Source organism: Tardiphaga sp. GW821-FHT12E02, assembly GCF_058807155.1.
Genome location: NZ_JBXAQK010000001.1, coordinates 2,111,416 through 2,225,818 on the forward strand (window position 1 = coordinate 2,111,416; position 114,403 = coordinate 2,225,818).

The window sequence follows — 114,403 nt, forward strand, 5'->3', positions numbered from 1 at the left end:
GCCGCCACCGCCTGCGCCTGGAGGCGTGGATCCATCACCGCCGCCGGCGACAGGAGGCGATGAACCGCTACCGCCATCTCCACTTCCGGCACCGGGGGGAGTGCCGGAGCCATCGGATCCGGCGCCGGGCGGGCCGTCTACATATTTGATGTCCTCGGATGGTGGCTGATAAACGACTTGCTGGGAAATTGACATTCTGCATCTCCTCGCTCGTTGAGCAGTGCAGTGGCAATTTCAGGCGGCGCGCAACGTTTCGTCTGGCAGGTGAGCAGAGGTCGGCAGGGACAATCCCGGGCTAATGCGTTTGGTCGAGTAAGCTTCAAAGGCGCCATGTCGGGAACGCAGCGTAAGCTTCTACCGATCAGCGCCAGTTTCGGATCGGAATAGCGCATAAAGCTCGGAGCAACTCTCGGCGGATCGCAGAAAATCGGATCACGCCGATATGTCGATCCAGCGCAGGATCGCCTTGCGCGCTCGCGCCCATTCGAGTGCGGCAGCGGACATCGTCGTACCAGTCAATCGATCCGAGAGCGTGTGAAAACATTGATAGGCATCGCGCTCCGCGGTAGCGACGGCAGGGGAGACGTTTGCTGTGGGTCGCTCGGTTGTGAGCGCATCAATCAGATGCCGCGCTTCCGTATCAGGACTGATGGATGCGGTATTCATGATCGAGCGACAATAACGGGCTTTCAAATGACTGATGGCATTGCTCATGGCTCGCGCTATCACGCGGCGATGTTTATTTCTGTCCGGTACCTGACATTCATCCCGGTTATCGCGCAGCAAAAAGCCCGCCGGTAAGGGCGGGCTTTCGGGTCATTACTTTTCCGGATGATTTGAGCCGGCGGTGTCGTCGTCGGTGCCTTGCCATCCTCCAAACATCCCTCGTTACGATGATGGCGATCTTCCTGAGCCTCCTTATTGCTCTCCGGATCCTTGCCGGATTCTGCGACAAAGTTGGCTCAGTCCTTCATCAGATTGACGGTCGATCTATTGGCACGCTGTGAGCGTGTGTAGCTCACAGCGTGTTGATCGTCGTCCAGCGATCATTGCCGACGCAATGCTTACTGCTCTGGTTTGAGACCGACGGATTTGACGAGCGGGCCGTACTTGTTGTGTTCGGCGACATACCAATCGCGCAGCTGCTCCGGCGTGGATCCGACAATGACCGCGCCCTGCGAGGTCAGGCGCTCTTGAAAGTCGGCATCTTTGACCACCGTGGCGATGTCCGCGCTCATCTTGTTGACAATGTCGCTTGGTGTTCCCTTGGGAACCACGACCGACGACCAGGTCTGTGCTTGAAGGAAATCGAGACCTTGTTCCACCGAGGTCGGGACATCTGGGAAGATGGAGACACGCTTGGAGTCCAAAACCGCAATGGCTCGAAGCTTCCCGCCCTTCACATGTGCGACCACTTCCGCGGGTGCACCTGCATAGAATTGCAGACGACCTGCGACGAGATCGATGACGCCTTGTCCGCCGCTCTTATACGGCGCGTGAATAAGGTCTAGTTTTTCGTGTTGCCCGAGCAGCTCTCCAATCAAATGTGGCGTCGTGCCGGCACCGGGAGACGGGTAGACAGCGCCCGGCTTCTTCTTGGCATAAGCGACGAGATCCTTCAGATTCTGAACCGGAAGCGCCGGATGTGCTACCATGATCAGAGGAAAATAGGCCACCAGCGAGACAGGTTCGAAACTCTTGTCGGTGGTGTAAGTGAGGTTCGGGTAGACGTGCTGCGTGATGACGAAAGGCGGCGCCGCAAGCAGCATGGTGTAACCATCCGGCGCGGCGCGCGAGACATATTCGGCGCCGATGGTGGTGGTGGCACCGGGGCGGTTTTCGACGACCACAGGCTGCTTCCAGAGCTCGCTGAGCTTCTGCGCGAGGATGCGGCCAACCACATCGGACGATCCGCCGGGCGCATAGGGGATGACCATGGTCACCGGCTTGGATGGAAAGCTCTGAGCTTGCGCCGATGTCACGCTCAGAAGTCCAACCATGGCCGCCAGAAGAAGTCGTCTCATCAAATCGTCTCCTTGTTGCAAAAAGAAAACGCCGTCGTCCGCGCCGATGGCCTATTTGTAGAGAGCCATCGGAGCGAGCGTCAGCGCAGGGAAGTAAGTGATCAGAGCCAGTACGAACAGATAGATGAAGAAGAACGGCACGACGCCGCGATAGAGTTGCGGCAGCGGCATCTTGAAGATGGCGTTGGACGCAAACAGGTTCAGGCCGAAGGGCGGCATGAACATGCCTATTGCCAAATTCACCGTGACGATGATTCCGAAATGGATCGGGTCGATCCCGGCTTTGGCTGCGATCGGCGTGAGCAGCGGGGCTAGGACAAGGATCGCGGCGGGTGGCTCCAGCACACTGCCGACCAGCAGCAGCATCACATTGATCACCAGCAACAGCGCCCAGGTTTGCAGCGACAGGCTGTCGATGAAGGACACCAGCTGGGTCGGAAAGCCGCTGGTGGTGATCAGCCATGAATAAGTGCCCGCGGCGGCGACGATGATCATGATCTGTGCAACAAGGAAGGACGAATCGACCGCGGTCTGCCAGACGTCGCGCCATGCCAGTTCGCGATAGATGCAGACCGATACGACGATCGAATAGATGCAGGCGGCGCCAGCGGCTTCAGTCGGGGTGAACATGCCACCATAGATGCCGCCGAGAATGAGTACCGGCGCGAGGATTGCCCAGAGGGAGCGCCTAGCGGCCGGGCGAATCACATCCCAACGCGGCTTTTCGCCGACCGGCACGCCCTTCATTCGGGAATAGATGACGACATAGACGCCGAGGGCGGAAGCCACGATCAAGCCAGGCACGATGCCGGCGAGAAACAGCTGCGTAGCCGATTGCTGGGCTGCGATGGCATAGATGATCATCGGTATCGACGGCGGAATGATCACGTCGATCACGCCGGTGGCGGTGACCAGGCTGACGGAAAACCGGCGGTTGTAGCCAGCCTTGCCAAGCGAAGGCAGCGTCAGTTTGCCGATGGCGGCGACGCAGGCGACGCTGGAACCCGACATCGCGCCGAAGGCCGAGGCCGATGCGACGGTTGCAAGCGGCAGCGAGCCGCGGATGCCGCCGATCAGCGCCATGATCAGTTCGATGAGCCGGCGCGCGATGCCACCGCGGGACATGATGTCGCCGGCGAAAATGAACAGCGGGACAGCGAGCAGGGAAAAAGCGTCGAGACTGCCGAACAGCGCCGTATGCATCGCACGCAGCGGAATATCTCCGAGCATAAGCATGCCGGCAGCGGTCGCGATCAGCAGCGTGACGAAGATCGGCGTGCCGATGGCCAGCAATGCGATGGGCAACACACCGAAGACGAGCGCGTTCATACGTGGTCCTGGATTTCCGTGTGGCCGATTGCGGACGGGCCAAACACCACAAGCCGCATGACGGTCATTGCCGCGATCAGCACCAGTCCTGCCAGGACGGCCGACTGTGCGATCCAGACTGGAAATTCCATGGCATCGCTGCGTTGATCGAAAGCATAGAGCTGCGACACGACGTCAAGGCTGCTGACAGCTACGACGCCGCAGATGCTGATGGTGAGTGCCGCCGAAAAGATCGTCGCGATCCTGCGCAGCGTCGGCGATACATGGTCGAGCAGCAGCTCGATCTTGATGTGGGAACCGCGCCAGGTCACGCTGGCGACGGCGGAAAACACGACAAGGATCATGAGATACAGCATCGATTCTTCGGCCCAGGCGATGGGACTGGCGAAGAAATAGCGGCCGGCGACATTGGCGCCGTTGATGGCGACGATTGCGATCAATGCAGCGCCGGCGACCATCGTGCAGAGCGACGAAATGCTGTCGCCCAGCCGATGCAGAACTCCGCGCGCCGATGCCTCGCCTGCCATCATGACGCAGTCGCCTCGGCAGTCTTCAGCAGTAGCTCGAACAGTTCGCGCTCAGCCGGCTTCTTGGCGGTCACCTCGGCGCCGATGGGCCGAACGCGCTTCACGAACTCATCGTGATCGGCTTTCGACAGTTCGGTGATCTCGCCGCCGCTCGCTTTCCATGCAGCGCGCTGCTTGGTGGTGAAATCAACGGCCCATGGAAATACCTCGATGCTCGCCTTGCGACCGGCATCATCGACCTTCGCCTGCAGCGTAGGAGACAGTTTGTCGTACCACTGTTTGCTGACGACGGAGGCAACGGTGACCATTGCTTGATCGGTCTCCACGACATATTTCGCGGCATCGTAAAACCGCAATGCGGCCAGCACCGAGAGTACGCTCATCACGCCATCGATCGTGCCTTGCTGCAAAGCAGGTAGCACCTCGCCGAGCGGCATCGGCACCGCAGTGGCTCTCACCGCCTTGAGTTGGTCAGTCTGGATCGGGGAGGCGAGCACGCGGATCTTCTTGCCTTCGAAGTCGGCAAGTTTCTCGATCTTGGTACGCGTGTTGAAGATGGTTGGTCCGCTGACGAAGAGGCCGATGCCCTTCAGTCCCTTGTTGGCGCCGAGCGCGAGAAAGGCCTTGTTGAACCCGGCGTCCTGAATGGTGCGGTTGGCATGGGCCATGTCCTTGAACAGACCTGGGGCGCCGAGCACTTCGAAGCGGCTATCGACGCCGGCAAGGAACTCCGGCGGTCCGACAAAAGCCTGGATCGAGCCGAATTGCGTGCCCTCGATCATGCGCGGAATCGAGCCGAGCTGACTCGCCGGATAAATCTCGACCTTGATTTGTCCGCCGCTGTCAGCCTCGAGAATGCGCTGGAAGATCTTCATCCACTCGTGCTGCACATCGTTCAGCGTCGGTGTACCGACCTTCATCGTCACAGGAGCGGATTGCGCCGACAACAGCGATGGTGCCGCAAGCAACGAGGCGATGCCGGCGCTCGTTGCGAGGAAGCCACGCCGTGTGATTGTTGGCATCTTCTTCATGTAACCCCCAAAGTCGTTATCGATCGCTAGAATGTCGTCGAGATTTTTTTGCTTTTGCAAATTTGACGCCAAGATATGACTTGGCGCCGATCGTTCTCAAAAAACCTGGATTGCAAGCATGCAGGTGTAAGCGAGTAGAGTGTTGTGCGCGCAATGATGCGCATGGCCGTAAGTCACTGATCGTTTTTTGCTGCTACGACGTCGCGCGATGGCGTCGCCGAGAGGCGGCATGAGTCGTCGCACAGACAAGCCGCAGCTATCCAACGACCGATATGATCGATCGCAGGATGTGTCGCTCGCGATGTTGTCGGCGATGGTAGGCAGGAAAGGACGCCGATGGCGTACCTGTGTCTGCGAGATCCGTTAGCCGCGCTTTGCTACTTCGTCATGCGTGAGGCCGCCGACGCGGGCATTGAGCCGCGCACCGCTGGCCAGGCAGAAGATGATCGCGATTTCGTCGGGCATCGGCGTGTCCTGCAGCGACAGGGTCACGCCATCGTAATGCGAACGGACATAGACGTCGTCGACATGGTTCATGGGAATGTCGATCAGCTGACCGGGCGAGCCGAGTTTCACCATCGACGAGATCCATGCCTTGCCGCAACCGAGCGCATCGCGGATCGGATTGGCATAAGCGGTCGTTACCAGGGCACTTGCATGTTCCGCTTCGCCAAGCAGGCCGACCAGAGCGCCCTTACCATAGCTCTGTGCCTTGTAGGTGCCGAGCGCATCGAGCGCCATCTGCGCCATGGTCTTGCCGAGGCCGACGCTGGCCTCTACGAGAGGGCTGAGATCTTCAACGTAGCGGCCGAGATAGGGGTTCTCGAGGACTGTCACCACGGCGACCTTGCGGACGGGTACTTCGACCCGACGACCCGCCAATTCGCTCTTGTCTTCAACGATCGAATAGGAGCGGCGAATATTCAGATTCATTTCGATTGGCTTTCGAATGCTTGACACTGGCTGATCGAGAGCTAACACTTCGTCAGACAATCTGTCAATCAGGGCTTCAGCATATGCAAATCAAAGGCCAAGCCGTTCTGTTTTCGGAAATGACGCCGGGACCGGACTTCGTCGACCGCTTCCACAACTGGTACGATACGCATCATATTCCGGTGCGGATGGCGTGCCCCGGCTTTGTCAGCGCGCAGCGTTACAAGCGGCAGGATACCGAGGGTTATCTCGCGGTCTACGAGATGGATGATGTCGGGGTGCTGTCCCGCGATGCCTATAAAGTAATCAAGGGCCAGCCGTCGGAAGAGACCGCATGGATGCTGGCCAATGTGACCGGTTTCACCCGTTACCTTGCGGGCGAGACGTCGGTGAAGTCGCAGGAGGCGCCGGATTCGACGCTGGATGCCGCCGTTCTTTATGCGGTCAGCTTCAATGTTCCTGCCGAGGCGGCGGCCGAATTCGATTCCTGGTATGAGACCGAGCACATTCCCTTGTTGATGGAGTGCCCGGATTGGCTGATGGTGCGCCGGATGCGCGTTGCCGATGGCGTTCCCGAAACGTATACACATATGGCTTTGCATTACTTGGCCGACTCGAAGGCTCTGCAGTCTCCGGCGCGTGACAAAGCGCGCAAGACCGCCTGGCGGGACAAGCTGGCCAAGAACGACTGGTTCAAAGCGAGCTACACCGTGTTCGACCGTGTAGGACAGCGGCATCTCGGAAGACGATAGCGGAAGACGATAGACAATGGCCACGCCCAATCTCCGGATATCTCCCAAAACCGTTCAGCAGCAGATCGTGGAGAAGCTTCGGGGAGCGATCATCGAGGGCGTCTTCAAGCCGGGCGACCGGCTCATCGAGGCTGATCTGTGCGAAATGCTCGGGGTCAGCCGGCCGTCGATCCGAGAGGCGCTGCGCAGCCTCGAAGCCGAGAAGCTGGTCGAGATTATTCCGAACCGGGGTCCGCAGATCCCGGTTCTGACCGCCGAGCATGCCACCGAAATCTACCAGATGCGTGCGCTGCTCGAAGGCGAGGCGGCGTTCATCGCCGCCAAGAAGGCGACGCCGGACGACCTCAAGCTCATGCGTGCGTCGCTGGCCGCCTTCGGTAAGGCCGTTCGCGCGCATGACATGAAGATCGAGGTGGCGACCACCGCTGAATTCTACGGTCATATCCTGCGTATCTGTGGCAATCGCATCATCGAAGAGACGCTGAACGGTTTGCTCGCCCGCATCAATTTTCTACGCGGGCGTTCCATGTCGCGGCCGGGCCGCGCCAAGGTCAGCCTGCAGGAAATGAAGGCGATCTTCGAGGCGATCGAAGCGCGCAACGGATCTGCGGCGCGCACGGCAGCGGTTCGGCATGTCGAAAATGCGCATCGCTCGGCCAATGCCGTCTACGAGCAGCTGAGTGCCAAAGAAGATAGCGCTGCCTGACGCGTGATGGGCGCGCGTTCATCGTCAATAGCATCCAGTTCTTTTTCGTTCAGATATCCGCCGCTATCGGCAGCGCGCTACAGCAAGTCTGTGGCGTGATTGCATCGATGTCAGGCGCATTGCTCAATCGGCATGCATGCCTGCAAAAGCTCCTTCGGCCTGATTGACATCTTTGTCTGACAATCTTAACGTCAGATGTGTTCATGAAGGGCTGAGAAGATCTGCATGGGAGCGTTGGATCAGGAGCTGACGATGACGGGGCTTTTTCGCCTCGCAAAGCGTCGACTCGAACCCGATGTTGCAGACTATTTGTTCGGCGGCGCCGAAAGCGAAGCGACGATCGCGCGGAATCGTCTCGCGCTCGATAGCCGCGAATTCCTGCCGCGCGTGCTGCGTGATGTCTCAAGGTTATTCACCAAGCGCAGCTTTTTCGGTCGCGACATGGCCTTGCCCGTGCATCTGGCACCGATCGGTTCGCTCAGCCTGTTCGACAAGGATGCGGCGCTCGCATCTGCGATCGCGGCCGCCGAAGCGAATGTTCCTATGTTCGTCAGCATCATGGCTCAGCCGTCGCTTGAAAATCTGGTGCGCCAGTCGCCGGCAACGACCCTTGTGCTGCAGCTCTATATGCGCGGCGACCGCAATTGGCTGGATGATACCGTGCTACGTGCGGAGAAGGCCGGTTGCGCGGCGCTCTGCATGACCGTCGATTCCGCCGTCTATGGTCGCCGCGAGCGCGATCTCATCAACGGCTTCTCATCGGCGGCCGCCGTCGATCGCGTCAATTTCACCGATCGCCATGACGTTCAGATCACCCGCGAGCAGGCTGCGCTGAGCTGGGACACGATCGCCTGGCTGCGCCGTCGCACCGATCTGCCATTGATCTTGAAGGGCGTGATGACCGTGGAGGACGCGCTGCTATGCGCCGAGCACGGCATCGATGCCATCTATGTCTCCAATCACGGCGGGCGCCAGCTCGATCATACGGCGGCGGCCCTCGATCAGCTCGAAGGCATTGCAGCAGCCGTGCGCGGCGCCTGTCGCCTGTTCGTCGATGGCGGGTTTATGCGCGGCACCGATGTGCTGAAAGCGCTCGCGCTGGGCGCGGACTTCGTCGGCTTCGGCAAGCTGCAAGGAGTAGCGCTCGCGGCCGGCGGCGCCGACGGCGTGTCACGCATGCTGACCATCATGGGCAACGAGATCCGCACGTCGCTGGCCTTGCTGGGCTGTCCCGATATCGACGATCTCGGGCCCTCGTATCTGCGGCGCGCCGCACCCGTTTCTGTTCCTCACTTATCACATCACCCTTGAACTGCGCTTCGCCTCATTCCGAGCGACAGCATTTGAGAAAGAAAGCACTGGACGATGAAAGATATTGAACGCCCCAACGTCACGCCCTCGAATGCTGCTGAGTATGGCAGCGACGTTGCGGCCCAGATGCTTCGTCAGCTGGATATCCCCTATATCGCGCTGAATCCCGGCGCTAGCTATCGCGGTTTTCATGACAGCCTCGTCAACAATCTCGGTAACGAGACGCCGCAGATGTTGCTGTGCCTGAACGAAGACCACGTTGTCTCGATTGCCCATGGTTATGCCAAGGTCACCGATAAGGCGATGGCCTGTGTGCTGCATTCCAATGTCGGACTGCTGCACGGTTCGATGGGCATTTTCAATGCTTGGTGCGATCGCGCACCGATGATCGTGGTCGGAGCCACTGGCCCGGTCGCTCCGGAAAAGCGCCGCCCGTGGATCGACTGGATCCACACCGCGAAGGACCAGGGCGCATTGCTGCGCGATTTCATCAAATGGGATGATGAACCGCGCTCGCCGCACGGCATCGTCGAAGCCTTCCTCCGCGGCTCGCAGCTTACCAACAGCCAGCCTACGGCGCCTGTCTATATCTGTCTCGATGCCGGCCTGCAGGAGCAGAAGCTGGACGAGCCGATGACCGTGCCTGCCACGACGCGCTATCTGCCCGCCAGCCCGCCGCGCGCGCGCGCAGAGGACATCGAAGCCGTGGCCGAGCTGCTTGCCAATGCCAAGAACCCGTTGATCCTGTTTGGTCGCGGCCTGCGCAGCCAGGAAGCCTGGGATAATCGCGTCAAGCTGGCCGAACTCGCCGGCGCATCGGTGATGACATCGGTGCGTGAACGCGCTGCGTTTCCGTCCGAGCACAAGCTGCATGTGGTGCCGCCGTTCTACTGGCTCAGCCCGGCTGCCAAGGAGATCGTCAAGAAGGCCGACGTCATCGTCTCGTTCGATTGGGTTGATCTCAACGGCTTCCTGCTGCAGATCACACGCAAGACCGACACCTATCCGGCCAAGATCGCGCATTGCACGCTGGATGCCAGCCTGCATCGCGGATGGAGCATGGACTATTTCGCGCTGCCGCCGGTGGACGTGCCGGTGGTCGCCGGTCCCGACGGTTTTGTCGAGGACGTGCTCGCGGCGCTCGACAAGAAGCTCGGCGGCAAGAGCAAGTGGACTGGCGACAACCGCAACACCGCGCCGGTACCGGCCTATACGGACAATGCCGAAACCGAAATGGGTCCGCGCGACATCGAAGTGGCGCTTGCCAAGGTGCGGGGCGATCAGACCTTCACCCTCGCCCATGTCACCATCGGCTGGGCCGGCGACGTCTACAAATTCCGCGATCCGCTCGATTTCATGGGGCATGATGGCGGCGCCGGTCTTGCAGCCGGTCCGGGCCTCACCGTCGGCGTCGCGCTGGCACTGAAAGACCAGAATCGTCCGGTGGTGTCGGTGCTCGGTGATGGCGACTTCATGCAGGGCGTTTCGGCACTCTGGACCGCAGCTCACTACAAGATTCCTGCGCTGTTCATCGTCAGCAACAACCGCTCGAACTTCAATGACGAGCTGCATCAGGAAGCTGTCGCCAAGATGCGCGGTCGTCCGCCGGAGAACCGCTGGATTGGTCAGCGGATCGCCGATCCCGAGCTCGATCTCTGTGCCATGGCACGTGCCCAGGGCGTCGAAGCCGAAGGTCCGATCAAGACGGCGAGCGAGCTTGAAAAGGCGATCGAGCGCGGTCTTGCTGCGGTTCGCGCTGGCAAGCCCTATTTCATCGATGCCCATGTCAAGCCGGGCTATTCCAATCCTCCGCTGTCGCGTGGCGAGTAAGATCGCCAGGTCAGCAGTTTCCAGGAGATTTGCATGAGCAAGAACAACACCAAGTTCTACATCAATGGCGAGTGGGTCGATCCCATCACGCCCAATCTGTTCGATGTCATAAATCCCGCGAATGAGGAAGTCGCGGGCCAGATCAGCCTCGGCAGCGCGGCCGATGTGGATCGCGCAGTGAAAGCGGCGCGTGCGGCCTTTACCTCGTTCTCGCAGACGACCAAGCAGGAGCGCCTCGATCTGCTCGCCAGCATCGTCGCTGCCTTCGAACGTCGTTTCGACGAGATCGCTGAAGTGATCACTGCGGAGATGGGATCGCCGCTGTGGTTCGCAAAAACCGTTCAGGCCGACACCACACTGGCGCATTTCAAGCAGGCCATCATCACGCTGAAGGACTACGACTTCGGCCACATGATGGGAACGACCCGCATCGTGCGCGAGCCGATCGGTGTATGCGGCTTCATCACCCCGTGGAATTGGCCGATCAACCAGATCGCGTCGAAATTCGCACCGGCGCTCGCGGCCGGCTGCACGGTGGTGACAAAGCCGAGTGAAGTCGCGCCGCTGAGCGCGATCCTGCTCACTGAAGTAATGCACGAGGCGGGGCTGCCGAAGGGCGTATTCAATCTCGTCAACGGCGATGGCCCGACGGTGGGCGAGGCGATCTCCGCACATCCGGATATTGACATGGTGTCCTTTACCGGCTCGACCCGCGCCGGCATCATGGTGGCGAAGACCGCGGCCGAGACCGTCAAGCGCGTGCATCAGGAGCTGGGTGGCAAGTCGGCGAACATCATCGTTCCGGGCGCCGATCTTTCCAAGGCCGTGCCGGCCGGTGTGCTGCGCTCCTTCACCAATACCGGGCAGTCATGCCAGGCACCGACCCGCATGCTTGTCCACAAGGACCAAATGGACGAAGCGGTCGCGCTGGCGGTGAAGACCGCGGAAGACGTGGTCGTTGGCGATCCGCTGGCGGAGGGCACCAAGCTCGGCCCGCTGGTCAGCAAGCTGCAATATGATCGCGTGCAGGCGCTGATCGAAGCCGGCCTGAAGGAAGGCTCGAAATGCGTTGTCGGCGGCGCCGGCCAGCCGGCCGGCCTCAACCGCGGCTACTATGTGCGTCCGACCGTGTTTGCCTGGGTCGATCCGAAGGCGACCATTGCGCAGCAGGAGATCTTCGGGCCTGTGCTGTCGATGATCGCCTACGAGGACGAGGACGACGCCATCCGCATCGCCAATGACAGCATCTATGGTCTGTCGGGCTATGTCTGGGCGGGATCGCTCGACGACGCACGTCGGGTCGGTGCGCGTCTACGCTGCGGTCGCGTCTATCTGAATGGCGCGCCGCACGGCAAGCTGCAGGACGTCGAAGCGCCGTTCGGTGGCTACAAGCAGTCGGGCAATGGTCGCGAGATGGGTCTCTACGGTCTTGAAGACTTTCTCGAGATCAAGGCTGTCATCGGTTACGACGTCGCCTGATTTTGACATGCGGGAAGGGCGCCGGTTGGCGCCCTTTTTGCAAGCTCAATCTTGTTGTTATTATTGCGAGAAGGATTTGAGATGCGCGTGAGGAGCCAGAAGGACTTTGCTTCCGGGCTGCTATTCCTGGCGTTTGGGGCGATCTTCGCCGTTCTGGCCCCAGGATATAATCTCGGCACCACCTCGCGGATGGGAGCAGGCTTCTTTCCGCTCATTCTCGGCATCGTGCTTGCTGTCATCGGGGTTGCCATCCTGATGCAGAGTCTTTCGGGCAGTGTGGATCGTATTGAAAAGCTCAACTGGCGCGCCTTGATCTGTCTGCTTGGCGCGATCCTGCTGTTCGGCGTGTTGTTGCGGCCACTCGGCATCATCCTGTCGCTGATCATTCTTGTGCTGCTTGGCGGACTTGCCAATCGCGATTTCAATTGGAGGGAAGGCATCCCGCTCGCGCTCTTCCTCGCTCTCTTGTGTGCGACGTTGTTTGTATTTGCGCTCAAGCTTCAGCTTCCTCTCTGGCCAGCGCTGTAAGTCGCCATGGATATTCTTGCAAATCTCGGTCTCGGCTTCGGCGTTGCGCTGAGCGCGTCCAATCTCGCCTATTGTTTTACCGGAGTGCTGCTTGGCACGCTGGTAGGCGTGCTGCCTGGGCTCGGCCCGGTGGCAAGCGTGGCCATGCTGCTGCCGATCACATTCGTATTGCCACCGGAATCGGCACTGATCATGCTCGCCGGCATTTATTATGGTGCGCAATATGGCGGTTCAACCACTGCGATTCTGGTCAACATTCCGGGCGAGTCTTCTTCAGTTGTGACAGCGATCGACGGCTACAAGATGGCGCGCATGGGCCGCGCCGGACCGGCGCTCGGCATCGCTGCAATTGGATCATTTTTCGCAGGCTGCGTCTCGACGATCGCGATAGCTTACTTCGCTCCGATCCTCACCGAAGTGGCGCTGCAGTTCGGGCCCGCCGAGTATTTCTCGCTGATGCTGTTCGGCCTCATCGCTGCGGTTGTGCTCGCGCGCGGATCGGTGATCAAGGCGATCGGCATGGTCGTGCTCGGCTTGCTGCTCGGGCTGGTCGGCACCGATCCGAATTCCGGCACGGCGCGCTACAGCTTCGGCGTTCCCGAATTGACCGACGGCCTCGGCTTCATCGCCATCAGCATGGCGCTGTTCGGCATTGCCGAGGTGGTGCGCAATCTGGAGAACAACCAGGATCAGGATATCACCGCACAACCGATCGGGCGTGCGCTGCCGTCCTGGGCTGACCTCAAGCTGTCGACGCCGTCGATCCTGCGCGGCACCACGCTCGGCTCGCTGCTCGGCGTGTTGCCCGGCGGCGGCGCGCTGCTGGCCTCCTTCGCGTCCTACATGCTGGAGAAGAAGGTCGCCAAGCCGCCGCGTCAATTCGGTCATGGCGATATCCGCGGCGTTGCCGGACCGGAATCCGCCAACAACGCCGGGGCGCAAACATCGTTCATTCCGATGATCACCCTGGGCGTGCCGTCCAACCCGACCATGGCCCTGATGATCGGCGCGCTGATGGTGCAAGGCATCACGCCAGGGCCCTCGGTGATGACGGATCGCCCCGGCCTGTTCTGGGGGCTTATCGCCTCGATGTGGATCGGCAACTTGATGCTGTTGGTGCTCAACCTGCCGCTAGTTGGGATCTGGATCAAGCTACTGAAGATTCCGTATCGCCTGCTGTTTCCGGCGATCCTGGTGTTCTGCGTTATCGGTGTCTATTCATCGAGCAACAACGTATTCGACATTTATCTGCTCGTGGGGTTGAGCCTGCTTGGCTACATCTTCATCAAGCTGGATTGCGAGCCGGCGCCCTTGATCCTGGGCTTCGTTCTAGGCCCGATGATGGAGGAGAATCTGCGTCGCGCCTTGCTGATTTCTCGCGGCAACGCCTCCACCTTCTTGACGCAGCCGATCAGCGTTTCCTTCCTGATCGCCTCGGCGATCATGCTGGTCATCCTGATCGCGCCAGCCGTGCGCGAGAAGCGCGAAGAGGCACTACAGGAATGAGCCGGCGCCATCCGCCGTGTCGATCGGACAAGTAAAACAGAAAGGGGCGCCGGTAGAACCGGCGCCCCTTGAGTTTGGGAGCTTCCCAGATCAGTCGAGCGAGACCGGCGGCAGGCTCAGGGCCTTGTCCACCAGCGCCCCGGCGCGCTTGAAGTCGTAGTTGCGGAACATGTTCATCTTCACGATGAAGGACGCGCCGCCGTAGAACTTCTCATACTGCTGATGGCGGTTGCCAAATTCGGTGCCGATGAAGTCCCATGCCAGGCGCATCAAGGCAACGCGTTCGCGGGCGCCCATCTTCGACGAGCGGTAGTAGCGCTCGATGTCCTTGGCGCCTTCCGCGTTGTCGAAGTCCTTGACCGACGACGGCAAGGTTATCATCGCAGCACCGGTCAGTTCACGCACGATGTCGATCATCCGCGGATTGATCTCGCTCTGCAGGGCCATCACGGCGTAGAGCATATTGCGGGCCGGCCAGAGCACGCCTTCGTCGTCGATGGTGGCTTGGGTCTCTTGCGACAGCAACATGCCTTCCACGATCGAGGCCAGCGCGGCCAGTTCACCCATCTGCACCATCACGGGCGGCACAGCGTCGTTGCCGGTGGCTTCGTTCATGCGCTTGGCCATGCCCAGCAGGAAGCGCAGCTTGGTGGCATAGCGGGTCTGGGCCTGATGGTTGCCATAGGCATGCGACGGCGCCATCCACCACTGGTTCCGGCACAGTTCGATGTCACGATAGATGAAGACGTGCTCCCACGGCACGAACACGTCGTCGAGAACGACGAAGCTGTCGGTTTCGTCGAAACGGCTGGACAGCGGATAATCGAAGGAATTGTCGGCCTGGGTCGCGAAAGCGCGGCGCGAATACAGTTTCAGGCCTGGCGCGTTCATCGGAATGGCGACGCTGATGGCGTAGTTTTCGTCGCCCGGCTGTAGCGGGTGGATGCTGGAGAGGTGCAGGTAGTCGGCGAACACGCCACCAGTGGCCAGTTGCTGGCCGCCGCGCACGATGATGCCGCCATCCACTTCCCGAACGACGCCCGCATAGAGATCCGGCTCCGACTGGTTGGCCGCAGTCTTGCTACGGTCAATCTGCGGCGGGACGATCGCATAGGCGACATAGAGATGATGATCGCGAATATATTTGTAGAAGTTGACGACGCGCTCGGCATATTGCGGGCCGGACTTCGCGAAAACCGACGGCTTGGCCGCGTAGCCGGTGAAGAAGTTCGCCACGTGGTCGGGCGTGCGGCCCATCAGGCCGAACGACTGTTCGGCCCACATCTCGGCGGCCTTGCGCTTGTCGGCAAGATCGGCGGCGGTCTTCGGAATCTGGAAGCAGCGCAGCGCGCGGAAACCGGTCTCCGGTTCCACATAAGTCATCGCCTCGATGTTTTCCGGCGCGAAAGCGAAGTCGAACAGCGAGGCGACCTGCTTGGCGCCCTGACGGAAGGCGGGATGCTCGCTCGGATCGGAAATGCGCTCGCCATCCACGAAGATGCTGCGTGGCGTGGCCTTCAGATGAGCGAGGTAATCGGCGCCGGTGCGATAGGCTCCGGGCTTGCTCGCGGCGGTCAGCTTGCCTGTCTGGATATTCATGCGTTCCTCCCTGGCGGGCGCGACCTCAGGATGGGGCCGCTAGAAAATATATGTACATAATGAATGTATTTTGTATTATGTCAATCGCGGAAGGTCGCTCGTTTGGTAGTCATATGCGGAGATGTTAGACAGTATGAGGTCGATGTTCTCCGAACCAGTGATGAGATTTGTGGTCAAGAAGAGCGCCTCCCCCAAACGAGCAACAAACCAAGCGGTGACGACAGCCAAGGAGGCGCGCAGCCCCTCCAAAAAGGCTGCAACGCGCGCCGCCGCAGCGTCCTATGTGCCGCCGCTCACCATTTCGCGGGCTGATTTCCTCAAGGACGGCCACGACCGCGCCTTTCGTGACGGCCTTTATGCCATGGTGATGGCGCTCGATGGCCTGCTGCGCTGCCGCGACCAGTTCGGGCGTGCGCTCGGCCTCACCGGTAGCCAGTTCGCGGTGTTGATCGGGGCGGCATACCGGCAAGGACCGGACGGCGTCACGATCCGCGACCTCGCCGAGCATGTGCGGCTTGCGCCGCCGCATGTAACCACGGAGGTCAGCCGCCTGATCAAGATGGGGCTGCTCGTCAAGCGACCGAACAAAGTCGATCGCCGCAGCGTGCTGGTCTCGTTGTCACCATCGGGCGAAACTGCTGTCGAGCAGGTGACGCCGATGGTGCGCGGGGTCAATGACGTGCTGCTTCAGAATATCAGCCACAGTGATTTTCAGGCCGTCGTCCGCGTCATGCGGCTGTTGATGGTCAATACGGATACGGCTTTCTCCGAACTGCATCGCGGTGGCATCCCCCGTGCAGGCAAGGTCGGCTAGATGACGTGTTTGAAAGATCCGCTTCTGGAAATCCGGAGATCGAATAATGACCGTTGATCCGCGCGCCTTTCGCAACGCGCTGGGCCTGTTTCCCACCGGCGTTGCCATCGTCACTACGCTTGCAGCCGATGGCGAGCGAATCGGGGCGACCGTCAGTTCGTTCAATTCAGTGTCGCTCGATCCGCCGCTGATCCTGTTCAGCATCGCGAATAACGCTAAGGCCCATAACGTTTGGGCAGCCGCGCAGCATTATGCGGTCAATATTCTCGCGGAATCGCAGAGCGAACTGTCGAATCGTTTTGCACGCGCCATGACCGACAAGTGGGATGGCGTTAAGGCCGCCACCGGTGCGCATGACGTGCCGGTATTTCTCGATGCGAGCGCCTGCTTCGAATGCGAAAGCTACGCCAAGCATGACGGTGGCGACCATCTGCTGCTGATCGGCCGTGTCGTCTCATACACGACCACGGCCAGCAGCAATCCGCGCCCGTTGCTGTTCTATCGCGGTCGCTATCGCGAACTCGATCCGGACCTTTCCATCGACACCCCGTCGGGCGTCGACTATCTCGTCCACGGCTGGTGAGCTTCAGATCACAGCCGGCGCCAGTTGAGTCCGGCCGCGGATCAGGTCGGATGCAAGCTCGGCGATCATGATGACGCCGCCGTTGATATTGCCGCCGGTCATGTCAGGCATGACGGACGCGTCGACGATGCGCAGGTTGCGTGTGCCGCGGACGCGCAGATCGGGCGTCACCACAGCCATTGCATCGCCATCAGAGCCCATGCGGCAGGTGCCAAGCGGATGGCGGACGGTACCGGCACTGGCGCGGATATGGGCATCGAGATCCACATCCGATGTGACCGATGGCAGTGGATCGATCTGTGCCTCGATATAGGACTTGAAGGCACGCTCTCGGGCGAGGCGCTCCACCAGCCGGACGCCTGCTCGCAGCACCCGGCGGTCCTGATCGGTTGCCAGAAACGCCTGGATGATCCGCGGCGGCGCCAGCGGATCGCCCGATGCCAGCGTGATATGGCCACGACTTTCAGGGCGGAGCAGCACAGCGCGGCAGGCAAAGCCGTCGCGGAATGCGCGACGGAATGGCGGCAGGTACGGATCGGCCGTCAGCGGTGTCGCGCGAAAAAGCAACTGGATATCCGGCATCGTGGTGGCGAATTCAGTCTTTAGAAACGCTGTCCAGCCGCTCGGCAGATCCGTCGCAAAACCCTTTCCGAACAGATAGGCGCGCGTCATCTCGCGCCCGATGCGGTCGAAGCGGAGCGCGCGCTGGAATGGACCGCCGTCGCGACGCGCAAATTCAAATCCGGCCTGCACATGATCCTGCAGATTGGCGCCGACGCCAGGCAATGAGGCTTTCACCGCAATATCATGCGTCGCCAGTTGCTTGGGGTCGCCGAGGCCGGACAGCATCATCAGCTGCGGCGTCTTGACGCTGCCGGCCGCGACGATCACCTCGCGATCGGCATATACGGTCCTCTTCTCGCCGCCCTGGAGGAATTCCACGCCGATGGCCCGGTCGCCATCAATCAGGATGCGCAGGGCCTGTGCCTTGGTCTCCACCGATAGATTACGCCGATGCAGGACCGGACGGAGATAGGCCGTCGCCGTGCTGGCGCGGCGTCCGCCACCGATGGTGGATTGCAGTCGCGCAAAGCCTTCCTGCTCGGCGCCGTTGTAATCCGCGGTATAGGAAAAGCCAGCGCTCTGTGCCGCATCGAAGCCGGCCTGCACCAGCGGATCGTTGTAGTTCGATAGCGTGGTCGCGAGCGGACCCTCGCCACCGCGATAGGTGTCGGCGCCGCCTTCCCACGTCTCTGCGCGGCGAAAATAAGGGAGAACGTGTCGGTATGACCAGTTAGGCAGGCCGGCTGCCGACCATCTGGCATAGTCGTTGCGATGGCCGCGTACATAGACCATGGCATTGATGGAGGATGAGCCGCCCATCACCTTGCCGCGCTCGCAGGGCAGGCGGCGACCGTCGAGACCGGGCACAGGCTCGGTCACATACATCCAGTCATGCAGCCGGTCTGCGAGTAGTTTTCCATAGCCGAGCGGAATGTGTAGCAGCGGATCGCGATCCCATCCGCCCGCTTCCAGCATCAGGACATTGACGTCGCCATCCTCGCTTAGCCGATTGGCCAGCACGCAGCCGGCCGATCCACCGCCGATGATCACATAATCCGACTGCAAGTCTTTTCGCACTGCGGCGCCTCTAATTTGTTCACTCGACAATGATAATCAGATGATATTGTCTTACGATCTTAATGTCCAATTGTCGGGACAAATGGAGAGAGATGAATGTCCGAGATGCTGAAAGACGCGCGCCAACCGATTTCACGTCGCGCAATTCTCAAAGCGGGGGCGGCTGGAGCGGCGCTTACGATTGCTGCTCCCTATGTTGCTCGCGCGCAGGGCATTCCGCACATTCGCTATGCAACCGGTGGCGGCCTCGGTGCGAACGAGATCAGCACTGTGCATATGAGCGAATGGGGGCGCGCCAATCTGCTGAAGCGGAATGGGAAGGACTACATCCTTGATGTCACCTATACGCGTGGCACGCCGGAGGCTGCATCGCTGATGGCGGCAGGGCAGGTCGATCTCGCGACGCTGTCGCTGCCGGCTTTCGCGACGACCATCGCGCGCGGCGCCGTGCCGAACGGGGTGAAGGCGATCGCCGATAATTTTCAGGACGGCCGCGATGGCTTTGCCACCCAGGGCTTTTATGTGCTGGAAGACAGCCCAATCCGCAATGCTGCGGATCTCAAAGGCAAGACGGTGGCGGTCAATGCCTTCGGTACAGCCACCGACCTGCTGTTGCGCGTCGTGCTAAAGAAGAACAACATCGACCCGCGTAAGGATCTCAAGATCGTCGAAATTTCGTTTCCGAGCATCGGTGCGGCGATCCGCGAAAAACGCGTCGACGCTGGCGTACTGCCGCTTCCCTTCATCGCCAATGAGCGGGCCAAAGGCGGCATCCGCCAGATATTCAAGGGCAGCGATGCGTTTCCTCCCTATTCGGTCATCTTCCAGACGGCAACCAACGATTTCCTCAAGGCGCAACCTGCAGCGGTGAAGGCATGGCTTGCCGACTATGTTGATGGCCTGAAGTGGATCTACGATCCGGCCAACCGCCCCAAGGTCATCGAAGTCACTGCTGCGCTGACGAAGTCTGCGCCCGAAGTGATCGATGGTTTCTTCCTGACGAAGAGCGATTACTATCGTGACGCAACGGCCTGCATCAATCCAAGCCTGTTCCAGCCGGCTCTGGATGCGATGGCGAAGGAAGGTTTGATCGCCACGTCCATCGATGCATCGAAAGTGATCGACACGTCGTATCTTCCTTTTCCGTGCAGCAAGGGCTGACCCTCGCGTCGATCAAGCATAACGCTCCGGCGCTCGGCGCCGGGGCGTATCTGCGCATGGTCAGTTGCCGGCCGTTAGACAGAATTGACCATCTGGAACGGGCCAAGCTGTTTCGTCAGCCAGTTTGTGAAGTGCTGCACGACTGGACGCACGGCCTTATCGGGCGTGGAGACGACATAAGAGCTTGTGGTCAACGGAAGCCGGATATCGAACGGCGCGATCAATGTGCCGGCTTCGATCTCCTTGCTCACCACGGATGTGCGTCCCATTGCAACGCCGAGCCCCTGTATCGCCGCCTGCACGGTAGCGTAGAGCTGATTGCAAACGATACCGTTGTGAAGCGTAACGTCCTTTGCATTTGCGGCCTCCAGCCATTGCGGCCAGTCGTCGCCAAGGATCTGGGAAGCGGTGCGGATGATGGCGTAGCTTTCCAGATCCTTCGGCTTCTTCAAGCACCCGCCTCCGCTCAACAATGCCGGGCTACATACCGGAAAGCTCTCGTCGTCGCCAAGGCGGAGAAGCGAGATGAAGCCGCGCCATTGGCCCGTACCGTATCGGATGCCGACGTCGTAGTCGTGACGCTCCAGGTCATCGAAAGACGGGATCGTCGCCAGCCGGAGTGCGACATGCGGGAATGCGCGTCGGAAAGCGGGGAGCAACGGGATCAGATAGTTGAGGCCGAAATTGACGTGGGTTGCGATCGAGAGCGAATTCTCGTTCTGGCCATCGATGATGCGGGATGTCGCGATCGAAATCGATGCCAGCGCCTCGCGCACGGTTTCGAGATACTCGTGCCCCCATTGTGTGAGGCGAATGCTTGTCGTGTCGCGATCAAACAGCCGAGCACCGACAAACTCCTCGAGGGCCTTTATGCGGTGGCTCACCGCCGTCTGCGTGATGTTGAGCTCCATCGCCGTGCGGGTGAAGCTCAAATGACGCGCGGCCGCTTCGAATGCGAGCAGGTATCCGACCGATGGAAGATAGCGATTATGCATCAGGCCGTCCTGTTAGTGGGCAATGCGGGTCGTGTGAGTATGCAGTCATTAAAAATTTTCATGACGCGTAGAATAATTCTCGTTTCCCACGAGCGCAATCGCTCAGGCACGCTGACAGCATTGCAGCTCGAGAGGATGTTCTATGGAAATCTATGCCGGAAAATCGGCGGACTTGAAGGAAGGCGATCGCACGCTCGTCGAACACAAGAGTCAGCAGATCGGCGTGCTCCGCGCGAAGGGCGCGATCCACGCCTTCTTGAATCTCTGCCCGCATCAGGGCGGACCCGTTTGCGAGGGCGTGCTCGTGCACAAACCCGAAGAGATCATCGCGGAAGATCGCACCTATCAGGGCATGCGTTTCAGCGAGGATCTGCATCTGGTGTGCCCATGGCATGGCTGGGAGTTCAACGTTGAAACGGGGCGCTGTGCCGGCGACGGAAAGCATGCCATCCGCAAGTTCGATATCGTCGAGCGCGAGGGAGAGATCTATGTCGTTGTATGACACGAGCGTTGCGGTTGATCGCCTGCCCATGCCGGAATCGCTGGATTGCGCCCGCGCCATCGAGCTGATCGAAGAACTGACAGCCGTCATGCGCGAGATCGACGCCAATAGCGAAGTCGCGCAGTTTCCGGTCGAGGCATTGCAACAGTTGTTCGGTGCTGGAGTCGGAATGCTTGCTGCTAAGTTCGATAGCGGCGAGCAGTGCCTGCCACTGCCGATGGGTGCCGAAGTCAGCGCCACGGCGATCATGGTAACGGCCACGGGGCTGTTGAAGTCGGCCAATGTTGAATTGTTTGAGCTCGGCATGTGGCAATCCTGGTCTGGTACGCGGTGAGGGTATGGTGATGGAATTTCGTTCGAGCGCTCCCGAATACAACATGCCTATGGACGGGTTTGACACCCGCCGCCATCTCGCTAACGCGCGCAAGCAGGCCGTCGATCGCGGACTGGATGACGTCTTGATCGTCGATGTTGACTGCCACCACTACGAGACTGACAATATCGTTCAGGTTCTCGAATATGTGGAGAACGAGCCGCTCAAGCAGGTGATGATGAACACGCTCAAGACCAAGAGCGTGTCCGCATTGCTGTATGATCAACCGGGCTATCAGGATCTCGGTGGCCGGGTCACACGCTATTTCGGTCGCAAGACCGAGAAAACCGTCGGCGTCGGTGCCGCTCGTGACGCCGAGCAGGCGATGAGCTGGATGGACTCGCTCAGCGTCGATTATGCGTGCCTGTTCCCCACACCGATGCTGTTCCTCGGCCTCCATCCGCAGGCGGAAGTCGAGACTCAGATGGCCAAGGCCTATAACCGCTGGATGATCGAACGGCTGATGCCGCTCGATTCACGCATCAAGACCATGCTCTATCTGCCCTTCAACGATCCTGAAGCGACCTATCAGATGATCAAGGAGTATGGTGGGCGCAAAGGTGTGATCGGCTTTATGGTGGTGTCCACCCGTTACAAGGGGGTCTACGACAACGCCTATATGAAGTCTTATCGCCTGCTTGAGGAGATGGGGCTGCCGCTCGCCTTCCACGGCTCCTATAACTGGACCGACCAGATGATGGCGACGACCAATCGCTTCATTACGGCGCACGCGCTTGGCTTCACCTTTTTCAACGCGGTTCATTGCGCGAACTGGGTGGTGAATGGTCTTCCGGAGCGCTTCCCGAAGCTGAAGGTGATCTGGATCGAATCCGGCATTGCCTGGGTGCCATGGTTGATGCAGCGCCTCGACAACGACTATCGGATGCGGACATCGGAGTGTCCGGCTCTGAAGAAGCTGCCGAGCGACTACATGCGCGACATGTTCTACACCACCCAGCCGATGGAGATGGTGAACAATATGGAGGCGCTCGAGCTGACCTTCAAAATGATCAACGCGAAGACGCAGCTGCTCTATTCCTCGGATTATCCTCACTGGGACATGGATCTTCCGAGCACGATCTGGGACCTGCCGTTTCTCGACGAACAGGCCAAGCGCAACATTCTCGGCCTCAACGCGCAGCGCCTGTTCAACATCGATACGTCCGACCGGTTCCCGAACCATCCACAACCTCCGCACTGGCATAACAGCTGATGTCGGATATCCGGCTCCAGGAGACAGCATGACCACGAATGTCGCGCGCATCAGCTTCTTCGAGCGCTGGCTCGATCCGATCGCCGAGCAGATGCTCGGCGATCAGCCATCGATCGAGTTGACGCGGCTGAGCTATGCCGATCCGGAGCCGGATAATTGGGATAATCTGAAGCGGGCGCATGGTTATCAGGCATCGACACGGGGGGATATGCATGCGCCTTGGTTTGCTGACGCCGATCTGATCGGTCGATGCACGAATTTGCTGGCGATTTTCTCCAGCGGAGCAGGCTTTGACGTGATCGATGTCCCCGCCTGCACAAAGGCTGGCATTGCTGTTTGCAATCAGGCCGGTTCGAACTTCGAGGCTGTTGCCGAACACACTCTTGGTTTCGTATTGGCTTTGTCGAAGCGTATCGCAGTTACCGATAAAGGATTACGCCGCAGCGCGCCGGTAGATCGCTATGGCCATATCGGGCGCGATATCCAGGGCAAGACCATCGGCCTGATCGGCCTGGGGTTTGTCGGCACGCGGGTCGCAGAGCTTTCTCGGGGTCTGTTTGGCATGACGGTGCTTGCCTATGATCCTTATCTCGATGCCACTGAGGTCACGCGGCGCGGTGCGCAGAAAGTGACATTTCAGGAGTTGCTCGATCGATCGGATTTCGTCTCTGTGCATTGCCCGCGCAATGACGAGACATTCGGCATGATCGACGCGACGGTGCTCGGTGCGATGAAGCGCTCGGCATACCTTATTTCCACTGCGCGGGGCGGGATCGTTCGCGAGGACGATCTGGAAGCGGCTCTGGCCCGCGACCTGATTGCCGGTGCGGCGCTTGATGTGTTTCTTAAGGAGCCGCCGCCGTCGGATCACCCTCTGCTGGCTTTCGACAATTTCATCGGCACGCCGCATATAGCGGGAATGACGGATGAAGCCCTGCGCGAAATGGCTGCGTCGGCAGCGCGGCAATGGATCGCATTGTTCGATGGTCGAGTCCCGAAGCATCTCGTAAATCCCGAAGTGTGGCCGCGCTTCAGCGAGCGTTTCGCGAAGGAATTCGGAATGCTGCCTGCGGCGCTGCAAACGAGATAAGAGGCAACGTTGGGATCAGTATCGCTCAACCGCACAACCAAAGACGAGGGGCTTTCCGATCTGGAGCAGGTGTCTGAAGAACGGCTGCTTTGGGATGTGCTTTCGCTCAGCGTCGATCTGATGCGTCTGTCCGAACTGTGGGGCAAGAGAATCGGCGTGAGCGGGTCGCAATGGATGATCCTGATGGCGATCCGGCAACTGGGTCATGGTCCTGGCGTTCCGGTAAAGGAAGTTGCTGCGTTTCTCAATGCGGACGCGTCTTTCGTGACGACACAGTCGAAGATCCTTGAGAAGCTGGACCTGGTCGAGCGTATCCAGTCGATGCAGGACCGCCGCAGTGTCTTGATGTCGCTGACGGCGAAGGCCAATGAGCAGCTGGCGTCGCTGGCGCCGAGTATGGCGCGCCTGCAGGATTTCGTTCGCACCGAATTGGGCGATGACGAAGTCTGCATATTGTCGGAAGCGATACTGCGTCTGAGGAATCGTCTCGACAAAGCGGTGCTACTGGTCGCGTCCGGCGCGTAGCCATCATGTCATCGCGGGGTTGGTTGCGCGCTTTTCTGCAAAGAAAGTGTACGAGCTCTGATGCGATCTGGCGCACTCTGCTTGCCCGAAGTGCAGCATATGATCTGTGTATCGATTGCAGATAATGCCTGCAGAAATAACATTTTTCCCGCGTTGAGTTGCAGACACGTTACGCCGGAAAGCTACGTCAGAGCATGTCTCCATGTCATTCCGTTGTTGCGATAGCAGCGCGGCGTCGATCATATCGAGGACATGCGGTGCAGATGTTCTGCGGCGCCGATGCATCGAGATGTTCCACTGCAAGATGCAGGGATGACAATAGTTCGATCGTATCGACCGCGTGCTCGTCATTTTCCGCGAGGAAGGCGTCTGGGCTTCTGTTTATGGAATTTAGGGGATCGAAATGAATCTGATGAAGACGACAATCTTGAGCACGGCGGCAAGCTTGGCTGTGATGTCCGGTGCGCTAGCTGCGGACCTGCCCGTCAAGGCCAAGGCCGTTGAGTATGTGAAGGTCTGCTCGCTATACGGTGCAGGATTCTACTACATCCCGGGTACCGATACCTGCATCAAAATCGGCGGCGCGATCCGTCTCGACACCACGTTCAACGGCAACACCTATGACGCACCGTTCTGGCAGGGCGGCGCGGGCGGCAACGATCTCTGGACCAAGGACTATTTCGCGACCCGTCAGCGCATCAACCTGACCACCGACACGCGCACCGCCACCGAATACGGTGTTGTCCGCACTTACGCCAACATGCAGTTCGATTTCAGCCAGAACCGCGAATCGATCGCCGGCGGCTTCGCCGAAGTCGATTACGCCTTCATCCAGTTCGCCGGCTTCACCTTCGGCAAGGCCGTGTCGCAGTTCGATCCCCAGTGGGCGCTGTCGAAGCCGACCATTTCGTCGGGCTTCCTGGCCGGTTCGAACAACACCACTGGTATGCCGCAGCTCGCTTATACGGCATCGTTCGGTAACGGCCTATCGGGCACGATCTCGCTGGAGAATGCATCGCCCTATCGCAATGCCGGTCTCTACAACACGTCGAACTTCATCGTCGGCCCGGGCTCGAGCAGCTACCTGAACTATATCTACGGCGTGTCGTCAGCAACCTTCCTCGGCAATTCGTATGGCGGCAACCACATTCCTGATATCGTCGGCAATCTCCGCCTCGATCAGGCCTGGGGTACGCTGCATCTCGGTGCCGCGATGCACACGATCACACCTGGCTTCTACGGCGCCAACGCCGCCACCGGTCATGCGGATGATTCCTACGGCTTTGCGATCAACGGTGCCGTCGAATTCAAGAATCTGCCGACCGGAGCCGGCGACAGCCTGAAGCTGGAAGCCACATATGCCCGCGGCGCGGCGAAGTACGCCATCACCGGTGGCACCACCGATACTCAGGGCGGCGGTCGCTTCGCCAAGTTCAGCGGCAATACAGTCGGCTTCGGCTATGTGCTCGATGGCGTGTATGGTCAGGGCGGTCAGATCCAGCAGAGCGAAGCCTGGTCGGTCGTCGGCTTCTACGAGCATTACTGGAACCCGGCCTGGCGCACGTCGCTGTTCGGTAGCTACAGCTCGATTTCATATGGCGATGGCGGCAATGCGCTCCTGGCGGCGGCCTTCAGTCAGGCGGGCGGTCGTCTCGGAACGGCCAACGCGGCCAATCCGACCGGCACCAATGCTGGATACCTGCAGAACACCACGGGCAATTTCGATTTCGCCATCGCGCAGATCGGCACCCGTACTGCGTGGACCCCGGTCCGGAACCTGACCCTGTCGGCTGAATTCACCTACAGCCGTATGGAGCAGAGCCTTGGCGGCCAGTATGTCGGCAATGTCGGCGGCCGACCGGCGGGGCAGACCTACCAGATCCAGAACCAGAACCTCTATAACGGCTCGGTCCAGATACTGCGGTCGTTCTGATCGCTGCACCCAGCAACATCAATTGTGTTGCGCGTGCCTCCGGTAATGCCCTGCCGGAGGCATTTTCTTTTCTGTGGCGCCACTGGCGCGGAGTTCGAACTGGTAGCGACGACGCGCCGGGTCTATCAAGTTATCTTCGCGCGAGTTGCCGCGATCCCAGGGCCCTGTTTGAGCGAAAGCCGTCCAGCACATGATCGAAACCCAACGCGTGTCGTGGCGCGATATCAATGGCTCGGCGCATAGCTATACGTTTCGCGCCTATATGACCGAGGTCGCGCAGGCCCGTTATGTCATTCGCAAGGTCCAGATGATCATCGATGGCTGCGCGCGCGATGCAGGGCTCGGCCCGCTTGAGCATCAGGCGCTGATCCAGATCTATGGTGCGAAGGGAGGTGCGCTTCCGGTAGGTCAGCTTGCCGAACGCCTGAATGTCGCTCCCGCGCTCGCGTCACGCTTGGTGCAGCAGCTCGATGCCGCCGGGCTGGCCACGCGCGCGCCTGCGGAAGAGGATCGTCGCACAATGCTGGTGCGTGCCACCGAGGCTGGCGAGCGCGGCCTTTACGACATCGTCGAGCGTGCACATGCGCAGGTTGAGAAATTCCGCTTCGGTGCCAGTGCGCGCGAACGCGCGGCCGCCCACGAAATCATTGCGTTCTACGTGGGCAGCCCGGAGAGCTAGCCGCCGTGCGGCTGTTACATATTGCTGCCGCTCGGCGGCAGGTGATCGAGCGCCTCCTGCAGCGAGATTACATCCGCATATTTCTGCTGAAGGTCGAACAGGTTTGCTTCATGCGGGCCGGTGGCTCGATCGCCGACGCAGTCGCGCACCACCATGGGGCGATACCCGGAGCACATGGCGTCTACCGCCGATGCCCGCACGCAGCCGCTGGTGGTGCAGCCGGTGATGATCAGCGTGTCCACTCGCTTGGTCGCCAGCCAGCTCGCCAGGCCCGTTTCGAAGAAGGCCGAGGGATATTGCTTGTCGATCACCAGTTCGCCGGGTTGCGGCGTCAGTTCCGGCACGATCTCGACATTGCTATTGTCGGTGGTGAGTAGGTTGTTGCCGGGCAGCTTGATATTGAACAGGCCGAAATTGCTGCCGTCCGGTGCGTAGGTGTGTCGCGTAAAGGCGATAGGGATGCTGGCCTTTCGCGCGGCGGCGAGCAAGGTCGCAGTATGAGTTACCGCATCCTGGATATTGCCGCCGCCCAGCACGGCGGGATCGACAAAGCCGCGGGTGAAGTCGATCATCACCAGCGCGCTCGACGTGCCGAAGCCGAGTTTCTGGCCAAAGCCTTGTCGCTGATACACCGCGTTTTCCGATTCCGTCATCTGACCCTCCATTTATGCATTGACGCCTGCGCCGAGATATATAACTTAAGTTACATAACAAGTCAGATTGTCTGACAATAGAATCAGAAAGTCCATTGTCTTTTCCGGCGAACCTGGCGTGGATATGAGGGCAGTCGAATGAACGTCATCGGGAATGTGCTGGTGGCCGGTGGCGGCGTCGGTGGTCTGTCATGCGCGCTGGCTTTCGCCCAGCGCGGCGTCGAAGTCACACTGATCGAGCGGCAGCCGAATTTCGACGTGCCTGGCGTCGGGCTCGGCCAGCCGGCCAATGCGCTGCGCGTCTATGACAAGCTCGGTCTGCTCGCCGATGTGCTCGATGCCGGTTATGTCTATGACCACATGAGCATCTTCGATGCTGATCACAATCTGATCGCCGCGCACAAATTCCTGCTGGGTGACCATCGAGTGCCGCCAGTCTGCGCGCTTCGTCGATCTGATCTGCATCGCATCCTGCTCGGCGCGGCTGAGCGTGCGGGCGTCAAGATAAAATTCGGCTGCCAGGTTACGCAGATCGATGATGCAGCAGGCGATCGAGTCGATGTCATCCTGTCCGATGGCAATCACGGCAGCTTTGATCTGATGATCGGCTTCGATGGCATCCGCTCGACCGCGCGACTACATGTGGTCGGCACCATGTTTCGGCCGAAGCCGTGCGGAATAGGCGGTTGGCGGATCCAGGTGCCGCGCGTGCCCGAGGTGACCGGTATGGAATTCATGCAGGGCCTCGGTGGCAAAGCGGGCGCGATGCCGATTACCAAGGATCTGATGTATCTGTTCAATATCAGGCCGGAGCCCATCGACGCGTTCTACGATCGCGCAACTTTCGCGGATATGTTGAAAGAGCGTCTCGCGCAGTTCGGCGGCTATGTCGCGGAGATCAGTACAGGGCTGAATGCCAAATCCGATATCGTTTATAGTCCGATCGAGCCGATGCTGGTGCCGTGGCCGTGGCATCGCGGCCGCGTGGTAATCGGCGGCGATGCGGCCCATATCGTGCCGCCGCATCTCACCCAGGGCGCGGCGATGGCGGTTGAGGATGGTCTCGTTCTCGCTCTTGAAATGACGGCGACCGAAGGTTCGGTCGAGCAGCGCCTGATGCGCTATGCGAAGAGGCGCTATGCGCGTTGTGCCTTCGTCTATGCATTCGCCCGGCAATGGCTGGATGACGAGCAAAGCATTCATACGCCGGAGCAGATGGAAGCGGCGCGGGAGGAGATGCGGGTTAACGCATCGAGCCGGATTGCGGTCAGCGACCGCATCCTGAACAGTCCGGCATTTTAGGAGATACCTGATATGAGCATTCTCTCGAAGCGCGACGGCGATATCCTCTTCCTGTCGCTGAACCGCCCCGAAGCTGGGAACCGAATTGATCCAGCAGGCATCGCCGAACTCACGGCGCAATTTGCGGCGGCCGATCCCTTGGCGGGCGGACCGGCGGTCATCGTGCTCGGCGCAGTGGGGCCGGACTTCTCGCTCGGCCGGCAGCGTCCCGCGGAGCAGTCATCGGATCCGCTCGACATCGTGCGCGAATTCGAAAGCATCCAGCAGCTCAATGAAGCGGTGCAGAAATGCCGCGCCGTCACGATCGCTTCGGTGCGCGGCCGCGCCGAAGGTGCCGGATTGTCGCTCGCCGGGCGCTGCGATATCGTGGTGGTGGCCAATGAAGCGACCTTGAGTTTTCCGGAGATCCCGCACGGTATTCCGCCGACCATCGTGCTCAGTCACTATCGTTTCGTGTTGCCGCGCAATCTGCTCGGCGATCTCATTTTCACGGGGCGCGAAATCGAAGGCCGCGACGCCGTGCAGATCGGCCTTGCGGCGCGAACGGTAGCGGACGCCGAACTCGATGCGCTAGTGCTGAAGCTGGCCGGGCAGGTGGCGGGATATGATCGCCGCTCGATCGCGCTCGTGAAGGAATTTCTTGCTCGCAGCGAAGGCATGGCGTCACAGCAGGCGCCCGGGCTCGGGATCTCGCTCTATGCCAACGAGATGTCGCACCGTTATCTCAAACGCTGAGTGCGGCGAAAAGCGAACGGGGCGGTCCCCGTTCGCTTGCGGTTCTCCCTCAGCAGGGGAACGGCAGATAGGACGTGTCGATATAGTCGGCCATGTTGATGCTGCGCGGCAGCAGGCCATCCTTGGTCATGGCATCCGCCAGTGTCTGCACCAGTGCCGGCGTCACGCAGGCATTCTTGTCGCGATAGTAGTCCTTCGACGTGAGGAAGTAGGCATCGAGCACTTCCGGTGGCGACTTCACGAGATCCGCGGTGAACTCCACGGCCTTCTTGCGATTCTCCGGCGCGTAGAGCCAGTGCAGCGCGTCTACATAGTCGGCGAGATAGGCCTTCACCGCATCCGGGCTTTTCTTGAGGATGTCGTTGGTCGCGACCTGCATGGTTACGGAGTAGGGTGGCAGCACGTCCTTGCCGGCAAAGAGCGGACGAATGCCGCCTTTTGCCGCCTCGGTCGCGCCGAACGGCAGCGGCAGCACGCCGCAATCGACGCGCTTGGCGCGCAGCGCCGCGCCGATATTGGGGAATGCGATCTCCACCACCTTGAGATCCTTGCGTGCCGACAATCCGTTTTTGGCCAGCATCACGTTGAGAACTACGTCGGGCGTGCTGCCATAGGCATTGACGGCGATTGTCTTGCCCTTGAGGTCGGCGACGGTTTTGATGCTGCTGTCATCGAGCACGAAGAAAGCCTGCGACGCATAGCCGTCGCGGCCATCCTGGAAGCAGTCGGCAACGATCTTCAATCCGTTCGGCACGGCATTCTTGACGACGGAGGTGGCGAAGACCGGTGGCGTCATGATGCCCATGTCGACCTGACCCGCTGCCAGCATTGATGCTGCTTCAGGTGTTGCGCGCGTATAGGTCACATCCAGCGTGTAGTCCTTGTCGATCCGCTTCAACACATTCTTGCGCATATATTCGGTGAAGATGATCGTCTCGGTCTCGTTCGGGCCGAGGCCGCCGGCTGTGGCGTAGCGAATGACTGGCGGTGCGGCGCGCAGAATGCCTGGAGCGCCGATCGTTGCGCCTACTGCAAGAGCAGACTGCAAGATTTTTCGGCGGGAAATGCCGCGTTGAAATGCATTCGTCTCACGCGTAGTCGGAGAAGGCATGATGATATCCTTTTTGGTCGTGTAGCAGGAACAAAAGATAAGATTGTCTGGCAATCAATCGGATTGCGATGAGCAAAGAGCGTGCCGTCGGTCGCTTGCTTGACACGATTGTCTGATAATCTTAACGTCTTAAAATCATGGCGCAATGATGAGCGATGGCTGCGGTGCACTGCGAAAGCATGCCGCGGCATCGTGATTTCTCGATTGGCGGAATTCTGATGGGCGACAGTGCAAAGATCTCGGTTCGCGGTGTCTCCAAGACATTTTCGCGTGATGGCAAATCGGTGCTTGCGCTCGACAATGTCGATCTGAGCGTTGCCGAAGGTGAGTTTTTGTCGATCGTGGGGCCGTCGGGCTGCGGCAAGAGCACGTTGCTCTATATGCTCGGCGGCTTCGAAAGCCCGAGCACCGGCAAGCTGTCGAGCGGCGGCAAGCCGATCACCGGGCCGGGCCTCGATCGCGGCGTGGTGTTTCAGGAATATGCGCTGTTTCCCTGGCTTACCGTGTGGGAGAACATCGCCTATGCGTTGAAACGCAAGGCGGTGCCGGATCAGCAGTGCAAGGATATCGTCGCGCGCTATGTCGGTATCATGGGCCTTACGGGTTTCGAGCAATCGTTCCCGCGCGAGCTCAGTGGCGGGATGAAGCAGCGCGTCGCGCTGGCGCGCACCTTCGCTTATGAGCCGGACATTCTGCTGCTCGACGAGCCGTTTGGTGCGCTCGATGCGCAGACGCGCGAGGTGATGCAGGACGAGTTGCTGCGTTTGTGGCGGATCAATCGCAAGACCGTGGTCATGGTCACTCATGACGTCGATGAGGCCGTCTACCTGTCCAACCGCGTCTGTGTGATGTCGAAGCGCCCCGGCCGTTTTGTCGAGCATTTCGAGATCAATCTCGACCATAGCCTGACGCGGGAGCAGGTTGTGTTGTCGGACGAGTATCGCAAGATTCGTAACGAAGTCTGGGTGAGCGTTCGCCAACAGGTGACGCAGCCAGCCCCGGCGGCGGTCTGATGTCGATCGCGTCCCGGGCGAAGAAGGTCGCCTCGTTCGTTCTGCCGCTGATGATCTGGGTCGGCGTCTGGGCGGCGCTGCCGCATCTGAACCTGATTGATCCGTCCTTTTTGCCATCGCCGGCCGCGGTGGTCATCGCGGTCGAGAAGCTGGCGGTCCAGCTGTCCTTCTATCAGGATCTCGGCGCCACGGTTTACCGTAGCATCGCAGGTCTCGTGCTCGGCATGGTAATCGGCGTTCCTCTCGGTGCGTGGATGGCGGTATCGTCGCGAGCGGAAGGCTTCTTCGGTCCGATTGTGAAAAGCACCTATTCGCTGCCGAAGACAGCGCTGGTCCCGCTGTTGATGCTGTGGTTCGGCATCGGCAGCACCACCAGCATTCTCGCCATCACGCTGTCCACCGTGCTGCCGATGATCATCTATACCTATCACGCGGTGCAGGACACGCCGCGCATCCTGCTCTGGAGTGCGCGCTGCATGGGCACATCGCCGCGCGATGTGATGCGGCTGGTGCAGTTGCCGGCCTCGATGCATGGGATTCTTACCGGCGCCCGCATCGCGCTCGGCTTCTCATTCGTCATTGCCGTCGCCGCTGAGATGATCGCGGCCAAGGTCGGTATCGGCAAGCTGATTTTCATGTTCGGCGAGAATGGTGCCTATGACTACATGTTTGCCGCGGTAGTCGCGATCGTTGCCGTCGCCTGTCTCGTCGATGCGCTGCTCGTGATGCTGACCGACTACCTGCTGCGCTGGCAGGGCCGGTCGAATGCCGAAATCTGAGGGAGCGGCCATGTTCAGCCTGAAGCAAATCTCCCGCAGCCTGCTGGCTTTGTATCCCATCGTATTGATTGGGCTCATCTGGGAAGCCGTCACCCGCGCCGGTCTGGTATCGCCGATCTTCCTGCCGCCACTGTCGAGCGTCTTTGCCAGCCTTTTCCAGCAAATCGTCAGCGGCGAACTGTTCGAACCACTCTTCGTCAGCCTTTATCGTGCGGCGGCGGGGCTGGTCATCGCCATGGTCGGCGGCGTCATCATCGGCTTCCTGATGTCGCAGATCCGCTGGTTCCGCTGGCTGATGAATCCGGTGGTTTTGCTCGGCTTCCCCGCGCCAAAGGTGGCGTTCCTGCCGATCTTCATCCTGTGGTTCGGCATCGATCATCTGTCGAAGATCGCGCTTGTCACGTTCACCAGCATCTTCCCATTCATCATCGTCGCCCAAGCCGGGGCCGAGACAGTATCGCGGGTGCAGCTGTGGGCGGCGCGTGCCATGGGCGAGACGCGGCTCGGCATCTTAAGGCGCATCATCCTTCCGGCAGCGTTCCCGTCGCTGATGAGCGGCGTGCGCGTCGCCGTGCCCTATGCCTTGATCAGCGCTTTCACGGCGGAGATGATCGCAGGCGGCGGCGGGCTCGGCGGCAATCTCGTTTATGCGCAGCGCTTCTTCGAGACTACGACGGTGTTCACCATCCTGATTGTGATGCTCGCCGCAGGCTGGCTCGCGGATCATGGCATCATCGTCCTGCGCCGGCATCTGCTGCGCTGGCACGGCTGAGCCGGCTGGTGTATCGCCAAGCCTGCAACGAAAGTTTTGAGTGGAGGAGCAGTCCATGCGCACCGCGATCGTCAATATCGGCACCATCGTCACTGGCGACATCAAGGCGCCATTCGCCGAAGGCGACGGCATCCTTATGGAGAGCGGTCGCATCAGTGCGATCGGCACGTTGTCGGCGCAGCAGGTCTCCGCAGCCGATGTCGTGATCGATGCGGGCGGCACCACCGCCATTCCCGGCCTGATCGACAGCCACGTTCACATCACCTTCGGCGATTATACCCCGCGGCAGCGCGTGGTCGGTTATCTCGAGAGCTATGTGCATGGCGGCACCACCACCTCGATCACCGCGTCGGAAGTTCACGTGCCTGGTCGCCCAAAGGACCCCGCCGGCGTCAAGGCGCTGGCGCTCGCGGCGCGCGCCTGTTTTCTCGATTATCGTCCCGGCGGCATGCGCGTGCATGCCGGCTCGATCATTCTCGAGCCCGGTCTCACCGAAGACGATCTCGCAGAGCTGGTGAAAGCGGGCTTGTGGCTGGCCAAAGCCGGCTTCGGTGCTTTCGATACGCCGTTCGATTATGCCCCTCTGATGCTGGCCGCGCGAAATCTCGGCATGGTGACGACCATGCATACCGGAGGCTCCTCCATCCCAGGCTCGTCCGGCATCTGGGCCGAGCATGTGCTGAAGTCGAATCCCAGCGTCTCCTTCCACGTCAATGGCGGACCGACGGCGATGCCGGAAGGGGGCTTTGCGCGCCTCGTCAATGAGAGCGACATCGCGCTGCAGCTCTGCACCGCTGGAAATCTACGCACTGCGCTGCTCACCGCGAAATTGCTCGATGACGTCAAGCAACCCGAGCGGCTGCTGATTGCCACCGATACGCCGACCGGCAGCGGCATCATGCCGCTTGGCATGTTCTATACGATCAGCCATCTCGCCAGCCTCGGCGGCATCCCGCCCGAACAGGCGATCGCGGCGGCCACCGGCAACAATGCGCGGGTCTATCGTCTCAACAGCGGCTTCCTCGAGGTCGGCAAGGATGCCGATCTGGTGCTGATCGATGCATGCGCCGGCGGATCGCAGGACGATGCGCTGTCAGGCCTGCGCAATGGCGATGTGCCCGCAGTGGCGGCCGTCGTCAGCGATGGCGTCCCGCGTTTCGTCGGCCGCAGCCGCAATACGCCGGCGGCGATCCGCACGGTGCGCGTGGCCGAGACGAGGCTGCCGCGGGATTTCAGCGGCGCAGCCGCACATTAATCATCAATCCGCCGTCTGCGGATTTCGCCGTTATCCGGAGTGTCCGATGTCCAACTTACCGTCACCATCTCTCGTCTCTTTCCATGCCGCGACGGACGAGTTTCGGACCGGCAAGGATACGCCGCGCGAATTCCTAGAGCGGTCGATCGCAAGGCTGCAAGTCCTCGAGCCGAAGCTGTCTGCTTTTGCAGCTCTGTCGCTGCCGCGTGCCCGCATTGCCGCCGATGCTGCCACGGCGCGCTGGCGCGATGGTCGTCCACTGTCACGCATCGATGGCATGCCGGTCGGCATCAAGGACGTCATCGAGACATTCGACATGCCCACCGGAATGGGCTCGCCCACCCATGACGGCAACCAGCCGCGGCGTGATGCGGCCACAGTGTTCGCGCTCCGCGAGGCGGGGGCGGCTGTCGTAGGGAAGACGAAGACCACGGAATTCGCCGGTGCCTATGCCACCGACACGCGCAATCCGCACGATCATGAGCGTACGTCCGGTGGATCGAGTGCGGGGTCGGCCAGTGCGGTGGGAGCAGGTATTCTGCCGGTGGCGCTCGGGACGCAAGTGATCGGTTCGGTGCTGCGACCGGCCGGCTATTGCGGTGCGTTCGGCTACAAGCCGACATTCGGTGCGATCAATCGCGGCGGCAGCCACGACTTCCAGAGCCATAGCTGCATCGGCCTCATCGGCGCCAGCCTGGAGGATATCTGGCACACGAGCTACGACATGGTGCAGCGCTGTGGCGGCGATCCCGGCCAGCCAGGTCTGTTCGGTTCAGAGGAGCTGGCGGGGCCACTCAAGCCGACTCGTTTGATCAAGCTGGAAACACCCGGTTGGGCGTTGGCGACGGATGAAGCGCGGCAGCAACTCGAGAGTAAGCTCAGTGTTCTGAGCGCCGCCGGCGTGCAGATCATCTCGCGTGACAACGATCCCGATCTCGATGCTTTCGAAAAATCGATTACGGATATTCTGCAGTTCGGCTTTGACATTATCGGCTATGAGTCGCGCTGGCCGTTGAAGAGCGTCGCCTATCGCGACCGGCAGGGCCTCAGCCCGAGCGCCCTGGATCAAATCGTCAAGGCCGACGCGTTAGGCCTGGACGGTTATCGGGAGCTGATGAAGCGCCGGGCCGAGTTGCGTGTCGCGTTCGAGCGGCTTGCGACCAAGGCGGATGCGTTTGTTACACTGGATGCAACTGGCGCCGCGCCGAAGGGCATTACCTATACTGGCAATCCCTCCTTCAATGTCGGCGCCTCCGTGCTCGGTGCGCCCGCGCTCACATTGCCGCTGTTCTCGGACGAAAATATGCCGCTGGGCCTGCAGATCATTGGTGCTCAGCACGCCGATGCCAAATTGTTCGCTGTTGCGAACTGGCTGATCGAGAATTGATGCGCTTATTAACGCAGCTATGATGCGGCAGCGGCGTGTCCCTCACGACGTTAGCCGCGAACAAACACTGCGGGATTTGTCCGAAATATGCTGGGTTAGAGTTTTGATCAAATCGCGGATCTGTATCGCCGCAGGATTGTGAAAATAGATGATGCCCTCCATAGCGAATGGGATGTCTCGCTCCGCGTCGTCGTTTATCCCGCTCACGTCGATGGAATTGTCTGAACGCTGCGGGTTAATCGGGTCAGTGCTTGGCATACGGATCACCTTCCTTGAGATGTCGCCGTGTTTTCGAGATTCGATTTCAAACGAATTCAAGAACCGTGCCAGGCTGGACCTTCCGTAGCGGGCGCATCATTTGATGCGGTCGAGATTGCCGCCGAATGCGACCTTACTGTGTGCGTAGACTGGTCGCGCACAGCCGTGCGGCTGTTTGACTTGCTTCGAAGCTGGGGGACTCCCCGTGCTTGCTGCGATGCGCATCATCAAGCTTGCCAGAGAGAAGCAGGCACAATTGGCCTGAGATGATCGGTTGATTGCCCAAGGTTACAGCTGGCACATAGTTCGCTCACGGCGGCGGTTGTCGGGATTTCGACGTCCAGCCGCCAGCCTTTCCTCGATGACCGTCATATCGACCGATCGTTTTTGCAGCGGCGAGCATCTGTGCTGCCCGCAAAGTGCCAGTTGGTGTTGTCAGTCAGTCGTGATCGATGAGCCACAGAAGACTCAGCGATGGCGTCATGATGCGATCGCGTCGGGAAAAAGCTGCTCGAACACGCCGGTGTCGAGGAAACGATCAAGCATCCGACGATAGGGATCGATGTCGATCTTGTTCGTCGCCAGCCATTGGCGATCATAGAAGGTGTCGGCATAGCGATGCCCGCTGTCGCAGATCAGCGTGACGATCGAACCGCGCCGACCCTCTTGGATCATGTTGGCGGCGATCCAGCACAGGCCAAAGAAGTTGGTGCCGGTGGAGCCGCCGATCCGGCGGAACAGGCGCTCGGACAGCACATGCGCCGCCGCGATGGAAGCGGCATCTGGTACTCTGATCATGTGATCGATGACACCGGGCACGAAGGATGGCTCGACGCGCGGCCGGCCGATACCTTCGATGCGCGATCCGGACGCGGTTGCTTGCAGGTCGCCGTTCTTCCACGCATCGTAGAATGCGGAATTCTCGACGTCCACGACGCAAAGCCTGGTGTCGAGATTGCGATAGCGGATGTAGCGGCCGAGCGTCGCCGACGTGCCACCCGTGCCGGCGCTCATGACCAGCCATTCGGGAACGGGAAACTCCTCTTCCTCCATCTGGCGGAAGATGCTTTCGGCAACATTGTTGTTGCCGCGCCAGTCGGTCGCGCGTTCGGCATTAGTGAACTGGTCGAGATAGTGACCGTTCGTTTCACGTTCGATCGCGAGTGCGACGTCATAGACGTCGGCGGCGCGATCGACGAAGTGGCATTCGCCGCCGAAGCCCGCGATCGCCTGGATCTTCTGTCGACTGGTCGAGCGCGGCATCACGGCAATGAAGCGCAGGCCGAGCAATTGGGCGAAATAGGCTTCGCTGACCGCGGTGGAGCCTGACGATGCCTCCACCAGCGTCGTGTGCTGCCCGATCTTGCCATTGCATATGCCATATAGAAACAAAGAGCGGGCGAGCCGGTGTTTGAGGCTACCGGTCGGATGCGTGCTTTCGTCCTTGAGATAGATCGAAATGCCGGGAAGGCCGGGAAACAGCGGTTTCAGCAGATGTGTATCGGCCGAGCGTCGACCATCGCCCTGGAGCCGCGAGATCGCCGTCCGCGCCCACTCCCGTCCGTTGCAATCGGGCAGAGGGATCAGCGCGGGGCATCCGCTGGTTTCAGTCGTTGTTATTGTCTGTTGCACAGTTATCGTTCTCCAGCCGCCTGCAGGCGGCATGTCAGTTTGGCCGGTTGCACGCTCACAGCGGCAGGCGCTGGCGTACGAGTTCGCACCAATAGGAGCAGCCCCAGGCGATGGCCTCGTCGTTGAAATCGTAGGACGGGTGATGCAGGTTCGCGCCCGGTCCGTTGCCGATATTAATCATCGCGCCGGGGACTTCGTTCAGCATAAAGGCGAAGTCTTCCCCGCCGAGCGTTTTGGGCATGTCGCGGCTGACGCGGCCGACACCAGCAACGATTTCGGCGGCGCGTGCTGCAAGCTCGGTCTCGTCGGCATGGTTGAGCGTGACAGGATAGAGCCGCTTGTAGTCGAGCTTTGCTGTGGCGCCATAGGTCGCGGCGATGCCCGACACAGCCTGGTTCAGCCGTGTCTCCACATGATCGCGCACGGCGTCGCGCAAGGTCCGAACAGTGCCGCTTAGTTGCACGGTCTGGGGAATGACGTTGAACGCATCGCCGGCCTTCAGCGTCGTGATGGAGATGACCGCCGAGTCGATCGGATCGATAGTACGTGCAGTGATGGTCTGCACGGCATGGATCAGGCTCGCTACGACTGGAATCGGATCGACGGTCTGGTGCGGTGAGGCCGCATGACCGCCGACGCCGGTGATCTCTATCTCGAAAATATCCACCGATCCCATGATGGGACCGGGCGCGATAGTGAATTCGCCGACCGGCAGGTTCGGCCGGTTATGCATGCCGTACACTTCATCGACGGGCCAGCGCTTGAACAAGCCGTCGTCGATCATCGCCTTGGCACCAGCGCCGCCTTCCTCGGCGGGCTGGAAGATCAGCACCACGGTGCCGTCGAAGTTGCGGCTTTGCACGAGGCCGATGGCGGCGCCGAGCAGCATGGTGGTGTGGCCGTCATGGCCGCATGCATGCATCTTGCCGGGGACCTGCGAGGCCCATGGCTTGCCGGTCTCCTCAAGGATCGGCAACGCGTCCATGTCGGCGCGCAGGCCGATGCTGCGCTTCGAATTGTTGGTCTTGCCGCGGACGATGGCGACGACGCCGGTCTTGCCGAGGCCCTCGACGACCTCGTCGCAACCGGCTTCGCGCAGCGCTTTGGCAACATGCGCGGACGTTCGCGGCAGGTCGTAGAGCAGTTCAGGATTACTGTGTAGGTCGCGACGAAACGCGATCAGTTGCTCCAGATGGGCGGACACCCAGTTATCAACAGCCATGATATCGTTCTTTCAGCCTTCGGTCTTCGCGTCGCTGGTGCCGGGCTCCATCCGGTAGCGGAAGTCGCAATGGCTGGCGCCGCTCATGATGGTCTGGGTACGCGTGAGCTTCATGTCGGGATTGTAGCCGATGCAGAAATCGCCATCGCGATTGCAGGACAGGAGATGTCCGATGCGGCCGAGGCCCATCTCGCGATACATTTCCGAATAGCGGCAGCGCACCACGTTGAAATCGAGAGCGTCCGGTGTCGTCTGCACCGGTTCGATCTTCAGCGCGTCATCCTTGGTCCAGAGCGGCATGATCGCCGCGAAGTCCTCGAGATCGGGGGCGTGGCCGAGTGTTTCGGCAAAGCCCTTGCCCTGCTCGATGGCCGAGCGGCTGCAGGCTTCGCCGATCACTGCATCGGCCTCGGCGGTGCCGGAGCGGGCTGTGATCACGTCGTGCACGTGCTTGAGGATCATCGCTTCAATACGGCGGCGTTCAAGAATGGGCAGGTCTTTCATGGTGGTGATCCCGTCTGTCAGGGCTGCATCTCGATCTGGTCCTTGCGGCGGAGCCAGGCGAGATAGGTGGGGGCGATGCGGCGTGCGATCGAATGGAATGGTAGCGGGCTTGGCTCCGAAACCGGAAGCGCAAGATCGGATAACGGCTCGCCGCTGACGGCGCGGGCCATCTCGCGACCGAGAGAGACCGATAGCGCAACGCCGCGGCCGTTGCAGGCGATCCAGGCCCAGGCATTGGGACCGAGATTGTGGATGCGCGGGAAGCGGTCCCAGGTCATGCCGATATAGCCGCTCCAGACATGGCTCATCTCGACCGGGCCGAGCGCCGGATAGGCATCGGCCAGGTTCTGCGAGGCTTTTGCGGCAACGCGGCGCGGCACGTCATATTCGCCGATGACGACACCGCCGGTGATCAGCCGGTTGCGGGCGTCGTAGCGGAAGAAGCGCAGGTCGCCGCGGGTATCCGACACCGCCTGCCGGCCCGGCAGGATGGTGGCGCGCAGATTGTCGGAAATCGGCGGCGTGGACATCTGCCAGGACAGCACCGGCACGACGGTGCGGGCCAGCCGGAGCGCGAGGCCGGGGATGATTTCGCCGGTATAGGCATTGGTGCAGAGGAGCAGGTTCTTGGCTTTCACCGTCCCGCCGTCGGTGGTCACGATCCAGCCATTGCCGTCGCGCCGCCATGCCGTGGCGGGCGTCGTCTCATGGATGACGGCGCCGTGGCGCTCGGCAGCAGTGGCGAGGCCGCGCGACAGCGCCAGCGGATTGACGTGGCCGCCGGTCGGATTGAGCATACCGCCATACCAGAAGTCCGAGCCGAGCAGCGCGCGGGTTTCTTCGCGATCGACGAAGCGTGCGGGAAAGCCGAGCCGGCTCCAGGCATTGACGCGCATCTTCGACAGCTTGATGCGGCCGGGCGAATGCGCCGGCTGAAACCAGCCGCTCTGCTCGGCCTCTGCCTCGACGTTCTCTTCGCGCACGAGATCGAACAGATAGGCGGCGCTATTGCCGATCAGCCGTGCGAAGCGGTCACCAGCCTCGCCGTATCGCTTGCGGATCGCATCCGGCTCGGCCGCTGTCATGGTGGGAATGACCTGCCCGTTGTTGCGACCCGATGCGCCCCAACCCACCGCCATGGCTTCGAGCAGCACCACCTTGTGGCCGGTGCGTGCGAGATGCAGGGCAGCGGACACGCCGCTGAGGCCACCGCCGATGATCACGGTCTCGCTCTCGACGGAGCCCGAGAGCGCCGGCGCTATCGCGCGCGACGGCGCCGTGGCGGCCCAGATCGACTTCGGAAATTCGGGAGCAAGTGTGGTCATCTGGTCTACTTCCTTGTGGCCTTACGCTGCATCGACGACGGTTGGCGGTTCCCAGTCACGACCTGGAATGGAGGCGAGCAGTGCGCGTGTATAGGGATGGGTCGGATTGGCGAAGATCTCCGCGGTCGGTCCGGCCTCGACGATCTCGCCGCGGGACATCACGATGACCTTGTCGCACAATTGAGCCGCCACGCGCAGGTCATGGGTGACGAACAGCAAGGACAGATGCAGCCGCTCCCGCAGATCGGTCAAGAGTCGCAGCACTTGAGCCTGCACCGAGACATCCAGCGCTGACACCGGCTCATCCGCGACGATGACACGCGGCTCCATGGCCAGCGCACGGGCAATGCCGATGCGCTGGCGCTGACCACCGGAGAATTCATGCGGATAACGATCGGCCGCCGCGGCCGGCAGCTCGACCAGCGACAGGAGTTCGCGGGCGCGGGCATAGGCCACATCGCGCGACACGCCCTGCACGATCGGCCCCTGCGCGATCAGTTCGATGACGCGGCGGCGCGGATTCAGCGACGCCATCGGATCCTGAAACACCATCTGGATGTCTTTTCGCAAGGCGCGGAGCTCGCGTGTCGAGGCCGATATGAGGTCGCGGCCGTCGATCGTCACCTCGCCGCCATCGGCCTCGAGCAGACGGGTGACGATGCGCGAGACGGTGGTCTTGCCGGACCCGCTCTCGCCGACCACGCCGAGCGTCTCGCCACGGCGGAGCTGGAACGACAGGTCTTTCACCGCTGCGACGCGGCTGCGCTTGCCGGAGAACAGGCCTCCGCGGGCGGCAAAAGTCTTCGACAGGCCCCTGGCTTCGAGCACGATCGGCTGCGACGACATCGGCTTGGTCGGCGGCGGCGTCATGGCCGGAACGGCGGCGATCAGCTTGCGGGTGTAGGGATGCTGCGGATCGGTCAGGATCTGCCGGGCCGGCCCCTGCTCGACCATCTCACCGAGGCACAGAACGGCGATGCGGTCGGCGATCTCCGCAACCACGCCGAAGTCGTGGGTAATGAAGAGAATGCCGGTGCCATGTGCGCTCTGCAGATCCTTGATCAGCTTCAGGATCTGCTTCTGCGTGGTGACGTCGAGCGCCGTGGTCGGCTCGTCGGCAATAATGAGCCGCGGCTTCAGGACAAGCGCCATCGCGATCATCACGCGCTGCCGCTGGCCGCCGGAGATCTGGTGTGGATAGGCATTGTAGGCCGAGGACGGCTCCGGGATATGGACGTTGGCGAGAATTTCCAGCGCGCGCGCCCTGCGCTCGGTACGGTTGAGCTTGGTGTGCAGACGCAGCACTTCATCGATCTGCCAGCCGACCGTCTTGAGCGGGTTGAGCGCGGTCATCGGCTCCTGGAAAATCATCGCCATGCGATCGCCGCGCATCGCCTGGATGCCGGCTTCGGACAGCGACAAGATATCCGTGCCGTCAAGCCGGATCGCGCCTTTGGTGACGCGCACATGCGGTTCGGGCAGCAGGCGCATCACCGCATTGGCCGCCAGTGACTTGCCCGAACCGCTTTCGCCGACGAGACAGACGATCTCGCCTGCACCGACCGTGAGGTTGAAGTCCCACAGCGCATGCGGGCGATCGGCGCCGGCCGGCAGGCTGATCTGCAGGTTGTCGATCTCGAGGATAGGCGCGGGCATGCTGGTCATTTCTTCTGCCTCGGATTGAGTGCGTCGTTGAGGCCTTCGCCGAGCAGGCTGAAGGACAGCACGGTGAGCAGGATCGCCATGCCGGGGATGACGGAGCAGAACCAGGCGGTGCGCAGGACTGCGCGGCCCTGGCCGATCATGTTGCCCCAGCTCGCATAATTGGGATCGCCGAGGCTAAGGAAGGCGAGCGCGCTTTCCATCAGGATCGCGGTTGCCATCACCACGGAGGCAAACACAATGACGGGCGGCAGCGCATTGGGCAGGATCTCCCGGAAGATGATCGATAGGTCACCGACTCCGAGATTGCGCGCGGCATCCACATAATCTCGCTTGCGCAGCGACATGAACTCGGCGCGGACCATCCGCGCTGGCGCTGTCCACGACACGACGCCGATCGCGATCACGATGTGCTCGATGCTGGAGCCGAAGATGGCCACCAGCGTGAGCAGGAGAACGAAATTCGGAATCGTCTGGAAAGTCTCCGTCACGCGCATCAAGGCGTTGTCGATGCGGCCGCCGAAATAGCCGGCGAGGGCGCCGATCACGGTGCCGAGCGCAATGGAGATCAGCGTGGCGACGATGCCGATGGCGAGCGAGATGCGAGCGCCGTGGAAGATACCGGCCATGATGTCACGGCCGAGCTGGTCGGTGCCCCACGGATTCGCTGCCACCGTGAATGGCGGCGTGAGCGGTGCGCCGGCCTGGCGCAGCGGATCGCCGGGCGTTACCACGCCGGCCAGCGCTGCCATGGCGATCACGAGGATGACGAGGCCGAGGCCGAGGACAGCGGCGCGGTTGCGGCGAAAGCGGCGCCAAAGGACGGAGCTTTGCCGCGGGGCGGCGGGCGCGAGGCGGGTTTCGAGTACGGTCATTTCAGTTCGATCCTCGGGTCGAGCCAGGCATAGACGAGATCGGTCACGATATTGACGAGCACCACGATGATGGAGCTGAGCGCGATGATGCCCATCAGCGTGTTGAGGTCGCGCTTGACGACGGACGTGTAGGCGAGCTGGCCGAGGCCCGGCAGCGAGAAGATGGTCTCGATCACCACCGAGCCGCCGAGGACGGTGGAGAATTGCAGGCCCAGCAGAGTGACGACAGGCAGCAGCGCGTTGCGGATGATGTGGTGATACATGACGCGCGTGCTGCCCGCGCCCTTGGCGCGTGCGGTGCGGACGAAATCGTAGTCGGAGACTTCCAGCACGCTGGTCCGCATCAGGCGCATGTAGAAGGCGAGATAGATCAGCGACAGCGCCGCCGTCGGCATGATCAGGTGGCGGGCGACATCGACGACATCGGCCCAGCCCTCGTTGAAGGCGCCGATGGTGCGGATGCCGCCCACCGGCAGCCAGCCGAGCTTGACCGAGAAGATCAGGATCATCAGCAGGCTGAGAAAGAAGGACGGCATCGCATAGAAGACGAGGCCGAGCGTGGAGATCGCATTGTCGGTGATGGAATAGGCGAGGCGTGCCGCGAAGGCGCCGAGCGCGATGCCGAACACGAAGGCCAGTGACAACGAGCTGACCATCAGCAACAGCGTGTTGCCGAGCCGGGACAGAAGGACCGTGGTGACGGGCTGCTCATAGACGTGGGACCAGCCGAAATCGAACTGGGCTAGTTTGGCCATGTATCGCCACAGCTGAACGAAGACGGACTGGTCGAGGCCATATTCGACACGCAGCCGGGCCACGAAGGCCGGATCGGCGCCGCCCATGTCGCCGACCAGCGCATCGACGGTGTCGCCGGGGGCGAGTTTGATCAGCAGGAAACTGCCTATCATGATCATGATGAGGATCGGGGCCGACTGGATGGTTCGGCGCAGCGCGTAACCCAGAAGGGGCGGAATATGCAGGCTCATGTCAGCGGGCTTCCCGTGATGAAAGGCGCCGGGGCAGGCGATGCCCCGGCGTGGCGGCGCTACTTGTCAAGCCACAGGTCGTACCAACTGGATGAATCCCAGCGCGGCGTGTTGTGGTGGTTCTTGAGTTTCTTGCTGGTGATGCCGAGGAACGGATGTTCGATGGCGAAGATCACCGGAAGGTCGGTCATCGCGAGCTTCTGTATCTGGTGATACAGGCCGGCACGCTTGGACGTATCCAGTTCGGCAGCGGCGTCGTCGATCAGCCTGTCCATTTCGGCGGACTTGTAGCCGAACTGGTTGGACCAGGCCGTGCCGACCGGTGCGCCCGAGCGCAGCCAGACGGTGGTGGACACCGCAGGGTCCGCGCGGAACTGATGCCAGCCGCTCGCCGTATCGAAATTGTGGTCGCGATAGACGCCGTTGAGGAAACCCGGTGCATCGTTCGTGACGAGTTCGACGGCGATCCCGATCTTCTTCAGCGCCTGCGCATAATACTCCGCCCAGAGCTGGGTGTATTCGCCCCAGGGTGCCGGACGGTGCCGGAGCTTGAAGCGGATGCCGTTGGCGTCCGGCTTGTAGCCGGCCTCGTCGAGCAGAGCTCGGGCCTTGTCGGGATCGAACGGATAGGTCGTTACGTCCGCGGTGTAGTTGATGCCGCCAGCGGTCGGCACCGGGCCGGTGCCCTTCTTGCCATAGCCGCGCATGATGGTCTTCAGCGCGAAATCCGTGTCGAGTGCGTGATAGATCGCCTTGCGGACGCGGATGTCGGCGAGGATCGGGTTGCGCAGATTTAACTCGACGGTGGAGTGGGCGACGTTGTTCTCGAAACCTTTCGGCCCCATGTCGAAGCGCGGATCCTTGCCGAGCCGCTGCATGTCTTCCATCGAAATGCCGTTGAACCCGGATTCGTGGATTTCCCCGGCTTCGAACGCGGCGGCGGCTGCCGCCTTGTCCGGAATGAACCGCCAGATGATGCGGTCGAGATAGGGGTACTGCTTGCCGCGCCAGTAGTCGGGATTGCGCTCGGCGATGATGTACTGGCCGCGCTCATATTTCTGGAACTTGAACGGGCCGGTGCCGACGGGCTTCTGGTTGTAGGGGTTTTTGAGAATGTCGGTGCCGTCATAGAGATGCTTCGGCACGGGGTGGCCAAGATCCGGCATGGCCGCGACCAGCAGGTCAAGCGGCATCGGCGACGAATAGCGGAATACAGCGGTGGTCGGATCGGGGCAGTCGACCGCGTCGAGATTGGCCTGCAGCGTGCTGGAATAGTTCAGCAGCTTCTTCCACAGATTCATCGCGGAATAGGCAACGTCGTCGCAGGTGAAGGCGGCGCCGTCATGCCACTTCACGCCGGGGCGCAGTTTGAAAGTGATCGCCTTGCCGTCGGCCGATGACGACCAGTCGGTGGCCAGCACGCCGACATAACCGTCATAAGACTTGTCGATCAGCGGCTCCATGAATTTGCCGGTGATCTGGTACACGCCGGTCGATGCGCGAAGCGCCGGGTTGAGGACGCCTTGCTCGGTGTTCATGTGAATGACCGCGGTGCCGCCTCGTTTGACGTCTTCGGCCTGTGCCGACGCCACAAATGCGCACAAAGCTCCGCCCAGCAGCCAAAGCCGCTTTTTCACGCCTCTCATGATGATCCCTTTTGGGTTGATGTCGCTGCAGCCGGTTGCTCACGCTGCAGGCAGGAACAAAATTGCGGCATAATCACAAAAGTGTCAATAATGATCTACAAAATGGAATAAAATTGCATTTTAGTGCTATTTGTGAGCTATTTTCGTAGATTAAATTATCCAAAAACGCGCTATTGCTAGAACAAAGATTCAGGTTTGTGCTCGATCTGGCCGTGCAGATGCTCGGTATGGCTTCCTCGGGAGCATCGAATTTCGGCCTTGCTTGGCTGTGGTGGCTGATGGGAGCTTTGAAAATGACGACGCGTTTTGATGAGATCGACCGCAAGATCCTCGACCTCTTGCAGCAGCGGGATCGCGCCGTCGGCGTCCTGGCCGAAGAGGTCGGGCTATCCCAGACGCCATGCTGGCGACGTATCCGGCGTCTCGAGGAAGCGGGCGTGATCCGCGAGCGCGTGACATTGGTCGATCAAAAAAAGGCAGGCGTGCCGATGACCGTGTTCATATCGATCACGGCGCCGCGGCACGAAGCGGCATGGCTGATGAAATTCAGGGAGTTGCTGGAGAATATCCCGCAGATTGTGGAAGCCTATCGACTGACAGGATCCGTCGATTACATCCTCAAGGTCCTGGTGCCCGACGTCGAGGCGCTCGACCAAGTGTATAAGACCATGATCGAGCGCCTGGAGTTTTCGCAGATTAATTCATCGATCTCGATGGAGGAGTTGAAATTTACGACCGCTGTACCGACCAACTATCTGAAATAGTCGATATTTAGTGACGCGAATCTCGCGGTTATCCGCTCTGTTGAGACGAGCCCGCTCATGGCGGTGAGCCTCGCATGACCTGCCTGCAAAATGCTCCAATGCTCTACGGAATCGTCAACTCCGGCGGGTTGAGTTCACCGGCCCGGTGGCATGCGACAAAATGGTCACCGGTCTGCACCTGGAGGATCGGCAGTTCCTCACGACAGTGTTCGATCACAAAGGGGCAGCGCTGGGCGAAGCGGCAGCCAGGCGGAGGATCGACCGGACTCGGCGGATCACCCTTGACGAGATAGTCCTTCTTCAGCCGGTCGCGCAGCGGGCCAGGGGGCGCTGCGGCCGAGATCAGCGACCAGCTATAGGGATGCGACGGGGCCGAGAAGAAGATGTCGGCGGGCGCCTGTTCAACGATCTTGCCGAGATACATCACCGCGATCTCGTCACAGAAATGCTGGATCACGCCGAGATCGTGCGAGATGAAGATGTAGGTGAAGCCACGCTCGCGCTGCAGCTTCTTCAACAGGTTCAGGATCTGCGCCTGGATGGCGACGTCGAGCGCCGACACCGCCTCGTCGCAGACGATCAGGTCGGGCTCCGGCGCCATCGCGCGCGCAATGCACAGGCGCTGGCGCTGGCCGCCGGAGAACTGGTGCGGAAACAGGTCGGCGGCCTGCGGCGGCAGCCCGACTTCGGCCAGCAGTTGCTTGACGCGGGCGTCGCGCTCGCGCGGTGCGCCAATGCCGAGCAGATCGAGCGGCTCGCGGATCAAGTCGCCGGCGCGGCGGCGTGGATCGAGCGCCGAGAATGGGTCCTGAAACACGATCTGGAATTTGCTGCGCGCCAGCCGCAGCTTCTCGCCGCGAAAATCGGCGATGTTCTCGCCGCCGAACACGATCTGGCCTGAGGTCGCCGGAATCAGCCGCATCACCGCCTGGGCGGTGGTGGATTTGCCCGAACCGCTTTCGCCGACGATGCCGAAGGTGGTGCCGCGGCGAACGCGAAAGCTGATGCCATCGACAGCATGGACCTTGGACGGCTTGCCGAACATGCCGCGGCGGCCGGCGGGGAAATGCACGACGAGGTCGTTGACGTCGAGCAGGACGTCGGCAGGCGCGTTCATCATCGGCAGTCCGTCGCTCATGGCGCGATCTCCAGATGGCGCCAGCACGACACGGCGGCCTGTGCATCGACGCGGTCGAGCGGCGGTTGCGGCTGGGCGCGGCAGATATCGGCGGCGAAGGCGCAGCGGGCGAGGAAGGCGCAGTCCGGGCCGCGCGCGCCGAGCGGCGGCACCATGCCGGGAATTTCCTCCAGCGGAGCGAAGTGGCCGTCGGTCTTCCCGAGCTGCAGATGCGGCACGCAGGCCATCAACCCGCGCGTATAGGGATGGCGGGCATGGGCGATGATCTCGTCCGCGGCGCCCTGTTCGATGCAGCGGCCGGCATAGAGCACGGCGACATCGTCGGCCATTTCGGCCACGGCGCCGAGATCGTGGGTGATCAGCACGATGGCGGTGTCCGTGTCGTCCTGCAATTCGGCCAGCAGGTCAAAGATCTGCGCCTGCACGGTGACATCGAGGGCGGTGGTGGGCTCGTCGGCGATCAGCAGCTTTGGCTTGCAGGCCAGCGCCATGGCGATCATCACGCGCTGCCGCATGCCGCCGGAAAGCTGGTGCGGATAGGCATCGACGCGCTTCTCGGCAGCCGGGATCTGCACCGCCTTGAGGAACTGGATCGCCTGTTGATGCGCGTCGCGGCGCGACAGGCCGCGATGCTGGCGCAGCACCTCGCCGATCTGGTCGCCCACGGTGTAGAGCGGGTTGAGCGCGGTCATCGGCTCCTGAAAGATCATCGACATCTTGTTGCCGCGCAGGCTGCGCAGCTCTTTTGGCGTAGACGCCAGCACGTCCTGCCCATCGAGCAGGATGCGGCCGGAGGTGACGCGGAAATCCTCGGGCAGCAACTGCATGATGGCGAGCGCCGTCATGCTCTTGCCGCAGCCGGATTCGCCGACCAGGGCGGTGGTCTTGCCCTGCGCGACATCGAAGGAGAGATTTTCCAGCACCGGCACCGGGCCCTTGCTGCCCTTCATGGTGACGGTGAGGTTCTGCACGGAGAGGACGGGGCTCATGCGTCAGCCTCGCTTGCGCAGGCGCGGATTGATGGCGTCATTGATGCCGTCGCCGATCAGGCTGATGGCCAGCACGGCGATGAAGATGGCGGCCCCGGGGAAGGTCACGGTCCACCACGCATCGAGCACGTAATTGCGGTTCTGGCCCAGCATCAGCCCCCAGCTCATGGTGTTGGGGTCGCCGAGGCCAAGGAAGCTGAGCCCGCCCTCGAACAGGATGGCGATGCCGATGGCGAGCGTTGCCGAGACGATGATCGGCGGCAGCGCATTGGGCAGCACCACGCGCAGGATGAGATGGCCATTGCCACCGCCGGCCGCGCGCGAGGCCTTGACGAAATCCAGATTGCGCAGCCGCAGGAATTCCGCGCGGGTGAGCCGCGCCGCCGACGGCCAGCTGACCACGCCGATCGCAAGCGTGACCACCACCAGCGACTGGCCGAACAGAGTGACCAGCACCATGGCGAACAGCAGAGGCGGCAGGATCTGGAAGAATTCGGTGACTTTTACCAGCGCCGTATCGATCGGCCCGCCGAAGAAGCCCGCCAATGAGCCCATGGTGACGCCGATGACGATGGTGATCAGCGCGGCAACACCGCCGACCGTGAGCGTCGCGCGGCCGCCCTGCAGCAGGCCGGACAGGATATCGCGGCCGAGATAGTCGGTGCCGAGCCAGGCATCGGCATCGGGTGGCGACAGCGGCGCGCCGGCGATGTCGAGCGGATCGACGCCATAGAGCTGCGGGCCGAACAGGGTGGCGAAAATGATGGCCAGCAGCACGACGGCGCCGGCCACGCCCGCGGGGCTGCGTGCGAACTGGCGCAAGGCCGCGGCCATCGGCGAGGTCGCCGGGCGCACCGGCAGCAGCGTGGTGTCGGGCTTGACGGCGGTGGAGTCGATCGTGGTCATCGGGCCCCCGAACGGATGCGCGGATCGACCAGGCGATAGACCAGATCGGTGACGATATTGGCGGCCATCACCAGCACGGCGGAGAAGAACAGCACCGCCAGCAGCGTGGGATAATCGCGCCGCAGGATGGACTCGTAGACCAGCCGACCCATGCCCGGCCAGGAGAACACCGTCTCCACCAGCACGGCACCGGCGAACAGGTGACCGAATTGCAGGCCGGCCACGGTGACGATGGGGATCAGCGTGTTGCGCAGGGCATGTTTGCCGATCACCACGATCTCCGGCAGGCCTTTCGCGCGCGCCGTCCGCACATAGTCGGCGGTCAGCGCATCGATCATGTTGACCCGGGCGAGGCGGCTGTATTGCGCGATATAGACGAGGCCGAGGGTGGTCGCCGGCAGCACCAGATGTTGCAGGATGTCGAGCACATGGGCAAAACCGGTCTTCGGCCGCGCCACGTCGGTCATCCCCGTGACCGGCAGGATCGGCCACACCGAGCCGAACAGCAGGAGCAGCATCAGGCCGGTCCAGAACACCGGCGCCGCATAGCCGGCCAGCGAGATCACGGTGACGCCCTGGCTGAACAGCCCGTTCGGCTTGCGGGCACTGACGATGCCCATCAGCGTGCCGATGATCACCGACATCGCCAGCGCCGACAGCACGAGATAGAGCGTGGCGGGGATACGCTGGGCGATCAGCCCCACCACCGGCTCGTTGAAGTAATAGGAATAGCCGAAGTCGCCGGTGGCGACCTTGCCGAGATAGGTGAAGAGCTGTTCGAGCATGCTCTTGTCGAGGCCGTATTTCACCCGCAGCGCGGCGATCACCTCGGCGGAGGCGCCGCCCATCTCGCCGGCGATCACCAGGGCGGGATCGCCGGGCGCGGCGTGGATCAGACAGAAATTGAGGACCAGCACGGCAAGCAGCAGGCCGATCGCATTGGCCAGTTGCCTGATGACATGGAGAACAAGGTTCATGGTGCCGGTCTGTTCGTTGCGTGAAGTTCGTTCGAGTCGTTTTACGCCGTCATTGCGAGGAGCGAAGCGACGAAGCAATCCAGCCGTCGTTCCGGGCTCCTGGATTGCTTCGCTGCGCTCGCAATGACGGAGTAACTCAGGTCTTCGGCTTCTCTTTCCAGTTGATCTCGTCGAGCGGCGACATCACGCCCCAGATCGAGGTCGGCAGGTTGTCGAGTCCTTTCGAGAAGGCGTTGCGATAGGGCGCGCTGTTGATGAAATAGATCGGCACGTCATTGACGACCAGCTTCTGGAATTCGGCGTACAGGGCCTTGCGCTTCTCGGGCGACGGCTCCTGCGCGCCGGCGGCGAGCAGCTCGTCCACCTTCGGATTGCTGTATTGCTGGGTGTTCGACCAGATGATGCCCTTGCGGATATTGCTGGACAGATAGGTGCGGTTGACGCCGATCACCGGGTCGCCCCAGTTGAAGACGTTGTCCATGGTCAGGTCGAAATCGTAATTGGAGATGCGCTGGGCCCAGGTCGGGAAGTCCGGTGCGGCGCGGACTTCGAGATTTATGCCGACGCGCTTGAGCTGCGAGCGCAGATATTCGGCGACATTGCGCTGCTGTTCCTCGTCGCCGGGGATGAAGTCGATGGTGAGGTTCATGCGCGAACCGTCGGCGGCCTTGGGATAGCCGGCCTCGTCCAGCAACTTCGCCGATTTGGCGAGATCGAGCTTGTACATTTCGAGATCGGTCGCGAGCAGCGGCGAGCCCGGCGCGATCGGGCTGGTGGCCATCTTGGCCTTGCCGTTCATCAGCTTGCCGGTGATGAATTCGCGGTTGGCGGCAAAGGCGATGGCCTGGCGCACGCGGACGTCATCCAACGGCTTCTTCTTGGTGTTGAAGGCAAGCCAGTTGATCGGACCGACGCCGGCAAAGCCCTTGTCGGTAATGGTGATGTTCTGCATCTTCTCGATGCGATCGATGTCGCGGGTATTCGAGATGAATGGCAGCACGTTGACGTCGCCGCGCTCCAGCGAGACAACGGCGGCATTGCTGTCCGAGACAAGCTTGACCACGATCTTGTCGAGCTTCGGCCGGCCGGCGATGAAGAACTTGTCGAACTTCTCCAGCGTGTAATATTCGCCCTGCTTGTATTCGGTGAGGCGATAGGGGCCGGAGCCGACCGGCTTCAGGTTGGCCGGATGCGCCTTCACGTCCTGGCCGTCGCCATAGATGTGCTTCGGAATGATCGGCATCAGAGCCGGCGACATCGCCAGCAGCAGCGCCGGGTGCGGATGCTTGAGGCGGATGACGGCGGTGAGCGGGTCCGGCGTCTCGACCTTGTCCACCGCGGCCAGCATGCTCTGGAACGGGTGGTTGGCCTTGATGGTCATGATCGAGAAGGCGACGTCGTCCGAGGTCACCGGCTTGCCGTCATGGAACAGCGCGTTATCGACCAGCTTCAGCGTGACCGAGAGGCCGTCCGGCGCGACGTCCCACGACTTGGCAAGATAAGGCTGCGGATTCCAGTTGTCGTCATAGCGCAGCGGGCTTGCGAAAATCTGCGTCGACGGCATCGCGGTGGCGAGGCCGGATTGCACCGCACCGTTGAAATGACGCGGCACCTGCGTCGAGGCAACCACCAGCGTGCCGCCATCGGCGGCCATCGCGGGCCGTGTGCTCGGCGCGATGGCGGTGGCCACCAGCGCAAAGCCGAGGGCTGCGGTCAGAAGAGAGGCTTTCAGCGAGCGGGGTCGTCGAGACCAGGTCGGAGACATGGCAGGTGTCCTTCTCTCAGAGGGTGAATGCGGCTTGCCGGCGGTTAACGTCCGCCGTTGTCATCAATGTCGGTGCAGCGAGCGCGGTGTCGAGGATCGCATCGAGCGTGGCAGTATCGGGAAGCGCGTCGGTGCCGACGCCGACCAGCAGAATGTCGTCCGCGGTCATCATGCCATCGGGCAGCGGTGACAGCGACCAGTCCTGGCCGACCATCTGCAGCAGCGCGGGCGACGCGTCGCCGGCGATCCGGCACGGACCTTTCAGGCGCAGCAATTGCGGGGGCACTGCCTTGAGGGCGTGGGCGAGCATATCGCGGTCGAACGCGCCGTTGCGGGCATAGCACCAGCGGCGGAAGTTCTGCTCGTGATCGGCATGATCCGCATCCGTGGCGGCGAAGCGCGATGCCGGCTTGAACGCGCCGTCCGGCAGGCCCGGCAGTGTGTGTTCGGTCGTCTCGATCACTGCGACGCCCGGGCGCAGCGCCGCGATCGTGCTCCGCGCAGCATCGGCCGCGCTGCGATCCAGCAGATCGACCTTGGTGAGCAGAACAAGACTGGCGCGGTCGAACTGCCTGCGCACGGTATCGCCGACGCGCGCATCGCCGAGCAGCGTCGCGATGCGCGATGCATCGGCCAGCACGATCACCGCATTGAGCCGCAGGCTCGGTTCCACCAGCGCGATCTCGGCGATGCGCCAGGGATCGCCGACGCCGGAGGCCTCGATGATGATGTGATCGAAGCTGGTGCCGTCGTCGAGAATGCGGCCGAGCGTATCGAGGAAGCCGCTGCCGATGCTGCAGCAGACGCAGCCATTGGCTAGCGTCATGGTCTCGCCGTCATGCCTGGCGATCAGCGCCGCATCGATATTCACGGCACCGAAGTCGTTCACCAGCACGGCATAGCGGCCGCTGGCGGCGCGCAGCAGATGGTTCAGATAGGTCGTCTTGCCGGCGCCGAGAAAGCCGCCGATCACCGTCACGGGTGTTGTGATGCGCGGCGTCGCCGTCATGCCCGAGGCGCCTCCCGGACCGTGCCGCCGACCACGGTACCCCAGACGTTGATGTCCTTGATCGTTTCCGGCGCGACCTCGAGCGGATCGGCGTCGAGCACGACGAAGTCGGCATATTTGCCGGTCTCGATGCTGCCGACCATGTGGTCGAGCTTCAGCGTATAGGCGGCGTCGATGGTGATGGCGTTGAGCGCCTGCTGTACGGTCAGCGCCTCGGTTTCCTTGCCGAGCACGCGGCCCGAGGACGTGACGCGATTGACGGCGCACCACGCCGTGAAAAGCGGGCTCAGCGGCGTCACCGGCGCGTCGGAATGGATCGCAAACGGCACGCCCAGGCGCAGCGCCGTGCCGGTGGCGTCGAGACGGTTGGCGCGTTCCGGTCCCATGGTGAGGTCGTAATGCGGGTCGCCCCAGTAATAGACGTGATTGGCGAACAGGTTGACGCACATGCCGAGCGTCTTCATGCGCCTGAACTGCGCCGCATCGGCCATCTGGCAATGCTGCAGCGTATGGCGATGATCCGGCATCGGCGTTGCGATCTGCGCGGCCTCGACGGCATCGAGCGCGAGCTCGGTGGCTTCGTCGCCATTGGTGTGGATGTGCAGCTGGATGCCGGCGGTATGATAGGCGGCGACGATGCCGGGCAGTTCCTCCGGCGCGATGTACCACAGGCCGTTCGGTGCGCCGTTGTGATAGCCGGGCCAGCGCAGGCGGGCGGTGAAGCCCTGGATCGAGCCGTCGACCACCAGTTTGACGATGCCGTAATGCAGTTTGTCGTTATTCGACGCCTGCAGCGCCTTGATCTTGGCGATGCCGGCTTCCGGGCTGTGCGACACCGACGCCATGGCCGGCACGAGGCGGACCGAGAAATCCGCGCGACGGCTGGCGGCGCGATAGACCTCGACGGTGAGATCGGCGAGATCATTATGCAGGTCGGTCACGGTGGTCACGCCCTGCACGCAGCAGGACGAGGCATATCGGTTGACGTCCTCGGCGGTGAGATTGCCCGACAGCGGATTGGTACCGAGTACGCGGAACACGCGGAAACGCGCGGCGATGCCCTGAACTTCGCCTGAAGGCTCGCCGTCCTTGCCCATCACCACGCCGGAAATATTGGTGGTGCGGTCGAGTTCTGCGCGCTGCATCACCAGCGAGTTGACGTTGCTGATATGGAACGAGGCATGCACCACCATGATCGGCCGTGTCGTCGAGACACGATCGAGATCCTGGCGGGTGAGCGAGATGCTGCCGATATGCAGCGGATCGAACCCCCAGGCGAACAGCGGTGCCTCCGGATCGGTCATCGCGCGCTCGGCCTCTTGCAGCCGTTCCACGATGGCGTCGATGGTCGGCACGCCCTGGACGACCTTGCCGTCCGGCGCGCGGCGATCGAACGCGCCCACATAAGGCAAAGACCACATCATGCCTTCCATGATGTGGCTGTGGCCCTCGACGAAGCCAGGCAGCAGCACCTTGTCCTTGAAACGGTCGTCGACCTTGCCGCCGCCGAGAGGGCCGATCTCGTCAAGACTGCCGACGGCGACGATCCGACCCTCGCGCACCGCAACATGCGTAGCAACGGGGCGCGACGGATTCATGGTCACGATCTTGCGGGCGGAGAAAACAACCGTATCGTGGCTCACTTGATCATCCTCAATTTCCGTCACGGGAGCGTGAGGCTAGTTATGGCGCCAAGCCAGCGCCAGATCGGATGCACGAATAGGGCCAGCCATCTGCGCTGGCCGAATGGCTGGCTGGCGCGGCTCTTGCTTAGCAAGAAGGTTAGTTCTGGTTCAGATGGGAGCGGTGAATGGCAAATCCCGGCAGATCGACGAAAGTGGCGGCAGAAAGTCGCCCGACATCGTCGGGAATCGGCGATGCGCTGTTCTGGGGCTCGCTGTTCCAGGGGCTGGACCGGCGCGGGCCGTTCCTGCAATTGCAGATTCGCCAGTTGATCTGCACGGCGATCGAGCAAGGACGCCTTGCGCTCGGCGTGCGCATGCCGTCGAGCCGCGAACTGGCAACGCTGCTCGAGGTGTCGCGCAATACGGTCGTGATCGCCTATGAGCAGCTCGTCGATCAGAATTTTCTGGTTTCGCGCGAACGCAGCGGCTTCTTTGTCGCAGGCTTGCCGAAGCATCTGGACAGTCAGCGCGATCTGCGCGCCGCGCCAGACGATGTCGGCACGGCGCGCTGGGCGGAACGCTTCGCCGTGCGGCCCTCGGCCAACCGTAATATCGTCAAGCCGCTCAACTGGCAGGACTATCCGTATCCGTTCATCTTCGGCCAGTTCGATCCGAGCCTGTTTCCCACCAATGACTGGCGCGAAAGCGCGCGCGCGGCCCTTAGCGTGCCCGAAATCAACAACTGGGCGCGCGACCTGATCGATGCGGACGATCCGGCGCTGATCGAGCAACTCCGGCTGCAGGTCTTGCCACGCCGCGGCATTCGCGCGCGGCCGGACGAGATCATGATGACCATGGGCGCCCAGCACGCGCTCTATCTGATTGCCCGGCTGTTCACCAAGCCCGGCACCCGGGTCGGCATGGAGGATCCCGGCTATCCCGATGCCCGCAATATCTTCGGCATGCTGACCGACAATATCGTGCCGCTGGCGGTGGATGGCGACGGCATGGTGCCGGATGCGGACTTCGAGAGTTGCGATCTGGCCTATGTCACCGCCGGACATCAATGCCCGACCACCTCTGTGATGCCCGAGGCGCGGCGTCTCGAACTGCTACGCAAGGCGCAGGAGCGCGACATAGTGCTGATCGAGGACGACTACGAGAGTGAGCTGATCCAGGAAGGGCCGGCGCTGCCGCCGCTGATGAGCCTCGATCGCAACGATCGCGTCCTTTACGTAGGTAGCCTTTCCAAGGTGCTCGCGCCTGGACTGCGGCTCGGCTATGTGGCCGCACCCGCGCCAGTGATCCGCGAACTCCGCGCGCTCAGGCGCTTGATGCTGCGGCATCCGCCGCTGAACAACCAGCGCGTGGCCGCGCTGTTCATCGGCCTCGGCCATTATCGCTCGCATCTGCAACGGGTGTCCCGCGTGCTGCTGGAGCGGGCGCGCATTCTCGACCGGTTGCTGCCGCAGCATCTTTCCGGCTGCAGTTTCAAACGCGGCGTCGGCAGCACCAGCTACTGGGTGACGTGCCCGGACGGCGTGGATGCCACGGAACTGGCCAAGGCCGCGCTGGCCGAAGGGGTGGTGATCGAGCCCGGCGACGTCTTTGCGATGACCAAGGGCAGCCATGCCAACAGCTTCCGGCTCGGCTTCTCGTCGATCCGCAACGACCGCATCGAGCCCGGCATCGAACGCCTCGGCCGCATTATCGCACGGCTGGGATAGCACTCGACTCACAGCGACGCGCGATCACCTCTCCCCACCGGGGAGAGGTCGACACGGCGAAGCGCAGCGTAGCCGGGGCGGGTGAGGGGGGCTCACGCTCCAACGTCACCAGCCCCCTCACCCGCGCGCAAGGGCGCGCGACCTCTCCCCTGAGGGAAGAGGTGAAGAAGGCCGCCTTCGCTACGTCAGTTCACCGATCCCCTTCACCGCGCTGATCAGCGCGATGACGCCGAGACTGGCGATGGACACCTGCCGGTGCACCGCGTCGCTGCCGCGGCGGAACGCGAGTTCGCCGAGCCGGGTGCCGAGCCACATCACCGGCAGGCCGAGCAGCGACAGGCCGACGGTGTGCAGGTTCATCAGCCCGACGCCGACAAAACTCACCGTCGCGGTGATCGAGGTCATCAGGAAGAACACCATCAGGGACGCCCGTGCCGCCCGGCGCGGCATCGGCAGCGACATGTAATAGGCCACCACCGGCGGGCCGGGCATGGCGGCAAGGCCGTTGAACAGGCCGGAGAAAAAGCCGGTGATCGAGGTCAGCGGGCGGGGTGGGGTCTCGGGCAAGGCGAAACCGCGCTGCAGCGCGAACACCGCCAGCAGTGTGATGGCGCTGATCGCCAGCCGGGCTGCCGGTGCCGAGATCGCGCTCAGGATCAGCGTGCCCAGCGGCGAGCCGATCAGTGCGCCGAGCATCAGCCAGCGCAGCGAGGGCCAGTCGCAGGCCTGCGACGCCTTGCGGAAGTCGAGCAGGCTGCCGGCGAGCTGCAGGCCGATCGCCACCGGCACGGCTTCGGTCGGGGTCATGAAAAGGCTCAGCAGCGGCACGGCGGCCAGCGCGAAGCCGAAACCCGTATAGCCGCGCAGCACGGCGGCGACGAAGATGGAGGCGATGGAGAGCAGAACCAGCTTTGGTGTCAGCGCCGCACCGAGATCGCCGATCGCGATCACGAGGTCATGCATGTCAGTCGGTTCCGTCCCTTGCCATGGCGCCACCATGGCGGTCTGCGCCCGAAGGTGCAGGGCCAGCGCTGGCCAATGTTTGGTCCAGATCCGGTGGGCTCTGGCCGGTTGGTTCGGCGCAACTGGCCCTAATCGCGGCGCATCACCGCTGGCACCCTCATGGTCGTGATCGGCCATGTGCCGATGCCTGCTTCAACGATCGAGAGAGCCTTGCAATGTCCGAGTCGTCCGCGCGCCACCAGCTTCTAGTCACGCTGTTCGAGGCGTTCAACCGCCACGATGCCGATGGCGTGATGGCCTGCATGACCGACGACATCGTCTTTGACACCGCCGTCGGCGCCGAGATGTATGGCAACCGCATCATCGGCACGGCGGATGTGAAGGCGGCGTTCGAGAAGGTGTGGGGCGGCATGCCCGATGTGAGCTGGACCTGCACGTCGCACAGCGTGTTCGGCGATCGCGGCCTGTCGGAATGGATCTTTCGCGGGACGGCTGCCAATGGCACGCGCATCGAGGCCGAGGGCTGCGACCTCTTCACCTTCAAGGGCGACAAGCTCTCGCGCAAGAGCGCCTTCCGCAAGGACCGGCCGGCGCTGCCGGCCCAACCTGCATCGTAAGGAAGCTGTCCATGTCGATCGCGCCCTACGACCAGCATCATGATCCGCTCGTCTCGCCGGGCCCCGGCACCAACCGCAACTACGCGCCGACCTACTGGCTGGCCACCGCCGGCACGCCGCCCGAGGATGACGGCCCGATCACCGGCGATATCGACGCCGATGTCGCGATCATCGGCTCGGGCTATACGGGGCTTGCCTGCGCGATCTTCCTCGCGCGCGAATTCGGCATCAAGGCGGTGGTGCTCGAAGCCAACCGCGTCGCCTGGGGCTGCAGCACGCGCAATGGCGGGCAGGGGCAGAATGCATCGGGCCGGCTGTCGCGCTCGCAATGGATCGAGCGCTGGGGCCGCGACGTGGCGCTGCGCCTGCATGCGGAAGTGCAGGACGGTTTTGAGACGTTCGAGGAACTGATCACATCCGGCAAGATCGATTGCGAGCCGCAGCGCGGCGGCCATCTCTATCTCGCCCATCGCCAGCGCATGCTGGACAAGATCGCGGCCGAGTCGAAGGTGCAGAACGAGGTGTTCGGCTACAAGACCCGCGTGTTGTCGGCCGACGAGGTGCGCCGCGACTATGTCAACGAGGCGGAATGCGTCGGCGCGGTGCATGAGCCGCTCGGCACCGGCGTGCATCCTGCGAAGCTTGCCTTCGGCTACCAGCGTATGGCGCGCGAGCTTGGCGCGAAGGTGCATCCGGGCAGCCCGGTGCTGGAGATCACGACGCGCGGCGGCGTGCATCATCTGCGCACGCCCGGCGGCACGGTGCGTGCCCGCGCCGTCGGCATCGCGACCGGTGCCTATACGTCGCTCGGCCTGACGCCGTTCCTGCGCGGGCGCTGCATGCCGATCATGTCGAATTCCATCGTGACGCGGCCGCTCACCGAAACGGAGCTGGGAGCGACTGGTTTCAAGACCACGCAGGTGATTACCGATACGCGCACGCTGCGGTTCTATTATCGCCGGCTGCCGGACAATCGGGTGCAGATCGGCAGCCGCAGCGCCATCACCGGCGCCGATGCCGCCAACCAGAAGCATCTGCAGCTTTTGATCGACGGCCTGCACCGCAAGTTCCCGGCGCTGAAGGGCATCGAGATCGATTATTCGTGGTGGGGCTGGGTCGATGTCAGCCACGACATGATGCCGCGCATCTTCCGGCCCGATCCTTCGCAGACGCTGTTCTATGCGCTGGGCTATGGCGGCAATGGCGTGTCCTATTCGGCGCAGGCCGGGCGCCGCATGGCGCAGATGATCGGCGGCAAGGAATTCAAAGGCCAAGACCTGCCGATCTTCACCTCGCCGCTGCCGACACATCCGTTCGCGCCGTTCCGGCGCATCGGCCAGCGCATGCTGTACAAGCTCTATCAGTCGCGCGACGAGGCGGCATAGGCGCTCACGCGCTTGCTGCGCGCGCCGTGGACCCAGTTCTCCACCTGCCGGGCAACGACATAGGTCGCGGGCGTCAGCACGACGACCAGCAGTGTCGACGACAGCATGCCGGAGAAGGTCACGATTCCGATCGAGCGTTGTGCATTTGCCCCGGCGCCCGTTGCGAGCATCAGCGGCACCACGCCGGCGGCAAAGGCGATCGAGGTCATCATGATCGGGCGGAAGCGTTCGCGCGCCGCTGCGACCGCGGCATCGATCAGGCTCTCGCCGCCTTCAACGCGCTTGCGGGCGACTTCGACGATCAGGATGGCGTTCTTGGCGGAGAGCGCGACCAGCAGGATCAGTCCGATCTGCGAATAGAGATTCACATTGATGCCGAGCGCCGCGATGGTCAGCACCGGGCCCACCAGCGCGAGCGGCACGGCCAGCAGGATCGACGCCGGCGTCCACCAGCTCTCATATTGCGCGGCCAGCACCAGATAGACGAGCAGCAGCGCCAGTCCGAGTGCCAGATAGATCTGACCCGCGATGGCCTTCTCCTGATACGACATCGCCGTCCATTCATGCGCCGTGCCGGCCGGCAATGTGCGTTTGGCCACGGCATCCATGATGCCGAGGACGTCGCCGGAGCTGAAGCCGGGGGCTGGCGCGCCGAGGATGGTCGCGCTCGGATAGAGATTATACAGGCTGACCAGCGACGGCCCGCTGCTGCGGGTGACCGACAGCAGCGATCCCAGAGGCACCATATTGCCCTGTGCATTGCGGACCGTGAGATCGAACACCTGCTGCAGGTCGGTGCGTGCCGTGCCGTCATTGGTGGCGAACACCTGGAAGGTGCGGCCGAAGCGATCGAAGCGCCCGGCAAAGCTCGAGCCGAGCGATGCCGACAGGGTGGAGAACACGTCATCCACCGCGACTTGCAGCGTCGCTGCCTTGATGCGGTCGACGGTCAGGCCGATCTGCGGCGCATCGGCGCGGAAGCTGGCATTGGTCCGCTGCACGCCGGATTGTCCCTGCGCATTGCGCTGCATGGCGTCGGTGACCTGCGACAGCCGCTGCCAGTCCAGCGTGTTGTCGCGCAGCTCCACTTGCATGGTGAAACCGCCGCTGTTGCCGATGCCCTGAATGGCGGGCGGCGGGATCACCAGGACCTTGGCGTCGTCCACATCGGCAACGGCCCTGGTCAGCGCGCCATACATGTTCGGCAGGTTTTCGCTCTTGCCGCGTTCGCTCCAGTCCTTCAGCACGATATAGATGGCGCCGGCATTGGCCAGCGACGCATTGCCGTCGGTGGCGGACACGCCGGCGATCGACAGCGTGTTGTCGACGCCGCCGACCTTGCGCAGTTTGCCGCTGATGCGATCGAGCGCCGCATCGGTGCGCTCGAGCGAGGCACCGCTCGGCAATTGCACGCTGACGAGGAAATAGCCCTGATCCTCGAGCGGCAGGAAGCCAGTGGGCAGCCGCGTCAGGCCCACCATCGCCAGCGTGACGATCGCAACGCCGGCCAGCGTGGTTGCGATGCTGTGGCGGACCAGCCGTGTCACCAGCGCTGTATAGCGCCGCTCGACGGCACCATAGACCTTGTTGAAGCCACGCCGGAACCGGCCGGGCCGGGCGGACGCATCATGCGGCTTCAGCCAGGTTGCGCATTGCGTCGGCTTCAGTGTCACGGCATTCACCGCGCTGAGCAGCGCCGTCGCGGCGATCACCAGCGCGAATTGCGCGAAGATCTGGCCGGTCAGGCCGGGCAGGAACGCGGCCGGCAGGAACACCGAGATCAGCACCAGCGTGATGCCGATGATCGGGCCGAGCAGATGATCCATGGCCGAACCTGCGGCATCATGCGGCGACAGCCCGCTCTCGATGCCGTGGGCGGCGCCCTCGACCACGACGATGGCGTCGTCCACCACGATGCCGATCGCCAGCACCAGCGCGAACAGGGTCGACATGTTGACCGTGAAGCCGAGCGCCGCCATCACCGCGAAGGCGCCGATCACCGTGACCGGCACCGTGGTGGCCGGCACCATCATGGCGCGCCAGTCGCCGAGGGACAGCAGGATGACCGCCAGCACCAGCACGCCGGTCTCGATCAGCGTCACATAGACCTCATGGATGGCGGCATCGACGAAGCGGGTGGTGTCGAACGGGATCTGGTAGCTGACGCCCGGCGGGAAGGTTTTTGACAGTTCCGCCATGCGGGTCTTCACCGCGTTCATGACGTCGAGCGCATTGGCGCTTGGATCCTGGGCGATGGCGATGCCGGCCGCCTGTGCGCCGTCGAGCTTGAAGCCCTGGCTGTAGGTCTGTGCGCCCAGTTCGACCCGGGCGACATCCTTGAGCCGCACGATCTGGCCGCCATTCTCCGGTGCGGCCTTGACCACGATCTCGCCGAACTCGCCGGGATCGCTGAAGCGGCTGGAGCGGACTTCGAGGGTCTGCTGGAATGCCTGCCCGTTCGGCACCGGCGGGCCGCCGAGCTGGCCCAGCGGCACCACCTGGCTCTGCTGCTGCAGCGCGCCGACCACGTCGCCGGCGGTGAGATTGCGGGCGCGGAGCTGCTGCGGGTCCATCCAGACCCGCATCGCATACTGGCCGGCGCCGAACACGGTGACATTGCCGACGCCGGGCAGGCGCGACAGTTCATTCACGAGATTGATCGAGGCGTAGTTGCTCAGGAACAGGCCGTCGCGGCTGTTGTCGGGAGAGGTGAGCGCGGCGAAGCCGAGAATGGAGGTCGAGCGCTTGTCGACCTTGACGCCCTGGGTCTGCACGCTGCTCGGCAGCGAGGCCAGCGCCGACGACACGCGGTTCTGCACCAGCACCTGGGCCTGGTCGACATCGGTGCCGATCTCGAAGGTCACTGTGAGCGTGTAGGTGCCGCTGTCGGTGCTGTAGGACTGCATATAGAGCATGCCGCCGACGCCATTGACCTGCTGCTCGATGGGCAGCGCCACCGTGCGTGCGATCACGGCGGCATTGGCGCCGGGATAGGTCGCCGTCACCTGCACGGTGGGCGGCACCACATTGGGATATTGCGCGACCGGCAGGCGCAGCAGGCATACGGCGCCGATCAGCAGCATCAGCAGCGCGATGACATTGGCGAAGACGGGACGGTCGATGAAGAAGCGCGAGATCATGGTTTGCTGTCCGGTGTGGCAGGTGTCGCGGGGGCTGCGCTGTCGTGCGGTGCGACGGTCTGGCCGACCGCGACCTGCTGCGCATTCGTGACGATGACCCGGTCGCCGGCGGCAATGCCGCTGCGGATGATCCGCAGTTCGCCCTCGCGGCCGCCGGTCTCGACCATCCGTTGCTCGACCTTGTTGTCGGCATCGACCACCAGCAGCGTCGGCGTGCCCTGGATGTTGCCCAGTGCGGTGTCGGGGACGAGCAGCGCGTTCTTGCTCTTGCGGGCCGGAATCCGGACCTTGACGAACGCGCCGGGCAGCAGCGCGCGATCGGCATTCTGCAGGATGGCGCGCACCGACAGCGTGCCGGTGGCCGGATCGACCGCGGGCGCGGCGTAATCGAGCTGTCCGCGATGGGGAAATCCATGCTCGCCCTGCATGGCGACATCGACCGGCAACGTGCGCAGATCGGCCTCGGTCTTGCCGGCCGCGGCCACCAGCCCACGCACGCGGATGGCGTCGCTCTCGTTGACGGTGAATTTGGCCCAGATCGGGTTGATCTGCAGCAGGGTGGCGAGCTGCGCCGTCTGCTCGGTTCCCACCAGGGCGCCGACGCTTTGCAGATGATTGGTCATCACCCCGTCGAACGGGGCGGTGACCTTTGTATAGGAGTAGTTGATGCGGGCCTGGTCAAGGGCGGCCTTGGCCTGCTGGGTCGAGGCCTTGGCCGCGTTCAGGTCGGCGGTTGATTGCTGGGCCTGCATCTGCGAGGCGACCTCGCGGCTCGCCAGCGTCGCATAGCGCTCGTTCTGCTGGGTGGCGAACAGCGCCTTGGCCTGGGACGCCGCGAGATTTGCCTCGGCCTCCTCGAGCTTGGCCCGGTAGGGCGCGGGTTCGATGGTGAACAGGGTCTGGCCCTGCCTGACGGTGGTACCGTCCTCATAGCCGATCGACTCCAGAAAGCCCTGGATGCGCGCGACGACGCCGACCGACTTCACCGGCACGAGCTGGCCGGTGAACTCCATATATTCGGTGACGTCGCGCTGCACCGGCGCCTGCACCTTGACCTCGGGCGGCGGCGGCGCCTGGTAGGAATTGCGCGGCCCGCAGCCGGCAATCATGGCCGGCAGCGTCAGAAGCGCGATCGCGAGGCGCACGCGGCTTGCCGCAGGGTGCCCGTCTCGCGCGCAGGAGGAGAAGCAGAAAGGAAAAGCAGGCACGCGACGACTCCGTCGATGGTCGGACATGAAAATGGAAAAGGCAGCATGCCGATGTGGCCCGGTGGGCCGCCCGCGCATGGCAATGGCTAGGCAGCGGACCGGTAGGCGTGCGACACCATGATCCGGTGTCGCGGGCCATCCGTCAGCGCAGCTTCGCTGTTCGGCTCCGTCGCATCGTCATCCGTGAGACAAGCGACCAGACCTGTTTGCAATCGGTCGAGCGCGAAATCGAGAATGTCGCGGTCCGATCCGAGCTCCCTGGCTGTATCGGCGACCTTCAGATAGGCGTAAAACTCGCTCAGGCAGGCTCTTGGTACCACCGTCGTCATATCGGCGCGCACCGGCCGCGGCGTCATGCGGTTATTTTGGGCCAGGGTGGCCGACAATCCGCAACAGATCGCCAAGGCGAGACATCCCGCCACCAGTACCCAGCCAATTGCTGTCCATTGTCGTGGTTCGCTATCCATTCGGCATGTCCTTGTCCCGAGCAGCACGTGGCACCGGGGATGGCACTGCCAGATCCCCGGTCCTCGAAAGTGAGCAGCGCGCGCGGCGCAGCTCCTCAGTATGGGCGGTAGTAGGCGACGTGGGCCGCGTAATAGGGCCGATAGGCGGAGCCGTAATAGTAACGCGAATAGTAGTAGGGACGAGGTGCGTAGACGACCGGCCGCGGCGCATAGACCACGCCTGGCGCGACATAGACCGGCGCCGTGGAAGCATAGGCCGAACGGGCGATCGTCGTGCCAGCGGCGACACCGACCGCCACACCCGCTGCAACCCGGCCTGCATGATGATGGTGACCATGATAGTGCCCGGCGTGACCGCGCGTGACGGCGCCTGCACGTGTAACCGAGCCACCGCGCGGTCCGGTGACGGTGCTCTTGCCGGCGCAAACGCCGCCGGCACATCCGACCGCGCCGCTGCGGGTGACGCTGTTGCCGTTGGGGCCGGTGCGGGTCACCGTGCCGCTGCGCGACCAGGCATTCGCTTCGGCCATGGTCACGAGCGACAACATCGCGGCAAGCGCCGACCGCGTCAGAAACTTCTTCATATCGTTCTCCTCATCGAGATTGTCAGGAACTGGATTGCCGGTTGGGTCGGGCAGCGCCTATTCCGCCTTGGCCGACTTCAGGGCGTCCTTGCATTCCGGCGACAGCTTGTCGGCCTTTTCCTTGAGGCAGGCCGCGATCCGGCCGCCGCCCGGCGCGACGGTGGCGCAGAACTTGTTGAAGTCGGCGCGGCAGGCCGCACGCGGCGACTGTGCCTGCGCATGGGCAACGGCGGGCAGGGGCGTGAGCAGCGCGAGCGCGGCAAAAGTCTTGTAGACGGATTTGTTCATGTTCTCGTTCTCACATTGGGATGTTCGAAACGTCAGTGCACGACGGTGGATCGCGTCCTGACGAAAAGATATCTAGCCGGCCGATGTGGATCGCGTTTCGATGCCGCGCAATGTTTTGTGTTGGTTTGTAGACGGGATGTAACAGCCGCGAGGGCGGCTCTTATGTCGCGTAACAGTTTGTAAAAACGCCGTTCTGCGGCTTGCCGATCGCGCGTCATTGTTGGAAACAGGCGGCATGACAGTGCCGCAGCCCACCATTCTCATTGTCGAGGACGATCCGGAAATCCGTCGACTGGTGCGCGACCTCCTGATCCAGGAAGGGTTTGCCATCGAGATTGCCGAAGACGGCAGGGCCATGGACGAGGTGCTGGCGCGGCTGCATCCCGATCTGATGATTCTCGATCTGATGCTGCCCGGCGAGGACGGTCTGGCGATCTGCCGGCGGTTGCGCGCCAGCAGCACCATTCCCATCCTGATGCTGACCGCCAAGAGCGACGAGATCGACCGCGTGGTCGGCCTCGAAATGGGCGCCGACGATTATCTCGCCAAGCCGTTCAGCTCGCGCGAATTGCTGGCGCGCGCCCGCGCGATCCTGCGCCGGACCCGGCCGGTGCCGCAGGCGCCGGACAATCGCCGCTACGGTTTCGATGCCTTCGCGATCGATATCGATGCGCGCCAGTTGACGACCCAGGACGGTGAGGCGGTGGCGCTGACCAGCGCCGAATTCGATCTGCTGGTGTGCTTCGTGCAGCGGCCGCGCCGGGTGCTGACACGCGACCAGATTCTCGACTGGACCCATGGCCGCTCCGCCGAGCCGTTCGACCGCACTGTCGACATGCTGATCTCGCGCCTGCGCAAGAAGCTCGACGTTGCACATCCCGGCTCCAACCTGATCAGCACGGTGCGCAATGGCGGCTATCTGATGACCGCCCATGTGAGCCCGCTGGCATGACCGGCAGCCTGTCCTTCGGCGCCCGTATCGGCCTGATCATGGTCAGCGGTCTGGCCTTGGTGTGGGTCACCGCCATCGCGGCCTATTATGTCGGCGGCCGCAGCAATGACCTGCAGTCGATCGGTGATCCCGCGCATGTGGTAGCGGTTGTCGAGCTGATGGAGCGCACCGCGCCGGACGGGCGCGCACTGGTCGAGCGCGCCACCAGTACCGATGGATTCATGGTCAGTGTCGAGCGCAGCGCCGCCAATGACGACGACGCCACGGAGCCGGGCTCGCGCTTCAGCGGCAGCACCGCACAGCCTTATGTCGCGGCGCTGGCAGGGCGCAAGGTCAACGTGACCTTTGACGATACCCAGCGGCGCCGCATGTTTCGCCACTTGTGGCCCGACATTCTGCGGTTGCGCATCGATCTCGGCGACGGCGATGTGCTCACCATCGCGATCGTGACGCCCCTGCTGCGCGGCCCGCTCGGTCTGCCGATCGGGTTCGGCGCGGGGATCATCGGCATTTTCGTCGCGTTGATCGCGTTACTGGCGATGCGCCGCGAGACCAAGCCGCTGACCCGGCTGGCTGAGGCCGTCGACCGTATCGATCTCTCGCCCAATCCGCTACCGCTGCCGGAAGCGCGCGGCAGCGCGCCGGAAATCCGCGCGCTGATTGAGGCCTTCAACCGGTTGCAGGGCCGGCTCGGCGAGTTGCTGCGTTCGCGGCTGGCGATGCTGGGCGGCATCTCGCACGACGTCCGCACCTTTGCCACGCGGCTCAATCTGCGGGTCGAGAAAATCCCCGACGATGCCGAGCGCGAACGTGCGATGACCGATATCCACGACATGATCCGGCTGCTCGACGACGCGCTGCTTGCCAGCCGCGCGGGTGCAGCGGAATTGTCGGAGGAACTGATCGAGATCGACGATCTGGTGCGCGGCGAAGTGGCTGATCGTCAGGCCAATGGCGCGCGCATTGATTTCGCGGCGGGATCGCATGGCCGCACTGCTGTCGTGCTCGGCGACCGGCTGGCATTGCGGCGGGTGATCGCCAACCTCGCCGATAACGCCATCAAATACGGTTACGCCGCTCATCTGCGCAGCGAAGTTTCCGGAAAGAACGTTATTCTCACCGTCGATGACCAGGGGCCTGGCATTCCCCTGACGCAACGCGCTGCCATGCTGGAGCCGTTCAGCCGCCTCGAGACCTCACGAAACCGCAACACCGGAGGTGCCGGCCTCGGGCTGGCGATCGCACGCGGTCTCGTCGAAGCTCATCACGGCAGCCTTGCGATCGAAAATACGGCTTCAGGGAACGGTCGCGTGTCGGTGCGCCTACCGCTTTTCGAAACATAGTTGAGGCGCGCGAACTGGGGCAACGCCGGCGAATTAAGTTACGTCTCGGCGCTGTCAGAAAATCTTTGGATTCGTGTCGCGGGTTGGTTCGGTCGCGGCCCCGATCACCGCGCCATCTTCCAAAAATCATTCGCGCCGCATTGAGACGCATCTTCCTGATACGTGCTGAAATCATTGGTGGGCCCACCAGGACTCGAACCTGGAACCAGACCGTTATGAGCGGTCCAACGCCCAGGTTCGTTTGCATTCCAATAAATGCAAATAAATCAATTGGTTACGCAAACGGAAAATGCAAATGTTTCTGAGGTCAAAATCAATTTGAAGGCTGATTGCGTCCGTTTGACTCCGTTTGTCTTTGATCAAGCCGATCTGCCTACGTTCATCCTGTACCGAATTGTGTTCGGGAAAGGGAGGTTACCTGCTCGCAATTAGATCTAATACGAAATCGATTGGAGTCACGACCGAATAGCCGCTGTTGAGGACAGTCGGATTTGCGGCAATACCAAATCGAGCATTGTCGAACGGGACATACTGACTGACCAAGCCAATAACTTTGTAATGCCGCTGAAACACCTGGTTCTCTACTTCAAGAACCAGCCCCCCGCTGTTTCCAGGATAGACCTCACAATCGAGAATGATTGTCCTCAGTGCTCTATTTAGGCCAGCGACAATCCCTTTTCTGATCAGGGGCCGCGATTGATCGATTTGCGGTATTTGCTGAAGTCCGATCGAGTTGGGATAGCCAAAAACGTATACGTCATTGCTGATCTGAACATTTTCAAACTTTTTGACGGTAGCCTTCTCATCTACGCCGACGATCCCGTCAGGCGCATTCTGCCTGACAACAACACCGGGGACTGGCTGCATTATCTGGCCAGAACCGTTAGGATTAGGCACGACGGCTGCGATTTTTATTACAGTCGCGTCCGCAGTTGAGTGCGATTTGAGATTTCCCGCGGCGGAGACCATTCCGAGATCAACCGCAATGATGTTGCTTAACGGTTGATCCACATCCCTAGAGAACGACTCAAGAGTGAGGTCGTTGGCGAAGAGTTTTTGACCATTCCGAAGATCGAAGAGAACGTGCTTTGCCGTAGCAAAATATACGGCATCGCCTGAATTAATATAAAACCCGCTACCCTGAGAGCCTTTGATCTCGACTTTAACTGGGTAGGCAAGATTGTCATCGGGCACAGCTCGATGAGAAGCTTCTACCGGTGGATGGGGCGTTTGTCCTTCAGACGCGGAAGTCATTGCAGCCATCACAAGGAGAAGAGTAGTGAACGATCGAAAACTAAGCATCGTTCAGATCCTCAATGAACTTTGCGCAGTATGCTGAAGGTGCGTACGTCGGTCTCTAATCGGTCTCGTCTTCAATTCCAAAAATCGACTCTATCGTATTGTTCCGGCGACTGGTCTTATCGATAAGTTTCTGAGTGACTTTCTGGACCAGCTCCATGTTGTCTTGTGCATAGTCTGCAAAACCGCAACTTGTGAGCCAATTCGCTTCAAGCCTTACTGACTTCCCGTTGACAGGAATGATGGCTGTTGCTTGTCCATTACCTTCAAAGATAATCTGAATTTGTGTACTGATTAGTTTCGGATAGTCCTTCTCGATTTTCTTGAATAGGGGATCTAGGGCTATGCGATCTTTACGCCGGTAGCGCGGAAACTTGTCGGCTAGTGCCTTATACTCAACTGGAAAAAGCTGCCGCAAGTTACCTCTAATGGTGGTTGTATCGTTGTGTTGAAACCGCGGTTGCTTATCGTCCTTTCGATAGCCGATCACCAAAAGATCGTCCCCAACATACTTGCTTAAAAACGGCTCTGGAGAGCTGTTGAATTTCTCTAGTAGACCTGACGCGGTTGGCAACAAGTACTCAGTTTCGAGAAGGCCATCGTTCATGTCGTGAAGCATTTTTAGTACGTTGTCCGACCAGCGATTAGCAATCTTCTCGACGATAGGAGAAAAATGCTTCTTTGACAGTCGGGCCAGACAGTAAGCGGCGAAGAATTCTTGAAACGTCCGGTGCGTGAATATGAGGTTCAGCCCCTCTTTTTGGATCACGCAAACAGACTCTTGTAAGTCTTTCAGGAACTTCTCTGTATCGACCTTCGCGTTCTCAATTTTTAGGCCCCGCTTAATGTAGCGCTTGATTTCAGCTGGCGTGAACTCAATTTTAGAGTCGAAGTACGAGACAAGGCAAAAGTAAGAAAAATACTTCTTGAAGACATCGACCGAAAGCTGGGCGTGCATGTCACGCTTGAAGGCTTCTTTCATGGCGTCGTGTCTGGCGAACAGAGTATCAAACGCCTGCTCGTAGAACAGGTGGATCTTCTCGGGGATATCGGCGAATTGATTGAATGTTAGAAGCATCAAGCTCGCGAGCAGGGGGGTAGATAAAAAGCTCTGATGCTTGTCGTACAGATCAGTGTTCAGTCGCCGAATAAATTTACGTTTGATGGCTTTGTCGAAGGTCAATTTCTTTACCAGGTCGACAACTTGCGACTTCGATAGTGGCTGAACAGTAAAGTTCGAGAATGCTTGCCACGCGTCAAAGGTTTCGTCGGGTCGGCCTGAAACGATTATCGTGCATTCTGGATTGTTCTTAGCGAGATCGAGAATTTGTTTCTCAACAGAGTCCTTCCTGTCCTTAACGACTTCATCGAAGCCGTCGAGGATGAAAACAAACAGGCCGCTCGCAACGCCTTTGTCAAATGTCTCTTTCGATAGCTTCGCGTGAGTTTCGACGATAGTGAAGTAAATTAGAGTAAGAATATTGTCGGCTTGGATGTCGTTGATGCGCCTGAGTTCGAAAAAGATAGGTATCTGGCCGCGCGGGTTCTCGAAAAACGAGATCCAAAGATACTTAGTGAAGATGGTCTTTCCACCACCACCGGTCCCTGAAATGATTACTCGTTTGCGTGATCTAATTTCTTCGATCGTAGCAAAATCATCAAACTCTTTGCCGTTGCATTTGAACCTGAGATTTACGTACTGATCGAGCAGAATTGCTGGCTCATCGGGATTTACAAGCGTCTTCAGCTTTGTGCAGCGGTCGTATGTAGTCGCGAGATGGGGGCCAAAGTTTGTAGATAGGTTTGTCGCGATTTCGCGTAAGGACTTCGTCAAAGATACATTGAGTGTATCTCCAACACGTGTCGCCAAGTCTTTGACGGCTTTAAGGGCAATAGGAGTGGCCGTTGCTTTAGCGGCTGCTATCAACTCAGGCGTAATAATTTCGCTTGGCATTCCAAGATCCGTTGAGTGTTTCCTTTCTTACAACTGTCAGATGTTTCGGGCTGTGTCCAAGAAAAATCGGCGAGCGTACGGACCTTTGGAGCTCTCTATTGTGGAAAGCGCCGTTAGTCAGCAAGTCGAATGAATTCACAGGCTCGTCTAAGATCCTATTTTGATTTCGAGCTGTCTCAAGATCTTGCTTGGTGTCGTGTTCAGAGCGAAGGCAAATCTAAATAGAACCACGATTGTTGGGGACTTCAAGCCGCGTTCAACTTGACTCACATAAGTGCGGTGAATGTCAGCACGATCCGCCAGCTCCTCCTGCGAGAGTCGAGCTGTTTGTCTGAGCGTGGCTATAACTTTTCCGAAAGCGATATTTGGATTTTCCACAATCCTATAGTCGAAGTCCGAACACTAAAGTGCTACAGACTATAGTATTCAAGAATCATGTTAATCATGGGCTGACGCAATGCTGCTTGATGAGGTTGAAGCGTTGGACGATCATGAAAAAAATTTCCCGCTAAATGCACCGTTGCGATTGGAGGTAGCCGTAAAAGCGGCATTTCCAATGGGAGGCCTAACAGTCGCCGGGCTCCGAAAAGAGATTGCTCGCGGTCGTCTGGAGGTCGAGCTGATCGCTGGAAAGCATTTCACGACTCTAGCCGCTATCGAACGAATGCGAGAGCGATGCAGGAGTGGTGCGGCAAATGTCATGGCATCTGACGCGCCGACTCAGCGTGATGTAGCGGCGATAGCCGCCAAAGAAACTCACGCCGCCAGCTCCGCACTATTACGCCTTGTGAAGGCGGATCTCGAAAAGAGCCGTGAGAAGCGACGACAAGCGCGTCTGGCAAAAAAACACAAAAACCAAGCTTGAGGTCAGGAATTTGCGTGGAACCAACCTGTACCGACACCTGTACCGTTGATCTTTACAGTGGAAAATTAAGCTCGTAACCTATTGAAATCATTGGTGGGCCTACCAGGACTCGAACCTGGAACCAGACCGTTATGAGCGGTCGGCTCTAACCATTGAGCTATAGGCCCGCCGGCGTCCGGGCGGGTGGGCCGGGACGGCGGTGCTTGCTTTCCTTATATGGCTCGTCGCTGCCGTTCAATGGCGGCGGGGTGCGCTGCGGAACTTTGGCGATCCGGGGACGTTTTCGTCCGCATTTTCAAAGCGGGGGAGCCGGATGCTGCGTTGGGCCATTATTTCGTTGATCATATCGCTGATTGCCGGTGGGCTCGGCTTCACCAATATCTCGGCCTTTGCCAAGAAGATCTCGCTGATCCTGTTCGGCCTGTTCTTTCTCGGCTTCCTGGCGCTGCTCGGCTTCGCCTATCTGGTGGCAGGGGCGGTCAGCAGCTCGGAGCTGCTGCCCGCCATGGTCGCCGTCAGCGTCTAGACCGCGTCGTCAGTCCACCGAGACCTTGGCGAAGTCCACCACCTTGCGCCATTTCTCGGTTTCGCTGCCGACGAGCTTGCCGAATGCCTCAGGCGTCATCGGCTTGGGCACGCCGCCGGTGTCGGCGAGGCGGGCGATGAGCTTGGGATCCTTCAGGGCTTCTCCAACCGCCTTGTTCAGCGTCGCGATGATCTCCGGCGGGGTGCCCTTGGGGGCGCCGATGCCGTAGAAGCCAATCGACTCAAAGCCCGGCACAGTCTCGGCGATCGCGGGGACATCCGGCACGATCGGCCAGCGCTGCGGCGAGGTCACGCCGAGTGCGCGCACATTGCCGCCGCGGGATTGTTCAAGCGCGGTGGGCAGATTGTCGAAGATCAGCTGCACCTTGTTGGAGATAATGTCGGGGAAGGCGATGGCCGATCCGCGATAGGGCACATGCGTCATGTCGCATTTCGTCATCGCCTTGAACAATTCAGCCGACATATGCACTGAAGTGCCATTGCCCGACGACGCGTAGGAGATCTTGCCGGGATTGGCGAGGCAGTAATCGACGAACTCCTTCACCGTCTTGGCCGGAAATGCGTTGGACACCACCAGCATATTGGTGAGCTGCATGATGCTGGCGACCGGCACGATGTCGCGCATGAAATCGAATGGCAGCTTCTTGTAGAGCGAGGTGGAGATCGCGTTGTTCGGCGCGACGAACAGCAGCGTATAGCCATCGGGCGCTGCGGTGGCGGCTGCCGCCGCGGCGAGATTGCCGCCGGAGCCGGCGCGGTTCTCCACGATGAATTGCTGGCCGAAATGATCCGACAGCCACTGCGCCATGATCCGGGCGACGATATCCACCGGGCCGCCCGCGGCGAAGCCGATCAGCCAGCGCACCGGACGGTCCGGATATCCGGCGGCGGATGCAGGGGTGGCAGTGAAACCAACAAGAGCGATAGCGCAGACAGCGACGACGCGACGCGTCATCGCGCGCAAAGATGCGAACATGATCCCTCCAGTGTTATGGCCGTATCCGCCTGCGCGATTGATCGGCATGGCAGCGCGGCGTTGATCGGGCTTTGCCGCCCGTTATCGGCATGCTTTCATAGAATCCGGCATTTGCCTATCTCTGGCTGTGCGGTCATTGTTATCGCGTCAGGATGTCTCATGAAGATCATGATGTGGGTTGGCGCGGCGCTGCTGATATCCGGCACTGCGATGGCGCAACAGGAAACGAAGCCGATGTCACCGACGACACTGAGTCTTGGCACCGCGACACCCGGCGGCGGGTTTCCGCTCTATGGCGACGCGTTCGCGGACGTGATGAACGCCGCTGATCCCGCGTTGCAGCTCAAGACGCAGAACACCAAGGGCTCGACCGAGAACATCCCGCTGCTGGAAGACGGCAAGCTCGATCTTGCACTGGTGGCGGGCGAGCCGGCCTATGAAGCTTTCAAAGGCATCAAGCGCGCGCCGACGAAGCTGAAGATCCTGACTGCACTGTATTCCAATCCCGGCATGTTCGTGGTGCGCGCGGACAGTCCTTACAAGACGATCCGTGATCTCGTCGGCAAGCCGGTGGCGTTCGGCGCCAAGGGGTCCGGACTCGTCTTCCTGTCGCGCTATGTGCTGGACGGGCTGGGGCTCGATCAGGACAAGGATTTTGAGGCGGTCTATCTCGATCGTGCCGGTGATGGCCCTGCAATGGTGCTGGACGGTCGTGTCGCCGCGTTGTGGGGCGCGGGTATCGGTTGGCCCGGCTTCAAGGCCATGAGCGAGAGCCCCGGCGGCGCGCGCTTCATCGCGCCGGATGCCGCGGAGATCGCGCAGATCCGCGGCAAGCACAGTTTTCTCAAGCCACTGCTGATCGGTGCGAACAGCTATCCGAACCAGCCGGCGCCGATCGCTTCGGTGGGATCGTGGAGCTATATCCTTGCGCGCGAGACGCTGCCGGATGACGTCGCCTATCGGCTGGCGAAGACGCTGCATGGCGCCGAGGCGACGCTGGGCGCGAAGCTTGCGCAGGCGAAGGAGACGACGGCGAGCAACACGGCCGCTGCAGCACCGGAACTGGCGATGATCCATCCCGGCGTGCTGAGATATTTTCGCGAGATTGGGGTGGTGAAGTAGCTCTACTTCTTCCCCAGACCGCAAGCCGGATCCGGCGGCCCAAACGCATCCTCGCCCGAAATCTTGGCGAGGATCTTGTAATAGTCCCACGGATATTTCGATTCCTTCGGCGACTTCACCTGCACCAGCATCAGGTCGTGCACCATCAGTCCATCGTCGCGCAGCTTGCCATTGCGGGCGAAGAAATCGTCGATCGGCTTCTCGCGCATCTTGGCGGCAACTTTCAGCGGATCGTCGGTGCCGGCGTCCTTGATGGCGTTGAGATACACGATCGTCGATGAATAGACGCCGGCCTGCCACATGGTCGGCATCCGCTTCATCTTGTCGAAGAAGCGCTTCGACCAGGCACGAGTCTTGTCGTCCATGTCCCAGTAGAACGACGTGGTGAGAAGCAGGCCCTGGGCCGTCGGCAAGCCCAGCGAATCGATATCGGTGATCAGCGCCAGCAGTGCCGCCATCTGCTGGCCGCCCTTGAACACGCCAAATTCCCCGGCGGTCTTGATCTCGTTGATATTGTTCGGCGGGCCGCCGGCGATGCCGATGATCTTCGCCTTGGACGCCTGCGCCTGCAGCACGAAGGATGAGAGATCCGATGCGCCGAATGGCGGGCGCACCGAGCCTATCACCTTGCCGCCGGTCTTCGTCACCACGGCAGCCGCATCGCGCTCGAGCGCATGGCCGAAGGCAAAGTCGTCAGTGATGAAAAACCAGCTATCGCCGCCGCGTTTGACCACTTCCTGCGCGGTGCCGACGGCAAGTGCGCGGGTGTCGAACACCCATTGCATCGTATAGGGCGAACAGAACTTGCCGTGGAAATCGGCTGCGCCGGTGGAGTGGGTGATGAACAGCCGTTTGCGGTCGTTGGCCACATTCTGCACGGCGAGGCCCACAGCGGAGACCGGCACGTCGACGATGATGTCCACCTGATCGACATCGTACCAGCGCCGCGCCAGCGAGGCGCCGACATCGGGCTTGAGCTGGTGATCGCCGACGATGACCGTGATCGGCTTGCCCAGCACCGTGCCGCCAAAATCCTCCACCGCCATCTGCGCAGCGGTCACCGAGCCCTGGCCGGAGGGCGTCGCAGCCGGTCCGTTCATATCGGTGAGCACGCCGATCTTGACGACGTCGTCGGAGATTTGTGCGGAGGCGGTGGAGGCACAAAGGACAAGGCAGAGCGAAGAGATCACGGACAAACCAATGCCGCGCATAGCAATCCTCCCAATTGAATGCGGCACTTTCGGCCGCCTGTTGGAAGAAAGCTTAGGTCAGGCTCTGTCGTCGAGCAATGCGAGCCGTTCGGCTTCGGTGAGATCGTCGGTCGTATTGGCGTTGAAGAAGGGATCGATGGGCTCCACCGGCCAGTCCACGGTGGAAAGGCGATAACGGGCCATGAAGCGGCCGACCTGACGCAGTTGTTCATCCACCAGCGCGCTGCGCAGGTCGTCGCGCAGGCCGACATCCCATAGGCTGACAACATGCTGCGTCTGACCGGCGGAAGAGGCCACCGCCATCTGCGCATCGTCTTCACGCAGGGCGCGATGCAAGCGCTCAGCGAGATCGCGCGGCAAGAACGGGCAGTCGCCGGGCACGCTCAGCAGCCAACGGACATCAGGCCGATGCACGGCCGCCCAATCGAGGCCGGCGAGAATGCCGGCGAGGGGGCCAGGGAAATCCGCGACATTGTCGGGGATAACGGGCAGATCGAATGCAGCGAACCGCGTTGCATCGCCATTGGCATTGATCACCAGCCCGTCACATTGCGGCGCAACGCGATCGATCACCCGCTGCAGCATGCTGCGGCCGGCGATAGCTCGCATCGGCTTGTCGCCGCCACCCATGCGGCGGGCGAGGCCGCCGGCAAGCACAAGGCCAAGAACGGGCTCGAGTATGGGGTCATGATCAGTCGTCATAAGGCTGCATATGACATTCGCGGCACCGCGGATATAACGCGATTTCTCACAACGGACCCGATGCATGGCCGCTACCAAACTCGACCTCACCGGATTGAAATGCCCGCTGCCAGCGCTGATGACGCGCAAGGCACTGCGAACACTAGCCGTCGGCGAATGCGTCGAGGTTCATTGCACCGATCCGATGGCAGTCATCGATATTCCCGTGATGGTGCAGCAGATGGGCGACCGCATCGACAGCTCTGAACGCCGGGACGAGATCATCGTCTTCGTCATCGAAAAAATGAATGCTGCGATAGCAAATGACGATTGAGCCTCTGGTATACCACTGAGATAATTGATAAATTTCGCCAATTGATACTTTTTCCCTATCGACTCCCGTGACGGTCTTTGGTCCTGTTCTAATCAGATGCGCGCGAGAATCTGTCGTCTGCACGCAGCTGGGGAATGATCACGACACGACTGTTTCAGGACGCAACTCGGCTCAGAAGGGTCGGCTGCAGGGGAGGATTTCATGACAACAATCGGCAATGCCGGAGCTTTATCCGGCGCCAAGCCAGGTCTGCTGGACCGGGAACGCATCATCGCAACGGCCGGCTTCAATCGCTGGCTGGTGCCGCCAGCGGCACTTTGCATCCATCTGTGTATCGGCATGGCTTACGGCTTCAGCGTGTTTTGGTTGCCGCTGTCGCAGGCGATTCCGAATCCGGCGGCGAAGGAAGTCTGCGACGGCATGAGCCTCGCGACCGAATTATTCACCACCACCTGTAACTGGAAGGTCGCCAGCCTCGGCTGGATGTACACGCTGTTCTTCGTCTTGCTCGGCGTTTCCGCCGCGATCTGGGGCGGTTGGCTCGAGCGCGTCGGTCCGCGGAAGGCGGCCTTCGTGTCGGCACTGTGCTGGTGTGGCGGGTTGGTGCTCGGCGCCATCGGCATCTACACCCATCAGCTCTGGCTGCTGTGGATCGGCTCAGGCGTGATTGGCGGCATTGGCCTTGGCCTCGGCTATATCTCACCGGTGTCGACGCTGGTGAAGTGGTTCCCGGATCGCCGCGGCATGGCAACGGGCATGGCCATCATGGGGTTCGGTGGCGGCGCGATGATCGGCTCACCGCTCGCCAACATCCTGATGAACTATTTCAAGACGCCCACCGATGTCGGCGTCTGGCAGACCTTCCTGGCCATGGGCGTGATCTATTTCGTGTTCATGACCATCGGCGCGTTCTCCTATCGCATCACGCCGCCGAACTGGAAGCCGGATGGCTGGACGCCGCCGGCGCAGGCCAATGCCATGATCACGACCGGTCATGTGCATCTCGACAATGCGCACAAGACTAAGCAGTTCTGGCTGATCTGGGGCGTGCTCTGCCTCAACGTGTCAGCGGGCATCGGGGTCATCGGCATGGCTTCGCCGATGCTGCAGGAGATTTTTGCGGGCAAGCTGATCGGTGCGCCCGACGTCTCCTTCAGCCAGCTCTCCGCCGCGCAGAAGACCACGATTGCCGGCATCGCCGCCGGTTTCGCAGGTCTGATCTCGCTGTTCAACATCGCCGGCCGTTTCTTCTGGGCGTCGCTGTCGGACAAGATCGGCCGCAAGAACACCTATTATACGTTCTTCATCCTCGGCATCATCATGTATGCGCTGGTGCCGACCTTCGCGGCGATGGGCAGCAAGGTGCTGTTCGTCGCGGCCTTCGCGGTGATCCTGTCCATGTATGGCGGCGGCTTCGCCACTATCCCGGCCTATCTCGCCGACATCTTCGGCACCCAGTTTGTCGGCGCCATCCATGGTCGTCTGCTGACGGCCTGGGCGACTGCGGGCATTATCGGTCCGGTCGTGGTGAACTACATCCGTGAATTCCAGATCGCCGCGGGCGTGCCGCGTGCGCAGGTCTATGACTTCACGATGTATATCCTGGCCGGCATGCTGGTGGTGGGCCTGATCTGCAACATGCTGGTGAAGCCGCTGGCGGCGCACTGGTTCATGAAGCCGGAAGAAGTCGCCAAGCTGCAGGCCAAGGGCGCCGAGGCGGCGTCGGTTGGCGGCGGCTCCTACGGCATCGGCAAGGGGGGCTTCGATGCGTCAGCCAGTGCATTCTGGCTGTTTGTTGGCATACCGCTCCTGTGGGGCGTCTGGCTGACGCTGCAAAGCGCAGTCAGGATCTTCCAGTAAGATCATTTGGGGCCGGCGGCGAAAGCTTCCGGCCCCGTTTTCTTGTCGGCATCACAAATCTCACAACAACGAACATTCGGGGGTAACAATGACTCGCATCACCACTGGCCTGCTGGCCGCAGCTTTTACCGTCGCGTCGCTCACCATCGCGTCCGCCCAGGCTGCCGCTCCGGCGCCGGCGCCTGCGGGCAAGATGAAGCTCAACAAGCAGAGCCTGAAGGACATGAAGGCGAAGTGGAGCGCCAACAAAGGCAAGCTCAAGGCCTGCCGCAAGGATGTGAAGACCAAGGGCCTCGCCGGCGACGATCGCTGGTTCTATATCGAAGACTGCATGGGCAAGAGCTAAGCCCGGCTCGCGAGGCGGCTTCCGTCTTTATGCCGCGTTTATGACGTGGCAGGGCGGTCCGTCTCGCATTCCTATGGCGTTGTCCGCATCTTTGAAGCGTCCCGGTGGGTCTGGCCGGGCATCTCAATGAAACGGACAGTGACCATGACAATGTTCTTCAATCGCGACACCCAGACGCATGATTTCTCCGCCGACAGCGCCTATCGCTCCTATCTGATCTGCCGCAACCAGGCGCCAATCGTCCATCACTCCGGCGACATGCAATGGAAACGCTTTCGTGTCGGCCTCAGGCGCATGCGCAACGACATCAGAAGTTTTCTCGCGGCGATCCATATGGCGTTTGTGGCCGATAAAATGCGCCGTGCGCGGCGTGAGCTGGCACGGTTGGGCGTACGCCATGCGGAGATCTCGACGCTGCCGGATCGCAGGAGCGCATCATGATGATGCGTCTGGCGTCTCTTCTGATGCAGGTCTGGCGGTTCGCGCTCGGCCCGGCGGTCTATCACCCCGCGGCGCATTATATGCGCGGCCCAGGCCCGAAATATCGTGAGAAGCGTGAAAGGGAGCGCCCGCGGGTCTAGCGGGTGCTTTTGCGACTGGCTTTTATATCGCTCGGGACATGACTTCGTCAGGCGACGCCCAGATCGCCTGCATCGCCATTTGCACCGAATGCTGACCGGCTTTATCGACGGGCAAACGTGGTAGCCGGACGGCGAAGTTGCCAAATCCGCGCAGGCTGAGCGCATATTTGACGGCAGACGACACGTGCTCCGGCGATAATGTCTCGGCAAGTGGCATCAACATCTCGGAAATCGTGCTCGCATAACGCGGGCAGCCTTTTCGTGTCGCGTAATACATGCCGCGGCAAAGCTGCGGCGCGACATTCGCCACGGCTGAGACCACTCCGTCACCCCCCGTCAGCAAATAAGACAGCGCCGTCGCGTCGTGCCCGGTCAGGAGCCGGAAGCCCGGCGGCAACAGAAGGCGCAGCCGGGCGAGCCGCGACGCGTCGCCGGCATCGTCACGCAGGCCGATCACGCGCGATGACGCGGCGAAATCGATGATGACGTCATCCGTCAGCGCCCGCACGCAGCGCGATGGCGCATCATGCAGGATGATCGGTAGTGTGGTTGCGCGCAGGATGGCATGGAAATGTGCGGCGATGCCGTCGGTCGTCGGCTTGTTGTAATAGGGCACGACGAACATCGCGGCATCCGCACCGGCGCTCTGCGCCAAGCGCGTGTATTCGATCGCGCGTGCGGTACAATTTGAGCCGGCGCCCGCGACGATGCGCAGGCGGCCACGGGCGATGCCGACCGCGGTGCGGATCAATGTCCTCCGCTCGTCGTCGGAAAGCGTATCGCCTTCACCGACGGTCTCGCCGACCACGACCGCACTCGCGCCGGCGCGGACCTGGCGTTCGCACAGCCTTGCAAAAGTGAGGAGATCGAGCTCGCCACTAGCCTGAAAAGGCGTAGGAAGATCCGCAATCATGCCATGCAGCCAGTTCCCACCGTGAATGGCCGGATGATTTGGGAGAGGGATTCTAGACATAGTGCGCAATCAGGCGACGCGTCGTTGCGGCAGTTCGGTTGGCTGGATCGGTGCGCTCATATCGAGCTCGACGACACCGGCGGTCTCGATAATCGCCTCGGGGCGATGGCCGTTTTCGAACAGCGCATAGCGCACAGCATCGGTGCGATTCTTGAAAAGGCCACCAAACAGGCCGCTTTGTTCCTGCGCGACCCACTGGCCGCGGCTGTTTTGACCGATCAGGACGAGAGCAGATCCACACGAGGGAGGTTCGAAGTGAGTCACGTTAGTCTCCTGCAACAGCACGCTGGTGCGTGTGGCCTGCAACATGAGCGGCAGGGCATTTGAAAACGAGATGGGAGGACCGACCGCGTTATAGGCGCGGAATAAATGACGGTTTGTCGCATGCGGCATGCGGGAGCTCGGAACCATCAATTGCAGCCGCGATTGGAATGTCCGCCAATATCAGGGAGTTTATGATGGCGAAATATTCCAAGAAGGCCGCGAAGAAAGTCGCGCGCGCGGTGAAAAAAGCCAAGGCCGGCACGCTGAAAAGCGGGCGCTCCGGCAAAAAGGTGACAAGCCGCAAACAGGCCATTGCCATTGGCTTGTCCGAAGCGCGTGCCGAGGGCAAGAAGGTGCCTAAGGCGCCTACCAAGAAGGTCACGAAGAAGGCCGCAGCCAAAAAGAACACTGCGAAAAAGACCAAGACGGCCAGCAAAGCGAAGAAAAAGTCTTGATCAGGAGACGTGGGCGAGGCCGCGCAGCAAACGTCACTTCGTCTGCAGCGATGCTTTCAACAGATGATCCTTGCACTCGTCCGTTTTGCCCATCGCCATCTTTTCGCTCGCTGCACTGATTTCGTCGGAGGCCGTCTGCTTCTGCTTGCCGTCCGGCATTTTCGCAATCGCCTCGGCGACGAAAGCGATGTTCGACGCATTGCATTCGCGAGCCTGCAATTGCTGCGCGTGTACGGCAGGAATAGCCAATACTGCAGTGATCGCCGCTGCCGCTGGTCCCAGTTTCTTCATCATGATCAGCTTGCCTTGCGATGCCGTGCGGTCGATCGCGCCGCCTTCTTGGCCGGACGCTTGCGTGCTGCCGGCCGACGCGAGGCCGAAGCGCGTTTGGTCGGTGCCTTCCCGCCCTTAAGGCTGGCCTTCAGGGCATCCATCAGATTGATGACATTATCCGGCTTCTCTTCCTTCGCGGCGACCTTGACCGGCTTGCCGGCGGCCTTGCGCTTTACGAGCGTCTTCAGTGCGGTCTCGTATTCGTCCTTGAATTTCTTGGGGTCGAAATGTGAGGCCTTGCTGTCGAGGATATGGGTGGCAAGCTCGATCATGTCTTTCGAGATTTTCGGGTTCTTGATGTCGTCGAAATAGTCGGCTTCGTCGCGCACTTCGTACGGATAGCGCAACGTGGTGGCGAGTAATCCCTTGCCGAGTGGCTCGATGGCAATCACATGCTCGCGATTGGTCAGTACGATCCGCGCCAGCGCCACGCGGTCCTGGTCTTTCATGGCGTCACGGATGACCGCAAAGGCATCGGCACCCGCTTTGCCGTCCGGCGCCATGTAATAGGGGTTGTTGAGATAGCGACGATCGATTTCGTCGCGCGGCACGAAATTGTCGATGTCGATGGTGTGGTTGCTCTCGATCTGCACGGCTTCGAGCTCTTCCTTTTCGATCTCGACATACTCGCCCTTGCTGATCTCGTAGCCGCGCGCTTTCTGGTCCTTCTCGACGACATCGCCGGTTTCGGCGTCGATCATCTGCTGCTTCAGCCGGTTGCCGGTGTCGCGGTTGATCATGTGGAATTTGGTTTTCTCCACGGTTGTGGAGGCCGGATACAGGACCACCGGGCAGGTCACCAGCGACAGTTTGAGGGAGCCTTTCCAGTAAGCGCGGGGCGGGGCCATGGGTCCTCCAACTCATACAAAATTGCCTGCGGCGCCAATCGCTTGCGCCTGTGGAACTTCAACGGGGGCTCCCGGTTTTGGTTCCGGTCCCCGCCTTCATGGCCTCCGGAGTATGCGTCGTGGCCGACCGCCAACTATCGATTTACCGCAAGAAGCGTGATTTCGCGCAGACCCAGGAGCCGTCCGGCAAGATCGTGGTCGCGCCGGCCAGGCGGCCGCGTTTCGTGATCCAGAAACACGACGCCACGCGGCTGCATTACGACCTGCGGCTGGAGATGGATGGCGTCTTCAAGTCCTGGGCCGTCACGCGCGGGCCGTCGCTCGATCCCGCCGACAAGCGGCTGGCGGTGGAAGTCGAGGATCATCCGCTCGATTACGGCGACTTCGAAGGTACGATTCCCGCAGGCCAATATGGCGGTGGCACCGTGCAGCTCTGGGATCGCGGCTACTACGAGGCCGAGGATGCTGCGAAAGGGCTGAAGAAGGGCGATCTCAAATTCACGCTGGACGGCGAGAAGCTGCATGGCGGCTTTGTGCTGGTGCGCATGAAGCGCGACCGCAATGGCGGCAAGCGCACCAACTGGCTGCTGATCAAGCACCGCGATGAATACGCCGTTGATGGCAGCGGCGAGGCAATTCTCGATGAGGATGCATCGGTGGCCTCGGGCCGCAGCATGGATGCGATTGCGGAGGGAAAGGGCCGTGCGCCAAAGCCCTTCATGATCGGCAAGACTGCGAAAATCAAGAAAGATGCCGTCTGGGATTCGAGCGAGGGCGAGGCGGCGGACGCACGCGCGACAAAGAGCGTGAAGACCAAGGCCGATCGAGCGAAGAAAGCGCCGGCGAAGCGGTCTGCGAAGGCCAAGAAAGCTGCGCAAATGCCGGGCTTTGTCGCGCCGGAGCTCTGTGTCTCGGTCGAACGTCCGCCGTCGGCGAGCGGCTGGGCGCACGAGATCAAATTCGACGGCTACCGGATGCAGCTGCGTGTCGAAGGTGGAGAAGCGACGCTGAAGACACGCAAAGGGCTCGACTGGACCGATAGCTTCCCGGCCATCGCCGACGAGGCGGCCGATCTGCCGGATTGCATCATTGATGGGGAGGTGGTTGGGCTCGATTCATCGGGCGCCCCGGACTTCGCGGCACTGCAGGCGGCATTGTCCGACGGCGAGACCGATACGCTGATCTTCTTCGCGTTCGATCTGCTGTTCGCCGACGGCGAGGATCTTCGGAAACTGCCGCTGGAGGAGCGAAAGTCGCGCCTGAAATCCTCGCTGACCAAAGCGCGCGGTCGCCGCAAGGAAGGACTGATCCGCTATGTCGATCATTTCGAGACCGGCGGCGATGCGATCCTGCAATCGGCCTGCAAGCTTTCATTGGAAGGCATCATCTCCAAACGTCTTTCGGCACCCTACACATCTGGACGCTCGAAGAACTGGACCAAAGCCAAATGCCGCGCCGGTCATGAGGTGGTGATCGGTGGCTGGAAGACCACCAATGGTAAATTCCGCTCGCTGATGGTCGGCGTCCATAAGGGCGATCATCTCGTTTATGTCGGCATTGTCGGCACCGGCTATGGCGCCGACAAGGTGAGACGCATCATGCCGGCGCTGAAGAAGGCGGCGGCAAAGCGATCGCCATTCGGCGGCGACAATGCGCCAGCGGGCGGTCGTGATGTGCATTGGCTCAAGCCGGAGCTGGTCGCCGAGATCGAATTTGCCGGCTTTACCGGTGCAGGCATGGTGCGTCAGGCATCATTCAAGGGGCTGCGGCAGGACAAGCCGGCGGATGAGGTCGAGGCCGAGATACCGAGCAAGACGACGCTGGCCAAGCCGAAGCCCAAGGGTGCTGCAAAGAAGTCTGCCAAAAAGACAGCTTCCAAATCGCCCGCAAGCAAATCTGCCGACGTCATGGGCGTGGCACTTTCCCATTCCGACAAGGCGCTATGGCCCGATGCCGGTGACGATGAGCCGGTAACGAAGCGCGATCTCGCGGAATATTTCGAAGCAATCGGCGACTGGATGATGCCGCATCTGAAGGGCCGGCCATGCTCCGTTGTGCGCGCGCCTGATGGCATCGACGGCCAGCAGTTCTTTCAGCGTCATGCCATGGCGGGAACGTCGAATTTGCTGGAACTGGTCAAAGTGGCGGGCGATCGCAAGCCCTATCTGCAGATCGACCGCATCGAAGGTCTTGCAGCGGTGGCCCAGATGGGCGGGCTCGAACTGCATCCCTGGAATTGCGCGCCCGGCGAGCCCGACGTGCCGGGCCGTTTGGTCTTTGATCTGGACCCGTCGCCGGAGGTGACATTCGCAGATGTCATTACCGCGGCGCGCGAGCTGCATGAGCGGCTCACAAAGCTCGACATGGAGAGTTTTTGCAAGACCACCGGTGGCAAGGGCTTGCATGTGGTCGTCCCGCTCAAGCACGGCGCGCGCGACCGTGTCGATTGGAAAACGGCAAAGACATTTGCACAGGCCATTTGCCAGCAGATGGCGACGGATGATCCCGAGCGTTATCTGATCAACATGTCGAAGGCCAAGCGGAAGGGAAAGATTTTCCTCGATTATCTCCGCAATGACCGGATGGCGACGGCGGTTGCCGTGCTTTCACCTCGCGCGCGAAAAGGCGCCACCGTGTCGATGCCGCTGACCTGGCCGCAGCTCCGTGCCGATCTTGATCCTGCGAAGTTTACGCTGCGCAGCGTGCCGGCACTTCTGAAGAAGAGCAAAGCCTGGATAGGGTACGAAAATGCTGCCTCATCGATCAAGGCTGCGATCGCGAACATGAAATAGCGTTTAAGTATGCAAGCTACAAAAAAAGCGCGCGGTCCGTTGCTGAACCGCGCGCTTCGCATTCAAGTCTCGCTGCTTACAGTCGGCCGAGCAGCAAGAGAATCAGCAGGATCACGATCACGAGGCCGAGGCCACCACCGCCATAGTAACCGGTGCCGTAGAACGGTCCGCCACCGATGCCGCTAAAGCCGCCGAGCAGGGCGATGATCAGGATAATCAGAATAATCGTACCAATGGACATGTTGTCTCTCCTCAGCCTTCTTATGTTTCCGTTGCGCCTGCGATAAAAACGCGCGGCCCGCGCCAAGGTTCCATCGATGAAACCGATGAGGAGCTTTTGCTGGGCGGCATGCGTTATGACGTGACGCACACAACAGGAAGTTCGCGATGTCTGCACCGCTCACCGTCTCCATTCCGCATTCACTCGGCCGCGAAGAAGCTGCTCGCCGGCTCAAGAACGGCCTTGCGCGCGCTGCCACCGGTGTGCCGATGGTGAAAATCGAAGACGAGCGCTGGGACGGGGATCGTCTGGATCTTCGTGTCCGCGCGATGGGGCAAGTCGCATCCGGGCATGTCGATGTGCTCGACGATCGCGTCAATATCGAAGTAACGCTGCCGTGGCTGCTGCAACGCTTCGCGGAGGTCGCGCAAGCGACGATCAAATCACGCGGAAAGTTATTGCTGGAGAAGAAATAGGCCGGTCGTGCGATGTTGCTTCGCAGCATAAATCGACACGCAACCGTGTGCGCCGCACATCGAATGCGTCGGTAACCTCTCGCAAACATTTTGATGAAAATCTTCGTCTTGTGCGGAGTAAGGGAACCGAACGCGACTCTGAGTCGGCACGACATCCGCCAGGCCGTCCGGCATGAATCCCGGGCGGCCTTGTCGTTTACCATCCTCTTACTGCAAGCGTGTCGATCGAATTTTCTTCGGCGCAGCCTGCGCTTTGATGATCGCGACCGGCAGATGTGTGAAATGCGCGGCGACGCTGATGTCCTTCACGTCGTAACCAGGTGCCAGCACCGTTGCGTCAAGCGTCGATCCGTCAAACCACTTGCGGCCGTTATCGGTGAAGCCAGCCAATGAGCGGCCAACGATGACAATCGCGGCATCGCGTTGATATCGACGCGCGAAAGCGATGACATGCGCCGCATGCGGCCCGGTGACCTCAAGAGGCTCATATTCGCCATGGGTGAAGATCTCGGCGAGTTCACCGCGCAGCTTCAGCAATTCATGCGTCCAGGCGAATTTGATGTGGCTGTTGTCCCATGTTTCGGACAGAGCCTTCCAATCCGGCGTCTTGATCTTTTCCAGCACAGCGACCCGCTCGGCGAAATCCACCGGGCGGCGATTGTCGGGATCGACCAGGGAGGTGTCGAAGAACTCCGTGCCCTGATAAAAATCGGGCATGCCGGGAATCGTTGCTTTCAGCGTGATCTGGCTGAGCGAATTGGCTGCACCGATCAGCGCCATCCGCCGCGCAAAGGCGTCGATCTGCTCGATGAAGTCGTTTGACTTGGCGGGATCGAGAATGCGGGCAAGAAACTCTTTCAGGCCATTTTCATAAGCTTCATGCGGATTGAGCCAGCTGGTCTCTTCCTTGCCCTCGCGCGCGGCCTTCAATGCATAGGCCTGCATCCGTTCGAGGAACGTCTCGTCGCGGGTATCGAGCTCCCATGCGCCGACCAGTGCCTGATACAGCATATATTCGAATGACGCGGAGGGAGAGCGCATGTCACCCTCGGTGATTACATGCGGCGCGTTCAGCATCTTCCAGCGGCTTACTGCCGTGGCCCATTCGCCTGGCAGCTCCGCCAAAGCGAGCAGGCGCGTGCGGGCGTCCTCTCCACGTTTGGTATCATGCGTGGCCGTGGACGTCATCCCATGGCGATATTCGCTGGCACGCTGGATCATCAAGTCGTGAAAGCGTTTGACAGGCATCGCCTCGGCAGCGGGTTCGCCGCCGACTTCGTTGAGCGCGAGCAGCTTGTGATAGCGATAGAAGGCGGTGTCCTCGAGCGACTTCGCCATGGTCGGGCCGGTGAATTGCTGCACCTTGAAGGCGAAACGACGCACGCGTGGCTTGCTGTGGGCCGGGCGGCCTGGCTTGAGCAGATCAAGGGTCAGCGCGTCGCGCAGAAAGTCGAACAATCCCTCATCGGTGCCGAACCATTCGGCGCGCGCCTTTTCGATGGTTTCCGAGATCAGCTGGCGGTCGAGTGCGGACGGGCCGGCGGCGGTGAGATAGGTGCGATAGACCGGGAAATGCAGCACATAGAGCTCGAAAGCCTGGCGCAGCGTATCGGCGGAGAAATCGCGGGTGGAATAATGGCCATTGGCGATGCGCGCGAGCAGGCGCGTCAGCACGGTGAATTCGGACAGCAATAGCGTGTCGAGGACGCGGCGTTTGGCGTCTTTTAACAGCGGCGCGAACTTTGGCGAGGTGTTGCTGACCTGCCGCCAGGTTTCGCCGAGCGGCTCGAGGCCCTTTTCCTCGACCAGCACCTGGGTGATGGCATTGAGCCATTCATAGCCGGTGGTGCCATGTACGCCGGCAAACGGCACCAGCTTCTCGTCTTCACCGAGGATTTTCTCGACGACCACATAGAACGGCTTGGCGTTGCCCTGCGCTTCGCGGATCAGGCGACGCAGGCGCTGGAAATATTGCGAGGGATCACGCAGGCCGTCGATGTGATCGAGCCGAAGGCCCTGCAGCTTGTCCTCGGCGATCAGCCGTTTCACCTGCGTGTGGATGGCCTCGAAGGTGCCGCTGTCCTCGACCCGCAAACCGGCCAGCGTGTTGACGTCGAAGAAGCGGCGATAATTGATCTCGCTGGAGGCGAGGCGCCACTGGCCGAGCTTGTAGTGCTGGCGCTCCAAAAGCATATGCAACGTCTGGATCTGCGTCGGACGTTCAGGTCCCGCACGATAGGCGTCGAGGCCACGGGCGATGACATCGGCTGCACCCTCGATACCGGCGAGTTGCTGCTTGAACGCCGGCGCCTCGCTGCGGTTAGGGTGGCGTAGACCCTTGTGCTTGCCGGCCAGTGTCAGGATCGCGCGGCCGGCCGCGGTGTCGCCGGCATCGGCTTCCTTGACGATGCTGCGCAGCATCTCGCTATAGCGCTCCGGCGCGATCGGCAGGCGATGCTCGTAATACCAGGCCGAGAAGCTGCCTTCCTTCGGATCATATTTGAGTTCGATCTCGCCATTCTCAAGCGCCTGGCCATAGCTGGAACCGATAATCGGCAGCAGCAATCCGCCGCGGGCGCGATAGGGCAGGGTCTCCCAGTCGATGTCGAACGAGACCGCATGCGGCGAGGCCTGGCCCCATTCCAGCACATCCAGCCACCACGGATTGTCGGCATAGTGCACGCCCACATGATTGGGCACGAAATCGAGGATCAGGCCGAGATCGTTCTTCTTCAGCGCCGCACTCATGCGCTCGAAGCCGGCATCGCCGCCGAGTTCGGGATTGAGCTTGGTGTGATCGACGATGTCGTAGCCATGGGTCGAGCCCGCACGCGCCTTCGTGAAAGGCGAGGCATAGACATGGCTGATGCCGAGCGCCTTGAGATAAGGAGCGATCAGGGCTGCGGCATCGAAATCAAAATCCTTGGTCAGTTGCAGGCGGTAGGTGGCGGTCGGGATGGCCGGCGGCATTCTACTTGTCTCCAATCCACCACTGGATCGCCCATGGCGCCAGCGCGTCGCCCTGCCGGCCCCAGATCAATGTGCCGCTGGCCGCGGGTGCGGTCACCGCTTTGTCAGATAGATTGGCGCGCAGCACCAACAGGCTGTCGTCACTCATCGTCCAGTTCGCAATCAGCAATCCGTCGGCGTGCTCGACTTTGCCGAAGCGGGCGCCAATGCTGCGCGGCACGATGTGCTGCTTCCGCATCCGCAGCAGGTCGCGCACCATGGCCCAGCGTCGCTTGCCGGCGCCGTCGCGCATCTCCCAGTCGATCTTGGCATTGTCGAAGGTCGCGGCATCCAGCGGATCGGGAATGTCGTCGCCATATTTTTCATAGGCGCTGGCGAATTCCTTCTTCCGGCCATTACGCACGGCATCCGCGAGATCACCCTGGAAATCGCAGAAGAACGGGAACGGCACTTTCGAACCCCATTCCTCGCCCTGGAACAGCATCGGCACCATCGGCGCCAGCAGCGTGATGGCCAACGCCGCCTCGACTGCCAAGGGATCGGCAATCGCCTCGAGCCGGTCGCCAAGGGCGCGGTTGCCGATCTGGTCGTGGTTCTGCAGGAAGTTGACAAAAGCCGATGGCGGCAACGCGCCGCTGGGCTCGCCACGTTCCTCGCCGCCGCGATGCGCTGAAGGCTGGCCCTGATAAGCGAAGCCGGAGCCGAGCGCCTGCACGACGTGATCTATCGGGCTGGGCGCGTAATCGGCGTAGTAGCCCTTGTCCTCGCCGCTGAGCAGCACATGCCAGGCGTGGTGATAATCGTCATTCCACTGCGCACGATACTTGCCACGCGCCGGATTGGTAACAGGATCGAGCAAGGCGGCACGGTTATCGTCGTTCTCTAGCACAAGATGGATCTGCCGGCCGGTGTCGGCCGCAAGCTTGCCCACTTCGCGCGAGAGTTCATGCAGCATCGGCACGTCGCCGGGCTCGGTGATGGCGTGCACGGCGTCGAGGCGCAGGCCGTCGAAGCGATAGTCGCGCAGCCACATCAATGCATTCTCGATCGCATAGGCCCGAACGGCAGGCAGGCGATAGTCGATCGCCGAGCCCCAGGGGGTCTGCGCGTCGCAGAAGAAGGTCGGCGCATAGGCGCCGATGTAATTCCCTTCCGGGCCGAAATGGTTATAGACCACGTCAAGAAACACGCTGATCCCGCGCAGATGCGCTTCGTCGATCAGCGCCTTGAGATCATCGGGGCGGCCATAGACGTGATCGGGTGCGTAGAGCAGCACGCCGTCATAGCCCCAGTTGCGGGAGCCAGCGAAATCGGCGAGCGGCATCAGCTCAAGCGCGGTGAAACCGGTTTTGACGAGATGATCGAGCTTGTCGATCATGGCGCGATAGGTGCCATCCTGCGTAAACGTGCCGACATGGGTCTCCAGCAGCACGGTCTCGTCCCATGGCCGTCCACGCCAGTCAGCGGCGCGCCACTGATAGGCAGTGTGATCGATGATCTCGCTGGGGCCGTTGACATCCTCGGGCTGGAACGACGAGCCGGGATCGGGCACTTCTGTCTTGCCGTCGATGCGGAAGCGATAGGTGGCGCCGGCCGTGACGCCCGGCACATCGACGCTGTACCAGCCATCCTCCTCTGCCGTCATCGCCACCGGTTGATCCAGCATAACCTCGACACGGCCGGCAGCTGGCGCCCAGAGGCGAAAGGTGGCGCCCTTGTCGGTCAGACGTGGTCCAAAACTACGCGCGCTCATGCAGGTGTCCCCGCGAATGCGAGAACGGAGCGCGGCGGCGCGTCCACATCGGCGCCGGGGGGCAGGATGGCGATAGAGAGATTGTCGTCGGCAGTGTTCAGCACTTGGCGCCAGCTCTTGAATTCGGTGAGTTTCGGCAGCTTGAAGGGAATGCCCTCAGGCGCCGCGTTCAGGACGATGAACAACGGATTGCCGCCCTTTTCGTTCGAACTCAGCACGTAAGAAAGGAACCGGCCGTCCGGAAATGCCCAATCGGCCTCGGTCATCTCATCGGCGGACGGTGTCAGCCACAACACGCCATAGCTGCCATCGGCGCGGCGCCCGTCGAGCCATTTTTGCGCGGTGATCTGCGGGAAGCGTTTGCGCATCTGCGCCATGTGGCCGATGAAGTCGGTGAGGTCGTCGTCCCTGTTGCCGAGGCCGCTCCAGTCCACCCAGCCGATCTCGTTGTCCTGGCAATAGGCATTGTTGTTGCCGCCCTGGCTGTTGCCGACCTCGTCGCCGGCGAGCAGCAGCGGCACGCCCTGGGCGAGATACAGGCAGGCGAGCTGGTTCTTCCTCAGTTGCCGGCGCAGGGCGTTGATCGCGGGATCGTTGGTCGGTCCCTCGACGCCGAAATTATTGCTGTGATTGTCGGTGGAGCCGTCGCGATTGTCCTCGCCATTGGCCTCGTTGTGTTTCTCGTTATAGGCAAACAGGTCGGCCAGCGGGAATCCGTCATGCACGGTGACATGATTGATGCCGGCGCGCTGCTTGCGGCCGTCATGGTTGAACGTGTCCGACGAGCCCGTCATGCGGCGCGAGACGTCGCCGATCAGTGAGCCTTCGCCGGCCCAGTAGCGGCGCATGGCGCTGCGATATTTGTCGTTCCATTCCGACCATTGCGACGGATAGGCGCCGACCTGATAGCCGCCCATGCCGAGATCCCACGGCTCGGCGATCATTTTGGCATTGGCCAGCACCGGGTCCTGCCGGATCGCGGTGAGGAAACCGCTATTGCGGTCAAAGCCGTTCGGGCCGCGCGCCAGTTCGGTGGCGAGATCGAAGCGGAAGCCGTCAACATGGCAGACCTCAACCCAGTAGCGCAGCGAATCCATCACCATCTGCAGCACGCGCGGATGGGTGAGGTTGAGCGATGAGCCGCAACCGGTGAAGTCGTCATAGTAACGCGCATTGTCCGGCATCAGCCAATAATAGGAGGCGTTGTCGATGCCGCGGAATGACAGTGTCGGACCGAGATGGTTGCCCTCGGCCGTGTGGTTGTAGACGACGTCGAGGATCACCTCGATGCCGGCATCGTGCAGCCGGGCGACAGTGGTGCGGAACGCATCGAGGGGATTGTCGGCGCCGTAGCGCGCTTCTGGCGCGAAGAAGCTGAGCGTGTTGTAGCCCCAGTAATTGACCAGCTTCATCTCGACGAGGCGCCGGTCATCCACAAAGGCGTGCACGGGCAACAGCTCGACGGAGGTAACACCGAGCCGCTTGAGGTGATCGATCATCGAAGGCGAAGCGAGGCCGCGATAGGTGCCGCGCAGTCCTGCCGGCACATCCTTGCGGCCCATGGTGAGGCCCTTGACATGTGCCTCATAGAAAATCGTGTCTTCCCAGGAAATGTTTGGCGGCGCTTCGCGGCGACCCCAATTGAAGGTTTCATCGACGACCACGGCTTTGGGCATGCCGCGGGCATTATCGCGGCGGTCGAAGGAGAGGTCTTCGCGCGATGAGCCGGTGCGATAGCCGAAATGCGCGTCGCTCCAGACAAGGCGTCCGGCAAGCTTCTTCGCATAGGGATCGAGCAGCAGCTTGTGCGCGTTGAAGCGGTGGCCGTGCTCGGGCTCATACGGCCCATGCACCCGGTAGCCGTAGAGCTGGCCCGGCGAGATGTCGTTGAGATAGCCGTGAAAAACGTGCTCGTTATATTCCGGCAGTTCGATGCGTTCGAGTTCGCGGCGGCCTTGGCCGTCGAACAGGCACAACTCGACCTTGGTGGCGTTGGCGGAGAACAACGCAAAATTCGTCCCCCGCCCGTCCCAGCTTGCGCCGAGGCGGGAAGGCGTTCCGGCTGACAGGCGCATCGATTAAGCTTCCGGTCGTAGAAAAATAGCTGCGAGGGGCGGCAATGTCAGGCTGAGTTCAGGCACAAGTCCGACAGCGGTCACTTCGCCGGAATTGCCGACATTGCTACCGCCATAAATTCCGGCGTCGGAATTCAAAACCTCGCGCCACTTGCCGGTGAACGGCACGCGAACGCGATAGTCGCGATAGACGTTAGGTGAGAAATTCACGACGATGAGGCACTGTTCGCGCGGCGCGTTGCCCTTGCGCAGCCAGGCGAAGACATTGTTGCCGGCGTCGTCGGTCACCATCCACTCGAAGCCTGCAGGATCGCAATCGAGTTCGTGCAGTGCGGGCGTGTCGCGATACAGCGTGTTGAGATCGCGGATCAGCGAATGGATGCCGGCATGCTTGTCCTGCTCGAGCAGGTGCCAGTCCAGCGAATGATCGTGATTCCACTCACGTTCCTGGGCGAATTCGCAGCCCATGAACATCAGCTTCTTGCCGGGATGACCGAACATGAAGGCGTAATAGGCACGGAGATTCGCAAAACGCTGCCAGTCGTCGCCGGGCATGCGGCCAAGCAGCGAGCGCTTGCCGTGCACGACCTCGTCATGGGACAGCGGCAGGATGAAGTTTTCCGAGAACGCGTATTGCAGCCCGAACAGGATGTCGTTGTGCTGATATTTGCGATAGATCGGATCCTTGCTGATGTAATTCAGCGTGTCGTGCATCCAGCCCATGTTCCACTTGTAGCCGAAGCCGAGCCCGCCGAATTCGACCGGACGCGACACCTGCGGCCATGAGGTGGATTCTTCCGCTGCCGTGGTGGCATTGGGGAATTTGCCGAACACTTCGCGGTTGAAGCGGCGCAGGAATTCGATCGCCTCGATATTCTCGCGGCCACCATATTTGTTCGGGATCCAGGCACCTTCCGCGCGGCTGTAATCGAGATAGAGCATCGAGGCCACGGCATCCACGCGAAGACCGTCGATATTGTAGCGGTCCATCCAGAACAGCGCGTTGGAGACCAGAAAGTTCACCACTTCCGTGCGCCCGTAATTATAGATCAGCGTGCCCCAGTCCATATGCCGGCCCTGTAGCGGGTTGGCATGTTCATAAAGGGCGGTGCCATCGAACTGGCCAAGGCCATGCGGATCGTCAGGGAAGTGGCCGGGCACCCAGTCGAGCAGCACGGCCAGACCTTCGGCGTGGCAGGCGTCGATCAGTGCTGCAAAATCCTCGGGCGAGCCGAAGCGGCTTGTCGGCGCATACATGCCGGTGGGCTGATAGCCCCATGAGCCGTCAAAGGGATGCTCGTTGACGGGCAGGAATTCGATATGGGTGAAGCCGATATCCTTGGCGTATTGCGGCAGTGTTTCGGCAAGATCGCGATAGCTCAGCCATTCATTGTCGCCCTTGCGGCGCCACGAGCCGAGATGCACCTCATAGATCGACATCGGCTTGCCGAGCGCATTGATGCCTTCGGGCGCCGGGCGCGGCAACGGGACCTTTGTCTCGTCCAGCACGATTGACGCCGTCGATGGGCGGACTTCCGCGGAAAACGCAAATGGATCGGACTTCAGCGGCACCTGGCCGTGCGGGCCGATGATGTCGAACTTGTAGTGATTGCCGGCCGTGGCGCCGGGCACGAACAGCTCCCAATAGCCCGCGCCACGCACCCGCATCGGATGCCGGCGCGAGTCCCAGAAGTTGAAATCGCCGACCACGCTGACGCGCTTGGCATTGGGGGCGAGCACCACGAACGCCACGCCGGCAATGCCATCGATCACCCGCGGATGGGCGCCGAGCTTGTCATAGATGCGCTGGTCGGTGCCTTCGCCGAGCAGATAGAGATCGAAATCGGTCAGCAGCGGCGGGAAGCGATAGGGGTCTTCGAGATCGACGACGCTGTCGCCGAATTTGGCGCGGAGCTGATATTTTGTCGATCCATTGGCCAGCGGGCCGACGAACAGGCCAGAGTCATGCACCCGCTCCAGCGGCGTGGTGGCACCGTGGTCGTCGATGGCATCCACCTTGACGGCGTCCGGCAGGAAAGCGCGCACCACCGTGCGGTCGTTCTCCTTGTGCGGCCCGAGATAATGGAACGGGTCCGAGTGACGTCCCTCGATGATGGCATAGGCTTCGGCGGGAAGATTGGTCATACGGATTCCTTCGGCTCACCGTTCAAGATACGCAACAAACCGGCGAGCGGTACGCGCAGCCAATCGGGGCGATGTGCGAGTTCGTATTCGATCTCGTAGAACGCTTTCTCGATCAGGAAGAATTTGAGCATGTCATCGGCCGCCTTTGCGTCCGCCGGCCACAGCCGCTTGTCGGTCATCGCCTCGCGATAGGCCTCGACGAACGCGTCGATGGCACGGTCGCGCCACGAGGTGAGGGCGGTGGCGAGCTTGCCGTTCTCGTCCGGCGCGACCTTCTCTGCGCGTTCCAGCGCGGCGGTGGCGGAATAATCGATGGAGCGGATCAGGCCGGCAACATCGCGCGCGGCCGGTGCCTTGCGACGACGATCGGCGATGGCGCGGCGTGGCTCGCCTTCGAAATCGATGATGAAGATGTCGTCCTTGACGATCAGCATCTGGCCGAGATGGAAGTCGCCATGATGGCGGATCTTCAATCCATCGATTTTTGCAGGCAGCAGGCTGTTCAACGTGTCGCGAAGATCGTTGCGCAGGGCCAGAACCGCATCGATCAGGCCGCGGTCCTGTTCACGGGCGCCATTGCGACGCTGCGCAAGCAGGCTGAACACCGGCTCTGCGCGGGTGACGATCTCGTCGGTCCAGAGCCCGATATCTGCATCGCTCGTCGGCTCGGGCTTGAAGTCAGCGATATCATCGCGGCTTGCCAGCGCGATCTGCATTTCGGCAACGCGCAGGCCCGTCTGCGTCATATAGCGGAGATAGGCGTTCTGGTCCTCGCTCATCTCATGGCCGTCATCTACGGCAAGCAGCCGCTCGCGCTCGACAAAACGGTCGAGATAGCCGGATGAGACGGTCCAGGCGTCGCCCTGGTTCTGTACGAACGCATGCACGATGGAGACGGCGCTGCGCTCGTCACCTTCGATCAGCTCGATGCTGCCGAGCAATGCCGGTGTATTGGCGAATCCGGCAATCTCGGTGAGGAAGTGACCGACTTCGATCTCCGGATTGATACCGGTCTGCAGCTTGCGATAGATTTTCACCACATAGTCGCTATCGACCAGAGCGGTCGAATTCGACTGTTCGGTTTCCACGGCCCGGATATTCTCGAGCTTGTGCTGTGGCTTGTCGGTGAGCTTCTTGGTCGGGCGGAATTCGAGTTTAATGCCTTCGACTTCCTCCACCGTCACCGAGTTGCGCAGATTGTACAGCAACAGCGAGATGAAGATCTCGTCGGTGGCGACATCCAGCAGCGTACCCTCGCGCGCGCCCTGGCGCACGGCAGCAAACGCCTTCGGGTTGTAACGGTCGCGATCGAAGCGCACCCAGTCGATCTGCATGGGCAACACATAGCGGGATTTGGTGCCGCGCTGGGTGGTCTCGAAGAACACCAGCCATGGCCGGTTGTCGCCGATCAGCGCGAACGGTGTTGCCGAGGTCAGCGTCGGCTGGATCGCCTTGGCATTGCGTTCGGGATACCAGCGCGAGCGTGACAGGAAGCCCGGCAACACGTCGTGCTCGAATACGCCGCGCGTGCGCGCCAGCGTCATCCAGGTCGAGCCGAGCGGCACCACCAGCGTTTCGAATTCCGGCACAACAGCCGGCTGCGAGTGTTCGGAAACGTCGCGCTTCTCGAGCTGGAACCAGTAGAAGCCATACGGCGCCAGCGTGACCATATAGGGCAGCTCGCCGATCGGCGGGAATTTGGTGCGGCCGAGCATTTCCAGCGGCACGCGCTCCTTCCACGGCGACAGGTCAAGCTCGGTCGCCTGCGCGGCGCGCGACAGATTGGCGACGCAGAGGATCACCTCGTCACCATACTGACGCACATAGCACAGCACCGAGCGGTTTTCCGGCCGGATGAAGGTCATGGTGCCGCGGCCAAAGGCCAGCGTCGACTTCCTCACGGCAATGAGACGCTTCGTTGCCGACAACAGTGACGACAGGCTGCGCGATTGCGCTTCCACATTCACGGATTCGTAGCCGTAGATCGGATCCATGATCGGCGGCGCATAAAGACGTGCGGGGTCGGCGCGGGAGAAGCCGCCATTGCGGTCCGGCGCCCACTGCATCGGCGTGCGGACGCCGTTGCGGTCGCCGAGATAGATGTTGTCGCCCATGCCGATTTCGTCGCCATAATAGATGATCGGCGTGCCCGGAAACGACAGCAGCAGCGAGTCCAGCAATTCGATCTTGCGGCGATCATTGTCCATCAGCGGCGCGAGGCGGCGCCGGATGCCGACATTGATGCGCGCACGCGGATCATTGGCGTAAGTCGACCACAGATAATCGCGCTCGACATCGGTGACCATTTCCAGGGTCAGCTCGTCGTGATTGCGCAGGAACATGGCCCACTGGCAGTTGTCCGGAATGTCCGGCGTCTGCCGCATGATGTCGGTGATCGGGAAACGGTCTTCCTGCGCCAGCGCCATATAGATGCGCGGCATCAGCGGGAAGTGATAGGCCATGTGGCATTCGTCGGAATTGCCGAAATATTCCTGCACGTCCTCCGGCCACTGATTGGCTTCGGCCAGCAGCAGGCGGCCCGGCGCATAGGCGTCGAGCTCGGCGCGCAGATGCTTGATGACCTTGTGGGTCTCCGGCAGGTTCTCGTTATTGGTGCCGTCGCGTTCGATCAGATAGGGGATGGCATCGAGACGGAATCCATCCACGCCGGCATCGAGCCAGCGCTTCATTACCTGCACCACGGCCGATACGACGCGCGGGTTGTCGAAGTTCAGGTCGGGCTGATGCGAGAAGAAACGGTGCCAGTAATAGGCCTTGGCTTCCGGATCCCACGTCCAGTTGGATTTCTCCGTATCGGTGAAGATGATCCGGGTGCCGTCATATTTCTTGTCACTGTCGCTCCACACATACCAGTCGCGTGCGGATGATCCTGCCGGACTGCGACGGGCGCGCTTGAACCAGTCGTGCTGGTCCGATGTGTGATTGATGACGAGCTCGGTGATGACACGCAGGCCCCGGCGCTTGGCTTCGTGGATGAAGCGCTTGAAGTCCTTCATCGTGCCGAAGTCGGGATGGATCGTGCCGTAATCGGCGATATCATAGCCGTCATCGCGGCCCGGCGACGGATAGAACGGCATCAGCCACAATGTGGTGACGCCGAGCTCCTGCAGGTAATCCAGTTTCTCGGTCAGGCCCGCGAAATCGCCGATGCCGTCATTGTTGCTGTCAGCGAAGGTTTTCACATGCAGCTGGTAGATGATCGCGTCCTTGTACCAGAGCGGATCGATCGCATTGTTCGGCGGCGCCACGTCGGTCTTCGGCTTGATGTCGGTCATCACATTCATTACGGGCGCTTTCAGGCGAGGCAGCGGAACAGGGCGGCAGGGTCGCGTTGCGGATCGATACGCAGGCGGATGCCGCCCCATTCGACGCCGTGGCGCTCACCGGTGATGATGTTTTCGACGGCGGCGACATTGCGCGTCTCGCCATCGACGAGGATCTGGGTGTCGATGGGCAGCCAGAACTCGTAGGCCTCGCGCGAGATTGCGATGGCACCGGCAACCGTGTTGGTGCCATCTACCGAGGTCTTCACAAAGCCAATGATGTTGTCGTTTTCGACCGGCATGAAGCGCAAATTGGAGATCTGCTGCAGCGCCGGATTGGCGCGACGGGCAAAGTTCAACGCCGTGATATACGGGATGATGTTGCCCGGCTTGTGCCAGTCACGCGTCTTGATCTCGTATTTCTCGGAATCGAGATATTCTTCCTTGCCCGGAATGGCCTCGTGTTCGAGCAGCTCGAAGCCGTTATAGACGCCATAGACCGATGACAGCACCGCCGCCAGCGCCACGCGCGACTTGAACATCCACTGCTCACCCGATTGCAGGTGATAGGGCAGGATGTCCGGCGTGTTGACGAAGAAATTCGGCCGATAATATTCGCGCTCGGGATAGCGACACAGCTCGTTGAGATATTGCTCGATCTCCCACTTGGCGGTGCGCCAGGTGAAATAGGTGTAGCTCTGCGAGAAACCGAGCTTCGCCAGGCCCTTCATCAGCTTCGGTCGCGTGAACGCTTCGGCGAGGAACAGCGCGTCCGGATGCTTCAGCTGCACCTCATGGATCGCCCATTCCCAGAACCGCAGCGGTTTTGTGTGCGGATTGTCGATGCGGAAAATCTTGACGCCCTGATCGCACCAATAGAGCAGCATGTCGCGCAGCGCATTCCACAGCGAGCCGGCATCGTCGCAGGTGAAGTCGGGATTGTGGATGTCCTGATATTTTTTCGGCGGATTCTCGGCATATTTCATCGAGCCGTCCGGCCGGCGCTTGAACCAGTCCGGATGCTGCTTGACCCATGGATGATCCGGCGAGCACTGCACGGCGACGTCGATCGCGACTTCCATGTCGTGCTGCTTGCAGGCCGCGATCACCGCATGGAAATCCTCCAGCGAGCCGAGATCGGGGTGGATGGCGTCATGGCCGCCTTCCTTGCCGCCAATGGCATAGGGACTGCCGACATCGCCGGGCTCGGCGGTCAGCGAATTGTTCTTGCCCTTGCGGTTGGTCTCGCCGATCGGGTGGATCGGCGTGAAATACAGCACGTCAAAACCCATCGCGGCGATCTCGGGCAGGCGTTCGATGCAATCGCGAAACGTACCATGCTGGCCGGGCACCTTGCTCTGGCTGCGCGGGATCATCTCATACCAGGCGCCATTGCGGGCGCGCTCGCGGTCGATCATCAACGGCAGCAGCGCAGAGCGGGTGAGATCCGGGCGCGGTTGCGCCTCGGCCATCGCCTCACGCAGTTTCGGCGAACGCAGCGGCTCGGTCTCGCCGGTCTGCAGATAGGCCTCGCATTGCTTGACGATGAAAGCCGACGCTTCTTCCCCGCCGGACTGCGCCTTGGTCATCATCCCGGCGCCTTCCAGCGCGTCGAGCGTGACATCCTGGCCGGCCTTCAGCTTCAGGTCGAAGCCGTGGCGCCAGGTGGCGAATTCGTCGGTCCAGGCCTCGATGGCATAGACATAGCGGCCGATGGCCGTGGGTGTGAAGGTGCCGTGCCAGCGGTCGTTGACGTCCATCGTCATCGGCGCCCGCTGCCAGTCGCGATCCTGCTCGCGGCGCCAGACGATGGCGGCGTCGATGATCTCGTGACCGTCGCGATAGATATCCGCCCAGACCTCGATGGCTTCGCCCGCAATGCGTTTGACCGGAAAGCGACCGCCATCGATGATGGGGTAGATATCCTCGATATGGAACGCGCCGCCCATGGCGGTGCTTGCAGTGGTCTGAGATGTTCTGTTCACGGTGATGCCATCAACAAGAGGGATGTCTGCGCCCGTGTGGAGACAAGACGCTGCAATTGTATAAGAAGCCTCGTGACAGGGGTTTGGTTCCCCATGGAACCGAGCTTAGGACATTGCGTTGAAAACTGGCTATCCTCTTCGTTAACCTCCTGAAATCTCGCAGCAACTTGGAATTGTTCCGCAGTTGTTTGCCCTGCAAAGTGCGTGCCGAATGGACCTTGACGCCAAAGCCGCCGAACTCGGCATCCAGACCGGTTTTCACGACGGACAGGGGCAGTGGCACACCACTGACGCCGCCGCGCTGAAGATCATTCTCGACGCGCTGCCGGTGCGCGCCCCGCGCCGTTTTCTCGATCATGTGGTGGCGCTGCCGGCGGGCGAGGGTGGCCGGACGCAGCTCACCGAGGCTGTGACAGGGCCGCTGAAATGGGAGGTGTGGGACGGCGATCGGCTCGTGGCCGAGGGCTCGGCCAATGGCCGAGAGATCGCCTGGCCGGCCGATCTGCCCATCGGCGTGCACCGCCTGCGGCTGGCAGACGCCTCGCTTTATTCGGAAGAGGCCGCCCTCGTGGTGGCGCCGGGCAAGGCCTATGCCGGCACATTCGAACGCAGCTGGATCGTGGCCGTGCAACTCTACGGCCTGCGCTCGGAGCGCAATTGGGGCATCGGCGATTTCACCGACCTGCAGAGTCTGATTCGCGCCGGGGCCCGTCTCGGGGCCGGTGGCGTGGGTCTGAACCCGCTGCATGCGCTGTTCGACGATCGCCCATCCGAATGCAGCCCGTATTCGCCGAACAGCCGGCTGTTTCTCAATCCGCTCTATATCGATGTCGAGGCGCTGCCGGAATTCACCGGAGCCGCCGATAGCGAACTGGCGCCGCTCCGGCGCTCGACGCTGGTGGATTACCCGGCCGTCGCGACCGCCAAATGGAAAGCCCTGCGCGCCGCCTTCGACGTCTTTCAGGCCGATGCAAAATCACCGCGTCAGGCCGCCCTCGCTGCATTTCGCAACGAGCGCCCGCTGCTGACGCGCTTCGCCTGTTTCGAGGTGCTGCGCCATCGCTATCAGAAAGCCTGGTGGGATTGGCCGACCGAATGGCAGCATCCCGACGACGCCAGATGCGCCGAGCTTCGCGCCGGCCCTGATGGCGCCGAAGTCGCCTTCATCGAATATGTGCAATGGAATGCCGATCTTCAGCTCAAGGCCTGTTTCGATCTCACCATCGAACTGAAAATGCCGGTCGGCCTCTATCTCGATGTCGCCGTCGGCGTACAGGCCGGCGGCTTCGATGCCTGGAATGAGCAGGTCGCGATCTCGCGGCATCTCTCCGTCGGCGCGCCGCCCGATGCGCTGCAGCCCGCCGGCCAGAACTGGGGCCTCGCCGGCTTCAACGCGGCCGGCCTGGAGTCCAAGGGCTTTGCGCCGTTCAAGGAGATGCTGCGCGCCTCCATGCGTTACGCCGGTGCCATCAGGCTCGATCACGTGCTCGGCCTCAACCGCCTCTATGTCGTGCCGCACGGCTATCGGCCCAATAACGGCGCCTATGTCAAAATGCCGCTGGAGGCGCTGCTCGCCGTCACCGCGCAGGAAAGCGTCGACAACAATTGCGTCGTCATCGGTGAAGATCTCGGCACCGTCCCGGACGGTTTCCGCGATCATATGGCAGCATGGGGCATCTGGTCGTATCTCGTGATGATGTTCGAGCGCGACGAGCGCTACGCGTTCCGCGGCATCGATTATTACCAGCCGAATGCACTGGTGACCTTCAACACCCACGATCTGCCGACCTATAGCGGCTGGCGCAGCTATCACGACCTGCAGCTCAAGCGCTCCATCGGCATCGATCCCGGCGAGAGCGACGATGCGCGCCGCTATGCCCTGCAGATGCTGGACGAGGTGCTGCGACAGAATGGCATCGACCGCACCGATTTCTACGGCGTCGCTCACTTTCTCGCGCGCACGCGGACCCGTCTCGAAGCCATCGCGTTGGAAGATCTGCTTGGCGTCACCGATCAGCCGAATATTCCCGGCACAATCGACGAGCATCCCAACTGGCGGCAGCGTCTGCCCGCCACCGTGGAGCATCTCGTGGACAGCATCGATCGCGACGCCCTGAAGATTGCGACTGCGGAGAGGAGTTCGTCCGCAGTGACCTAACCCTTGTCAGCGGCGGAGACATCTTGTTCAGCAATATCGAAGACTACGCTCTGATCGGCGATTGTGAGACCGCCGCGCTCGTTAATCGCAACGGCTCCATCGACTGGCTGTGCTGGCCGGCGTTTGATTCCGATGCCTGTTTCACCGCATTGCTTGGCACCAAGGATCATGGTCGCTGGCTGATTGCTCCCGCCGCGCCGATCAAGACCTGCAAGCGGCGCTATCGCGGCGACTCGCTGATCCTGGAAACGACGCTGGAGACCGACGACGGCGCCGTCACGCTGATCGATTTCATGCCGCCGCGTGGGGCCGCCTCCGACATCGTCCGCATCGTGCGCGGCGAGCGTGGCACCGTGAAAATGCGGATGGAAATGATCATCCGCTTCGGTTTCGGTACCGCCATTCCATGGGTGAAGCGCGACGACGATGGCGCGCTGCTGGCGATCTGCGGGCCGGATATGGCGGTGCTGCACACGCCGGTGGAGACCCATGGCGAGAACCTCACCACCGTCGCCGAATTCGAGATCAAGCAGGGCGACAGCGTGCCATTCGTGCTCACTTACGGGCCCTCGCATCTGAAGGTGCCCGCGGCGATCAATGTCGATCACGCGCTGAAGGACACCGAGGAATTCTGGAAGGAATGGAGCGGTCGCTGCACCTATAAAGGCGAGCATCGCGATCTGGTGATGCGCTCGCTGATCACGCTGAAGGCGCTGATCTATGCGCCGTCCGGCGGCATCGTGGCTGCGCCAACCACATCGCTGCCCGAAAAGCTCGGCGGCAGCAGAAACTGGGACTACCGCTTCTGCTGGCTGCGCGACGCGACCTTCACCCTGCTGGTGTTGATGAACAGCGGCTATACCGACGAAGCGCGCGCCTGGCATCATTGGCTGCTGCGCGCCGTGGCCGGCTCGCCGTCCGAGATGCAGATCATGTATGGCATCATGGGCCAGCGTCGCCTGCTGGAATGGGAGGCCGATTGGTTGCCAGGTTATGGCGGCGCGCTGCCGGTGCGCATCGGCAACGCCGCCCATGCGCAATTGCAGCTCGACGTCTATGGCGAGCTGATCGACAGTTTCCATCAGAGCCGCGTGGCCAAGCTTGATCTCGACGACGGCACCTGGGCGGTGGAAGGCGAGATTCTCGAACATCTGGCTTCGGTGTGGAGCCGCCCGGATCACGGCATCTGGGAGCGCCGCGGCAACGGCAAGCATTATGTGCTGTCGAAAGTGATGTGCTGGGTCGCCTTCGACCGGGCCATCAAGAGCGCGGAGATGTTCGATCTCGAAGCGCCGCTGGACAGATGGAAAGCGCTGCGTGACGAGATTCACCGCGACGTCTGCGAGAAGGGCTTTGACCCCCGCGAAAACACCTTCGTTGAATCCTATGGGTCTGACACATTGGACGGCGCCATCCTGTTGCTGCCCGCCGTCGGCTTCCTGCCGATCGACGATCCCCGCGTGACGGGGACTATCGCCGCCACCGAAAAATACCTGATGCGTGATGGTTTTGTGTTGCGCCACGATCCGCGCGAGGTCACCGGCGAAATCCAGCCGGCGGAAGGCGCGTTTCTCGCCTGCTCATTATGGCTGGCCGAGGCCTATATCCAGATGGGCGAGATCGCGAAAGCGGAAGAACTGTTCGACCGCGTCGTCGGCGTCGCCAATGATGTCGGGCTTCTCGCGGAAGAATATGACAGCGGCGCCAAGCGCCAGACGGGCAATTTTCCGCAGGCGCTCACGCATATCGCGTTGATCGCGGTGGCCCATAATCTGGCGGGGGCGAAGCGGCCGCAGGAGAAAAAGAAGGAAAGGGCGAAGTGAAGCGAGCGACACCCCAACCTCTGTCCCTCATGGTGAGGAGGCGCGTAGCGCCGTCTCGAACCATGAGTTGACCGGGTTCAGAGCCTGCGGCCATCCTTCGAGACGCCGCTGCGCGGCTCCTCAGGATGAGGGACGGAGAAGCGAGCTGGGATTACTGTCCTGAGCAAGTCGAGCCAAAAATACCCCATCGCTTTATGAGTCAGACGCTCAGGATGAGGGCTATGTTTGAGGAATCGACGCTACGAAACAGCATTCCTCTTCAAGATAATCTCCACCGCCCCCGCAAATCCCTCATCCTCATTCGACGTCGTGACATCCGTCGCCTGCGCTTTCACGGCGTCACTCGCATTCCCCATCGCCACCGACATCCCGGACACGGCGAACATGGGCAGATCATTCCGCATATCGCCCACCGTCGCGATCGCCTCCAGCGAGATGCCAAGCCGCTCCGCCATCGCCTTCACGAACGTCCCCTTGCTCTGGTTCGGCGGCGTCACGTCGAGATAATAATTCTGCGACCGCACGGCGACCGCGCTGTCACCCAGCACCTGCTGCATCTCGGTCTCGCAGCGCTCCAGCAGCGGGAAGTCTGAACTTGCGCCGACGATCTTGCAGGCCTTGGCGTAATACGGGCCAAAATCCTCCACCATCAATGGCGCATGCTGGATGGTGTCGCGCTCATGCGGCACATATTTGCCGTCGTCGCGCTTGATGACCCAGTCGTCATTGGTGAAGATCCAGACATCGACGCCATATTTGTCGAGGATCTCGATGCTCTTGCGCGCCGCCGCCTCGCCGATCAGATGCTGCACCATCGGCTTGAGATCACCATCCACCATCGATGAGCCATTGAACGGCCCGATCGGCAGCGTGATGCCGAGTGGCTCGATGAGGAAGCGCATGCCCACGGGGGGACGGCTCGACGTAATGGTGAAGCCGATGCCGTTGTCTTCCAGTTTCTTGACCGCGGCCTTGGCCTTGTCGGTCAGCCGCTTGTCATGGGTCACCAGCGTGCCGTCCACATCGGAAACGACGAGAGCGATCTTGGTCATGGTGCGATCCTTCAGGTCGGCAGTTGCTTCATGATGGCATCCACGATGCCGTCAATCTCGTCGTCGATGGACACCGTGATGACGCGCTCATCGGGGCCGGGCACTTCCAGCGTCTTGAACTGGCTGTCCAGCAGCGACGGCGGCATGAAGTGATTTTTGCGCGCCGCCATGCGTTTGGCGATCAGCTCCTTCGATCCATCGAGATAGACAATGCGAATATCGTGCCGGCCATGCACCAGCAGATCGCGATAGACGCGCTTCAGTGCCGAACAGGCAACGACCAGCCTGCCGCCTTCGGCAGTGACGCGGTCGATCTCGTCGGCAATGCTTTGCAGCCAGGGCCAGCGATCCTCGTCAGTGAGCGGCTGGCCCGCGCGCTGTTTTTCGACATTCGCGGGTGGATGAAAGTCGTCGCCGTCCGCAAACCGCCAGCCGAGCCGGTCGGCCAAAGCCTTCCCGATCGAGCTCTTGCCCGAGCTCGACACGCCCATCACGATCAGTGCCTTCGGCGCCGGATCAGACACTGTCGCCCTCCGGCAGGGCCGCGCGATCGCAGAGCCAAATCGTTTCGCCATGCGAGCGCGCACGATTGGCGGGCAGATCCTCGCCCGCCAGCACACGGCCGAGAATGGCACGCTTGTCCTCGCCGCTCATGAGAAACAGCATCTCATGGCAGGAGGCGAGGGGCGGCAGCGTCAGGCTGACACGTGGCACGAACGGCTTCACATGCGCCTCTGGCACGCCGACCACCCAGCGATCCTTGACCTCGATGCCGGGATAGCCGGGAAACAGCGACGCCACATGGCCATCCGGCCCGACGCCGAGCAGCACGAGATCGAAGAGCGGCTTGGCGGGGTCGAGCTTGTCGCTGCCGTAGAACGCCTGCAGCTCGCGCGCATAGAGCGCCGCGGCTTCATCAGGCTTGGCCGCGTCCGTCTTGATCGCATGAACATTTGCAGCCGGCGCGCAGGCATCGAGAAACGCACCCATGGCCATCGCCATATTGTTCAGCACATCGCTCTCTGGCACGAAGCGGTCGTCGCCGATGAACCAGTGCACGCGCTCCCAGGGGATGCGCTTGCGATAGGCATCCGTCGCCAGCAGCTCATACAGCCGCTTCGGGCTCGACCCGCCCGTGAGGCAGATCGCGGGCCTATCCTTGTTTGCGTCGATCCGTTTGATCAGCCGCTCGGCCGCCGCAGCCGCGAGGGCCGCTGCATCCGAGACTTCGATGATGGTGCGGTGCTCTGCCATCAGCTCAGGATACGCCAGCTGCGGCCGTCGCGCTTGAGCAGTTCATCGGCTTCCTCCGGTCCTTCGCTGCCGGCCTTGTAGGTCTTGAGCCCATCCTTGCCGGCCTTCTTCCAGGCGTCGAGGAAAGGCTGCACCGCGCGCCAGCCGGCTTCGACACTGTCGGCGCGCTGGAACAGGATATTATCGCCGATCATGCAGTCATAGATCAGCGTCTCGTAGCCGGTGGCCGGCGAGGCATTGAAGTAATCCTTGTAGCGGAACTTCATCTCGACGCCGTCGATATTCACGGCGGGGCCGGGCACCTTGGTGTTGAATTTCAGCGAAATGCCTTCATTCGGCTCCACCGCGATGACGAGATAGTTCTCGGCGAGCTTCTCCATCGACATGTCCCGGAACATGGCGAACGGCGCCTGCTTGAACTTGATTGCCACTTCGGTGCGCTTGACGCCGAGCGCCTTGCCGGTGCGCAGATAGAACGGCACGCCGGCCCAGCGCCAGTTGTCGATCATCAGTTTCAGCGCGGCATAGGTCTCGGTGGTCGAGCCCGCTTTGACGTCCTCGGTCTTGAGATAATCCCCAATGTCGTCATTACCGACATGGCCGGCTGTATATTGCGCGCGCACCGAATTCGTCAGCGCCTCTTCCTCGGATTGCACAGTGACAGCGGCCAGCACTTCGGCCTTTTCCGAACGCACCGCATTGGCTTCGAAGCGCGACGGCGGCTCCATGGCGACCAGCGAGAGCAGCTGGAACAGATGGTTCGGCACCATGTCACGCAGCGCGCCGGTGGCGTCATAGAACGAGCCGCGATGGCCGACGCCGAGCTTTTCGTCCACGGTGATCTGCACGTGGTCGATATGGTTGCGATTCCAGATCGGCTCGAAAATGCCATTGGCAAAACGCAGCACCAGGATGTTCTGCACCGTCTCCTTGCCGAGATAGTGATCGATCCGGTAGATCTGCTGCTCGTTCATCAGGCTGAGCAGCTTCGTGTTCAGCTTCTGCGCCGATTCGAGATCAGTGCCGAACGGCTTCTCGACGACTAAGCGGCGCCACGAGCCATTTTCCTTGAGCATGCCGGTGCGGCCGAGCTGTTCGGCGATCGGTGCAAAAGCTGACGGCGGCGTGGCGAGATAGAACAGGCGATTGCCACCAGTGCCGCGCGCGTCCTCGAGTTTGTCGAGCTGCTCTTTCATCTTGTCGAAGCTGTCCGGCTCGCTCGGATCGGCTTCGATGCAGGTGACGCAGTTCAAGAGCTTCTGCGCAATCGCATCATCCACGGGCCGCGTCGCATATTGCTTGAGGCCCTTCATCAGGTCCTCGCGCAACGCATCGCCGGTCATGCCCTTGCGCGCAATGCCGACCACGCAGAATTTTTCCGGCAGCAGATCGGAGGCCTGCAGATTATAGAGCGCTGCAATCACGAGGCGATGGGCGAGATCGCCGGTGACGCCAAAAATGACGAAAGCACAGGGATCGGGCTTTTTGGTCTTGTCGCTGGTCTTGGCAATCACGGCGGGCTCCGTCGTTTATTTCACGATGTTTGGCGCGTCCTGCCGCTTCGGATCCGGATGCTGATCGGGCTCTTTATGGCCGCCGAAACCGGCGCGCATCGCGGATAGAATCTTTTCTGCAAATGTATGTTCCTGCCGCGAGCGGAAGCGCGCGAACAGAGCGGCGGTCAGCACTTCGGCCGGCACCGCTTCATCGATCGCCGCATTCACTGTCCAGCGACCTTCGCCTGAGTCTTCGACGAAGCCGGAATACTCTTTCAACTCGCCGCTCTTGGCCAATGCCGATGCCGTGAGGTCGAGCAGCCATGACGGAATGACACTGCCGCGGCGCCAGACTTCGGCGATGTCGGGCAGGTTGAGATCGTAGCGATGCGCTTCCGGCAGCGCCTCGATATTGGCGTTCTTGAGAATATCGAAACCTTCGGCATAGGCCTGCATGAGGCCATATTCGATGCCGTTATGGATCATCTTGACGAAATGTCCGGCGCCAACGGGCCCGGCATGGATATAGCCCTCTTCGATGCGCGGATCGCGGCCATCGCGGCCGGGCGTGCGCGGGATGTCGCCGATGCCGGGCGCCAGCGTCTTGAAGATCGGATCGAGCCGATCGACCACTTCCTTCTCGCCGCCGATCATCATGCAGTAGCCGCGATCGATACCCCAGACGCCGCCGGAGGTGCCGACATCCACATAGAACAGGCCCTGCTTCTTCAGCGCCTGTCCGCGGCGCACATCGTCCTGCCAGAAGGTGTTGCCGCCATCGATGATGGTGTCGCCGGGCTCCAGCAACTTGGTGAGCGCATCAATCGTCGTTTCGGTGATATGGCCCGCAGGCAGCATCACCCAGACATGGCGCGGCTTGGCCAGCTTCTGGACGAAATCTGCGAGCGACGATCCGCCCACCGCGCCTTCGCCGGCGAGGCCGGTGACGGCCTTGGCGTCCTTGTCATAGACCACCGCGGTGTGGCCGTTCTTCATCAGGCGGCGGACAATATTTCCGCCCATTCGGCCGAGGCCGATCATGCCGAGCTGCATTGGTGTGGTCCTAAGATGAGGGAAATTGATAGAGCTTTGGAAACTGCCGCAGACGCCGTAGATCACCTCTCACCACCTGGGAGAGCTCGACCTGCGAAGCAGGGCGGGTGAGGGGGCGCACCGCGTGACGTCCGAATGTGTGGCTCCCCCTCACCCGGCGCTGCGCGCCGACCTCTCCCCGGTGGGGAGAGGTGAAGCGGCAGCGGCGTTCAGGGTGAGTGAGGTGCATCTCGACTCCTAGTTCAGTGCGGTTGATATCGCCTTGTCGAGCGCTTTGAGCCCTGCCTTCAGATCGCCTTTCAAATGCACGCGCAGAGCGCGGCGGCTGCGATCGGTGAGCACCTCGAAATCGCCACGTGCCTGCGCCGCCTTGATGACGCCGAAGGAGGCACGGTAATCCGGGATCGCGAGATCCTTGGCATCATCCGCCGTGATCTGCAGGAACACGCCGGAGTCCGGTCCGCCCTTGTAGGCCTGCCCGGTCGAATGCAGGAAGCGTGGGCCGAATTCGGCGCAGGTCGCGACCTTCTTCTTGTCGCGCACCGCCATCCGCATCCCCTGCAGCGTGTCGATATGCGCGGCATCACGTTCGACATAAGCGAGCAAAGCGACATAATCGCCCGGTGTCACGCGGCGGAAATGCGCCTTCAGCCAGGAGGCGAGATCGCCATTGGCACCGGCCTTCTTCAGCAGTTCGGCATTGGCCGTGTCGGTGTAAAGATCGGCCTCAGCAGACGACACCACCGGTGTCTCCGGCGGCAGCGCGCCGGTCTTCTCGAAGGCCGATGTCAGCTCGCGCGTCTTGATCTTGGCGTCTTCCACATCGGGCTGATTGAACGGATTGATGCCGAGCACCGCACCGGCCACAGCCGTTGCGATCTCGAAACGGAAGAATTCCTGCCCGAGATGTTCGATCGACGGCAGCGTGATGCGCGTGACGATATGGCCGGCCTTTTCCAGTGCCGCCAGCTTGTCGTCATGCGCCCTGTCGTTTTCGCCCTCGACGCGAAGGTCAATGAAGAACCGATCGTCACCATAGACCGAGGGGGCGCCCAGCTCTTCACCATCGATCGGGATCAGGCCCTTGCCATCCTTGCCGGTGGATTCGGCAATGAGTTGTTCGGCCCATGCGCCAAAGTCGGCGATCTTCTTCGAGGAGAGAATAGTGACCTTGTCACGGCCATCGATCCCGGCATGGCCCATCGCAAGCCCGAGCTGCACGCCCGGATTTTCCACCGGCGGCACGTCCGGCCCGCAGGAGCGGACCATCGACAGCGTATGCTCCAGCAGCTTCGACAGATCGAGCCCCGCAGCCGCAGCCGGCACGAGGCCGAACGGCGACAGCACGGAATAACGGCCACCGATGCTGGGATCGCCGTGGAAGATGCGCGCGAATGTCTGCTCGCCGGCGACCTTCTCCAGCGACGAGCCGGGATCGGTGACGGCAACAAAGTGCCCTCCGGCCTTGTCGGCGCCGACCGCCTTGCTCACTTCGCCGAAGAAATAGTTCTTCATCACATTCGGTTCGGTGGTGCCGCCCGACTTGCTCGACACGATGAACAGCGTCTTGGCGATAGTCACGGTCTTCGCCAGCGTCGCGACCTGTGCGGGATCGGTGGAGTCCAGTACGTGCAGCTTGGGGAAGCCCGCGACATGCGGGAAGGTCACCGCCAGCACTTCTGGCCCGAGGCTCGAGCCGCCCATGCCAAGCACCACGGCATCGGTGAAACCCTCAGCCTTCACCCATTTGGCGAAATCAGCGTAGTCCGCAAGTTTTGCCTTTTCGGCAGACACGCTGTTCAGCCAGCCCAGCCACTTGGCTTCATCGCTGCCGGTCCAGACCGTCGCATCCTTGTGCCAGAGCCGGCGGATCTTTGCCGATGCGCGCCATTCCTCGGTGGATTTTTCGACCGTCTTCTTCAGCGTATCGCCAAGCGCCAGCGCCTGGGTGCCGACGGCCTTGCCGAGCGAGGTCGCGCGCTTGTGTGCCACGGCGCCATAGAGCTTGTCGGCGGCGTCGGCAAACAGCTTGACGCCATCGGCGACGAGATCGGTGGTGATCTTGTCTAGCGAAATGCCGGTCTTGGCGAAATCCGCCAGCACCGTTGTCGCCTCGTCGATGTTCTCTTCCAGGCTGTCACGCACTTCGCCATGGTCACGGAAAGCATCCAGCGTGGCCGGCGGCACGGTGTTCACCGTATCCTTGCCGATCAGCTCCTCCACATACATGGTGTCGCGATAGTCCTTGCTCTTCACGCCGGTGGAGGCCCACAGCAGCCGCTGCGGCTGCGCGCCCTTGGCCTTGAGCTTGTCCCAGCGCGGGCCGGCGAACAGTTTCAGATATTCCTGATAGGCCAGCTTGGCATTGGCGATCGCCACCTTGCCCTTCAGCGCCTTCAGGCGCTCCTTCTCGGCGGGATCATTCGCCTGCGCGATCTTCTCGTCCAGTTGCTTGTCTGCCTGCGCGTCGATGCGGCTGACGAAGAACGAGGCGACGCTGGCAACATGCGAGGGATCGCCGCCGCCCGCGGTGAATTTTTCAATGCCCCTCAGATAGGCCTCGGCGACTTCGATATAGGTCTTCTGCGCGAACAGCAGCGTGACATTGATGCTGATGCCTTCGCCGATCAGGTGCTCGATGGCGGGGATGCATTCCTGCGTCGCCGGCACCTTGACCATCAGGTTCGGCCGCTTGACGCTTTTCGACAGCCGTTCGGCCTCCGCGATCGTCCCCTTGGCATCGAGAGCCAGATAGGGCGACACTTCGAGGCTCACAAAGCCATCCTGTCCTTTGGTTGCGTCAAACACCGGTTTCAAGACATCGGCGGCATGCTGGATATCTTCCACCGCCAGCGCTTCGAACAGCTCGGCCGGCGATTTGTCGCCCGATTTCAATGCAGCTGCGATCGGCGCGTCATATTCGTCGGACGAGCCGATGGCCTTCTCGAAAATCGCCGGGTTCGACGTCACGCCCTTCACGGCGTCGGTGTCGATCAGCTTCTTCAGGTCGCCCTTGGCGACGAAACCGCGGGCAAGGAAGTCCAGCCAGACGGCCTGACCATGGGATTCGAGTGCTTTGACGGGATTCATGATGCTCTTCGGTTCTATTGTGTCAAAGGCGAACGGCGCGCGCGCGCAAGCCGGTTCCGATGATCGCCCCAAACCCCTACGCATGGCAAGGCGAAGGGTTCCATTTCGCCCTGATCGCAATCTCGTGTGCGGGGCAAGATGACGATTGTGTAAATTTTGAGCGACGGCAGGCGGTCACGGCCGGATATAGGCGAAGCCCTGCGCCTGTAGCTCGGCGATTCTCACCACGCCACCTCTGTCGGCCACTGCAAATCCCGGCAGCAGGCCGTCTAGCGCCACGTCCTGCGCTTTCATGGTGTTCTTGCAGGCCGCAAAACCGACACCTGCCTTGGCCAGTTTCGCCACGCGCTGGGTGATGTCCGGATTGGCACCGTTACGATGAAAGCCGCGCAGCGCCGGACCGAGCACGACCAGCACGATGCTGACATGCTCCGGCCCGTCCATTCCATCGAGATGGTTCTGGATATTGCCGAGGGCGAAATTCACGCGGTCGCTGTCGGCGAGGTGATAAACGACCTTCTGCCTGGCGATCGGTGCCTCAGTTGCGGCTTGCGCCGGCGTCGCGACCCATCCTGCGCCGAGCGAGACGAGCGCGCTCCACAGCATGTTGCGTCGGTTCATGACGTCCTCCTCATCGCGACGGTCACGGCCGCTTGCTGCGCAGGGCCGCCAGCTCCTTGCGATCGGTGATCAGCGCCTCGCAATCCTTGATATTGGTGCGATCGAGCCGGAAGATCTTGTCGTCGGCACCGGCCGAGAGCTCTTCGCCGTCGTCGTCTGGCTTGTTGTTCTGCCAGATGCGGACACGTTCGAGCCGAACGCGCGTTGCATCGGCCGTCTTGCCAAGACCGATCTCGATGCCGCCGCCGTCGCAATCGACGCTGCAGCCGAGCCGCACTTCGCCGTCGGTCTCCTTGCTCTGGACGGTGTGGCAGGCGCCGCTGGAATCCCAGTCGCCCTTGCGGTGGCGATATTTGAAGCCGAGCCGGAACGAATACGGCGTGCTGCTCTCTTCCGGCGGATGGCCGAAGGTCACCAGCAGCTTCATGGCAGCGACCTTCTGCTTCGGGTGCCGCGCCAGATGGTCGGCGTCGTAGCGGCGCGTGAAGCAGGCATAGGTCAGCCCCTTGGCAGCGGGCGGCTTGGCAAAAAGCGTGGTGTTGAAGGATGTGACCTTGGCGGGATCGATTTTCGCCGGCTCCTCGCTCGCCGTGGCAGCCGTCGTGGCCAGCATTGCGGTCGCGACGAAGGTCATGATGGCAAAGGGCACGCGGCTCATGGGCGTCTCGCAAGATGAGGCGGCCCGTCTGGGCCCGTGCGATTTGGTCGCGTCGGGCCCGGGATACGTTCAACGAGGCTGGGCAGGCGGCGTCAGGCCGCCTGTTTCTTTGCCAGCAGGTCGGCGATCATCTGCTTGATCTTCGGCGTGGTCTCGAACCGGATCAGGGTGCCGCCCTTGTCGTTGCGGGCCACGAAGCCGTTCACCCGGCTGGCGACGCCGGCAATCGTCAGCGTCACGGGATCATCGAGCTTGGCCTGATCGGCGCCTGAAACCAGCGCGGCTTCGTGGGAGAGATTGATGACCACGATATCCAGCTCCGCGCCACGCAGCTTCAGCAGGCCCTCGCTCTTGAGATCGATGCGCGGTGATTTGCGCCGGTCGGCACCGTTGGTCGAGGTGCGGATCACCTTCACCAGCGTGGAGCGCAGGTGATCCACTTGATGGGCAATTTCCGCCGAGCCGTCGCGGATGTCCGCGGCGCGGCGCTCGGTATCGACCGCCTCGCGGGAGACCAGAGCAATCTGCTCGGCGACTTCGCGGGCCGCATTCGAGGTCTCCGCGACATTGCGCGAGATCTCGCCTGTAACAGCGCTCTGTTCCTCGATTGCCGCCGCGATCACCGACGACACCGCCTCGACATTGCGGATCGCTTCGCCGATCTGGCCGATCGAGGTCACCGAATCCTTCGTGGCCTGCTGGATTTCGGTGATCTGATGGGCGATGTCGTTGGTGGCCTTGGCGGTCTGCTCGGCCAGCGATTTGACCTCCGACGCGACGACCGCAAAGCCGCGGCCGGCTTCGCCTGCACGCGCCGCTTCG

At 61.6% G+C, this 114,403-nt stretch carries 101 protein-coding genes and 1 tRNA gene (1 of these 102 cut by a window edge); 43 read left to right on the top strand and 59 right to left on the bottom strand.

From position 1 onward, the window contains the following. Positions 1–432 precede the first annotated feature (432 nt). The 6 genes from AC1RQ5_RS10000 to AC1RQ5_RS10025 all read right to left on the bottom strand — a co-directional run bounded on the left by AC1RQ5_RS10000 (position 433) and on the right by AC1RQ5_RS10025 (position 5,844). The gene (locus AC1RQ5_RS10000) at positions 433–714 is read right to left on the bottom strand and encodes a hypothetical protein (RefSeq protein ID WP_398476073.1); all 282 of its coding nucleotides are present in this window, start codon (positions 712–714) and stop codon (positions 433–435) included. Between the two features lie 350 nt (positions 715–1,064). Further along, entirely contained in the window at positions 1,065–2,024 is a 960-nt protein-coding gene (locus AC1RQ5_RS10005; protein WP_493198631.1) for a Bug family tripartite tricarboxylate transporter substrate binding protein, read from the bottom strand. A 51-nt stretch (positions 2,025–2,075) separates the two neighbouring features. After that, on the bottom strand, positions 2,076–3,353 hold the full coding sequence (locus tag AC1RQ5_RS10010) for a TRAP transporter large permease (RefSeq protein ID WP_493198633.1): 1,278 nt from the start codon (positions 3,351–3,353) through the stop codon (positions 2,076–2,078). Further along, positions 3,350–3,883 (bottom strand): TRAP transporter small permease, encoded by a 534-nt coding sequence (locus AC1RQ5_RS10015; protein ID WP_493198635.1) that lies wholly within the window; start codon positions 3,881–3,883, stop codon positions 3,350–3,352. The genes AC1RQ5_RS10010 and AC1RQ5_RS10015 overlap by 4 nt, the downstream gene beginning before the upstream one ends. Then, the gene (locus tag AC1RQ5_RS10020) at positions 3,880–4,911 is read right to left on the bottom strand and encodes a TRAP transporter substrate-binding protein (RefSeq protein ID WP_493198637.1); all 1,032 of its coding nucleotides are present in this window, start codon (positions 4,909–4,911) and stop codon (positions 3,880–3,882) included. The genes AC1RQ5_RS10015 and AC1RQ5_RS10020 overlap by 4 nt, the downstream gene beginning before the upstream one ends. A 363-nt stretch (positions 4,912–5,274) precedes the next feature. Beyond that, a complete protein-coding gene (locus AC1RQ5_RS10025; protein ID WP_398476085.1) occupies positions 5,275–5,844 on the bottom strand; it encodes an amino acid synthesis family protein in 570 nt (189 codons plus the stop codon). A 20-nt stretch (positions 5,845–5,864) separates the two neighbouring features. On the opposite strand from AC1RQ5_RS10025, the gene AC1RQ5_RS10030 reads away from it, so the two are divergent. The 7 genes from AC1RQ5_RS10030 (at position 5,865) to AC1RQ5_RS10060 (ending at position 13,956) form a co-directional block, all read left to right on the top strand. After that, positions 5,865–6,596, top strand: coding sequence for a DUF4286 family protein (locus AC1RQ5_RS10030; protein WP_493198639.1), 732 nt, complete (start codon positions 5,865–5,867; stop codon positions 6,594–6,596). A 16-nt stretch (positions 6,597–6,612) separates the two neighbouring features. Further along, positions 6,613–7,302: a GntR family transcriptional regulator gene (locus AC1RQ5_RS10035; RefSeq protein ID WP_493198641.1), complete on the top strand. Its 690-nt coding sequence runs from the start codon at positions 6,613–6,615 to the stop codon at positions 7,300–7,302. Positions 7,303–7,554: 252 nt separating this feature from the next. Next, positions 7,555–8,613, top strand: a complete 1,059-nt coding sequence (locus AC1RQ5_RS10040) for an alpha-hydroxy acid oxidase (protein ID WP_493198643.1) — start codon at positions 7,555–7,557, stop codon at positions 8,611–8,613. 54 nt (positions 8,614–8,667) lie between these two features. After that, positions 8,668–10,443, top strand: coding sequence for a thiamine pyrophosphate-binding protein (locus AC1RQ5_RS10045; protein WP_398476093.1), 1,776 nt, complete (start codon positions 8,668–8,670; stop codon positions 10,441–10,443). 33 nt (positions 10,444–10,476) lie between these two features. Further along, a complete protein-coding gene (locus AC1RQ5_RS10050; RefSeq protein ID WP_493198645.1) occupies positions 10,477–11,922 on the top strand; it encodes an aldehyde dehydrogenase family protein in 1,446 nt (481 codons plus the stop codon). Positions 11,923–11,973: 51 nt separating this feature from the next. Beyond that, positions 11,974–12,450 carry a tripartite tricarboxylate transporter TctB family protein gene (locus AC1RQ5_RS10055; RefSeq protein WP_493198647.1) on the top strand — a complete coding sequence of 159 codons (477 nt, stop codon included), beginning with the start codon at positions 11,974–11,976 and terminating at the stop codon, positions 12,448–12,450. Between the two features lie 6 nt (positions 12,451–12,456). Then, entirely contained in the window at positions 12,457–13,956 is a 1,500-nt protein-coding gene (locus AC1RQ5_RS10060) for a tripartite tricarboxylate transporter permease (RefSeq protein ID WP_493198649.1), read from the top strand. Between the two features lie 90 nt (positions 13,957–14,046). Here the strand turns inward: AC1RQ5_RS10060 and AC1RQ5_RS10065 are convergent, their stop codons facing one another. After that, positions 14,047–15,555 (bottom strand): 4-hydroxyphenylacetate 3-hydroxylase family protein, encoded by a 1,509-nt coding sequence (locus AC1RQ5_RS10065; protein ID WP_493198650.1) that lies wholly within the window; start codon positions 15,553–15,555, stop codon positions 14,047–14,049. Positions 15,556–15,769: 214 nt separating this feature from the next. On the opposite strand from AC1RQ5_RS10065, the gene AC1RQ5_RS10070 reads away from it, so the two are divergent. Continuing rightward, positions 15,770–16,369 carry a MarR family winged helix-turn-helix transcriptional regulator gene (locus tag AC1RQ5_RS10070; protein WP_493198652.1) on the top strand — a complete coding sequence of 200 codons (600 nt, stop codon included), beginning with the start codon at positions 15,770–15,772 and terminating at the stop codon, positions 16,367–16,369. A gap of 46 nt (positions 16,370–16,415) precedes the next feature. Continuing rightward, the gene (locus tag AC1RQ5_RS10075; protein WP_493198654.1) at positions 16,416–16,952 is read left to right on the top strand and encodes a flavin reductase family protein; all 537 of its coding nucleotides are present in this window, start codon (positions 16,416–16,418) and stop codon (positions 16,950–16,952) included. A 3-nt stretch (positions 16,953–16,955) separates the two neighbouring features. Here the strand turns inward: AC1RQ5_RS10075 and AC1RQ5_RS10080 are convergent, their stop codons facing one another. After that, the gene (locus AC1RQ5_RS10080) at positions 16,956–18,593 is read right to left on the bottom strand and encodes a GMC family oxidoreductase (RefSeq protein WP_493198656.1); all 1,638 of its coding nucleotides are present in this window, start codon (positions 18,591–18,593) and stop codon (positions 16,956–16,958) included. Between the two features lie 96 nt (positions 18,594–18,689). Here AC1RQ5_RS10080 and AC1RQ5_RS10085 point away from each other — a divergent pair, with 96 nt between their 5' ends. After that, on the top strand, positions 18,690–19,754 hold the full coding sequence (locus AC1RQ5_RS10085; protein ID WP_493198657.1) for an ABC transporter substrate-binding protein: 1,065 nt from the start codon (positions 18,690–18,692) through the stop codon (positions 19,752–19,754). Positions 19,755–19,828: 74 nt separating this feature from the next. On the opposite strand, the gene AC1RQ5_RS10090 is transcribed toward AC1RQ5_RS10085, so the two are convergent. After that, complete coding sequence (locus AC1RQ5_RS10090; protein ID WP_493198659.1) at positions 19,829–20,749, bottom strand: LysR substrate-binding domain-containing protein; 921 nt, start codon at positions 20,747–20,749, stop codon at positions 19,829–19,831. 142 nt (positions 20,750–20,891) lie between these two features. Here AC1RQ5_RS10090 and AC1RQ5_RS10095 point away from each other — a divergent pair, with 142 nt between their 5' ends. The 7 genes from AC1RQ5_RS10095 (at position 20,892) to AC1RQ5_RS10125 (ending at position 27,064) form a co-directional block, all read left to right on the top strand. Beyond that, on the top strand, positions 20,892–21,251 hold the full coding sequence (locus AC1RQ5_RS10095) for a Rieske (2Fe-2S) protein (protein ID WP_398476113.1): 360 nt from the start codon (positions 20,892–20,894) through the stop codon (positions 21,249–21,251). Beyond that, entirely contained in the window at positions 21,238–21,585 is a 348-nt protein-coding gene (locus AC1RQ5_RS10100) for a hypothetical protein (protein WP_493198661.1), read from the top strand. Before AC1RQ5_RS10095 ends, AC1RQ5_RS10100 begins: the two co-directional genes overlap by 14 nt. Before the next feature lie 10 nt (positions 21,586–21,595). Then, positions 21,596–22,837, top strand: coding sequence for an amidohydrolase family protein (locus AC1RQ5_RS10105; protein ID WP_493198663.1), 1,242 nt, complete (start codon positions 21,596–21,598; stop codon positions 22,835–22,837). 28 nt (positions 22,838–22,865) lie between these two features. Then, complete coding sequence (locus tag AC1RQ5_RS10110) at positions 22,866–23,927, top strand: hydroxyacid dehydrogenase (protein WP_493198665.1); 1,062 nt, start codon at positions 22,866–22,868, stop codon at positions 23,925–23,927. Positions 23,928–23,936: 9 nt separating this feature from the next. After that, positions 23,937–24,452, top strand: a complete 516-nt coding sequence (locus tag AC1RQ5_RS10115) for a MarR family winged helix-turn-helix transcriptional regulator (RefSeq protein WP_493198667.1) — start codon at positions 23,937–23,939, stop codon at positions 24,450–24,452. A 412-nt stretch (positions 24,453–24,864) separates the two neighbouring features. Then, positions 24,865–26,385 carry a porin gene (locus AC1RQ5_RS10120; protein WP_398476123.1) on the top strand — a complete coding sequence of 507 codons (1,521 nt, stop codon included), beginning with the start codon at positions 24,865–24,867 and terminating at the stop codon, positions 26,383–26,385. 190 nt (positions 26,386–26,575) lie between these two features. Next, complete coding sequence (locus AC1RQ5_RS10125) at positions 26,576–27,064, top strand: MarR family winged helix-turn-helix transcriptional regulator (protein ID WP_493198669.1); 489 nt, start codon at positions 26,576–26,578, stop codon at positions 27,062–27,064. A gap of 14 nt (positions 27,065–27,078) precedes the next feature. On the opposite strand, the gene AC1RQ5_RS10130 is transcribed toward AC1RQ5_RS10125, so the two are convergent. Further along, positions 27,079–27,717: an isochorismatase family protein gene (locus AC1RQ5_RS10130; RefSeq protein WP_493198671.1), complete on the bottom strand. Its 639-nt coding sequence runs from the start codon at positions 27,715–27,717 to the stop codon at positions 27,079–27,081. Between the two features lie 138 nt (positions 27,718–27,855). Here AC1RQ5_RS10130 and AC1RQ5_RS10135 point away from each other — a divergent pair, with 138 nt between their 5' ends. Both AC1RQ5_RS10135 and AC1RQ5_RS10140 read left to right on the top strand, forming a co-directional pair. Further along, a complete protein-coding gene (locus AC1RQ5_RS10135; RefSeq protein ID WP_493198673.1) occupies positions 27,856–29,019 on the top strand; it encodes an FAD-dependent monooxygenase in 1,164 nt (387 codons plus the stop codon). 12 nt (positions 29,020–29,031) lie between these two features. Next, entirely contained in the window at positions 29,032–29,754 is a 723-nt protein-coding gene (locus tag AC1RQ5_RS10140) for an enoyl-CoA hydratase/isomerase family protein (RefSeq protein WP_493198674.1), read from the top strand. A gap of 49 nt (positions 29,755–29,803) precedes the next feature. On the opposite strand, the gene AC1RQ5_RS10145 is transcribed toward AC1RQ5_RS10140, so the two are convergent. Then, a complete protein-coding gene (locus AC1RQ5_RS10145; RefSeq protein ID WP_493198675.1) occupies positions 29,804–30,865 on the bottom strand; it encodes an ABC transporter substrate-binding protein in 1,062 nt (353 codons plus the stop codon). 218 nt (positions 30,866–31,083) lie between these two features. On the opposite strand from AC1RQ5_RS10145, the gene AC1RQ5_RS10150 reads away from it, so the two are divergent. Genes AC1RQ5_RS10150 through AC1RQ5_RS10170 form a run of 5 tightly spaced genes read left to right on the top strand, consistent with a single transcriptional unit; the run spans position 31,084 to position 36,071 of the window. Continuing rightward, positions 31,084–31,878 (top strand): ABC transporter ATP-binding protein, encoded by a 795-nt coding sequence (locus AC1RQ5_RS10150; RefSeq protein WP_493198677.1) that lies wholly within the window; start codon positions 31,084–31,086, stop codon positions 31,876–31,878. Further along, on the top strand, positions 31,878–32,657 hold the full coding sequence (locus tag AC1RQ5_RS10155) for an ABC transporter permease (protein ID WP_493198679.1): 780 nt from the start codon (positions 31,878–31,880) through the stop codon (positions 32,655–32,657). The genes AC1RQ5_RS10150 and AC1RQ5_RS10155 overlap by 1 nt, the downstream gene beginning before the upstream one ends. A gap of 10 nt (positions 32,658–32,667) precedes the next feature. Then, positions 32,668–33,429: an ABC transporter permease gene (locus AC1RQ5_RS10160; protein WP_398476141.1), complete on the top strand. Its 762-nt coding sequence runs from the start codon at positions 32,668–32,670 to the stop codon at positions 33,427–33,429. Between the two features lie 55 nt (positions 33,430–33,484). After that, positions 33,485–34,684 carry an amidohydrolase family protein gene (locus AC1RQ5_RS10165; protein WP_493198682.1) on the top strand — a complete coding sequence of 400 codons (1,200 nt, stop codon included), beginning with the start codon at positions 33,485–33,487 and terminating at the stop codon, positions 34,682–34,684. A gap of 46 nt (positions 34,685–34,730) precedes the next feature. Then, positions 34,731–36,071: an amidase gene (locus AC1RQ5_RS10170; protein WP_493198684.1), complete on the top strand. Its 1,341-nt coding sequence runs from the start codon at positions 34,731–34,733 to the stop codon at positions 36,069–36,071. Between the two features lie 738 nt (positions 36,072–36,809). Here the strand turns inward: AC1RQ5_RS10170 and AC1RQ5_RS10175 are convergent. From AC1RQ5_RS10175 to AC1RQ5_RS10210, 8 genes are all read right to left on the bottom strand, one after another. Continuing rightward, a complete protein-coding gene (locus AC1RQ5_RS10175; protein ID WP_493203371.1) occupies positions 36,810–37,949 on the bottom strand; it encodes a PLP-dependent cysteine synthase family protein in 1,140 nt (379 codons plus the stop codon). 67 nt (positions 37,950–38,016) lie between these two features. Continuing rightward, positions 38,017–39,183 (bottom strand): M20 aminoacylase family protein, encoded by a 1,167-nt coding sequence (locus AC1RQ5_RS10180; RefSeq protein ID WP_493198686.1) that lies wholly within the window; start codon positions 39,181–39,183, stop codon positions 38,017–38,019. A gap of 12 nt (positions 39,184–39,195) precedes the next feature. Continuing rightward, the gene (locus AC1RQ5_RS10185) at positions 39,196–39,687 is read right to left on the bottom strand and encodes an L-2-amino-thiazoline-4-carboxylic acid hydrolase (RefSeq protein WP_493198688.1); all 492 of its coding nucleotides are present in this window, start codon (positions 39,685–39,687) and stop codon (positions 39,196–39,198) included. Positions 39,688–39,704: 17 nt separating this feature from the next. Continuing rightward, complete coding sequence (locus tag AC1RQ5_RS10190; protein ID WP_493198690.1) at positions 39,705–41,012, bottom strand: NAD(P)/FAD-dependent oxidoreductase; 1,308 nt, start codon at positions 41,010–41,012, stop codon at positions 39,705–39,707. Positions 41,013–41,033: 21 nt separating this feature from the next. Next, the gene (locus AC1RQ5_RS10195; RefSeq protein WP_493198692.1) at positions 41,034–42,668 is read right to left on the bottom strand and encodes an ABC transporter ATP-binding protein; all 1,635 of its coding nucleotides are present in this window, start codon (positions 42,666–42,668) and stop codon (positions 41,034–41,036) included. A gap of 5 nt (positions 42,669–42,673) precedes the next feature. Then, positions 42,674–43,549: an ABC transporter permease gene (locus tag AC1RQ5_RS10200; RefSeq protein ID WP_493198694.1), complete on the bottom strand. Its 876-nt coding sequence runs from the start codon at positions 43,547–43,549 to the stop codon at positions 42,674–42,676. Continuing rightward, positions 43,546–44,529 (bottom strand): ABC transporter permease, encoded by a 984-nt coding sequence (locus tag AC1RQ5_RS10205; RefSeq protein ID WP_493203372.1) that lies wholly within the window; start codon positions 44,527–44,529, stop codon positions 43,546–43,548. Before AC1RQ5_RS10205 ends, AC1RQ5_RS10200 begins: the two co-directional genes overlap by 4 nt. A gap of 65 nt (positions 44,530–44,594) precedes the next feature. Then, positions 44,595–46,181, bottom strand: a complete 1,587-nt coding sequence (locus AC1RQ5_RS10210; protein ID WP_493198696.1) for an ABC transporter substrate-binding protein — start codon at positions 46,179–46,181, stop codon at positions 44,595–44,597. A gap of 197 nt (positions 46,182–46,378) precedes the next feature. Here AC1RQ5_RS10210 and AC1RQ5_RS10215 point away from each other — a divergent pair, with 197 nt between their 5' ends. Further along, the gene (locus tag AC1RQ5_RS10215; RefSeq protein WP_493198698.1) at positions 46,379–46,945 is read left to right on the top strand and encodes an Lrp/AsnC family transcriptional regulator; all 567 of its coding nucleotides are present in this window, start codon (positions 46,379–46,381) and stop codon (positions 46,943–46,945) included. Between the two features lie 103 nt (positions 46,946–47,048). Here the strand turns inward: AC1RQ5_RS10215 and AC1RQ5_RS10220 are convergent, their stop codons facing one another. From AC1RQ5_RS10220 to AC1RQ5_RS10250, 7 genes are all read right to left on the bottom strand, one after another. Then, the gene (locus tag AC1RQ5_RS10220; protein WP_493198699.1) at positions 47,049–48,083 is read right to left on the bottom strand and encodes an ABC transporter ATP-binding protein; all 1,035 of its coding nucleotides are present in this window, start codon (positions 48,081–48,083) and stop codon (positions 47,049–47,051) included. Beyond that, on the bottom strand, positions 48,080–49,072 hold the full coding sequence (locus AC1RQ5_RS10225) for an ABC transporter ATP-binding protein (RefSeq protein ID WP_493198701.1): 993 nt from the start codon (positions 49,070–49,072) through the stop codon (positions 48,080–48,082). The genes AC1RQ5_RS10220 and AC1RQ5_RS10225 overlap by 4 nt, the downstream gene beginning before the upstream one ends. A gap of 3 nt (positions 49,073–49,075) precedes the next feature. Further along, positions 49,076–49,978 carry an ABC transporter permease gene (locus tag AC1RQ5_RS10230; protein WP_493198703.1) on the bottom strand — a complete coding sequence of 301 codons (903 nt, stop codon included), beginning with the start codon at positions 49,976–49,978 and terminating at the stop codon, positions 49,076–49,078. Then, positions 49,975–50,955 carry an ABC transporter permease gene (locus tag AC1RQ5_RS10235; RefSeq protein WP_493198705.1) on the bottom strand — a complete coding sequence of 327 codons (981 nt, stop codon included), beginning with the start codon at positions 50,953–50,955 and terminating at the stop codon, positions 49,975–49,977. Before AC1RQ5_RS10235 ends, AC1RQ5_RS10230 begins: the two co-directional genes overlap by 4 nt. A 136-nt stretch (positions 50,956–51,091) precedes the next feature. Continuing rightward, positions 51,092–52,720: an ABC transporter substrate-binding protein gene (locus AC1RQ5_RS10240; RefSeq protein ID WP_493198707.1), complete on the bottom strand. Its 1,629-nt coding sequence runs from the start codon at positions 52,718–52,720 to the stop codon at positions 51,092–51,094. Between the two features lie 16 nt (positions 52,721–52,736). Continuing rightward, positions 52,737–53,729, bottom strand: a complete 993-nt coding sequence (locus AC1RQ5_RS10245; RefSeq protein ID WP_493198709.1) for a CobW family GTP-binding protein — start codon at positions 53,727–53,729, stop codon at positions 52,737–52,739. Next, the gene (locus tag AC1RQ5_RS10250; RefSeq protein WP_493198711.1) at positions 53,726–55,372 is read right to left on the bottom strand and encodes an amidohydrolase; all 1,647 of its coding nucleotides are present in this window, start codon (positions 55,370–55,372) and stop codon (positions 53,726–53,728) included. Before AC1RQ5_RS10250 ends, AC1RQ5_RS10245 begins: the two co-directional genes overlap by 4 nt. A 167-nt stretch (positions 55,373–55,539) precedes the next feature. On the opposite strand from AC1RQ5_RS10250, the gene pdxR reads away from it, so the two are divergent. After that, on the top strand, positions 55,540–57,081 hold the full coding sequence (pdxR, locus tag AC1RQ5_RS10255) for a MocR-like pyridoxine biosynthesis transcription factor PdxR (RefSeq protein ID WP_493198713.1): 1,542 nt from the start codon (positions 55,540–55,542) through the stop codon (positions 57,079–57,081). A gap of 180 nt (positions 57,082–57,261) precedes the next feature. Here pdxR and AC1RQ5_RS10260 read toward each other — a convergent pair whose 3' ends face one another. Next, the gene (locus AC1RQ5_RS10260) at positions 57,262–58,044 is read right to left on the bottom strand and encodes a sulfite exporter TauE/SafE family protein (RefSeq protein ID WP_493198715.1); all 783 of its coding nucleotides are present in this window, start codon (positions 58,042–58,044) and stop codon (positions 57,262–57,264) included. 215 nt (positions 58,045–58,259) lie between these two features. On the opposite strand from AC1RQ5_RS10260, the gene AC1RQ5_RS10265 reads away from it, so the two are divergent. Beyond that, positions 58,260–58,661: a nuclear transport factor 2 family protein gene (locus AC1RQ5_RS10265; protein ID WP_493198717.1), complete on the top strand. Its 402-nt coding sequence runs from the start codon at positions 58,260–58,262 to the stop codon at positions 58,659–58,661. Between the two features lie 11 nt (positions 58,662–58,672). Further along, positions 58,673–60,046 carry an NAD(P)/FAD-dependent oxidoreductase gene (locus AC1RQ5_RS10270; protein ID WP_493198719.1) on the top strand — a complete coding sequence of 458 codons (1,374 nt, stop codon included), beginning with the start codon at positions 58,673–58,675 and terminating at the stop codon, positions 60,044–60,046. On the opposite strand, the gene AC1RQ5_RS10275 is transcribed toward AC1RQ5_RS10270, so the two are convergent. The 5 genes from AC1RQ5_RS10275 to AC1RQ5_RS10295 form a co-directional block, all read right to left on the bottom strand. Next, the gene (locus tag AC1RQ5_RS10275; RefSeq protein WP_493198721.1) at positions 60,022–63,186 is read right to left on the bottom strand and encodes an efflux RND transporter permease subunit; all 3,165 of its coding nucleotides are present in this window, start codon (positions 63,184–63,186) and stop codon (positions 60,022–60,024) included. The genes AC1RQ5_RS10270 and AC1RQ5_RS10275 overlap by 25 nt on opposite strands. Then, positions 63,183–64,331, bottom strand: a complete 1,149-nt coding sequence (locus AC1RQ5_RS10280; RefSeq protein ID WP_493198722.1) for an efflux RND transporter periplasmic adaptor subunit — start codon at positions 64,329–64,331, stop codon at positions 63,183–63,185. The genes AC1RQ5_RS10275 and AC1RQ5_RS10280 overlap by 4 nt, the downstream gene beginning before the upstream one ends. Positions 64,332–64,480: 149 nt before the next feature. Further along, entirely contained in the window at positions 64,481–64,861 is a 381-nt protein-coding gene (locus tag AC1RQ5_RS10285) for a hypothetical protein (protein WP_493198723.1), read from the bottom strand. A 95-nt stretch (positions 64,862–64,956) separates the two neighbouring features. Further along, entirely contained in the window at positions 64,957–65,445 is a 489-nt protein-coding gene (locus AC1RQ5_RS10290) for a hypothetical protein (RefSeq protein ID WP_493198725.1), read from the bottom strand. Positions 65,446–65,502: 57 nt separating this feature from the next. After that, entirely contained in the window at positions 65,503–65,733 is a 231-nt protein-coding gene (locus AC1RQ5_RS10295) for a cysteine rich repeat-containing protein (RefSeq protein WP_493198727.1), read from the bottom strand. Between the two features lie 235 nt (positions 65,734–65,968). Between AC1RQ5_RS10295 and AC1RQ5_RS10300 the strand changes: the two genes are divergently transcribed. Further along, complete coding sequence (locus AC1RQ5_RS10300; protein WP_398482382.1) at positions 65,969–66,685, top strand: response regulator; 717 nt, start codon at positions 65,969–65,971, stop codon at positions 66,683–66,685. Beyond that, positions 66,682–68,028 (top strand): sensor histidine kinase, encoded by a 1,347-nt coding sequence (locus AC1RQ5_RS10305; RefSeq protein WP_493198729.1) that lies wholly within the window; start codon positions 66,682–66,684, stop codon positions 68,026–68,028. Before AC1RQ5_RS10300 ends, AC1RQ5_RS10305 begins: the two co-directional genes overlap by 4 nt. Before the next feature lie 414 nt (positions 68,029–68,442). Here the strand turns inward: AC1RQ5_RS10305 and AC1RQ5_RS10310 are convergent, their stop codons facing one another. The 3 genes from AC1RQ5_RS10310 to AC1RQ5_RS10320 all read right to left on the bottom strand — a co-directional run bounded on the left by AC1RQ5_RS10310 (position 68,443) and on the right by AC1RQ5_RS10320 (position 71,659). Next, the gene (locus tag AC1RQ5_RS10310; RefSeq protein WP_493198731.1) at positions 68,443–69,330 is read right to left on the bottom strand and encodes a trypsin-like peptidase domain-containing protein; all 888 of its coding nucleotides are present in this window, start codon (positions 69,328–69,330) and stop codon (positions 68,443–68,445) included. A 55-nt stretch (positions 69,331–69,385) separates the two neighbouring features. Next, complete coding sequence (locus tag AC1RQ5_RS10315) at positions 69,386–71,281, bottom strand: NACHT domain-containing protein (protein ID WP_493198733.1); 1,896 nt, start codon at positions 71,279–71,281, stop codon at positions 69,386–69,388. Positions 71,282–71,428: 147 nt separating this feature from the next. Next, a complete protein-coding gene (locus tag AC1RQ5_RS10320; protein ID WP_493198735.1) occupies positions 71,429–71,659 on the bottom strand; it encodes a helix-turn-helix domain-containing protein in 231 nt (76 codons plus the stop codon). 79 nt (positions 71,660–71,738) lie between these two features. Here AC1RQ5_RS10320 and AC1RQ5_RS10325 point away from each other — a divergent pair, with 79 nt between their 5' ends. Beyond that, complete coding sequence (locus AC1RQ5_RS10325) at positions 71,739–72,146, top strand: hypothetical protein (protein ID WP_493198737.1); 408 nt, start codon at positions 71,739–71,741, stop codon at positions 72,144–72,146. A 91-nt stretch (positions 72,147–72,237) separates the two neighbouring features. Here the strand turns inward: AC1RQ5_RS10325 and AC1RQ5_RS10330 are convergent. Beyond that, positions 72,238–72,313, bottom strand: a tRNA-Ile gene (locus tag AC1RQ5_RS10330). Positions 72,314–72,459: 146 nt separating this feature from the next. Here AC1RQ5_RS10330 and AC1RQ5_RS10335 point away from each other — a divergent pair. Then, entirely contained in the window at positions 72,460–72,672 is a 213-nt protein-coding gene (locus AC1RQ5_RS10335) for a DUF1328 family protein (RefSeq protein ID WP_398477577.1), read from the top strand. Between the two features lie 9 nt (positions 72,673–72,681). On the opposite strand, the gene AC1RQ5_RS10340 is transcribed toward AC1RQ5_RS10335, so the two are convergent. Beyond that, complete coding sequence (locus tag AC1RQ5_RS10340; protein ID WP_493203374.1) at positions 72,682–73,647, bottom strand: Bug family tripartite tricarboxylate transporter substrate binding protein; 966 nt, start codon at positions 73,645–73,647, stop codon at positions 72,682–72,684. A 180-nt stretch (positions 73,648–73,827) separates the two neighbouring features. On the opposite strand from AC1RQ5_RS10340, the gene AC1RQ5_RS10345 reads away from it, so the two are divergent. After that, entirely contained in the window at positions 73,828–74,790 is a 963-nt protein-coding gene (locus tag AC1RQ5_RS10345; RefSeq protein ID WP_493198739.1) for a TAXI family TRAP transporter solute-binding subunit, read from the top strand. A 2-nt stretch (positions 74,791–74,792) separates the two neighbouring features. Here the strand turns inward: AC1RQ5_RS10345 and AC1RQ5_RS10350 are convergent, their stop codons facing one another. Together AC1RQ5_RS10350 and mobA are read right to left on the bottom strand one after the other, a co-directional pair. Continuing rightward, positions 74,793–76,001 (bottom strand): ABC transporter substrate-binding protein, encoded by a 1,209-nt coding sequence (locus tag AC1RQ5_RS10350; RefSeq protein ID WP_493198741.1) that lies wholly within the window; start codon positions 75,999–76,001, stop codon positions 74,793–74,795. A 57-nt stretch (positions 76,002–76,058) separates the two neighbouring features. Next, on the bottom strand, positions 76,059–76,703 hold the full coding sequence (gene mobA, locus AC1RQ5_RS10355) for a molybdenum cofactor guanylyltransferase MobA (RefSeq protein ID WP_493198742.1): 645 nt from the start codon (positions 76,701–76,703) through the stop codon (positions 76,059–76,061). Between the two features lie 64 nt (positions 76,704–76,767). Between mobA and AC1RQ5_RS10360 the strand changes: the two genes are divergently transcribed. From AC1RQ5_RS10360 to AC1RQ5_RS10380, 5 genes are all read left to right on the top strand, one after another. Beyond that, on the top strand, positions 76,768–77,016 hold the full coding sequence (locus AC1RQ5_RS10360) for a sulfurtransferase TusA family protein (protein ID WP_493198744.1): 249 nt from the start codon (positions 76,768–76,770) through the stop codon (positions 77,014–77,016). Between the two features lie 201 nt (positions 77,017–77,217). Beyond that, complete coding sequence (locus AC1RQ5_RS10365; protein ID WP_398477567.1) at positions 77,218–78,876, top strand: OFA family MFS transporter; 1,659 nt, start codon at positions 77,218–77,220, stop codon at positions 78,874–78,876. Positions 78,877–78,964: 88 nt separating this feature from the next. Then, positions 78,965–79,222, top strand: a complete 258-nt coding sequence (locus AC1RQ5_RS10370; protein ID WP_398477565.1) for a hypothetical protein — start codon at positions 78,965–78,967, stop codon at positions 79,220–79,222. Positions 79,223–79,366: 144 nt separating this feature from the next. Next, positions 79,367–79,663: a hypothetical protein gene (locus tag AC1RQ5_RS10375; protein ID WP_493198746.1), complete on the top strand. Its 297-nt coding sequence runs from the start codon at positions 79,367–79,369 to the stop codon at positions 79,661–79,663. Beyond that, on the top strand, positions 79,660–79,803 hold the full coding sequence (locus AC1RQ5_RS10380) for a hypothetical protein (protein ID WP_493198748.1): 144 nt from the start codon (positions 79,660–79,662) through the stop codon (positions 79,801–79,803). The genes AC1RQ5_RS10375 and AC1RQ5_RS10380 overlap by 4 nt, the downstream gene beginning before the upstream one ends. Positions 79,804–79,825: 22 nt before the next feature. On the opposite strand, the gene dapA is transcribed toward AC1RQ5_RS10380, so the two are convergent. Then, entirely contained in the window at positions 79,826–80,716 is an 891-nt protein-coding gene (gene dapA / locus AC1RQ5_RS10385; RefSeq protein ID WP_493198750.1) for a 4-hydroxy-tetrahydrodipicolinate synthase, read from the bottom strand. A 69-nt stretch (positions 80,717–80,785) separates the two neighbouring features. Beyond that, positions 80,786–81,169 carry a hypothetical protein gene (locus AC1RQ5_RS10390; protein WP_493198752.1) on the bottom strand — a complete coding sequence of 128 codons (384 nt, stop codon included), beginning with the start codon at positions 81,167–81,169 and terminating at the stop codon, positions 80,786–80,788. A gap of 62 nt (positions 81,170–81,231) precedes the next feature. Here AC1RQ5_RS10390 and AC1RQ5_RS10395 point away from each other — a divergent pair, with 62 nt between their 5' ends. Continuing rightward, positions 81,232–81,495, top strand: a complete 264-nt coding sequence (locus AC1RQ5_RS10395; RefSeq protein ID WP_398477585.1) for a DUF6496 domain-containing protein — start codon at positions 81,232–81,234, stop codon at positions 81,493–81,495. Positions 81,496–81,528: 33 nt separating this feature from the next. Here AC1RQ5_RS10395 and AC1RQ5_RS10400 read toward each other — a convergent pair whose 3' ends face one another. After that, a complete protein-coding gene (locus AC1RQ5_RS10400) occupies positions 81,529–81,789 on the bottom strand; it encodes a hypothetical protein (protein ID WP_493198754.1) in 261 nt (86 codons plus the stop codon). A gap of 2 nt (positions 81,790–81,791) precedes the next feature. Then, positions 81,792–82,676, bottom strand: a complete 885-nt coding sequence (ku, locus tag AC1RQ5_RS10405; protein ID WP_493198756.1) for a non-homologous end joining protein Ku — start codon at positions 82,674–82,676, stop codon at positions 81,792–81,794. Between the two features lie 98 nt (positions 82,677–82,774). Between ku and ligD the strand changes: the two genes are divergently transcribed. Further along, positions 82,775–85,468 (top strand): DNA ligase D, encoded by a 2,694-nt coding sequence (ligD, locus tag AC1RQ5_RS10410; protein ID WP_493198758.1) that lies wholly within the window; start codon positions 82,775–82,777, stop codon positions 85,466–85,468. A gap of 76 nt (positions 85,469–85,544) precedes the next feature. On the opposite strand, the gene AC1RQ5_RS10415 is transcribed toward ligD, so the two are convergent. Next, on the bottom strand, positions 85,545–85,709 hold the full coding sequence (locus AC1RQ5_RS10415) for a DUF3309 family protein (protein ID WP_212392490.1): 165 nt from the start codon (positions 85,707–85,709) through the stop codon (positions 85,545–85,547). A 146-nt stretch (positions 85,710–85,855) separates the two neighbouring features. On the opposite strand from AC1RQ5_RS10415, the gene AC1RQ5_RS10420 reads away from it, so the two are divergent. Then, the gene (locus AC1RQ5_RS10420; RefSeq protein WP_493198760.1) at positions 85,856–86,164 is read left to right on the top strand and encodes a polyhydroxyalkanoic acid system family protein; all 309 of its coding nucleotides are present in this window, start codon (positions 85,856–85,858) and stop codon (positions 86,162–86,164) included. Positions 86,165–86,371: 207 nt separating this feature from the next. Here AC1RQ5_RS10420 and treY read toward each other — a convergent pair whose 3' ends face one another. From treY to AC1RQ5_RS10450, 6 genes are read right to left on the bottom strand one after another with little or no spacing between them, the layout of a single operon-like run. Next, the gene (gene treY / locus AC1RQ5_RS10425; protein ID WP_493198762.1) at positions 86,372–89,134 is read right to left on the bottom strand and encodes a malto-oligosyltrehalose synthase; all 2,763 of its coding nucleotides are present in this window, start codon (positions 89,132–89,134) and stop codon (positions 86,372–86,374) included. Position 89,135: 1 nt separating this feature from the next. Continuing rightward, positions 89,136–90,887 (bottom strand): malto-oligosyltrehalose trehalohydrolase, encoded by a 1,752-nt coding sequence (gene treZ / locus AC1RQ5_RS10430; RefSeq protein WP_493198763.1) that lies wholly within the window; start codon positions 90,885–90,887, stop codon positions 89,136–89,138. Continuing rightward, positions 90,884–92,962, bottom strand: a complete 2,079-nt coding sequence (gene glgX, locus AC1RQ5_RS10435; RefSeq protein WP_493198765.1) for a glycogen debranching protein GlgX — start codon at positions 92,960–92,962, stop codon at positions 90,884–90,886. Before glgX ends, treZ begins: the two co-directional genes overlap by 4 nt. 3 nt (positions 92,963–92,965) lie before the next feature. Further along, positions 92,966–95,107 carry a 1,4-alpha-glucan branching protein GlgB gene (gene glgB / locus AC1RQ5_RS10440; protein ID WP_493198767.1) on the bottom strand — a complete coding sequence of 714 codons (2,142 nt, stop codon included), beginning with the start codon at positions 95,105–95,107 and terminating at the stop codon, positions 92,966–92,968. Next, positions 95,104–98,412, bottom strand: a complete 3,309-nt coding sequence (gene treS, locus AC1RQ5_RS10445; protein WP_493198768.1) for a maltose alpha-D-glucosyltransferase — start codon at positions 98,410–98,412, stop codon at positions 95,104–95,106. Before treS ends, glgB begins: the two co-directional genes overlap by 4 nt. A gap of 11 nt (positions 98,413–98,423) precedes the next feature. Then, on the bottom strand, positions 98,424–100,340 hold the full coding sequence (locus AC1RQ5_RS10450) for an alpha-1,4-glucan--maltose-1-phosphate maltosyltransferase (RefSeq protein ID WP_493203376.1): 1,917 nt from the start codon (positions 100,338–100,340) through the stop codon (positions 98,424–98,426). A gap of 247 nt (positions 100,341–100,587) precedes the next feature. Between AC1RQ5_RS10450 and malQ the strand changes: the two genes are divergently transcribed. Together malQ and AC1RQ5_RS10460 are read left to right on the top strand one after the other, a co-directional pair. Then, positions 100,588–102,534 (top strand): 4-alpha-glucanotransferase, encoded by a 1,947-nt coding sequence (gene malQ, locus AC1RQ5_RS10455; RefSeq protein WP_493198770.1) that lies wholly within the window; start codon positions 100,588–100,590, stop codon positions 102,532–102,534. Between the two features lie 23 nt (positions 102,535–102,557). Then, complete coding sequence (locus AC1RQ5_RS10460; RefSeq protein ID WP_398477533.1) at positions 102,558–104,357, top strand: glycoside hydrolase family 15 protein; 1,800 nt, start codon at positions 102,558–102,560, stop codon at positions 104,355–104,357. Between the two features lie 239 nt (positions 104,358–104,596). On the opposite strand, the gene AC1RQ5_RS10465 is transcribed toward AC1RQ5_RS10460, so the two are convergent. The 9 genes from AC1RQ5_RS10465 to AC1RQ5_RS10505 form a co-directional block, all read right to left on the bottom strand. Continuing rightward, on the bottom strand, positions 104,597–105,409 hold the full coding sequence (locus tag AC1RQ5_RS10465) for an HAD family hydrolase (RefSeq protein ID WP_398477531.1): 813 nt from the start codon (positions 105,407–105,409) through the stop codon (positions 104,597–104,599). Between the two features lie 11 nt (positions 105,410–105,420). Continuing rightward, a complete protein-coding gene (locus AC1RQ5_RS10470; RefSeq protein WP_493203378.1) occupies positions 105,421–105,900 on the bottom strand; it encodes a gluconokinase in 480 nt (159 codons plus the stop codon). Positions 105,901–105,925: 25 nt separating this feature from the next. Continuing rightward, positions 105,926–106,663, bottom strand: a complete 738-nt coding sequence (gene pgl, locus AC1RQ5_RS10475; protein WP_493198773.1) for a 6-phosphogluconolactonase — start codon at positions 106,661–106,663, stop codon at positions 105,926–105,928. Then, positions 106,663–108,174, bottom strand: a complete 1,512-nt coding sequence (zwf, locus tag AC1RQ5_RS10480) for a glucose-6-phosphate dehydrogenase (protein ID WP_493203379.1) — start codon at positions 108,172–108,174, stop codon at positions 106,663–106,665. Before zwf ends, pgl begins: the two co-directional genes overlap by 1 nt. A gap of 18 nt (positions 108,175–108,192) precedes the next feature. After that, the gene (gnd, locus tag AC1RQ5_RS10485; protein WP_493198774.1) at positions 108,193–109,212 is read right to left on the bottom strand and encodes a phosphogluconate dehydrogenase (NAD(+)-dependent, decarboxylating); all 1,020 of its coding nucleotides are present in this window, start codon (positions 109,210–109,212) and stop codon (positions 108,193–108,195) included. Positions 109,213–109,449: 237 nt separating this feature from the next. Then, entirely contained in the window at positions 109,450–112,302 is a 2,853-nt protein-coding gene (locus AC1RQ5_RS10490; protein WP_493198776.1) for a bifunctional transaldolase/phosoglucose isomerase, read from the bottom strand. A 174-nt stretch (positions 112,303–112,476) separates the two neighbouring features. Next, on the bottom strand, positions 112,477–112,923 hold the full coding sequence (locus tag AC1RQ5_RS10495) for a DsrE family protein (protein ID WP_493198778.1): 447 nt from the start codon (positions 112,921–112,923) through the stop codon (positions 112,477–112,479). 22 nt (positions 112,924–112,945) lie between these two features. After that, entirely contained in the window at positions 112,946–113,581 is a 636-nt protein-coding gene (locus tag AC1RQ5_RS10500; RefSeq protein WP_398477520.1) for a hypothetical protein, read from the bottom strand. Between the two features lie 92 nt (positions 113,582–113,673). Next, positions 113,674–114,403, bottom strand: partial view of a cache domain-containing protein gene (locus AC1RQ5_RS10505; RefSeq protein WP_493198781.1) — the 3' end only. The gene runs 1,253 nt beyond the window's last position; only the last 730 of its 1,983 coding nucleotides appear in the window; its start codon lies beyond the right edge, outside the window; the stop codon is at positions 113,674–113,676.

Excerpts from the sequence above, each read along its gene's own strand:
- AC1RQ5_RS10000 (WP_398476073.1), bottom strand. The coding sequence starts at position 714 with ATGAGCAATGCCATCAGTCATTTGAAAGCCCGTTATTGTCGCTCGATC.
- AC1RQ5_RS10005 (WP_493198631.1), bottom strand. The coding sequence starts at position 2,024 with ATGAGACGACTTCTTCTGGCGGCCATGGTTGGACTTCTGAGCGTGACA.
- AC1RQ5_RS10010 (WP_493198633.1), bottom strand. The coding sequence starts at position 3,353 with ATGAACGCGCTCGTCTTCGGTGTGTTGCCCATCGCATTGCTGGCCATC.
- AC1RQ5_RS10015 (WP_493198635.1), bottom strand. The coding sequence starts at position 3,883 with ATGATGGCAGGCGAGGCATCGGCGCGCGGAGTTCTGCATCGGCTGGGC.
- AC1RQ5_RS10020 (WP_493198637.1), bottom strand. The coding sequence starts at position 4,911 with ATGAAGAAGATGCCAACAATCACACGGCGTGGCTTCCTCGCAACGAGC.
- AC1RQ5_RS10025 (WP_398476085.1), bottom strand. The coding sequence starts at position 5,844 with ATGAATCTGAATATTCGCCGCTCCTATTCGATCGTTGAAGACAAGAGC.
- AC1RQ5_RS10035 (WP_493198641.1), top strand. The coding sequence starts at position 6,613 with ATGGCCACGCCCAATCTCCGGATATCTCCCAAAACCGTTCAGCAGCAG.
- AC1RQ5_RS10040 (WP_493198643.1), top strand. The coding sequence starts at position 7,555 with ATGACGGGGCTTTTTCGCCTCGCAAAGCGTCGACTCGAACCCGATGTT.
- AC1RQ5_RS10045 (WP_398476093.1), top strand. The coding sequence starts at position 8,668 with ATGAAAGATATTGAACGCCCCAACGTCACGCCCTCGAATGCTGCTGAG.
- AC1RQ5_RS10050 (WP_493198645.1), top strand. The coding sequence starts at position 10,477 with ATGAGCAAGAACAACACCAAGTTCTACATCAATGGCGAGTGGGTCGAT.
- AC1RQ5_RS10060 (WP_493198649.1), top strand. The coding sequence starts at position 12,457 with ATGGATATTCTTGCAAATCTCGGTCTCGGCTTCGGCGTTGCGCTGAGC.
- AC1RQ5_RS10065 (WP_493198650.1), bottom strand. The coding sequence starts at position 15,555 with ATGAATATCCAGACAGGCAAGCTGACCGCCGCGAGCAAGCCCGGAGCC.
- AC1RQ5_RS10075 (WP_493198654.1), top strand. The coding sequence starts at position 16,416 with ATGACCGTTGATCCGCGCGCCTTTCGCAACGCGCTGGGCCTGTTTCCC.
- AC1RQ5_RS10085 (WP_493198657.1), top strand. The coding sequence starts at position 18,690 with ATGTCCGAGATGCTGAAAGACGCGCGCCAACCGATTTCACGTCGCGCA.
- AC1RQ5_RS10090 (WP_493198659.1), bottom strand. The coding sequence starts at position 20,749 with ATGCATAATCGCTATCTTCCATCGGTCGGATACCTGCTCGCATTCGAA.
- AC1RQ5_RS10095 (WP_398476113.1), top strand. The coding sequence starts at position 20,892 with ATGGAAATCTATGCCGGAAAATCGGCGGACTTGAAGGAAGGCGATCGC.
- AC1RQ5_RS10100 (WP_493198661.1), top strand. The coding sequence starts at position 21,238 with ATGTCGTTGTATGACACGAGCGTTGCGGTTGATCGCCTGCCCATGCCG.
- AC1RQ5_RS10105 (WP_493198663.1), top strand. The coding sequence starts at position 21,596 with ATGGAATTTCGTTCGAGCGCTCCCGAATACAACATGCCTATGGACGGG.
- AC1RQ5_RS10110 (WP_493198665.1), top strand. The coding sequence starts at position 22,866 with ATGACCACGAATGTCGCGCGCATCAGCTTCTTCGAGCGCTGGCTCGAT.
- AC1RQ5_RS10120 (WP_398476123.1), top strand. The coding sequence starts at position 24,865 with ATGAAGACGACAATCTTGAGCACGGCGGCAAGCTTGGCTGTGATGTCC.
- AC1RQ5_RS10125 (WP_493198669.1), top strand. The coding sequence starts at position 26,576 with ATGATCGAAACCCAACGCGTGTCGTGGCGCGATATCAATGGCTCGGCG.
- AC1RQ5_RS10130 (WP_493198671.1), bottom strand. The coding sequence starts at position 27,717 with ATGACGGAATCGGAAAACGCGGTGTATCAGCGACAAGGCTTTGGCCAG.
- AC1RQ5_RS10135 (WP_493198673.1), top strand. The coding sequence starts at position 27,856 with ATGAACGTCATCGGGAATGTGCTGGTGGCCGGTGGCGGCGTCGGTGGT.
- AC1RQ5_RS10140 (WP_493198674.1), top strand. The coding sequence starts at position 29,032 with ATGAGCATTCTCTCGAAGCGCGACGGCGATATCCTCTTCCTGTCGCTG.
- AC1RQ5_RS10145 (WP_493198675.1), bottom strand. The coding sequence starts at position 30,865 with ATGCCTTCTCCGACTACGCGTGAGACGAATGCATTTCAACGCGGCATT.
- AC1RQ5_RS10150 (WP_493198677.1), top strand. The coding sequence starts at position 31,084 with ATGGGCGACAGTGCAAAGATCTCGGTTCGCGGTGTCTCCAAGACATTT.
- AC1RQ5_RS10155 (WP_493198679.1), top strand. The coding sequence starts at position 31,878 with ATGTCGATCGCGTCCCGGGCGAAGAAGGTCGCCTCGTTCGTTCTGCCG.
- AC1RQ5_RS10160 (WP_398476141.1), top strand. The coding sequence starts at position 32,668 with ATGTTCAGCCTGAAGCAAATCTCCCGCAGCCTGCTGGCTTTGTATCCC.
- AC1RQ5_RS10165 (WP_493198682.1), top strand. The coding sequence starts at position 33,485 with ATGCGCACCGCGATCGTCAATATCGGCACCATCGTCACTGGCGACATC.
- AC1RQ5_RS10170 (WP_493198684.1), top strand. The coding sequence starts at position 34,731 with ATGTCCAACTTACCGTCACCATCTCTCGTCTCTTTCCATGCCGCGACG.
- AC1RQ5_RS10180 (WP_493198686.1), bottom strand. The coding sequence starts at position 39,183 with ATGGCTGTTGATAACTGGGTGTCCGCCCATCTGGAGCAACTGATCGCG.
- AC1RQ5_RS10185 (WP_493198688.1), bottom strand. The coding sequence starts at position 39,687 with ATGAAAGACCTGCCCATTCTTGAACGCCGCCGTATTGAAGCGATGATC.
- AC1RQ5_RS10190 (WP_493198690.1), bottom strand. The coding sequence starts at position 41,012 with ATGACCACACTTGCTCCCGAATTTCCGAAGTCGATCTGGGCCGCCACG.
- AC1RQ5_RS10195 (WP_493198692.1), bottom strand. The coding sequence starts at position 42,668 with ATGCCCGCGCCTATCCTCGAGATCGACAACCTGCAGATCAGCCTGCCG.
- AC1RQ5_RS10200 (WP_493198694.1), bottom strand. The coding sequence starts at position 43,549 with ATGACCGTACTCGAAACCCGCCTCGCGCCCGCCGCCCCGCGGCAAAGC.
- AC1RQ5_RS10210 (WP_493198696.1), bottom strand. The coding sequence starts at position 46,181 with ATGAGAGGCGTGAAAAAGCGGCTTTGGCTGCTGGGCGGAGCTTTGTGC.
- AC1RQ5_RS10220 (WP_493198699.1), bottom strand. The coding sequence starts at position 48,083 with ATGAGCGACGGACTGCCGATGATGAACGCGCCTGCCGACGTCCTGCTC.
- AC1RQ5_RS10225 (WP_493198701.1), bottom strand. The coding sequence starts at position 49,072 with ATGAGCCCCGTCCTCTCCGTGCAGAACCTCACCGTCACCATGAAGGGC.
- AC1RQ5_RS10230 (WP_493198703.1), bottom strand. The coding sequence starts at position 49,978 with ATGACCACGATCGACTCCACCGCCGTCAAGCCCGACACCACGCTGCTG.
- AC1RQ5_RS10235 (WP_493198705.1), bottom strand. The coding sequence starts at position 50,955 with ATGAACCTTGTTCTCCATGTCATCAGGCAACTGGCCAATGCGATCGGC.
- AC1RQ5_RS10240 (WP_493198707.1), bottom strand. The coding sequence starts at position 52,720 with ATGTCTCCGACCTGGTCTCGACGACCCCGCTCGCTGAAAGCCTCTCTT.
- AC1RQ5_RS10245 (WP_493198709.1), bottom strand. The coding sequence starts at position 53,729 with ATGACGGCGACGCCGCGCATCACAACACCCGTGACGGTGATCGGCGGC.
- pdxR (WP_493198713.1), top strand. The coding sequence starts at position 55,540 with ATGGCAAATCCCGGCAGATCGACGAAAGTGGCGGCAGAAAGTCGCCCG.
- AC1RQ5_RS10260 (WP_493198715.1), bottom strand. The coding sequence starts at position 58,044 with ATGCATGACCTCGTGATCGCGATCGGCGATCTCGGTGCGGCGCTGACA.
- AC1RQ5_RS10265 (WP_493198717.1), top strand. The coding sequence starts at position 58,260 with ATGTCCGAGTCGTCCGCGCGCCACCAGCTTCTAGTCACGCTGTTCGAG.
- AC1RQ5_RS10270 (WP_493198719.1), top strand. The coding sequence starts at position 58,673 with ATGTCGATCGCGCCCTACGACCAGCATCATGATCCGCTCGTCTCGCCG.
- AC1RQ5_RS10275 (WP_493198721.1), bottom strand. The coding sequence starts at position 63,186 with ATGATCTCGCGCTTCTTCATCGACCGTCCCGTCTTCGCCAATGTCATC.
- AC1RQ5_RS10285 (WP_493198723.1), bottom strand. The coding sequence starts at position 64,861 with ATGGATAGCGAACCACGACAATGGACAGCAATTGGCTGGGTACTGGTG.
- AC1RQ5_RS10290 (WP_493198725.1), bottom strand. The coding sequence starts at position 65,445 with ATGAAGAAGTTTCTGACGCGGTCGGCGCTTGCCGCGATGTTGTCGCTC.
- AC1RQ5_RS10295 (WP_493198727.1), bottom strand. The coding sequence starts at position 65,733 with ATGAACAAATCCGTCTACAAGACTTTTGCCGCGCTCGCGCTGCTCACG.
- AC1RQ5_RS10300 (WP_398482382.1), top strand. The coding sequence starts at position 65,969 with ATGACAGTGCCGCAGCCCACCATTCTCATTGTCGAGGACGATCCGGAA.
- AC1RQ5_RS10305 (WP_493198729.1), top strand. The coding sequence starts at position 66,682 with ATGACCGGCAGCCTGTCCTTCGGCGCCCGTATCGGCCTGATCATGGTC.
- AC1RQ5_RS10310 (WP_493198731.1), bottom strand. The coding sequence starts at position 69,330 with ATGCTTAGTTTTCGATCGTTCACTACTCTTCTCCTTGTGATGGCTGCA.
- AC1RQ5_RS10315 (WP_493198733.1), bottom strand. The coding sequence starts at position 71,281 with ATGCCAAGCGAAATTATTACGCCTGAGTTGATAGCAGCCGCTAAAGCA.
- AC1RQ5_RS10325 (WP_493198737.1), top strand. The coding sequence starts at position 71,739 with ATGCTGCTTGATGAGGTTGAAGCGTTGGACGATCATGAAAAAAATTTC.
- AC1RQ5_RS10335 (WP_398477577.1), top strand. The coding sequence starts at position 72,460 with ATGCTGCGTTGGGCCATTATTTCGTTGATCATATCGCTGATTGCCGGT.
- AC1RQ5_RS10340 (WP_493203374.1), bottom strand. The coding sequence starts at position 73,647 with ATGACGCGTCGCGTCGTCGCTGTCTGCGCTATCGCTCTTGTTGGTTTC.
- AC1RQ5_RS10345 (WP_493198739.1), top strand. The coding sequence starts at position 73,828 with ATGAAGATCATGATGTGGGTTGGCGCGGCGCTGCTGATATCCGGCACT.
- AC1RQ5_RS10350 (WP_493198741.1), bottom strand. The coding sequence starts at position 76,001 with ATGCGCGGCATTGGTTTGTCCGTGATCTCTTCGCTCTGCCTTGTCCTT.
- mobA (WP_493198742.1), bottom strand. The coding sequence starts at position 76,703 with ATGACGACTGATCATGACCCCATACTCGAGCCCGTTCTTGGCCTTGTG.
- AC1RQ5_RS10360 (WP_493198744.1), top strand. The coding sequence starts at position 76,768 with ATGGCCGCTACCAAACTCGACCTCACCGGATTGAAATGCCCGCTGCCA.
- AC1RQ5_RS10365 (WP_398477567.1), top strand. The coding sequence starts at position 77,218 with ATGACAACAATCGGCAATGCCGGAGCTTTATCCGGCGCCAAGCCAGGT.
- AC1RQ5_RS10370 (WP_398477565.1), top strand. The coding sequence starts at position 78,965 with ATGACTCGCATCACCACTGGCCTGCTGGCCGCAGCTTTTACCGTCGCG.
- AC1RQ5_RS10375 (WP_493198746.1), top strand. The coding sequence starts at position 79,367 with ATGACAATGTTCTTCAATCGCGACACCCAGACGCATGATTTCTCCGCC.
- AC1RQ5_RS10380 (WP_493198748.1), top strand. The coding sequence starts at position 79,660 with ATGATGATGCGTCTGGCGTCTCTTCTGATGCAGGTCTGGCGGTTCGCG.
- dapA (WP_493198750.1), bottom strand. The coding sequence starts at position 80,716 with ATGATTGCGGATCTTCCTACGCCTTTTCAGGCTAGTGGCGAGCTCGAT.
- AC1RQ5_RS10390 (WP_493198752.1), bottom strand. The coding sequence starts at position 81,169 with ATGCCGCATGCGACAAACCGTCATTTATTCCGCGCCTATAACGCGGTC.
- AC1RQ5_RS10395 (WP_398477585.1), top strand. The coding sequence starts at position 81,232 with ATGATGGCGAAATATTCCAAGAAGGCCGCGAAGAAAGTCGCGCGCGCG.
- AC1RQ5_RS10400 (WP_493198754.1), bottom strand. The coding sequence starts at position 81,789 with ATGATGAAGAAACTGGGACCAGCGGCAGCGGCGATCACTGCAGTATTG.
- ku (WP_493198756.1), bottom strand. The coding sequence starts at position 82,676 with ATGGCCCCGCCCCGCGCTTACTGGAAAGGCTCCCTCAAACTGTCGCTG.
- ligD (WP_493198758.1), top strand. The coding sequence starts at position 82,775 with ATGGCCTCCGGAGTATGCGTCGTGGCCGACCGCCAACTATCGATTTAC.
- AC1RQ5_RS10415 (WP_212392490.1), bottom strand. The coding sequence starts at position 85,709 with ATGTCCATTGGTACGATTATTCTGATTATCCTGATCATCGCCCTGCTC.
- AC1RQ5_RS10420 (WP_493198760.1), top strand. The coding sequence starts at position 85,856 with ATGTCTGCACCGCTCACCGTCTCCATTCCGCATTCACTCGGCCGCGAA.
- treY (WP_493198762.1), bottom strand. The coding sequence starts at position 89,134 with ATGCCGCCGGCCATCCCGACCGCCACCTACCGCCTGCAACTGACCAAG.
- treZ (WP_493198763.1), bottom strand. The coding sequence starts at position 90,887 with ATGAGCGCGCGTAGTTTTGGACCACGTCTGACCGACAAGGGCGCCACC.
- glgX (WP_493198765.1), bottom strand. The coding sequence starts at position 92,962 with ATGCGCCTGTCAGCCGGAACGCCTTCCCGCCTCGGCGCAAGCTGGGAC.
- glgB (WP_493198767.1), bottom strand. The coding sequence starts at position 95,107 with ATGACCAATCTTCCCGCCGAAGCCTATGCCATCATCGAGGGACGTCAC.
- treS (WP_493198768.1), bottom strand. The coding sequence starts at position 98,412 with ATGAATGTGATGACCGACATCAAGCCGAAGACCGACGTGGCGCCGCCG.
- AC1RQ5_RS10450 (WP_493203376.1), bottom strand. The coding sequence starts at position 100,340 with ATGGGCGGCGCGTTCCATATCGAGGATATCTACCCCATCATCGATGGC.
- malQ (WP_493198770.1), top strand. The coding sequence starts at position 100,588 with ATGGACCTTGACGCCAAAGCCGCCGAACTCGGCATCCAGACCGGTTTT.
- AC1RQ5_RS10465 (WP_398477531.1), bottom strand. The coding sequence starts at position 105,409 with ATGACCAAGATCGCTCTCGTCGTTTCCGATGTGGACGGCACGCTGGTG.
- AC1RQ5_RS10470 (WP_493203378.1), bottom strand. The coding sequence starts at position 105,900 with ATGGGCGTGTCGAGCTCGGGCAAGAGCTCGATCGGGAAGGCTTTGGCC.
- pgl (WP_493198773.1), bottom strand. The coding sequence starts at position 106,663 with ATGGCAGAGCACCGCACCATCATCGAAGTCTCGGATGCAGCGGCCCTC.
- gnd (WP_493198774.1), bottom strand. The coding sequence starts at position 109,212 with ATGCAGCTCGGCATGATCGGCCTCGGCCGAATGGGCGGAAATATTGTC.
- AC1RQ5_RS10490 (WP_493198776.1), bottom strand. The coding sequence starts at position 112,302 with ATGAATCCCGTCAAAGCACTCGAATCCCATGGTCAGGCCGTCTGGCTG.
- AC1RQ5_RS10495 (WP_493198778.1), bottom strand. The coding sequence starts at position 112,923 with ATGAACCGACGCAACATGCTGTGGAGCGCGCTCGTCTCGCTCGGCGCA.
- AC1RQ5_RS10500 (WP_398477520.1), bottom strand. The coding sequence starts at position 113,581 with ATGAGCCGCGTGCCCTTTGCCATCATGACCTTCGTCGCGACCGCAATG.